92 protein-coding genes and 1 tRNA gene (2 of these 93 only partly in view) are annotated in these 115,343 nt (G+C 41.3%); 33 read left to right on the top strand and 60 right to left on the bottom strand.

Annotated features, from left to right (window positions below; translation table 11 throughout):
• Positions 1–963, top strand: partial view of a GNAT family N-acetyltransferase gene (locus FSB76_RS28750; RefSeq protein ID WP_147059646.1) — the 3' portion only. Its footprint begins 156 nt before the window's first position; only the last 963 of its 1,119 coding nucleotides appear in the window; its start codon lies beyond the left edge, outside the window; it ends in the stop codon at positions 961–963.
• A gap of 28 nt (positions 964–991) precedes the next feature.
• On the opposite strand, the gene FSB76_RS28745 is transcribed toward FSB76_RS28750, so the two are convergent.
• Together FSB76_RS28745 and FSB76_RS28740 are read right to left on the bottom strand one after the other, a co-directional pair.
• Positions 992–1,333 (bottom strand): helix-turn-helix domain-containing protein, encoded by a 342-nt coding sequence (locus tag FSB76_RS28745; RefSeq protein ID WP_147059644.1) that lies wholly within the window; start codon positions 1,331–1,333, stop codon positions 992–994.
• A gap of 252 nt (positions 1,334–1,585) precedes the next feature.
• Positions 1,586–2,443: a DUF4261 domain-containing protein gene (locus tag FSB76_RS28740; protein ID WP_147059642.1), complete on the bottom strand. Its 858-nt coding sequence runs from the start codon at positions 2,441–2,443 to the stop codon at positions 1,586–1,588.
• Positions 2,444–2,644: 201 nt separating this feature from the next.
• Between FSB76_RS28740 and FSB76_RS28735 the strand changes: the two genes are divergently transcribed.
• Entirely contained in the window at positions 2,645–3,052 is a 408-nt protein-coding gene (locus FSB76_RS28735; RefSeq protein WP_147059639.1) for an Rrf2 family transcriptional regulator, read from the top strand.
• Between the two features lie 54 nt (positions 3,053–3,106).
• Positions 3,107–3,751, top strand: a complete 645-nt coding sequence (locus tag FSB76_RS28730) for an NAD(P)-dependent oxidoreductase (protein WP_192910108.1) — start codon at positions 3,107–3,109, stop codon at positions 3,749–3,751.
• An 86-nt stretch (positions 3,752–3,837) separates the two neighbouring features.
• On the opposite strand, the gene prmA is transcribed toward FSB76_RS28730, so the two are convergent.
• The 7 genes from prmA to mce form a co-directional block, all read right to left on the bottom strand.
• Positions 3,838–4,674 (bottom strand): 50S ribosomal protein L11 methyltransferase, encoded by an 837-nt coding sequence (prmA, locus tag FSB76_RS28725; protein ID WP_147059636.1) that lies wholly within the window; start codon positions 4,672–4,674, stop codon positions 3,838–3,840.
• Between the two features lie 239 nt (positions 4,675–4,913).
• On the bottom strand, positions 4,914–5,375 hold the full coding sequence (locus FSB76_RS28720; protein ID WP_147059634.1) for a hypothetical protein: 462 nt from the start codon (positions 5,373–5,375) through the stop codon (positions 4,914–4,916).
• 150 nt (positions 5,376–5,525) lie between these two features.
• The gene (tpiA, locus tag FSB76_RS28715) at positions 5,526–6,290 is read right to left on the bottom strand and encodes a triose-phosphate isomerase (RefSeq protein WP_147059632.1); all 765 of its coding nucleotides are present in this window, start codon (positions 6,288–6,290) and stop codon (positions 5,526–5,528) included.
• 211 nt (positions 6,291–6,501) lie between these two features.
• Positions 6,502–7,686 (bottom strand): GlmU family protein, encoded by a 1,185-nt coding sequence (locus FSB76_RS28710; RefSeq protein ID WP_147059630.1) that lies wholly within the window; start codon positions 7,684–7,686, stop codon positions 6,502–6,504.
• A 66-nt stretch (positions 7,687–7,752) separates the two neighbouring features.
• Positions 7,753–8,001 (bottom strand): type B 50S ribosomal protein L31, encoded by a 249-nt coding sequence (locus tag FSB76_RS28705; protein WP_147059628.1) that lies wholly within the window; start codon positions 7,999–8,001, stop codon positions 7,753–7,755.
• Between the two features lie 313 nt (positions 8,002–8,314).
• Positions 8,315–8,719: an SMI1/KNR4 family protein gene (locus FSB76_RS28700; protein WP_147059626.1), complete on the bottom strand. Its 405-nt coding sequence runs from the start codon at positions 8,717–8,719 to the stop codon at positions 8,315–8,317.
• Between the two features lie 14 nt (positions 8,720–8,733).
• Positions 8,734–9,144 (bottom strand): methylmalonyl-CoA epimerase, encoded by a 411-nt coding sequence (gene mce / locus FSB76_RS28695; protein WP_147059624.1) that lies wholly within the window; start codon positions 9,142–9,144, stop codon positions 8,734–8,736.
• Positions 9,145–9,250: 106 nt separating this feature from the next.
• On the opposite strand from mce, the gene FSB76_RS28690 reads away from it, so the two are divergent.
• The 4 genes from FSB76_RS28690 to FSB76_RS28675 all read left to right on the top strand — a co-directional run bounded on the left by FSB76_RS28690 (position 9,251) and on the right by FSB76_RS28675 (position 12,662).
• On the top strand, positions 9,251–10,462 hold the full coding sequence (locus FSB76_RS28690; protein WP_147059622.1) for an IscS subfamily cysteine desulfurase: 1,212 nt from the start codon (positions 9,251–9,253) through the stop codon (positions 10,460–10,462).
• Positions 10,463–10,564: 102 nt separating this feature from the next.
• Complete coding sequence (iscU, locus tag FSB76_RS28685) at positions 10,565–10,978, top strand: Fe-S cluster assembly scaffold IscU (protein ID WP_147059619.1); 414 nt, start codon at positions 10,565–10,567, stop codon at positions 10,976–10,978.
• Between the two features lie 134 nt (positions 10,979–11,112).
• Positions 11,113–11,439 (top strand): HesB/IscA family protein, encoded by a 327-nt coding sequence (locus FSB76_RS28680; RefSeq protein ID WP_090646922.1) that lies wholly within the window; start codon positions 11,113–11,115, stop codon positions 11,437–11,439.
• A 776-nt stretch (positions 11,440–12,215) separates the two neighbouring features.
• Positions 12,216–12,662 (top strand): YybH family protein, encoded by a 447-nt coding sequence (locus tag FSB76_RS28675; RefSeq protein WP_147059618.1) that lies wholly within the window; start codon positions 12,216–12,218, stop codon positions 12,660–12,662.
• Between the two features lie 206 nt (positions 12,663–12,868).
• Here FSB76_RS28675 and FSB76_RS28670 read toward each other — a convergent pair whose 3' ends face one another.
• The 7 genes from FSB76_RS28670 to FSB76_RS28640 are packed head-to-tail and all read right to left on the bottom strand — an operon-like array spanning position 12,869 to position 21,637.
• On the bottom strand, positions 12,869–14,110 hold the full coding sequence (locus FSB76_RS28670) for an acyltransferase family protein (protein ID WP_147059616.1): 1,242 nt from the start codon (positions 14,108–14,110) through the stop codon (positions 12,869–12,871).
• 52 nt (positions 14,111–14,162) lie between these two features.
• On the bottom strand, positions 14,163–17,117 hold the full coding sequence (locus tag FSB76_RS28665) for an nSTAND1 domain-containing NTPase (protein WP_147059614.1): 2,955 nt from the start codon (positions 17,115–17,117) through the stop codon (positions 14,163–14,165).
• Between the two features lie 10 nt (positions 17,118–17,127).
• Positions 17,128–18,801, bottom strand: coding sequence for a caspase family protein (locus FSB76_RS28660; protein WP_147059611.1), 1,674 nt, complete (start codon positions 18,799–18,801; stop codon positions 17,128–17,130).
• 18 nt (positions 18,802–18,819) lie between these two features.
• Entirely contained in the window at positions 18,820–19,203 is a 384-nt protein-coding gene (locus tag FSB76_RS28655) for a hypothetical protein (protein ID WP_147059609.1), read from the bottom strand.
• 13 nt (positions 19,204–19,216) lie between these two features.
• On the bottom strand, positions 19,217–20,350 hold the full coding sequence (gene grrM, locus FSB76_RS28650) for a cyclophane-forming radical SAM/SPASM peptide maturase GrrM/OscB (protein ID WP_147059608.1): 1,134 nt from the start codon (positions 20,348–20,350) through the stop codon (positions 19,217–19,219).
• A gap of 11 nt (positions 20,351–20,361) precedes the next feature.
• Positions 20,362–20,685: a hypothetical protein gene (locus FSB76_RS28645; RefSeq protein WP_147059606.1), complete on the bottom strand. Its 324-nt coding sequence runs from the start codon at positions 20,683–20,685 to the stop codon at positions 20,362–20,364.
• Between the two features lies 1 nt (position 20,686).
• Positions 20,687–21,637: a DUF2911 domain-containing protein gene (locus FSB76_RS28640; RefSeq protein ID WP_147059604.1), complete on the bottom strand. Its 951-nt coding sequence runs from the start codon at positions 21,635–21,637 to the stop codon at positions 20,687–20,689.
• 606 nt (positions 21,638–22,243) lie between these two features.
• Here FSB76_RS28640 and FSB76_RS28635 point away from each other — a divergent pair.
• A complete protein-coding gene (locus FSB76_RS28635) occupies positions 22,244–24,358 on the top strand; it encodes a P-loop NTPase fold protein (RefSeq protein ID WP_147059602.1) in 2,115 nt (704 codons plus the stop codon).
• Between the two features lie 1,197 nt (positions 24,359–25,555).
• On the opposite strand, the gene FSB76_RS28630 is transcribed toward FSB76_RS28635, so the two are convergent.
• Entirely contained in the window at positions 25,556–26,389 is an 834-nt protein-coding gene (locus FSB76_RS28630; RefSeq protein ID WP_147059600.1) for a nuclear transport factor 2 family protein, read from the bottom strand.
• Between the two features lie 245 nt (positions 26,390–26,634).
• Entirely contained in the window at positions 26,635–28,098 is a 1,464-nt protein-coding gene (locus FSB76_RS28625) for an ATP-dependent DNA helicase (RefSeq protein WP_090646885.1), read from the bottom strand.
• A gap of 36 nt (positions 28,099–28,134) precedes the next feature.
• Between FSB76_RS28625 and FSB76_RS28620 the strand changes: the two genes are divergently transcribed.
• The 4 genes from FSB76_RS28620 to FSB76_RS28605 all read left to right on the top strand — a co-directional run bounded on the left by FSB76_RS28620 (position 28,135) and on the right by FSB76_RS28605 (position 31,052).
• Positions 28,135–28,602 carry a hypothetical protein gene (locus FSB76_RS28620; protein WP_147059598.1) on the top strand — a complete coding sequence of 156 codons (468 nt, stop codon included), beginning with the start codon at positions 28,135–28,137 and terminating at the stop codon, positions 28,600–28,602.
• A 78-nt stretch (positions 28,603–28,680) separates the two neighbouring features.
• A complete protein-coding gene (locus FSB76_RS28615) occupies positions 28,681–29,493 on the top strand; it encodes a DUF3822 family protein (RefSeq protein ID WP_147059596.1) in 813 nt (270 codons plus the stop codon).
• Entirely contained in the window at positions 29,469–30,008 is a 540-nt protein-coding gene (gene rsmD, locus FSB76_RS28610) for a 16S rRNA (guanine(966)-N(2))-methyltransferase RsmD (RefSeq protein WP_147059594.1), read from the top strand. The genes FSB76_RS28615 and rsmD overlap by 25 nt, the downstream gene beginning before the upstream one ends.
• Before the next feature lie 36 nt (positions 30,009–30,044).
• The gene (locus FSB76_RS28605; protein ID WP_147059592.1) at positions 30,045–31,052 is read left to right on the top strand and encodes a hypothetical protein; all 1,008 of its coding nucleotides are present in this window, start codon (positions 30,045–30,047) and stop codon (positions 31,050–31,052) included.
• Between the two features lie 20 nt (positions 31,053–31,072).
• On the opposite strand, the gene FSB76_RS28600 is transcribed toward FSB76_RS28605, so the two are convergent.
• A complete protein-coding gene (locus FSB76_RS28600; RefSeq protein ID WP_147059590.1) occupies positions 31,073–31,822 on the bottom strand; it encodes a DeoR/GlpR family DNA-binding transcription regulator in 750 nt (249 codons plus the stop codon).
• 58 nt (positions 31,823–31,880) lie between these two features.
• On the opposite strand from FSB76_RS28600, the gene nudK reads away from it, so the two are divergent.
• The 3 genes from nudK (at position 31,881) to coaD (ending at position 33,353) form a co-directional block, all read left to right on the top strand.
• Positions 31,881–32,459 (top strand): GDP-mannose pyrophosphatase NudK, encoded by a 579-nt coding sequence (nudK, locus tag FSB76_RS28595; protein WP_225976340.1) that lies wholly within the window; start codon positions 31,881–31,883, stop codon positions 32,457–32,459.
• Positions 32,456–32,824, top strand: a complete 369-nt coding sequence (locus FSB76_RS28590) for a DUF4406 domain-containing protein (RefSeq protein WP_147059586.1) — start codon at positions 32,456–32,458, stop codon at positions 32,822–32,824. Before nudK ends, FSB76_RS28590 begins: the two co-directional genes overlap by 4 nt.
• 67 nt (positions 32,825–32,891) lie before the next feature.
• Positions 32,892–33,353, top strand: coding sequence for a pantetheine-phosphate adenylyltransferase (gene coaD / locus FSB76_RS28585; protein ID WP_147059583.1), 462 nt, complete (start codon positions 32,892–32,894; stop codon positions 33,351–33,353).
• Here the strand turns inward: coaD and FSB76_RS28580 are convergent.
• A complete protein-coding gene (locus tag FSB76_RS28580; RefSeq protein ID WP_147059581.1) occupies positions 33,322–33,960 on the bottom strand; it encodes an NUDIX hydrolase in 639 nt (212 codons plus the stop codon). The two genes, coaD and FSB76_RS28580, sit on opposite strands and share 32 nt — an antisense overlap.
• Here FSB76_RS28580 and pyrE point away from each other — a divergent pair.
• From pyrE to FSB76_RS28565, 3 genes are all read left to right on the top strand, one after another.
• Entirely contained in the window at positions 33,959–34,618 is a 660-nt protein-coding gene (pyrE, locus tag FSB76_RS28575; protein WP_090646850.1) for an orotate phosphoribosyltransferase, read from the top strand. The two genes, FSB76_RS28580 and pyrE, sit on opposite strands and share 2 nt — an antisense overlap.
• A gap of 90 nt (positions 34,619–34,708) precedes the next feature.
• Positions 34,709–35,104 (top strand): SRPBCC family protein, encoded by a 396-nt coding sequence (locus tag FSB76_RS28570; RefSeq protein WP_147059579.1) that lies wholly within the window; start codon positions 34,709–34,711, stop codon positions 35,102–35,104.
• 380 nt (positions 35,105–35,484) lie between these two features.
• Positions 35,485–37,113 (top strand): ABC-F family ATP-binding cassette domain-containing protein, encoded by a 1,629-nt coding sequence (locus FSB76_RS28565; protein ID WP_147059577.1) that lies wholly within the window; start codon positions 35,485–35,487, stop codon positions 37,111–37,113.
• Between the two features lie 352 nt (positions 37,114–37,465).
• Here the strand turns inward: FSB76_RS28565 and FSB76_RS28555 are convergent, their stop codons facing one another.
• From FSB76_RS28555 to FSB76_RS28505, 11 genes are all read right to left on the bottom strand, one after another.
• Positions 37,466–38,143: a hypothetical protein gene (locus FSB76_RS28555; RefSeq protein WP_147059575.1), complete on the bottom strand. Its 678-nt coding sequence runs from the start codon at positions 38,141–38,143 to the stop codon at positions 37,466–37,468.
• 27 nt (positions 38,144–38,170) lie between these two features.
• A complete protein-coding gene (locus FSB76_RS28550; RefSeq protein WP_147059573.1) occupies positions 38,171–39,895 on the bottom strand; it encodes a DUF262 domain-containing protein in 1,725 nt (574 codons plus the stop codon).
• 48 nt (positions 39,896–39,943) lie between these two features.
• On the bottom strand, positions 39,944–40,963 hold the full coding sequence (locus FSB76_RS28545; RefSeq protein WP_147059571.1) for a PD-(D/E)XK nuclease family protein: 1,020 nt from the start codon (positions 40,961–40,963) through the stop codon (positions 39,944–39,946).
• An 87-nt stretch (positions 40,964–41,050) separates the two neighbouring features.
• On the bottom strand, positions 41,051–41,677 hold the full coding sequence (locus FSB76_RS28540) for a hypothetical protein (RefSeq protein WP_147059569.1): 627 nt from the start codon (positions 41,675–41,677) through the stop codon (positions 41,051–41,053).
• Between the two features lie 37 nt (positions 41,678–41,714).
• Complete coding sequence (locus tag FSB76_RS28535) at positions 41,715–41,975, bottom strand: hypothetical protein (protein ID WP_147059567.1); 261 nt, start codon at positions 41,973–41,975, stop codon at positions 41,715–41,717.
• Positions 41,976–42,035: 60 nt separating this feature from the next.
• Positions 42,036–42,791 (bottom strand): N-formylglutamate amidohydrolase, encoded by a 756-nt coding sequence (locus tag FSB76_RS28530; RefSeq protein ID WP_147059565.1) that lies wholly within the window; start codon positions 42,789–42,791, stop codon positions 42,036–42,038.
• Positions 42,792–43,006: 215 nt separating this feature from the next.
• The gene (locus tag FSB76_RS28525; protein ID WP_147059563.1) at positions 43,007–43,342 is read right to left on the bottom strand and encodes a hypothetical protein; all 336 of its coding nucleotides are present in this window, start codon (positions 43,340–43,342) and stop codon (positions 43,007–43,009) included.
• Between the two features lie 14 nt (positions 43,343–43,356).
• A complete protein-coding gene (locus FSB76_RS28520; protein WP_147059561.1) occupies positions 43,357–43,698 on the bottom strand; it encodes a hypothetical protein in 342 nt (113 codons plus the stop codon).
• Complete coding sequence (locus tag FSB76_RS28515) at positions 43,695–44,804, bottom strand: SPFH domain-containing protein (RefSeq protein ID WP_147059559.1); 1,110 nt, start codon at positions 44,802–44,804, stop codon at positions 43,695–43,697. Before FSB76_RS28515 ends, FSB76_RS28520 begins: the two co-directional genes overlap by 4 nt.
• Entirely contained in the window at positions 44,804–45,223 is a 420-nt protein-coding gene (locus tag FSB76_RS28510; protein WP_147059558.1) for a hypothetical protein, read from the bottom strand. Before FSB76_RS28510 ends, FSB76_RS28515 begins: the two co-directional genes overlap by 1 nt.
• An 8-nt stretch (positions 45,224–45,231) precedes the next feature.
• Entirely contained in the window at positions 45,232–45,567 is a 336-nt protein-coding gene (locus FSB76_RS28505; RefSeq protein ID WP_147059556.1) for a hypothetical protein, read from the bottom strand.
• Positions 45,568–45,791: 224 nt separating this feature from the next.
• On the opposite strand from FSB76_RS28505, the gene FSB76_RS28500 reads away from it, so the two are divergent.
• Both FSB76_RS28500 and FSB76_RS28495 read left to right on the top strand, forming a co-directional pair.
• Entirely contained in the window at positions 45,792–46,043 is a 252-nt protein-coding gene (locus FSB76_RS28500; protein ID WP_147059554.1) for a helix-turn-helix domain-containing protein, read from the top strand.
• A 246-nt stretch (positions 46,044–46,289) separates the two neighbouring features.
• Positions 46,290–48,719: a hypothetical protein gene (locus FSB76_RS28495; protein ID WP_147059552.1), complete on the top strand. Its 2,430-nt coding sequence runs from the start codon at positions 46,290–46,292 to the stop codon at positions 48,717–48,719.
• Positions 48,720–48,902: 183 nt separating this feature from the next.
• Here the strand turns inward: FSB76_RS28495 and FSB76_RS28490 are convergent, their stop codons facing one another.
• Positions 48,903–50,060 (bottom strand): tyrosine-type recombinase/integrase, encoded by a 1,158-nt coding sequence (locus FSB76_RS28490; RefSeq protein WP_147059550.1) that lies wholly within the window; start codon positions 50,058–50,060, stop codon positions 48,903–48,905.
• A gap of 166 nt (positions 50,061–50,226) precedes the next feature.
• On the opposite strand from FSB76_RS28490, the gene FSB76_RS28485 reads away from it, so the two are divergent.
• Positions 50,227–50,299 (top strand) — tRNA-Lys (locus FSB76_RS28485).
• Between the two features lie 721 nt (positions 50,300–51,020).
• On the opposite strand, the gene FSB76_RS28480 is transcribed toward FSB76_RS28485, so the two are convergent.
• A complete protein-coding gene (locus FSB76_RS28480; RefSeq protein ID WP_147059548.1) occupies positions 51,021–53,360 on the bottom strand; it encodes a beta-galactosidase in 2,340 nt (779 codons plus the stop codon).
• Positions 53,360–53,491: a hypothetical protein gene (locus tag FSB76_RS32770; RefSeq protein WP_262713491.1), complete on the bottom strand. Its 132-nt coding sequence runs from the start codon at positions 53,489–53,491 to the stop codon at positions 53,360–53,362. Before FSB76_RS32770 ends, FSB76_RS28480 begins: the two co-directional genes overlap by 1 nt.
• A 239-nt stretch (positions 53,492–53,730) precedes the next feature.
• Between FSB76_RS32770 and FSB76_RS28475 the strand changes: the two genes are divergently transcribed.
• Genes FSB76_RS28475 through FSB76_RS28465 form a run of 3 tightly spaced genes read left to right on the top strand, consistent with a single transcriptional unit; the run spans position 53,731 to position 58,732 of the window.
• Positions 53,731–55,863, top strand: coding sequence for an alpha-N-acetylglucosaminidase (locus tag FSB76_RS28475; RefSeq protein ID WP_147059546.1), 2,133 nt, complete (start codon positions 53,731–53,733; stop codon positions 55,861–55,863).
• Between the two features lie 36 nt (positions 55,864–55,899).
• On the top strand, positions 55,900–57,270 hold the full coding sequence (locus tag FSB76_RS28470) for an alpha-L-fucosidase (protein WP_147059544.1): 1,371 nt from the start codon (positions 55,900–55,902) through the stop codon (positions 57,268–57,270).
• Positions 57,271–57,307: 37 nt separating this feature from the next.
• Positions 57,308–58,732: an alpha-L-fucosidase gene (locus tag FSB76_RS28465; RefSeq protein ID WP_147059542.1), complete on the top strand. Its 1,425-nt coding sequence runs from the start codon at positions 57,308–57,310 to the stop codon at positions 58,730–58,732.
• Positions 58,733–59,018: 286 nt separating this feature from the next.
• On the opposite strand, the gene FSB76_RS28460 is transcribed toward FSB76_RS28465, so the two are convergent.
• The 14 genes from FSB76_RS28460 to FSB76_RS28395 all read right to left on the bottom strand — a co-directional run bounded on the left by FSB76_RS28460 (position 59,019) and on the right by FSB76_RS28395 (position 82,156).
• Positions 59,019–60,050, bottom strand: coding sequence for a LacI family DNA-binding transcriptional regulator (locus FSB76_RS28460; RefSeq protein ID WP_147059540.1), 1,032 nt, complete (start codon positions 60,048–60,050; stop codon positions 59,019–59,021).
• 146 nt (positions 60,051–60,196) lie between these two features.
• Positions 60,197–61,714: a right-handed parallel beta-helix repeat-containing protein gene (locus FSB76_RS28455; RefSeq protein ID WP_147059537.1), complete on the bottom strand. Its 1,518-nt coding sequence runs from the start codon at positions 61,712–61,714 to the stop codon at positions 60,197–60,199.
• 23 nt (positions 61,715–61,737) lie between these two features.
• On the bottom strand, positions 61,738–63,288 hold the full coding sequence (locus FSB76_RS28450) for a right-handed parallel beta-helix repeat-containing protein (protein ID WP_147059535.1): 1,551 nt from the start codon (positions 63,286–63,288) through the stop codon (positions 61,738–61,740).
• 244 nt (positions 63,289–63,532) lie between these two features.
• Positions 63,533–64,867 carry an IPT/TIG domain-containing protein gene (locus FSB76_RS28445; protein WP_225976339.1) on the bottom strand — a complete coding sequence of 445 codons (1,335 nt, stop codon included), beginning with the start codon at positions 64,865–64,867 and terminating at the stop codon, positions 63,533–63,535.
• A 74-nt stretch (positions 64,868–64,941) separates the two neighbouring features.
• Complete coding sequence (locus FSB76_RS28440) at positions 64,942–66,777, bottom strand: RagB/SusD family nutrient uptake outer membrane protein (RefSeq protein WP_147059533.1); 1,836 nt, start codon at positions 66,775–66,777, stop codon at positions 64,942–64,944.
• 45 nt (positions 66,778–66,822) lie between these two features.
• Positions 66,823–70,173 (bottom strand): TonB-dependent receptor, encoded by a 3,351-nt coding sequence (locus tag FSB76_RS28435; protein ID WP_225976338.1) that lies wholly within the window; start codon positions 70,171–70,173, stop codon positions 66,823–66,825.
• A 196-nt stretch (positions 70,174–70,369) separates the two neighbouring features.
• Positions 70,370–71,551: a FecR family protein gene (locus tag FSB76_RS28430; protein ID WP_147059529.1), complete on the bottom strand. Its 1,182-nt coding sequence runs from the start codon at positions 71,549–71,551 to the stop codon at positions 70,370–70,372.
• Between the two features lie 150 nt (positions 71,552–71,701).
• Complete coding sequence (locus FSB76_RS28425; protein WP_147059527.1) at positions 71,702–72,289, bottom strand: RNA polymerase sigma-70 factor; 588 nt, start codon at positions 72,287–72,289, stop codon at positions 71,702–71,704.
• Between the two features lie 289 nt (positions 72,290–72,578).
• Complete coding sequence (locus FSB76_RS28420) at positions 72,579–74,327, bottom strand: DUF4091 domain-containing protein (protein WP_147059525.1); 1,749 nt, start codon at positions 74,325–74,327, stop codon at positions 72,579–72,581.
• Positions 74,290–75,018: a carbohydrate-binding family 9-like protein gene (locus tag FSB76_RS28415; protein WP_147059523.1), complete on the bottom strand. Its 729-nt coding sequence runs from the start codon at positions 75,016–75,018 to the stop codon at positions 74,290–74,292. Before FSB76_RS28415 ends, FSB76_RS28420 begins: the two co-directional genes overlap by 38 nt.
• Entirely contained in the window at positions 75,015–76,142 is a 1,128-nt protein-coding gene (locus FSB76_RS28410; RefSeq protein ID WP_147059521.1) for a phosphotransferase enzyme family protein, read from the bottom strand. Before FSB76_RS28410 ends, FSB76_RS28415 begins: the two co-directional genes overlap by 4 nt.
• Before the next feature lie 584 nt (positions 76,143–76,726).
• Positions 76,727–77,812, bottom strand: a complete 1,086-nt coding sequence (locus FSB76_RS28405; protein WP_147059519.1) for a substrate-binding domain-containing protein — start codon at positions 77,810–77,812, stop codon at positions 76,727–76,729.
• Between the two features lie 441 nt (positions 77,813–78,253).
• A complete protein-coding gene (locus FSB76_RS28400; RefSeq protein ID WP_147059517.1) occupies positions 78,254–80,017 on the bottom strand; it encodes an SGNH/GDSL hydrolase family protein in 1,764 nt (587 codons plus the stop codon).
• A gap of 120 nt (positions 80,018–80,137) precedes the next feature.
• Positions 80,138–82,156: an alpha-amylase family protein gene (locus tag FSB76_RS28395; RefSeq protein WP_147059515.1), complete on the bottom strand. Its 2,019-nt coding sequence runs from the start codon at positions 82,154–82,156 to the stop codon at positions 80,138–80,140.
• 397 nt (positions 82,157–82,553) lie between these two features.
• Here FSB76_RS28395 and FSB76_RS28390 point away from each other — a divergent pair, with 397 nt between their 5' ends.
• The 4 genes from FSB76_RS28390 to FSB76_RS28375 all read left to right on the top strand — a co-directional run bounded on the left by FSB76_RS28390 (position 82,554) and on the right by FSB76_RS28375 (position 88,601).
• Positions 82,554–86,261, top strand: a complete 3,708-nt coding sequence (locus FSB76_RS28390; protein WP_147059513.1) for an ABC transporter permease — start codon at positions 82,554–82,556, stop codon at positions 86,259–86,261.
• A gap of 410 nt (positions 86,262–86,671) precedes the next feature.
• On the top strand, positions 86,672–87,187 hold the full coding sequence (locus FSB76_RS28385) for a helix-turn-helix domain-containing protein (RefSeq protein WP_147053445.1): 516 nt from the start codon (positions 86,672–86,674) through the stop codon (positions 87,185–87,187).
• A 1-nt stretch (position 87,188) separates the two neighbouring features.
• A complete protein-coding gene (locus tag FSB76_RS28380) occupies positions 87,189–87,719 on the top strand; it encodes an IS630 family transposase (RefSeq protein WP_225976314.1) in 531 nt (176 codons plus the stop codon).
• Positions 87,720–87,797: 78 nt separating this feature from the next.
• Positions 87,798–88,601, top strand: a complete 804-nt coding sequence (locus FSB76_RS28375; RefSeq protein WP_147059511.1) for a transporter substrate-binding domain-containing protein — start codon at positions 87,798–87,800, stop codon at positions 88,599–88,601.
• Positions 88,602–88,792: 191 nt separating this feature from the next.
• Here the strand turns inward: FSB76_RS28375 and FSB76_RS28370 are convergent, their stop codons facing one another.
• Positions 88,793–89,017 carry a hypothetical protein gene (locus FSB76_RS28370; protein ID WP_147059509.1) on the bottom strand — a complete coding sequence of 75 codons (225 nt, stop codon included), beginning with the start codon at positions 89,015–89,017 and terminating at the stop codon, positions 88,793–88,795.
• 12 nt (positions 89,018–89,029) lie between these two features.
• Positions 89,030–90,445, bottom strand: a complete 1,416-nt coding sequence (locus tag FSB76_RS28365; protein ID WP_147059507.1) for a polysaccharide lyase 6 family protein — start codon at positions 90,443–90,445, stop codon at positions 89,030–89,032.
• A 291-nt stretch (positions 90,446–90,736) separates the two neighbouring features.
• Here FSB76_RS28365 and FSB76_RS32290 point away from each other — a divergent pair, with 291 nt between their 5' ends.
• Complete coding sequence (locus FSB76_RS32290) at positions 90,737–90,883, top strand: hypothetical protein (protein ID WP_158643006.1); 147 nt, start codon at positions 90,737–90,739, stop codon at positions 90,881–90,883.
• A 128-nt stretch (positions 90,884–91,011) separates the two neighbouring features.
• On the top strand, positions 91,012–91,395 hold the full coding sequence (locus tag FSB76_RS28360) for a LiaF domain-containing protein (protein ID WP_147059505.1): 384 nt from the start codon (positions 91,012–91,014) through the stop codon (positions 91,393–91,395).
• 65 nt (positions 91,396–91,460) lie between these two features.
• Here the strand turns inward: FSB76_RS28360 and FSB76_RS28355 are convergent, their stop codons facing one another.
• Positions 91,461–91,862 carry a hypothetical protein gene (locus tag FSB76_RS28355; RefSeq protein ID WP_147059503.1) on the bottom strand — a complete coding sequence of 134 codons (402 nt, stop codon included), beginning with the start codon at positions 91,860–91,862 and terminating at the stop codon, positions 91,461–91,463.
• A gap of 235 nt (positions 91,863–92,097) precedes the next feature.
• Between FSB76_RS28355 and FSB76_RS28350 the strand changes: the two genes are divergently transcribed.
• From FSB76_RS28350 to FSB76_RS28340, 3 genes are all read left to right on the top strand, one after another.
• The gene (locus FSB76_RS28350; RefSeq protein WP_147059501.1) at positions 92,098–92,775 is read left to right on the top strand and encodes an SAM-dependent methyltransferase; all 678 of its coding nucleotides are present in this window, start codon (positions 92,098–92,100) and stop codon (positions 92,773–92,775) included.
• 109 nt (positions 92,776–92,884) lie between these two features.
• A complete protein-coding gene (locus FSB76_RS28345) occupies positions 92,885–94,447 on the top strand; it encodes a M20/M25/M40 family metallo-hydrolase (protein WP_147059499.1) in 1,563 nt (520 codons plus the stop codon).
• Positions 94,448–94,642: 195 nt separating this feature from the next.
• Entirely contained in the window at positions 94,643–95,167 is a 525-nt protein-coding gene (locus tag FSB76_RS28340; protein WP_147059496.1) for a hypothetical protein, read from the top strand.
• 530 nt (positions 95,168–95,697) lie between these two features.
• Here the strand turns inward: FSB76_RS28340 and FSB76_RS28335 are convergent.
• The 9 genes from FSB76_RS28335 to FSB76_RS28290 all read right to left on the bottom strand — a co-directional run.
• Positions 95,698–97,995, bottom strand: coding sequence for a GH92 family glycosyl hydrolase (locus FSB76_RS28335; RefSeq protein WP_147059494.1), 2,298 nt, complete (start codon positions 97,993–97,995; stop codon positions 95,698–95,700).
• 470 nt (positions 97,996–98,465) lie between these two features.
• Entirely contained in the window at positions 98,466–99,326 is an 861-nt protein-coding gene (locus tag FSB76_RS28325; RefSeq protein ID WP_147059491.1) for an HvfC/BufC N-terminal domain-containing protein, read from the bottom strand.
• Positions 99,319–100,239, bottom strand: coding sequence for an MNIO family bufferin maturase (gene bufB, locus FSB76_RS28320; protein ID WP_147059489.1), 921 nt, complete (start codon positions 100,237–100,239; stop codon positions 99,319–99,321). Before bufB ends, FSB76_RS28325 begins: the two co-directional genes overlap by 8 nt.
• A 12-nt stretch (positions 100,240–100,251) precedes the next feature.
• A complete protein-coding gene (locus FSB76_RS28315) occupies positions 100,252–102,333 on the bottom strand; it encodes a ferritin-like domain-containing protein (RefSeq protein ID WP_147059487.1) in 2,082 nt (693 codons plus the stop codon).
• A 16-nt stretch (positions 102,334–102,349) separates the two neighbouring features.
• A complete protein-coding gene (locus FSB76_RS28310) occupies positions 102,350–103,957 on the bottom strand; it encodes a Dyp-type peroxidase (RefSeq protein ID WP_147059485.1) in 1,608 nt (535 codons plus the stop codon).
• 53 nt (positions 103,958–104,010) lie between these two features.
• Positions 104,011–104,664 (bottom strand): hypothetical protein, encoded by a 654-nt coding sequence (locus FSB76_RS28305; RefSeq protein ID WP_147059483.1) that lies wholly within the window; start codon positions 104,662–104,664, stop codon positions 104,011–104,013.
• 149 nt (positions 104,665–104,813) lie between these two features.
• Positions 104,814–105,725, bottom strand: a complete 912-nt coding sequence (locus tag FSB76_RS28300; protein ID WP_147059481.1) for a PorP/SprF family type IX secretion system membrane protein — start codon at positions 105,723–105,725, stop codon at positions 104,814–104,816.
• Positions 105,726–106,000: 275 nt separating this feature from the next.
• The gene (locus FSB76_RS28295; RefSeq protein ID WP_147059479.1) at positions 106,001–114,973 is read right to left on the bottom strand and encodes a cadherin-like beta sandwich domain-containing protein; all 8,973 of its coding nucleotides are present in this window, start codon (positions 114,971–114,973) and stop codon (positions 106,001–106,003) included.
• 41 nt (positions 114,974–115,014) lie between these two features.
• Positions 115,015–115,343 carry the end of a methionyl-tRNA formyltransferase gene (locus FSB76_RS28290; RefSeq protein WP_158643005.1) on the bottom strand. 592 nt of this gene lie beyond the right edge of the window, so only the last 329 of its 921 coding nucleotides appear in the window; its start codon lies off the right edge, out of view; the stop codon is at positions 115,015–115,017.

Raw genomic sequence — 115,343 nt, 5'->3', positions numbered from 1 at the left:
AAGTGCACCCGCTGGATTTTGGCCGATGATAATGGCAAGGTGATAGGCCGCGTTGCTGCCTTCATCAATAATAAAAAAGCCTATCATTATGAGCAGCCAACCGGCGGCATGGGCTTTTTTGAATGCATCAACGATAAAAAGGCAGCTTTCCTGTTATTTGATACTGCAAAAAAATGGTTGCGGGATAATGGCATGCAAGCCATGGATGGGCCTATCAATTTTGGCGAGAACGATAATTTTTGGGGATTGCTGGTAGACGGCTTTACACACCCCTCCTATGGCATGAACTATAATTTCCCCTACTACAGGGCTTTTTTTGAAGATTACGGTTTTAAAACCCTATACGAACAAATTACCAATCACCTGGATGTTCACAAGCCTTTTTCGGAGCGCTTCACAAAAATTGCCAACTGGGTTATTAAAAAGCCAGGGTACGATTTCAGGCATTTCGAGATAAAGAAAATGGAAAAGTTTGCTGCCGATTTTATTGAGATTTATAACGATGCCTGGCAGGATTTTGAAAACTTTGTACCTATTACCCAGGCTACCATTGCCGAAAGCTTTAAAAAAATGAAGCCACTGATGGACGAGAAACTCATCTGGTTTGCCTACATTGATGATGAACCGGCTGCATTTATTATCATTTTGCCCGATGCCAACCAGATGCTTAAGCCACTAAACGGAAAGCTCGACCTGATTGGTAAGCTTAAATTTTTATATTATCGTTGGAAAGGCGTATCGCGTATGCGGGCGATAGTGATGGGCACCAAGCAAAAATACCAGAAACATGGCCTGGAATCGGCAATATTTATTAAGCTTAAAGAATACGTTTTGCCTTTAAAACAATATGACGAGCTGGAATTATCCTGGGTTGGGGATTTTAACGAGAAAATGATTGCCATTCACGCAGCCGTGGGAGCTACATTTGGCAAAAAGCATTTAACAATGCGCTGTGCATTCTAAGCAAACCCGGTTGCAGCCGGGTTTAAATTTATGCGGTAGCTTTTGAGTGCCTAAGCTCTTCAAACAGCTCAATTACCTTTTTCTGCAGATCGATAACTTCGGTTTCACGATCCATTAAACGTTTGTTAACTGTTTCCAATTCGTTAACAAATTTTTGATCCTGATCGGCATCATTAAAAGTAAGTAGCTGAACTACTGACATTTCGAACAAAGTTGCTATTTGTTCAAGTCTTGATAAATTAATGTCGGTAATACCCGTCTCTATCTTCGAGAAAGCGGGAATGGAAATATCTAACCGTTTTGCAACATCCTCCTGGCTCCACCCTTTTTGATGACGTAATAGTCTGATTTTTTTTCCAAGTGTTTTCATGTAAATTCAATAATTGTAAAGGTTTCGCAAAAGTTAATTACTTTGCAATAATATTTATTATCACGCTAATTATCAACTAATTTGCACAATATTTTATTTAAAAACGCAAACAAACAAAATAAATCGCAATTGTCTGCGTTACAGCCCAGTAAGTAGGTGCAAAACGTCATTGTTATTCCCTTGCAGGGTAGTTAATAATTAATGTTCAAACTTATAAAATACGCTATTATCTCGGCTAAGTTAAGCTGAAAATTAGTTAGGGAGCACGCTTATAATAACCCGCTCCGGATTGAGTGGCGATACAATTCTTTCGCATTTCCATTTGGTGCCGGTTGTAGTACCTTCCAGTGTATTCCCGTTTTCTATTACATCTCCGTAGTCGTAAATATAATAGGCGTAATTCCACAATAAACCGGCAATTTCGTTAGCTTCAAAATCCACAAACCTTATCTGAAAATCAGGTAACCCAAGCGAATGGAGCCCAACCGTATCCATCAGTAATTCTTTTTTAGCCGAATCGCTTATGTTGTAAAGCCGTACATTACATATGCTGTATAAAGCCTGTTTTTCTACACTATCCCAGTTACTTATCAAATCGGCAGGCTTAATTATTTTTTGGCTGTGAAAAGAGTAAACAGCATCGGGTTTAGTGGCCCTGGTTACAGCTACCAAAAAGTTCATAAACCAATTTACCCTTTGCTTATATTCAAGCATTCGCGAAAGCATATCGGTAACCAATACTTCGTATTTACATTCGGCAGCTACATCATTAGCTTCCTGCCAATTCCAGTTTTGTTGAAACGCAGTTTCGGGCAAGCTTATATTTTCGTTTTGGGCTATAACACATTGCGCATCTATAATCGCGTCTGCAAACTCAATCTTGATACCTGGAAATGAAAATAAAAGAGAACCCTCATTCTCCGAGCCCTCAATGTTTGTGAAATACGTCTTCGCTTCGGTTAGTATTTTATTAATATTAAGCTCCGGCTTGTTAATAAAAAGCAATTTAAACATCAACAATTCAGGGAAATTCTCTAAACGCTCCAATTCGGCTTCCGGCTCATTAGCTGGTAGTGCGGTTTTCTTTTTAAAAATATTAAATAAGCCCATAAATATTTAAGCGCTTCGGATTACGGGTGCCAACAGAAATTCAGATGGCACAATATAAGCAAAGCTTCTGTAAATAATTTTTAGTATCCGGGGTAAAACGGCGAATTATCACAAAACTGTAATTAAAAAAACAACAGTTAAAAATAATTTGTATTTATAAATAACCAGACTACCTTTGTACTGTAATAATTAAAATTACAGATGAACGGACAATTTCAAATAGCTGTACATATCCTTACCCTGCTCAATGCGCAGCCGGGCGAGCTATTGTCGTCTGATTATATTGCCGGCAGCATCAATATCAATCCAGTATTGGTACGTAAGGAAATTAGTAACCTGCGCAAATACGGTTTAATAGATAGTAAAGAAGGTAAAGCTGGTGGTTATAGTTTGGCCCTGCCGGCCGATAAAATTTCCTTCAGCGATGTGTACAGGGCCGTAAAAGTTGCGCCAGCCCTGGGCCAGGCAAAAAATAAGCCCAATCCGGCATGTCCGGTAGGTAAACAAATAAGCCAGCACCTGGATGATTTGGCCGAAGAAGTTGATACCACCATATTTAACAAACTAAAAACAATGACTTTGGCTGACTTCAGCAGTAAATTCGAGTAAAAAAATTTACACAAAACTGTAACAAATTAAATTACAATATAAAAAACAACAATTATGAAATTAGCACTGATAGGCGCAACCGGCTTTGTAGGCAAAGCAGTATTAGCCGAGGCTTTAACACGCGGATACGCTGTAACCGCGATAGCCCGCAACACTCAAACTATTGAAGTTAACAGCGATAAGCTTACAACCGCCGCTGTTGATATTTTTGACACCGGCAAGCTTGCAGCTGCGCTTGAGGGCCATGATGCCGTGGTGAGCTCGTTTAACGCTGGCTGGGGCAATCCAAACCTGTATAACGATTTCCTGAAAGGGTCAGAACTTATTCAACAGGCTGTAAAACAATCGGGCGTAAAACGTTTGTTGGTTATTGGGGGCGCCGGCAGCTTGTATGCCGCTCCAGGTTTACAGTTGGTTGATACCCCTCAGTTCCCGGCCGAGTGGAAAGCAGGCGCCACCGCGGCCCGCGATTACCTGAGCATCCTTAAAAAAGAAGAAGACCTTGACTGGACATTTTTAAGCCCCGCCATTAACCTGCACCCAGGCGAGCGCACTGGAAAATTTCGCTTAGGTACTGATGAACCCGTATTTGATGAAGCAGGTCATGCAGATATCAGTGTAGAGGATATGGCCGTTGCCATACTTGACGAACTGGAAAACAACCAGTTTGTAAAAAGAAGGTTTACGTTGGGATATTAGCCCCACCCAAACCCTCTCCGGTAGGGAGGGCTTTATTTAAAACTCGCAAGTCTCCCCCTTCCGGGGGAGATTTAGAGGGGGCTGGCCTATTTCACAAACTTGGCGGCTACCCAATCTTTATCCTTTTTGTGGGTAATGTACTTCAGGCCGTGTTTACGCGCCTCGTCGGTAATGATATCCAGGTCGGGCGATTCGTAGAAGCCGCTGAAATAGATCTCGCCTTCGGGTTTTAATACTTCGGCGTAACGCTGCATCTGGTCTAACAGGATGTTGCGGTTAATGTTGGCCAATATGGTATCGTATTGCTCATCAGGTATCGCCTCTTTTGAGCCGCAAAGCGGGGTAATATTTGCAATATTGTTTAAGGCAGAGTTTTCGATGGTGCTTTCATAACAAACCGGATCATAATCAATAGCAGTTACCTGGGCGGCGCCCAATTTGGATGCCATAATAGCCAGGATACCGGTGCCACAGCCCATATCCAATACGTTTTTACCCGCATATTCGTTTTCCAGCATCAACGCCAGCATCATTGATGTAGTTTGATGATGGCCCGTACCAAAAGCCATTTTGGGGTCTATCACTATCTCATACGGAAACTCCGGCCGGGCGGGATGAAAAGTTGCCCTTACATAAATTTTGTCGCTAATTTCTATCGGCTCAAAATTACTTTCCCAAACCTCATTCCAGTTTTTTTGCGGGATAAGTGTTATCTCGTAGCTAAAAGTAAACATATCCCTATATGGCGATAGCTGTTCAATGAGCACGGCCTCATCAAAAGTATCCACCGGAATATAAGCTTTAAAGCCAAGCTCCAGCTCTTCAAAAGTATCAAAACCAATTTCGCCCAGGGCATTTATCAACAAATCCTGCTGGTAATCTTCGGTAGTTATAGTGGTAAAAAGTAATTCGTAGTAATTCATAAGCCCCTTTTAACAATGACACGTTTATAAGTTTCTGATTATCAATACAAATACCCGTCATTGCGAGGCACGAAGCAATCCCCGACATGCTCAGTCCCAAATAGTTCGGGATTGCTTCGTGCCTCGCAATGACGGTAGTTTAGTGCATTGGTTTGATTATATTCCGTCGCATGTCATAACGATTTTTTCAGGATAATCCTGATGGATACCCGCAATAACATAGTTTTTATTTCATATTTTTACTCTTCAGCAGCAACCGTTTCGTGTTTTGTCTTCAGCTTAACAGCCTTCCCTGTTACTAAAAACAAAATAAAAAAGTTAATAGCCCAGTAAGCCAGCTGTATCATTAACATGATAGTTGTTAGCCCAATCAGGCTATCGTAGCCGGACTGATCGTCCCATATAAAATATGCGACCCCTCCGGCGGCAAGCGCACAAACCACAGCCACAATTGCAAAAGTCACCAATGCCCCAATAGCCGACCGCAATACAAAGCTTTCCCAAACCGGCACAATTATAATCCATTGGGTAAGTATGGCGCATATAAAGTATAAAGGCCAGCAATAATAAAAGCAGGCCATAAATGCATGAACATTACCCTCGCCCATATCCCCCACCTGCATAGCATTGGCATAAGCGCTTGTAATTACAAACACCGAAAATGCCATAAATGCAATAAGTGGCGGCAGAAAAGTTCTCATGCTTTAGATTTGAGATGTGTGATATGAGATTTGAGACACATATCCCGCACCTTTCTATCTAACACATTTTTTTAGCTTCTGTTTGGAATCAGATTTGAGATAAGAAACAAGCGAAGCCAATCTCATATCTCAAATCTAACATCTCACATCTTAGTTGAACGCCTTAATAATATCCACAAAATCGCGCGATTTCAGTGATGCGCCACCTATCAGGCCGCCATCAATATCGGGGCAGGCAAACAGTTCGGCAGCGTTTTTAGGGTTGCAGCTACCACCGTATAAAATGGTTGTATTATCAGCAACTTCCTGGCTGTATTTAGCGGCAATTTCTTTACGGATAAACTCATGAATTTCCTGCGCTTGCGCGGACGAAGCGGTAACACCTGTGCCTATAGCCCAAACCGGCTCATAAGCTAATACAAGTTTACCAAACTGTTCGGCATCCAAATGAAAAACACCTTCAACAAGCTGCGATTTGATGACATCAAAGTGCTCGTTGGCTTCGCGCTCCTCCAAGGTTTCGCCGATGCAGAATATAGGGCGCAAATCGTGTTTTAAAACGGTATCCGTTTTTTTAGCCAAAAGCTCGTTGGTTTCGCCAAAATACTGGCGGCGCTCTGAGTGACCAAGAATAACGTATGCCGCGCCGATAGATTTAATCATCCGGGCAGAAATTTCGCCTGTATAGGCGCCGCTTTCGGCCTGGTGGGCGTTTTGGGCGCCAACAGATACTTTATTGTAACCTTTTGCCAATTGTACCAGGCTATTGATATGGATAAAAGGGCTGCAAATAACCGCTTCCTGGGTACCGGTAACCTCGTCTTTAACCATGTTAATGATTTCGGTAAATACACCTAAACCTTCGTTATAGTCAAGGTTCATTTTCCAGTTTCCGGCAACAATTTTTTTTCTCATTGTGTTATATTTTAGTTGATTGTGTTGATTTAGTTAGATTGGGTTGATTCAGTTGGATTGGGTTGAATGAGTTGGATTAAGTTGATTGGGCTGAGTTAGGTTGACCTGCATTGCGTTGAATTTGATTTATTCAAAAAATATTAATAGAGATATTAAAACTCAATCAACCTAATCCAACCTATTCAACCCAATCAACTTACTCAACCACTCACTAAAACCTCCGATACTCCTCTGTTAATTCAAATACTTTGGCTAATATATTCTGTTCTGTTTCGTCAAAGTTGCGATGGTCGCGGCGGTCGAATACTTTTTGGGCTGTGGCAAACATTTTTTTGAGCGAATAAACCTCAAAACCCTGCGCGCCACCCCATGAAAAATCGGCCACAAAATTACGCGGGAAACCTGCGCCAAACACATTGGCGCTAACACCCACTACCGTACCTGTATTAAACATGGTATTAATGGCACATTTTGAATGATCGGCCATGATCAAGCCGCAAAACTGCAGGCCCGTTTTACGAAAGCGCATGGTGTTATAATCCCAAAGCTTTACCTCGTCGTAATTATTTTTCAGGTTGGAGTTATTGCTGTCGGCGCCGATATTGCACCATTCGCCAAGCACCGAGTTACCTAAATAACCTTCGTGCCCTTTAGATGAATAGCCCCAGATCACGGCATTATTTAATTCGCCGCCAACCCTTGAGTATGGGCCAACTGTGGTTGCGCCATAAATTTTGGCCCCCATTTTAACCTGCGAATGCTCGCAAATGGCAAAAGCCCCCCTAATGTGGGTACCTTCCCAAATCTCGGTATTAGCCGATAGATAAATGGGGCCGTTGGTAGTGTTAAATGTAGAGCATTCGGCAACAGCACCTTCTTCGGCAAAAAAATCGTTGCCGATAATTACGTTGGTAGCGCTTATAGTAGCGCTGGTACGGCCTTTGGTAAGCAGCTGGTAATCTTTACGCAGTTCGATATCATTTTTCCTGAAAATATCTTCGGGATATTTTATCGATACAAAAAGAGTGGTGTAAGGTATAATTTTATCAAACACAGCTACCGGGTCAAAACTTTCTGCGCCAGCCTGGTTTAAACGTACGGCCAGTAACTGGTCGTTATGTTTTAATGCTTCGCCTGTTTGCAGGTTACTAATAGCCTCCAGTAAACCTTCATCAGGGCAAACAGCGCCATTGATAAACAGGTTATCATCCTCAATATTTATCGGGAACTTGGCCTGCAAATAATCAAGTGTATGGAACGAGGTGGTTGTGTTTAAATGTTTAGCCCATTTTTCGGCAATGGTCATAATACCAATGCGTAAATCGGCAACTGGCCGGGTATAGGTAAGCGGCAGTAAAGTTTGGTGTGCGTTATCGTCGAAAAGAATAAGAGCCATGGCGCAAAAATAAAAAAAGTCCCCCGATACGTCGGGAGACTTGTAAATATTTAATTAAACAAGCAATTATTTCTTGTTGTAACGTGTACGGAATTTATCGATACGACCAGCAGTATCAACCAGTTTCATTTTACCGGTATAGAAAGGATGCGATGTGTGCGAAATTTCTAATTTGATCAATGGATACTCGTTACCGTCTTCCCATTTAATGGATTCACGTGTATCGATGCAAGATTTAGTGATAAAGGCATATTCGTTCGACATGTCTTTAAACACAACTAATCTATAGTTTTTTGGATGCAGATCTTTTTTCATTATATATAAACTTATCTTCTGTAGTCTTTAAAAGAGGCGCAAATGTAATGAAATAATTCAAAATTCAAAAGGCAAAAGTAAAAAGAATTGCAGGCGGGAAGAGGGTGTCACGAGGATCGGCGTTCGAGGTGCCCGAAAGAAACAAATTTCCTGTCCCCTTCGGGTCTCTCGATAGAGGACCCGAAGGCCAATGCCAGTCGAAAATACGATGGCTGTATAAAATTCTGCTTATCGAGTAAAATTGTGCTCCACATGCCTAAGGGTCCTTTTTCAAAGAGACCCTGAGGGGACGGAACTCAATTGGCAGTTTTAATTAAATAAAAATGCTATCCCTTTCTTCACTAAAATAAATTTCCAAAAACTCTTTAAATGAGTTGGCAACTATCTTGAAGCTATTGCCACAAACAACGTACACTTCATTTTTTTCAGATGCCCCATCATATAATCTGATAGTGTAAATCCATAAGTGACAAAAATAATCGCTAAAAACGAAGCATTCCTGGTGCGTCGGCAAAGTGTTTACAATATTCCTGTAATCCCCCCAATCACCAACTTCATCCTTTACTGATTTGAATTGATCAATACCATAAAAGCAAAACATATCGAGGTCATAAACATGAACATTAAACGTTCGAAAGTAATCTTTAAGATCATCGGGAATAATCAATTTATGATTTGATTCAAACGAAGCTATATTGTTTTCAATACCGGGATCCATCTTAATTCTTGATTCTAATCTCTTGACTCTATTCCCTGGCACAGCTCAATCAACACCCCATTCGCGCTTTTAGGGTGCACAAAACACACCAACTTATTATCCGCCCCTTGCTTAGGCTCGTCGTTCAGCAGCACAAACCCTTCACTTTTTAAGCGGTGCATTTCGGCAACTATGTCGTCTACCTCGAAAGCAATATGGTGTATCCCCTCCCCCTTTTTGGCTATGAACCTGGCTATCGGGCTATCATCGTTCAGGGCCTGCAGCAGTTCTATTTTATTCGGGCCTGTTTGTAAAAAAGCAGTTAGTACGCCTTCGCTTTTTACGGTCTCGGTTTTATAAACTGAAGTATTTAAAAGCGTTTCATATATGTTGCCTGCAACATGAATATCGGTTACGGCAATGCCAATATGTTCAACTTTGTTCATGTCCAAATATTGTAAATTAATGGTCAGCTTTGATAATTTACACTTTATTTTGAATGATTTTAAATTAAAACTTGCTTATCTTTGTACTGTTAATATAGCACAGCACATGAATATCCCCATTTATTTAGATAATAACGCAACAACACCGATGGACCCACGGGTTTTAGAGGCAATGTTACCTTATTTTACCACAAAATTTGGTAACGCAGCCAGCCGTAACCATCCATTTGGCTGGGTAGCCGAAGAAGGTGTTGATTATGCACGCGAGCAAGTGGCCAAACTGATAGGCGCTAACGAAAAAGAAATCATCTTCACTTCGGGCGCAACCGAATCAGATAACCTTGCCATTAAGGGTGTGTTTGAAATGTATAAAGACAAAGGTAACCACATTATAACTACCGTTACCGAACATAAAGCCGTACTTGACGCTTGTAAACACGTTGAGAAATTAGGTGGTAAGGTTACGTACCTGCCGGTTAAAGAAGATGGTTTACTTGACCTTGCCGTATTAGAAGCCGCCATGACCAGCGAAACTATCCTGGTATCGGTAATGTACGGCAACAACGAGATTGGCGTTATCCAGCCTATAAAAGAAATATCTGCCATCGCCCACAAATACGGCGCCCTGTTTATGACAGATGCTGTACAGGCAGTTGGTAAAATACCGGTTGATGTAAATGCTGACGGTATCGACCTTTTGGCACTATCGGCCCACAAAATATACGGACCTAAAGGTGTTGGCGCATTATACGTTCGCCGTAAAGGCCCCCGTGTTAAAGTTACCGCACAAATGGACGGTGGCGGCCACGAGCGCGGCATGCGTTCAGGTACGCTAAACGTACCGGGCATTGTTGGCCTGGGTAAAGCCTGCGAGCTTTGCGGCCTTGAAATGGAAAGCGAAGCCAAACGTTTATCTGCTTTACGCGATAAACTGGAGAGCGCATTAACCGTACTGGAAGAAAGCTACGTAAACGGAAACGTTGAGCACCGTTTACCACACGTTGCCAATATCTCTTTCAAATACGTTGAAGGCGAAGGCTTAATGATGGCTATGAAAGATTTAGCTGTATCGTCGGGCTCGGCCTGTACATCAGCTTCGTTAGAGCCATCGTACGTACTGAAAAGCTTAGGCTTGTCCGACGACCTGGCGCACTCATCAATCCGTTTTGGCCTGGGCCGCTTTACTACCGAAGAAGAAGTTGACTACGCTGTTGAAGTAACCAAAAACTCGGTTACCCACCTGCGCGAACTTTCGCCACTTTGGGAAATGTTTAAAGAAGGCATCGACCTTGACTCCATTGAGTGGGCGGAACACTAAATACGTTATACGTAGTACGTTTTACGTGATACGTTTTTTAATTCGATAAATTATAACAATCAACGTAATACGTAAAACGTACTACGTATAACAAACAAAAAAATGGCATATTCAGATAAAGTAATCGATCACTACACTAACCCCCGCAATGTGGGCACTTTGGATAAAAGCAGCCACAAAGTAGGTACCGGCTTAGTTGGTGCGCCTGAATGCGGCGACGTAATGCGCCTGCAAATTGAGGTGGATGATAACAATGTTATCACCGATGCAAAATTTAAAACCTTTGGTTGCGGTTCGGCAATTGCTTCTTCGTCTTTAGCTACCGAGTGGTTAAAAGGCAAAAGCATTGACGATGCAATGAAAATTGATAACATGGATATTGTTGAAGAACTGGCTTTACCACCGGTAAAAATTCACTGCTCAGTACTGGCAGAGGATGCCATCAAAGCAGCAATCAACGATTTCCGCGTTAAAAACGGCTTAGCGCCGATTGAAAGCGAAAAAGTACACCATTAATAAGAGGCAAGAATCAAGAGTCAAGAATCAAGATTTTTTGACTTTGGATTCTTGTTTTTTGTAATAAATAATTACGGAATCAGCTTTGAGATAATGTCTTAACTCTTGATTCTTGACTCTTGATTCTACTCACCATGGTAACTGTAACTGATAAAGCAAAAAGTAAAATAGAACACCTGATGCAGGATGGCGGGCTTGATGCTTCGTATTTTCTGCGTGTTTCTGTACAGGGTGGCGGTTGCTCGGGTTTATCATACAATTTGGATTTTGATAACGAAGAAAAAAAAGGCGACCAGTTTTTTGAAGACCAGGGAATCCGTATGGCTTTGGATATGAAATCGTTCCTGTACCTTGCCGGCACCGAACTTGATTTTAGCGACGGCCTTAACGGTAAAGGCTTCAATTTCCATAACCCTAACGCCAGCCGTACCTGCGGCTGCGGCGAAAGTTTTTCTGTATAAAATTTATACTTTATATATAAAAGAGGCTCCTTATCGGGGCCTTTTTTGTTTTAAGGCTATTTTAAAGTTGCTTAAGGGTAAGCTGAGTTGTAAAATCCGACGGCTGGTATAGTGGAATGACATTCAAAAATAAATAAACTGTCATCCTAAGGCACGAAGGATCTATTCGCCGACTTTTCTATCGGTCATGCACAGCTGATAGATCCTTCGTACCTTATAATGACACACTTGTAAGTTACTGACTGTCAGTATTAAATATCCGTCATTGCGAGGCACGAAGCAATCCCCTACATGCTAAGTCCCACATAGTTCGGGATTGCTTCGTGCCTCGCAATGACGGTAGTTTATTGCATTCGTTTAACTATATCAGTCGCGCGTCATAACATTTTTTTTCAGGTTTTACCTGATAGATACTCAGGATGACAGGAAAACCGAACTTGCCATGGTTAGTTGTAAATTTCGCGAAGTTCAAGAGGGAAAGTGACGTATATCGCATGTCGGCGAATCGACTCACCCCGACGAGGCTGCGCCCGTCTGCCCCTCTCTCCGACTGCGCCGCATAGAGGGGCAAGAAAGAGTAAAAAAAATGAGGTTCACCCTCTATGCGGCGCAGCCGGAGAGAGGGTCGGCCAGCGCAGCGTAGCCGGGGTGAGTCGTGGCCGGCGTTCAATGCCAATGTTTGCCTAAACCAAACTGCTTCATTAAAGTACAAAAATTAAGCGTTATAACAGGGATAATAACTAACTTGTACCAAACACCTATTAACCATATCAGCTATGTTGTTCCTGTTTAAATTACCCCTTCTATTGTTATTAAGCGCACTGTTTGCTTTTAAACAAACAGATTATAAAGCAGATGTAGAAATTATTAAAGCCTCAAGAGCAGCATCTAATAATGCCATTGCCAAACACGATGTTGACGGCATATCCAAATACTGGCTACCCGATTTTGTGCAAACCATAGGCAGGGGAATTACCACCACCGGCAAAGATAGCATAGCCGCAGGCTGGAAACAGCTATTTAAAATCAACAAAACCGTTGCTTACGTACGTACTCCGGTAACCATTACCGTAGGCGATAACGGCACCATGGCCTGGGAAACCGGCACCTGGACAGCCATAAACTCCTACAGCAAAGGCGGCAATTACTCGGCCATGTGGCGTAAAATTGATGGCAGCTGGAAATTACAGGCGGAGTTGTTTGTATCGTTAAGGAAACTTTAAAAGGGCTTAAATTAATTGGTGCCCCGCGTTATTATTTTTTTGTAGATATGCATCACGTGCGTCTCCCATATGTAAATCGCTTGATCCAACAGTGTGGTTTAGTTGCAATTTTTAACGCAGGTCTTTGTTAAGGTGTGAGTGACCGCTGACCTCTGTTCTATGTTACATTTCGTTAATAACTCACAAGTGAGCGAACCCAGTAATTATTATGTTTTACCCGGTGGAACCAGTTTATGATTGTAAATAAAGTTCTTTTTAAAAGAGAGAAACTTGATTTCGAAGTATTTGTAACTTATGCCAGCAAGTAATATGAGTAAACTCAAATAAATGAGCATAAAAAAGGTTTGTAGCTCCCAACTGACTTGTTGGATACCATGCTTTAAGAGTTGTTCTGAAAGTTTTAAAAACACATAGGAAAAGCCTAAATGGTAGATATAGATTCCATAAGAAATCTTTCCAATATATCTCAAATATTTATTGGACATAAATTTACCAGCAATGTTCTTTCTTATTAATAATAGCAACCCAAGCCCAAAAAGCAAATTTAAAATAGGAATCGAGTAAAAATATCGATTAGCTAAAATTTGGCTCGATGGCGGACGATAGCTAAATTGAAAAACTGGTTCATCAAATCCGAATGAACTAATTGATAGCTCATTGTTTTCCAATGATGTAAGATGATAAATCCCTACTGATAAAAAAACTAATGTTGAGATAAGTACAATAAAAGGCCACCACTTTAAAATATGACTTGTATCAAATAAGGCTATATATATGCCTATTGCAAAAGTATCTAACTGAAAAACAGTAAAATAATTTAATACGTTGCCTATTACAAAACTGGAGTGAATATGATTGTTTAAATATAAAACCGAAAATAATCTTAAACAAGGTATCAGCAAAATTGATATTATGCACCCCCTTTTTAAATATTCTAAAGGCAGAAAGTAAATTATCAGCGGGAATATACAATAAAATTGTTCTTCTACAGATAGCGTCCAGAGATGCCCGGTAAAGGTTGATTGAAAAAAGGTAGTACCTTGATATAAATAATGAAAGATTGCTTCAAAATTGTAGGTGTAACTTAAAAAGAAAGGATAATTAGCACGCAAATCGGCAAGTCCTTGTTTTATATTTTCATCATCGCCCTTTAAAAGACTGTTCAAGGCGATAAGCCCCAAAAAAGCTACGCCTAAATAGAGAAAATATAATGGAAAAACTCTCAAAACCCGTCGCATATAAAAGTTCTTTAGGAAGGTTTTAAAGTCACTATTTTTCGACGCCACCAGTATCCTGGAAATTAAAAAACCAGATAAGATAAAAAAAATGTTTACACCGGCCCAGCCAAATTGAAACTGAAAGATAGGAATCGGACTATGAAAAAAAACGACCATTAAAGCTGCAATCGCCCTTAAGCCATCAATAGATTTTATGTAGGGCGGATGCATGCAGTTAATTGGTGGCTTAGAGGATCAAGAGATTGTGGTGCCGCTGAAATTGTTACCGATGACGTATAGAAAAAACGCTATCTAAGTAATTTTCAGTAAAGGCTTTCTGATTTAAGTTAATTGAAGATTTTAGAACGATTTTACCCGATACATTTTGAAAAAACAGATACCCCGGATCGTTTTGATTATCCTTAAGTTTAGTATAATCTATCTGCCAATTATCGGGCGCTGTTATTTTATTTGACATCTTCAATTGATAATTATCAGTTGCGGTACCTTTGCCGTTAATGATAAAAATAGTTATAAAGCATGCATTTGGTGAAGTAGGTGCTTTCTTGTCATCTTCAGTTGTATAAACTTCATCTACAAAGGTGATTGAAGAGTTGGTAACAAAATAATCAAGATTGCTTCCCTTAAATGCGATTTCTTTAGGAAGAAATAAAGTGGTTTTAGTTAAGACGTCCTTTATATGAGGCAAGCCTATTTTATCTAAGTACACTATTAATTTACCATTGGGCGAAATTTTTAAATTATGACAATCTGGTATGAGGATTTTTTTTATGATCGAATCTTTTTTGAAATCGTAGATGATTATAGTTTTATCATCATTCAACGGAATGGAACTATAATCTTTTGAAACAGTTATAGACTTTTTTATGTCTACTTTCTTCACAGAATCTTTGGTGTTTTTTAATAAGTTAAGTATCATTAAAGTACCATTCTTCTTTTTAAGAAGCAAGTGATTCATAGCAGTAGCCGTATAAGCTCCCACAATATTTTGATAAGTTACTTCAGGTGATTTTTTATGCGCAAGATCTTCAATTGAAACTTCGTTTTTTGTGGTATCAAAATACACTATTTTTTTACTATTGTTATAAAAGAAATGGTCTTTACTTATAGCTGATGATTTAATAAGAGGTTGCGAATTTGTTGCTTGGTCTATGTTATATAATGAATATGTTACTGTCGCGGTCGGCGGGGTATTGCTCCCTTTATTTGGATCTTTAAAATTGGATGTCATTTTCTGATAAGTTGTTTTTTCCACGTAAAAAGACTTCCCGTCTAAATTAAATAATACAGCAATGTTGACCTTAGTTATATCAAATCCGTCATGTGCCAATATTTTTTTTATTTTATTATCTGCATTAAATACTACAATTCCCTTTTTTGTAAGATATACGATAATATTATTGTGTTTAAATATTTTCGGTACTAAAACACCATTGTCGTTATTAACCAATACATTTTTCTCATAAATGTTCACATTGTAATCATCTGTTTTATTGCGATGTAAAATGACAGATAAATTGTCAAATCGGGATTGAAAAAGATTTCTTGGATCGTTTCCGTAATAATTAGTATCAATACGTGAAAAGTATATCTTATTTTCAAGCATTGAATCCAACGTTTTTTTGTGAGATTTATTTAAGAAAACATAAGAGAATGAATTTTGCAAATCGTGAAGTGTATTATACGACTCGCAAAACTTGTTTAGCTTATAATAACCGGCCGAACGTTCAACCTTAATTTGAAAGTTCTCATTAAAATTCTTAAAGGAATACATTGAAACCCAAAAGAATATAACGAAAATAAGTAAAAGTAAACCTAACAAGATACGGGCTTTGTTACGTTCATTAATCGCTTTTTCGGCATTTTTTTCAGCAAGTTCTCTTAGTGTTATTTCCGTTTCTAATCGGCTATTTTTATCGCTCTCTTCTTTCTCAAAAACTGCATTGCACTCGTCTATGTATTTAAAATATTTAACTTTATCGGCATCATCAAATCTGAGTTTGTCTTTGTAAATATTGACCAAGTAAAGCTGATCCTTAGTTAGTTGATTTTCAAGCGCATAAGTATCAATAACAATTTTTGTTATCTTATTTATTAATTTCTCATCTTCAGACCACTTTGAAGCAATTTTTGCTGCAAGGCTATCATGTTTTAGTTCGTACAAATCATATTTTAAACGCAATATTCTGGAATCCTTGAGTCTACTTAATAGAGTGGGAACTTTAATCCCCTTCTCAGGAATAGTAGATTGCTTTATAATACTTTGTAATGACAAACTTCTTTTTGTTCCTTCCGGAGTAATCAAAAGTTTAAGCATTTCCCAAACATCTTCATCTGAGAATCCCGATCCATCTGTCAATAACTTACTAACCTCTTCATCCAGGAAGTCTCCAAGCGCATCTCTAAAGCTGATATTTTTAGGCAGATCTTCGATTGATAAAGTAAAGTAAGATTCTGCCGACCCTCTGTCCTTATTTATTTTGTCAAATATTTTCTGCAAGTAGACTTGCAAATAAGGAAGCTCTATTTTTTTTGTTTCAGGGTCAATTGCATTGGCTATAATGTTATCGATAATTTTATTCTCATTAGTGCAGGTCACTTTGCTTGAAGCAAAAATATTGGTAATTACATCCTTGATGTCATCTTCACTTATCCTTTCCAATTCAATACTATTGTTGAAAATGTTGGGTACCTCAGGTTTAAGGAAGTTCAGTTTTGAATAAAACTCATCTCGCAATACCAGGATGATTGTAACAAACCTTTCCTGTTCAGCATATAAAAGTTTTAAAAACTCTTTAAAATCATATCTTTCCCTATTATCTCCATTTATGAATAGTTCTTCAAACTGATCGAAAATAAGGTATAATGGTCTGTAGTATTCCTTGTAAATTGTTTTTAATCCATTTAGTATATTTTCCGGCGATGCATCATTTGGAGTTTCTTGTACTTCCTCTTTAATTTTAACTAAAATAGCCTCCATTATCGTACGGTCGCTCCCCCTCCTAACTGTGATATCCATCCAGTCAGATTCGTCAAATTTATTGGCAAGGCCGCATTGGATCAGTGATGTTTTGCCTGTTCCAGACACACCATATAAAACGCATATAACAGATCGCCTAACTTTATTATATAAATTTTCAGATTCTTTTTGTCTTCCAAAAAAGATCTGAATGTCTTCCTTCTCGTAAGGATCTAAAAATTTAATTGCCGATTGCATTTGAACAACATTAAAAAGGCCTTAAATATTCTACCCACTCGTCGCGCGTTGGAAGCGATAATAAATCGGCATATTCCAATTGCTCGATATTGCTTTTCTTTAGCGTTGTGCTTTCGTAATAAAATTTCTTATTATCGGCACCGCTATTATTAGTGCCTCTATAAAACTGTATCTCGGGCTTGTCGCTACCCCTGTCGTTCCCAAACCTGTCAATTACCAATGGCCATAGGTTAAGATACTCTGTTTCATTAAGTAAGTTTTGAGCTGTTTTGGGGTATAATATAATTGCCCCGTTGTGTATGTAGATAGGAAATTGTAAAGAAAAGTCGTATTTGCTTTCACTTTGTCCATAAAGATTACTTACCTCATGTCTGTATACCGGGGGGCCATAATAACCTTTTCTTACTTCAATGATTCGCACCGCGTACAGGTTATATCTGCAAAAAAATGCAAGGTTTTTAATTAGCTCAAAAAAATTAGTTCTGAAAGCGGTTAAATCAACTTTCTCACTATTCAATGCTTCTTCAAGTTTATCAATAGAGGATAAAAAATCGGCATCCTTATTAAACTCTTTAATTATCAAATGCTCATAATTGATACAGATAATTTTCAGAATGTTAAAATATTGTTTGTGCGTTGGGTATTCATTCCATATGCAGTTTAAAGCAACACTATCCTCTTCTCTGATTATACTTTTTGGTGTCCTGTCCTTTAAATCCTTAATGGCAATAAAGCTTAAATATTTAATAATGATTTTGTAAAAATCAATATAGAATTGGAGATCGTTTATTTTTTTCGACCCCTTTGCAAACAGATCTTTAAGGTAATAAGAAATAAAAATAGGGTAGCTTTTTAAGATGGCTTCTTTACTATCTTCCGGATTAAGAATGTCAGGGTTATACTGGCGCAAAGCCGATATAATTGATGTTTTTGGAACAGAATATTGTTGAGCCGGATCTTCATATCTTATATTCTTTATAAATGGGATCTCACTACACCTGTTTTTATCAAGAGAAACAGGTTCCGGATAACGATCCCTTTTCAATTCTTTTTTTAATTCTTCAAAAACAACAGCTAAACTTAAATATTCCGTGTCTTTGTACGTTTCACTTCCATTTTCAAGTAAATTAATAAAGCGTTCAGAAAAGGCCGAGAAAGTATCCCCTACCGGGTATTTCGACGTTTTGTTGTACCTTGACGATGCAATTATAAAAATATCAGGGCTTTTTGCTGTAATCTGAGAAAATATGTTTTCGCTAAAACAAGAATCAAGAATAAGTACCAGCTTTTTTTTGTGCGCCAAAAGCGTATCCAGCAAAAGTATTATATCTATAGCAGTTAAGCCCAGGGTTTCATCGTCGGTTTCCTTTACACACAAATAGTATTTTGCTTCCTGGTCATCTAATAAACCATGGCCAGAAAAGTAAAAGATTATCAATTCAATATTATTATTGATTTTAATTTGGCCTTTAATGAAATTGTTGATATTTGTTAAAATGGTTATTGGATTTCCTTGGGAAGAGGAGTGGTCTTCAGGATAGATTTGATTAACTGGCATTGCAACCGTATCGCCTGATAGATCTTCGTGGATTTTTTTTATGTGGCGTTGTGCTGCAGGTAAGGAAGGCAAGTTATCATAATTCCATACGCCAAGTAATACTGCTAAAATATTTTCTGGCTTCATTGTTTGGTGTATAAGTTTTCAATTAAACGTTGTTTTAAGCAGGTCTTTAAACTTTGTTAAATCTTCAGGGTCACATGTGATGACAATGGAGATATCTTCACCTTGAGCATTTTTGCCCGAGACTTCAATTTTCGATTTCTTGGCATCAATTTTTGCCAAATCTACATCAGCTTTTATTTTGGCTACGATGTAGCTTTTTATAATTTCAAAAAGCTTTCCCGCAAATCCAGCACCTAATAGCATACTTATAATTTCACTCTCGGCACCGGCATCGCCTTCTTTTATTTTATTCTTTTCAACGTCGGCCTCGGGTAGATAAAATTTAATTTTTTTTCTCAATCCGGCTGTATGCTCTATGGCCGATGCCTTGTCTTCTGACAAAAAGGTTATTTGCAGTTCCATTTTGATAATTGGCTTAGTTAAACAATTTCTCTTCCAGGTAAGAGAGTACTATCGAAGTTGGTACCTGAATGGTATACCGGCAGTAATTGGTTTCGGTTGAATTGAACGAGTTATTCTCATAATACTTATTTGCAGGAGCACCACCACCGCAAACGCTAAAAAAAGAGCACTCTTTTTTGCATTTTTTTACCCCAGACGAAATTTCTTTTGAGATTGCATTAAATTGTTTGCGCCATTTTGGTTTTTTAAATCCCGAGTCAGTGACATTTCCCCAAATGAAATTATTGTAAACATCACTTTTTTGACCAAGCAACTCAGGCGAAAAAGTAGAATAATTTCCTAAATAATCAATTGAAATTATCCCGTGTGGAACAACCTGGTGTGATTGAATGTCAATCTTTCTGATGTCCATTACGTTAGGATTGCGTAAAATAGAATTCAAGCTATAATCAAACTCTCTTATAATCATCCTATTATCGCTGTTGATATATTTATTAAACAGCGCCTGGTAAAAAGTATAGATTTGTGAATATTCATCTTCCTTGTATAGGCTTGAAGAAGTATGAATTCCTTCCAGCTCCTCTATGTTTAAGCCAACATGATAAAAGCCATTGTCATAAAAAAATGAAAAAATTTCTTCAGGAAACATTAATGAGATTTTTGAAATAACCGCTATTCCATGATATCTGATGTTGTTTTCCTGTAGTAATTTTATTCCTTTCATAACAGATTGAAAAGTACCCTTGCCATTCCTCGTTTTCCGGTTGTGATCATGAATAAAATCAGGTCCGTCAATACTTATCCCAATTTTGATATTGAATTTATTGATTACATCGCACCATTTTTGGCTGATTAAAGTTCCATTTGTTTGTATCGAATGCTCTGTTTCAATACCGTTAGCCTTAAATTTACTGTTAATGATCTCAATCAGGCGTGCAAAGTAATCAACCGGGATAACCATCGGTTCGCCGGCATGCCAAACAACGGTTATTTTTTTATCATATAATTTACTTTCAATAACTCTATCCGCAATTAAACCAATGGTATCTTCGTTAATCTTGTCTTTGTTATCACGGTCGGCTAAATAACAATAGGAGCAGTTAATGTTACAAAATGGCGTAGGCTGAATTACCAATAGATCTATCATCCTGGTAAAAGTTAGGAATTTAAAAAGTCGCCCCAGGTTTTAGCCCAATCTTTCCAATTATTCCAGTTATTCCAATTTGCCCAGTTATTCCAATTTGTCCAGTTAACCCAATTACCCCAACCTTCCATTGATGAATTGGTCTTGAAATTTTCTGCAATATCCAAATCTGCAATGGAGCCGTCTGCAACTTTCTTTTTCAATTCGTTCCTCACGTTATTTACACGATCGGCAATATTATTGTTTGCCGTAATTGTTGTCGCTACCGCCTTTTTTGCAGTAAAAACCGAAGTAAGTCCTATACTTAGCAGCGTGGCAATTCTTTTTATTTTTTTCATATTACTTGTTTTTATTTTTTGAAACGTAGCTTTCTAAGCCAGCTATCTCCATGTTAATTCCCTTTAATCCAAACTCTTTATTAGAACTTGTATCGTTTTTAAGCAAATCATATGCTTGTTTATAGTAAGACAGGGCATCATTGTATTTACCCATTTTGGCTAAAATTTGAGCTTTCTTTTGTGTATTAGAATAATTTTTGTCGATAGTGATTGAAGAGTCAATCCAGCTCAAGCCTTGCTCAAGCTTTAAATTCGAGTAATAACAAAAGTTAGCCAGGGCCATGTATTCATCCCATGACACTTTTTCATTGTTTTTCGAATGATTACTAAGATGCCGGGAAACGTTAGCAAAAATTTCTTTGGTGTTATCGAATCTTAGTTTAAGAGGAATTTTGAAATTATCCCAGTTGATTGAAATGTCGACACTGTTGATTTCGTTTTTTGAAAAGACGACACTTAAGCTTTCGTTGTTTTCATTTGCTACTACAGGGTTAACCGGTATTTGAACTACGTTTTTAGTAGAGTCGTAGTTGTCTGGTAATCCGTTTTTAAGACCGCCGGTATTTAATATCAATGTCCATTGGCCACTCAGTTTGGGTATTATATAAACAGATAAATCCTTTTTTCCTATTTTAACTTCTTTGTCATTTAAGAAAAATGTGGATGTAGCTGAAAGCTGCAATGGAATATAGTCACTAACTTTCCATATCTTGTCGTATGGGATAACGTTACCAAGAATTTTTCTTTTATTTACCTTTAAACTATAATATCTAAATGATACGAGGTCGACTCCTACTATTTGCTTTACTTGTGAGTAAGGACTCTCGTCTGGTAATCCTACCCTTGACATAATGTTCGAAGTAGCTTTTAAAGGGCTATCATAATTATCATTGTTTTTGGATGTACACCCAAATAGTGCAAGGCTGATAAAGAGTAAATAAGGGGATTTCATGTACTTTCAGTTTAAGTTCTATAAAGTTAGTTTTCACTTATAGTAATTCCAAATAAATCATAAAAAATATTTTTATAAAAAATTGACTATTAGGTTTTTATGAATAAATACAGTTTTGTTTAAGTTAAATTATTAAGCAACGGAACGATATTTTTATCATTGAACGCAATATTTATTCTTTTTTTATTAAAATAGGAATAAGTTACTGTCTTTTAATTAACTGCGCCCTTGTTGGTGCTGTCACCATAGCCGTATATCTAAGGAATTAAGAAATTAATTTTGAGGCTGTTATATGAACGGGGCTCCGCCCTTGTTGGTGTTCCTCACCGCACTTTGTTGGAGTTGTCTCCAACAAACTTGTTACCAGTTACCACGTCGTTATAACCAAAGCCATCTGCCCGTTGTTGTTATCGTTATCAATCGGTAACTCATTGCCTAAGAGGGATTGGCATACGGCTTACGTTTTAACGAATTTGCCGCCGAAAACGAAGTTGTTGGAGACAACTCCAACAACGGCTTTGGTATTGTAAAATTTTTTTATTGAATAATTTTTCGGTAGATTTATTGATCAACAACCAACCTTAACACTTTTAAAATTAAATCGTTATGAAAATATTCGCCTTCATTTTAAGATCCTTAAATTACGTATTAAAAAGAGTAAAAGCCGACGTAAACGTAGCTGCCCCTATCCAGATCTCTTCAACCGATCTTAGCATGCGTGCAAACGCATACAGCTATATTGATCGAACAGATGAAGCCGAAACTATTTTTGAAAGAATTCAAAGCAATTCATCTTCGGTAATCGGGATTGGTGGCGTTAGGGGTGCAGGAAAGTCAAGCCTCGCGTTAAAAATCCTTGAAAAATGTAAAACGGAGAAAAACTTTACAATCCTTATACCTTCGCCAACGGCATACGATTCCAAAGAGTTTCTACTAACTATATATCAGTGCATTTGCGAGGACATAAAACTCAATCTTGAACAAAAAATAAAATCAGCGGAGAATGTAAGACAAAGAGCTTACAGAAGAATTGCTAATAGTGCCCGGCTTATGAATTTCACGTTGTTTTTTTTAACCGCAATTGTATGCCTAATGCTATTGGGCCTTTTTAAATACAATTTTGTTCAACAAAAAATTGCTACAGTCACAAAACAAAATACATTAAGTGATTCGTCAATAAAGATCAATAAATACAGGATACAACAAGGGGGCCATTATTTATCAGAATATCGCAATGGGCGCGATACAACGAAATTGCAACCGTTAGCTAAAAACAGTTTTGCTGATTCAAGCAGATATATCCAAAACAACAGGCAGTACATCGCGCTTACTAAAATAATCGATTCTTTAAAATTAAAGAACAAGACTGATTCTATTTCTCTAAAGGAAAACAATAACCAAGTACTTCCCGATTTAAAAAATAAAATTCAATTTCCGGAAATTTTAAACCCGTTTCCCACGCCGTTCAATAAAAATAATTTAACACCTATGTACTTTAGTGGCATTATAATTTGCATGGGCCTACTTATTTTCATTACCTATAATTATTGCAGAAAAAAAATAGAATACCTCGAAAAGTATCCGAATGATGATAATTTGTATAGTTTAACTATTGCAAAATTAGAGTGGTTGATTTACCAGGTAAAACTATCTTCTGCAAATGAAGTATCGTTACCTGTTTCTAAATTTCTTGCTAAGTTCTCTCGTTCAAAAGAATTACAGACACGCCCGTTGTCTTTACCGGGGGTAACATCAGATTTTAACGATTATATCTTGGAGGCAGTTTCCGTTTATACAAAAATTGTGATCTGCATTGATGAACTTGATAAAATTGAAGACCCGGCAGAGTTAAATGCACTATTAAAAGGGATCAAGGGCATTATTGGACAGGATAATACCCACTTTATTTTAACAATTTCTGAGGATGCTTTGGCCCGGTTTTCAAACAGGTTTCGAAAAGAACGGGATTTGATTGAAAGCTCTTTTGAAGAAATATATTTTTTAAACAAAATTGAGTTTGCACTGGCGAGGCAAATCATCTCAGGAAAACCGATGATAGAAAAGGAACCGACAGATGTAAGCCACGATTTGCAATACCTACTTATTTGGCTATTTGGTAACGGCATACCAAGAGAGATAAAAAGGAATATACTGAATTTACACCGTAATCACATTAATATAGAAAGCTCAACGCCTTTTACTATCTGGCTTATTTTAATGAATTTATCGCTCGAGTCTATGAAGTCTTGGGCCTTAGTTAACAATACCAACGATTTTGAAACCTATAATTTTTTAACTTGCCTTAGCAAAATAGCACTTACGCTACCATCTGAACAATTTTCGGCAGAAACCGGAGCCTTTTGGTTCAACCATATCCTTAACTTTTTTTCCGCTCTGTATCCAATGAGGTTTTCCTATTGCCAGGACCAAAAGCAGATCAAAGTGTTAAACGAATCAGAGATTTCCGCTTTTGAAAAAGCGATATTCGAAACTTCAATATTGTCTTTATCTTATTTACTGGTGGTAAAAGATTATAAAACCGGACTAGAAATAGGCAACCAGTTGCAAAAAACACTAAATCTGCTTCCTTATAGCTATTTATTAGCTGCAAGTGAGTTTTATTCTTTTTTAAATGAACAAGATATATATAAGCTTGCCCCGACTGTACCTAAAATGTCAGAAACACCTGAATTGTTCCATACCAACAAAAAAACGATTTAGCAACTACTTACCAATAAAGATTTAACATTTCAGAAAAATCGGTTTAGCATACCCGTAGCTTACGTTAAGGATTGGCGTGAAAAGCCCGCAGCATGTGTGGGCTGTGCGGGCAATGGCCTGCGAGGACTTGGAACAGAAAGCCTGACCGCCGCTTCTACCAGCGGGGGGAACGCCCGGGAAGAGAGTCAAGAGATTAGAATCAAGAATCAAGATGGGACGATCATGGTGGTTAACATAGCGTTAGAAAGTAAGTCGGCAACATCTCTTCACCCTTGTTGATGTCCGGCCGCAATTATTGGAGTTGTCTGCATAGATGTTCGGAAGATTTTTAATTCCTGCTTGGGCTGCCGTGTACCCACATCTTTTGGATCTTATCAATTAATAAAACCAGTTGTCATTTCGAACGAACAGGCGGGGCCTTTGAGCGCTGGCGTGAGGAGAAATCTTGTACGCCCTGCATTCCAAGCGACTAATCGTGATGCGGGGCGTACAAGATTTTTCGCTACGCTCAAGAGATAGTTTCTCTTTCGCACTCCCGCTCATGCCCCTGCTGCTCTTTCGAAATGACAATTTTCTTTCATTAAAAGATATGGGTACACGTAGCTGCTTGGGGAGGGGCGCGGCAGGGCAAACGCAACTAAATAGCTAATGGAATGAGCGATATCAGCATCAAACGACAACTTGTTTTTATCGGCTGATCCTGCTTAATGATCGAGTTACCAAAGACACATGTATTTGCCAACAACGGACACAAGTATTTGGAAGCGCCTAAATTTCTCCATCGGTTTAGTGTTAACCATGTTTATTTATAAATTGTTAATAATCAATAATTTATAAATATTTTATCTGAAATGTGTTAAGTTATGTTAACCCAATTAGTGTTAAGTCACCAGACCTAAGTCGTAAGTCTAAAGTTGATTTTTTCTTTTTTTGACTTGGTACTTAAGACTTTGGGCTAAAGACTATCCGTCATTTTATCGATAACACGACATGCATTTTCCCTGAAGGATACGGCCCGAATGAGCGCAAAAAAAGGCAGGGAGGGGTTTATCCGAGCGACAAGTGACAAAGCGACTTGAACGCCTGATTTAACCCCTACCTCCCTTTCCCCAGGGAAGGAATCGCACACAGCCTGCCTTTTTATTTCTTCCAGAACACCTATGGAACGAAATAAATCGGGGACGACTTGGTGGACTTTTAAAACATATCGCCAACCTCAACCCCTTCCGGTACAGCCTGCTCTACGCTCCAGTGCTCGGCTATTTTACCACCCTCAACCCTGAAGATCTGGTAAAACACAAACCCCTTCCCTCCTCTTTTAAATTGCGATTGAACCACAACAAAATCACCCTCGGCAATAACGCGGTGAATTTTGATATCGCGGTTGTGGTCGGTCAACAGGTATTCGTCCAATGCTTTACCGGTAGCGGTAACGGCGGGGTCATGTTCTGTATAATCAACCTTAAGCAATTCAGCGGGCATCTTTTTATCCAGGATAGCCTGATAAAATGCATTTACAATCTGCTTGCTATTTTCGGCAGAGGCGGTAGTATCAATTTCGGCGGTTCCGTTGGATGCGGTGATGGTTAGTCCGGTTTGGTCGGGTACTTCCTGGATGGCATCCCAATGCCCGGCCAGCATCCCGTTCTCGAGTTCGAACAGATCGATAACAACCATCCGTTTGCCCATGAATTGAATATCGAGGTGGGTAACCACCATATTACCCTCCTGTATAGTCCTTATAATGGGCGATTTAGCCCCTTCGGGAGGCAGAGGCAAGGTTTTAAGGTAATTGATCATACCGGTAATACCGGCCCTGCCCTGGGGAGCTTTGGGGTTATGCTGCCTGTAGTTTTCCAGCACAAATTCGGGGATAAGTTCGGCTTTGCGCTGGCCAACAATCAGCTTATAAAACGACAGTACTTTTTGTTTATTTGATAGGGTATCCATAGTTGTATTTGCTTTGGCCGGGCCAAACGCGCATAAAATAATGCAGCATAGGCCCATTGCCGGTAAGTTTGTAATTTTCATTACGATTGATTAGAAATATAAAAATTGAAACGTGTTTAAAACCTACGCTGAGAAATCAGCGCTTCCGGGAACCTGTATGAACAGGCCGGGCATCAGGCTACTCTTTGTTGATATGTAGTTGAAGTGATTATGGAGTAAAGATAGTGTTTTGGACAAAGACGAAAGACTTTTGGACAAAAGATTTTCAGGCAAAGGGATCAACGACAAAACCAATGACTAATGACAGCGTAGCGAATGACTAATGACTAAAAAACCTCGGGAACTTTGTAAAAGCGGTTATCGAAATTGACCAGGAATAACTCAGTGGTTGCGCGGGTAACGGCAGTATAAAACCAACGGAGAAAATCCATGTTAATCATCTCGTCGGTTACGTAGCCCTGGTCAACAAAAACGGCGTCCCACTGCCCGCCCTGGGCTTTATGGCAGGTGATGGCATACGCAAATTTAATTTGCAGTGCATTGTAGTATGGATTTAGCTTCAGTTCGTTGTGCATGGCCCGTTTGTTGGTCAAGTGGGCGTAGTCTTTCATTACCTCCTCGTAAAACTTTTTCTGGTTTTCCTGGGATAAAGCCGGCGAATCGGCATATAGGGTATCCAGCAATATTTTACAATCCAGTACCGGGTCTTCGGCGTAGTCAATAAATTCTATCTGCACATCGGCAAAACGGAAACCGTACATTTCTTCCGTTCGGCGCACTTTACGGATGCGGGCAATATCTCCGTTGGCAATAAAATCGGTACTGTTTTCCTCGTTATCCTTTAGCCAGAAATAGTTGTTTTTCACAATCATAATCTGGTCGCCGCCGGTTAGCTCCTCTTCCCGGTACAAAATCCGGTTGCGGATCTGGCCGTTGTACAGGTTAGCATTTTTGTTCGACCGGCAGATGATGAGTGTTCTGTCGTAGCCGTATTTCCGGTAGGCGTATTCAAGTCCTTCGGGCAATCGTTCGCCCGTCATCCTGAAAACGTCTTTATAGCCTTTGGTCACAATTTTTGGGGCCACCGCTTCATCTTTCCTGATCAGGTCACGAATTTCAGTCGCGTTAAATAAAATGCCCGAGTCCTTTTGCTGGCGAAGTACATCGGTAAGTTCATATTTAAAAATAGTGAGGCCGAATTTATCCTGCATAATTTTTTCGCTCAGGGCCGGGCTGGTATCTGAGCCTACAGGCGGCAGCTGGGCGGTATCGCCAACCAGCATCAGCTTACAGTTTTTATCGTTGTAAACGTACCTGAGTAAATCAAACAACAATGAAACCCGGCCACCTATGGATTCATCGCTGATCATGGATGCCTCATCAACAATAAACAAGGTATCGCTCGACAGGTTATCGGCAATGGCAAAGCCATCATCAAGCGTTAAGGCGGCCTTTTTACGGTAAATGCGTTTGTGAATAGTAAACGCCTTTTTGCCCGAGTAATTGGTAATTACTTTAGCCGCCCGGCCTGTAGGCGCCAGCAACACCGAGCGGTAATTATACTGCTTAAGCGCTTTTACCAATGCCCCTACTATGGTAGTTTTACCGGTACCGGCATAACCCCGCAGTATAAAACACTCATCGCCTTCGCGGCTTTGCAAAAAAGTGTGCAGCCGGTCAAACAGTTCCAGTTGCTGGCCGTTGGGGGTATGCGGAAATGCTTTGCGGATATGATCAATCACTGTCACCCTACAAAAATGCTGATAAGTAATTGAAAAACCTTTAGCCATATTAAAAAGCTACGCAGATTAGTTATAAATTTGGCCATGGAATTTGAAGAATACAAGCAGGAAGAACAGAGCGAAGAAGACTACGTAGATATCTACTCGCGCAAAGCAATATTCTGGTTTTCGGTATTCAATTTTATATATGGCGGCGTACTGCTGTGCATTAATTTGTGGGTTGCCGGTTACCGGAAGGCCGTAGCCGAAGTGCTGATATTTTTATTGCTTGTACAGTTTTCATACGTTATGGCAATCAGGTACTCAGGCATTAATATTAGCCAGGAGGTGATAAAAAAAGCGGCGTCAGGTGTACCATTAACCGTTAATGAAATGATCCCGCTGCTCCAGGTTGCCGGTATTACGATAGCTTTCCATATAGCCGCCGCGTTTATATTGTCGAGGTATTTTTTCAGGAAGTATTTCCCGGATGATGATTATTACCCGAAGCCAATATTCAGGCCGCTGATCATTTACATTATACTTGCTTTATGCACCAGGTTTATGATTTGATTTTATCTGGATGCAAGCAATTAACCGCCGCCATGTATATGGTATCTGCTAAAAAATATTACTTTTGTTTAAACCGGCATGAGCGAATATAATTACAACTACCATGATGATGACTTTAGCCTTGATAAGGCTCAGGGTTATACCTTACTGATACAAATTGATAAAACAACGTTTACCTACGCTGTTACCGATCAAAATAAGTTGGTTGCGGTTGCCGACAATCACCCGCTTGATGAATTAACTAACCCCGAGGAACTGCTGGATTTATTATCGGCAAATTTTAAAAATGTAGTTATTGGTTTGCCTGCAACAGGTTTTTCGCTGCTACCGCAAACTGTTTTTAACCCGGACAAGCTTACCGACCTGGCCCGTTTCCTGGATGTAAAGGCCGACGAAAAGGTACTATCGCAACCACTTGATAACCGCAATGTTATTATTTATAAAACGCCCGAAAATATATTAAACGCCGCCGACGAATTTGGCTTACGCAACACGGTATATACATCAAAAGGTTGGTTAAACGTTTTGGCCCGAAACCAGCCCGGCGACAGAGACCTGTATGTAAACATTAATGGCGGTACTGTCGAAATTGCCAATTTCAACTTCAGCAAACTGCGGTTTTATAATACTTTTGAGTTTACCGGCGAAGATGAACTGGCCTATTTTGTATCGCTGGTAACCGACGAATTGAACCTGCAACCTGCCTACACTTACGTTTACATTAGTGGAGATGTTGATGCGGGGGACAAAAACATTACCCGCCTGGCCGAATTTTTTGGAAAGGTTGAGGTGAATACCACTAAAATTCTGCAAACCCCGCTTGAAATTGAGGGGCATAAAATACTGTCACTTTCGGCCCTGTCATTATGCGTATCATCGGAGGCACTTTAAAAGGATTAAGGCTTAATCCACCCAAAAACCTTCCGGTGCGCCCTACTACCGACCTGGCCAAGGAAGCGCTTTTTAATATTCTTTTAAATCAGATAGAATTTGAAGGCATCAAGGTGCTTGATCTTTTTAGCGGCACAGGCAATATCTCATTGGAATTTGCTTCGAGGGGCGCAGCCGAAGTAATATCTGTTGACAGGAGCATCCATTGCGTTAACTACCTTAAAGATACGTCGCGCCAGCATAAACTTGACCAGGTGAAGGTGTATAAGGAGGATGTTTTTAAATATCTGCAAATGGAAACCGAGCAGTACGGCCTTGTTTTTGCCGATCCGCCCTATGACCTGAACAAGATCCCCGAGATACCGAAAATAGTTTTTGAACGCAATATACTTTTGCCGGGAGCATTACTCATTGTGGAACATCAATCGATGCAAAACATTAGCCAGCACCCAGCATTTGTGGAACAACGAAAGTATGGGCATTCGTCGTTCTCGTTTTTTAGGGCTGCCGAATAAGACAATTAAATTTATAAAAACCTAACCTTTCAGTAAATGAAAAAGCATCTCCCATTAGCGATATTAATCTTATTAGCCATAAGCCTGTTTAGTTGCCACGTTGGAACCTCGGGTACATGGATAAACGGAAATATCACACCCGATATAAAAAATCAGATAGACCAGCTAAATAAGACTCTTTATAGCAATATCCAGAAAAAGGACAAAGCAGGACTTAAACAATTGCTCTCATCAGCGTTGATTGAAAAATCCACAAAGTTAATTGACAGCCTATCTGATTTAGGAAGCCCTGCATTAAGTAATACCGGGTATGAAATTATAGACGAGTACTATACCAAAAACACAACTACTAACGTTCCTAATACGCTTATCTCCAGCCTTAGCAATCGCAGTGGTTACATTGTTAATTATCTTGCTTTGAATGAAGAAATGTACGCTTCTTTATTAAAAAGCACTAACTCAGTCAATAGTATCATGATCCTTGTTGTGTATGGAAAATATGGCAGCGACTGGAAAATAAACATTATACAACTTGGGGCTTACGCATTGGCTGGCTATACCGCACCTGACTATTATGAAGCTGCTCAAAAATTGTATAATTCTGGTGATATAATTGATGCTGCCGACATGATCATCACCGCAGCACAAATTGGAAATCCCGGCGGGCATTTTTTTAAATACAAAACCGAGGGTGAAATGAAAAACTTCTATTCAAAAGTGGTTAAAGAGGCTAATTCCGTTTATAAATTCCCAATCACAGTTGGCGCTATAAAAACAAAGCCTGTTATTTTTGGTATTAACCCGCAATTTATAGGTGAAAAAGGCAAGGAGGGAATTTATCCAATAATTAACTATAAAACAGACATCCAGCTAACTGATACCGCAGCCCTGCGGATAGAGAATAATGCTTTACAAAAAGATATAGCCAGCATATTTAAAGGGATTGTAGAAAATAATAATCACATCCTATACCAGGCTTTTGATCAATTGCCGAAAGCAGGAAAGCCAATGCACCGCTATGGTTTTGTACAAAAAATAAAATAGCTATAAATAGTCCGGAATTGCTATTCCACCTTAATAACAGTCAAAGCAGTTTCTGCAAAAAGGTTTAGTTTTTTGTCATCTGCATTGGTAATTATAGCGTCAACCTGGTTTATATCGGCAAATTTCAAATAGGTCTGGTTGTTTATTTTACCGGCATCGCATAAGATATAGGTAAAGGCACTTTGGTTGATATAAGCCGATGTTATTTCTGCTTCAAGTTCGCTGTTTGCAAATAAACCGTTTGGGGATATCCCGTCAACACCTAAAAACGCCTTTCCGGCCCTGTACCTGGCAATATGTTCATTTGCTGCTTTACCGTGTACAGCCTGTCTTTTACTGTCAAATTCTCCGCCTATTATATTCAGGGACACCTGGCAGTTCTGCAATTCATAAATTACAGGCAACGAGTTGGTTATAACCTTTATTTTTTTATTTTTTATAAACTGGCACAGCCTAAAAACGGTACTGCCGCAGTCCATAAAAATAATATCCCCGTCGTGGATATATTCAGCAGCTTTACGGCAAATGCTGTCTTTAACACTTGAATTCTGAGCGGCTTTATTTACAAAATCCAGCGGTTTTGCCAAAGGGTCAATTTTCATGGCGCCGCCATGGGTACGGTAAAGTAAACCGTCGGCGGCAAGCTGGTTTAAATCGCGCCGGGCAGTTATTTCCGAGATAGCCAGTGTTGCTGCCAATTCTTTGATATCAACTTCGCCGGTGCTGTTTAGTTGATCGAGTATTTTTTGTTTTCTTTTTTGAAAGTTCATTTAAATAACGTTCATTTGTTCAAAAATAATCAAAATAGATCAAAAACAATCAAATATAATGGATAAAATCAGAATATTACAAACAGAGATTCTCTCCAAGAACTGGTACACACTCAACAATGTAACATTTGAGGCTATTAAACAAGATGGATCTGTACACCTGCTCACCCGTGAAGCCTATGACCGGGGCAACGGCGCAACTATATTACTGTATAATACTGATCTTAACACTGTAATACTTACCCGCCAGTTCAGGATGCCCACCTATATTAATGGCAACCACGACGGGATGCTAATTGAATGCTGCGCGGGGCTGCTGGATGAAAACAACCCGGAAGATTGCATCAGGAAAGAAACTGAAGAAGAAACCGGCTATAAAATAACCAATGTAAAAAAGGTATTTGAGGCTTACATGTCGCCCGGATCGGTAACAGAAATACTATATTTTTTTATTGCCGAATATACGCCCGATATGAAAGTAAGCGATGGTGGTGGCCTGGATGAAGAAAACGAAAATATAGAAGTATTGGAACTCCCATTTACGCAAGCTTTAAACATGATTAGTACCGGCGAAATAAAGGACGCCAAAACAATAATGCTTTTGCAGTACGCTCAACTAAACAACCTGGTATCATGACACCCAAACCTTTAATCATTTTAATTGCAGGCCCCTATCGCTCCGGCACAAACGACGATCCCGAACTAATGTCCAATAATTTGAGAAAAATGGAAGAAATGGCACTTCCTATTTTCAGGGCCGGGCACATTCCGGTAATAGGCGAATGGCTTGCTCTGCCCCTGTTAAAACAAGCCGGCTCAAGGCATCCGGGGGATGAAGCTTACCAGGAAATCTCGTACCCGGTATCACGACGGATACTTGCCAAATGTGATGCCATTTTAAGGATACCCGGCGAATCAAAAGGGGCCGATGGCGATGTACAAATTGCCCTGGAGCAAGGCATTAAGGTTTATTATAATCTGGAAGATATTATCGCGCTTTAAATTCAACCGCGTGCTTAAACTTTAAAAATCATTGCTACTTTTGGCATAGTATTAACACCATGCTACTATGAAGATCGCCCTTTTCCCAGGTTCGTTTGATCCGGTTACCAAAGCACATGTAGATATCGTGAAACGCTCCGTTGGCCTGTTTGATAAGCTTTATATAGGCGTGGGTGCCAACAGCAGCAAACAAGGATTATTGAGTATTGAAACCCGGGAGCAAATGTTGCGCGCTGTTTTTAAACATGACGACCGGATACACATCGTAGCTTATGAGGGCCTTACCGTAAATTTTTGCAAAAGCATCGGGGCCACCTACATGATCAGGGGTATCCGTACGGTGTCTGATTTTGAGTACGAAAAAGCAATAGCCCAGATGAATCACGCTTTAATGCCCGATATCGAAAGCATATTTATTGTAAGTAAACCCGGCTACTCATCTATCAGTTCAACCATCGTACGCGAAATTATGCGCCACCATGGCGATGTGGCCCAGTTTATCCCTTCAGAGGCATTAGCTTATTTGTAGCCAGTTTTTCTTTGTGCAGCACATCTAATATAGATGGAAAAGTATTGTCAATAATAGGCTCGATATGTTCTTTTTCAAACCAGCGTACATCTGTAATTCCTTCTTCTTTTTGGGGCTTTAGTTTCTCTTTACCTTTGCAATCCATTTTAAACCAGTGCGTTTTTTTGAGCACTATTTCTCCGCGGTTTATATATACGTGGTAAGTTTTGCAAATTTTCTCGTTAAGCCTGCTTACTTTAATACCACACTCCTCTTCTACCTCGCGCACGGCGGCTTCTTTAACTTTCTCGTCTTTTTCTATTTTCCCTTTAGGCAAATCCCATTTATCGTTGCGGTAAATAAATAAATAGTTGCCCGCAGTATTCTTAACCAGGCCACCTGCAGCCTCAATAACGGTAATGCTTTTTTTAACAGATTTTAAAAATTCCTTAACATTATTACATTTGATGTAGAACAGTTTTTTGGGGTTGGCCAGTATCCAGGTGTAAATTATTTTAAGATCAAAGGCCTCTGCATCAAGCTTTTCGTAATTTTCTTTTCCATGAGGTTCTGATTCAGTTAGCAGGATCACCTTTTCGTTAATATAAATTCTGTATTTTTGAGCCATGTTTAATAATAATGAGATAGAACAGCAGGTTGCCGAGTTCCTGCTGCAAATTAAAGCAATTAAATTACAACCTAATAATCCTTTTACATGGGCATCTGGATGGAAATCGCCAATTTACTGCGATAATAGGGTAACACTGTCTCATCCGTCAATCCGCACCTATATCAGGCAACAATTAACTGTTATTATCCAGGAAAAATTTGGCAGCGTTGGCTGTATAGCGGGCGTTGCTACAGCTGGCATTCCACAAGGCGCCCTGGTAGCGCAGGAAATGGGCCTGCCATTTATATATGTACGTGCCAAAGCAAAAGAACATGGCACAGGCAGCTTAATTGAGGGCGATGTGCAAACTACCACAGGCAAAAGGGTTGTTGTAATTGAAGATTTGATATCGACCGGAAAAAGCAGTCTTCAGGCAGTTGATGCGTTAAAATCTGCAGGGTTTGAAGTTGCAGGCCTTGCTGCCATTTTTAGCTACGGTTTTGATATAGCTACCGAAAACTTTAAAAATGCGGGCTGCCCTTTTGTAACGCTATCAAACTACAACGCGTTGATAAAATATGCCGAAGCAAACCAATACATTAGCGAGAAAGATGTGGCTTTATTAGCCCAATGGCGCGAAAATCCATCTGCCTGGGGGCAAATTGCATCAAGCTAAAAAATAGTTTTGAGTTATGAGTATTGGGTTGTGAGTTTCATTTGCCCATTTAAAACTTATAACTCACCACTCAAAACTTAAAACTTCTTTATGACTACATTTACCAGCGCCATCAGCATAAACAAGCCGATAAACGAGGTTTACAACTACCTGGCGGATTTTAATAATCACCAAAAATTAATGCCGGATAGCATTCAGGAATGGGTATCTACCACCGACGAAGCCAGTTTTAGCATACCCAACATGGCCAAATTATCGTTAAAAATAGATAACCGTGCTGAAAACCAGGAAATTGTAATTAAACCGGCGGCTAAACCACCCTTTGCTTTAGAACTAAAATGGTCGTTATCCCCAAATAACGACCAAACAGATGTTGTTTTTACTATTAATGCAGAGTTAAGCATGATGCTGAAAATGCTTGCTTCCGGGCCCCTGCAAAAATTAGCCGACCATGAAACGCAAAGTTTAAAAGCCTTGTTAGCCTAAACTTGCGCCGGCGTATTAAGGCTATTAGTATACCTTACGTTTTTGTATATTATTGAAAGCTATTACTACGTTGATAATAATTAAGCTAACTATTAGTGCTCCCATGACTGTGAAAAAATTAAAAATTAATTAATATAAAATAATATAGTCAAAGGTTGTTCCATTTATTTATAATTGGTAAATTATACTGTATAACGTATAAATCAGGCGTTTAGTTTCAACAGCATAATTATTTTGTGCAATTGTATCCACGTTTCACAAAAGCATTGGGCAAACAAATTCTTCCCCATATCCACAATCATTTACATAAACATAATATCAGCTTAATTTACCATAACCGAAGTTTTTAGCTTATTTTTGCGCCAAATTACAGGTGCAGCATGATCACGGTATCCAATCTATCTTTACGTTACGGTAAACGTACTTTATTTGAAGACGTTAATCTTAAATTTTCTCAAGGCAATTGCTACGGCATTATTGGCGCCAACGGTGCCGGTAAATCAACATTTTTAAAAATTCTTTCAGGAGATATCGACCCAACCAGTGGTTCGGTGAGTTTTACCCCCGGCGAACGGATGGCGGTATTAAGTCAAAACCACTATGCTTTTGATGAGTTTACAGTACTTGAAACCGTAATGATGGGCCACAAGGAAATGTATGCTGTAATGAAAGAAAAAGACGCCATTTACCTGAAAGAAGATTTTACGGATGCCGATGGCGAACGCGCCGGCGAGCTGGAAAATCTGTTTGCCGAAATGGATGGATGGAATGCCGAAAGTAATGCCGCTACCCTTTTAAGTAACCTTGGCATAAAAGAGGAATTTCATTACAACCTGGTAAAAGATCTGGACAATACGCAAAAAGTACGCGTGTTACTGGCACAGGCCCTTTTTGGCAAGCCCGACATTCTGTTGCTGGATGAGCCTACCAACGATCTGGACATTCATACAGTGAGCTGGCTGGAAGACTTTTTAGCTTCATATGAGGCCATTGTTTTGGTTGTATCGCACGACAGGCACTTCCTGGATACTGTGTGTACCCACGTGGTAGATATCGACTTTGCCAAAATGACCATTTATACCGGTAACTATACCTTCTGGTACGAATCGAGCCAGCTTGCGCTGAAACAACGTTCTGATCAGAATAAAAAGACGGAAGAGCGGGTTAAGGAATTGCAGGAGTTTATCCGTAGGTTTAGCGCCAACGCCTCAAAATCAAAACAAGCCACCAGCCGTAAAAAAGCTTTGGATAAGATTAATATTGATGAAATTCAACCATCAAACCGTAAATATCCGGGCATCATATTTAATAACCTTGGCCGCGAAGCCGGTGACCAGATATTACAGGTTGAGAACCTGAAGAAATCGCTTAACGGCGAGTTGCTGTTTAACAATATTAGCTTCACCGTTAATAAGGGCGATAAAATTGCCATATTATCACAAAACAGTCTTGCTACAACAGCCTTATACAACGTATTAACCGGCAGGGACACCGATTTTAAAGGTACATTTAAATGGGGTATTACCATAAACCCGGCAGATATCCCTATTGATAACGCCGAATACTTTAAAGGCAAAGATGATAACCTGATTGACTGGCTGCGCGAATATTCGCCGGGCGAAAAGGACGATCAGTTTATCCGCGGCTTCTTAGGCCGGATGCTATTTTCGGGCGAAGAAGTATTAAAGAAAAGCAATGTACTGTCTGGAGGCGAAAAAATGCGCTGCATGTTTAGCCGTATGATGCTGCAACAAGCCAACTTGCTGATGTTTGACGAACCTACTAACCACCTGGACCTGGAATCCATCACAGCGCTTAATAATGGCATGAAAGACTTCAGGGGCACCATCCTATTCACCTCACGTGACCATGAACTGGTAGAAACCGTAGCCAACCGGATCATCGAATTAACACCTGGCGGCTATATTGATAAGCTGATGACTTATGATGAATACATCAATAGCCCGGTAGTGCAAAAACAACGCGAGGAGTTGTACGCGGCAGTTTAAAAGTCGGGAAGTCCGGAAGTGATTGTTAGAAAATGACAAAATTCTTTCGGACTTTCCGGCTTCCATACTTTCCGACTCGAATAAAAATTAGCATATTTGCAACCCGGCAAAAAACCGGAACGACTTGGTAGCTCAGCCGGTAGAGCAACTGACTCTTAATCAGTGGGTCGAGAGTTCCTTTGAATTTATTTTTGTCTTTAAAAGTACTGTTAAACAACGTTTTTACTTACGTTCAAGTAAAATGCTTACTTTAAAGATAAACAAAATAAGTCAGAAAACCTACTAAAAGTTGTTTTAAGTGACGCATTAAATGACGCACTTTAATAACACTCAAAAAGTTTACTTGTGGTTATTAAGTTAATAACTTATGAATAACTTCCGGTGCCTGATTCGTCATAAAGTCTTTAAGATATGGCTTTATAGCATCCCATATCGCATCACCTCCTTTATTTCCAGCAAAAGAAACAATAATTCCGGTTGCTTTCTGCTTCCAAGTTTTCTTGCCCAATACGTAAGAAGATTTTAAAGAGTTGATTTCATCTTTCAACTCGTCTATCATATCTCCCAAAACTCCGTTTCCCATTTTGATAGTTTCGAGCTCAGATAGAACCTTATCAATTTTTTGGGACAACTCTGTTACTTCCTCATTGTTAAAACTATTTGTATCAAAGCTGTACCCACAAGTTGCAGTTGCTAATGAATATAAAATATACTTCAACTTATTTATTCCTTTAGCATACATCTTTTTGTCCTCATCAGAATAGCCGTTATAAGGATTATTGTTAAACTGTATTACGTTGTCGGTAAGAAATGTGATTAACTCGCTGATACATACAAGTTGCTCAGTCTTATTATATAGTGTACGTATCTCGGCTTCAACCCGGTCGCCCAATTCGTGGTTTCCTCCTGAAACATATTGTATTAAACCGTTGCCATATAAATGAAACCTTATAATACTTTGGGCTTTATCTTTAGCGATTTCCTCAAAACTAAAATCGGGGGCTTGTATTTGAAAAGTGATATTTTCCATAACTCTTCTACTATATTAAATTAATTGCTATGCCTTATCATCGTACTTCCAAATTTTCACCGCTTTATTATACAGAAATTTGGCTCTCTTTTCAATTTCTGATTCGTTCCACTCATCAAGTTCAAGGTAAGGTGCTAACGTTTCTATACCCGCAGAATAATGAACTAAACCGGGTTTGTCAGATTTACCTTTTTTCTTGGCTTTCCAATTTGAATCCCTGATTGATGCGTTTAATGACTGTGTAATTATAGCTAAGTTTCCCAAGGTGTATAGCTTCCGGTTTCTTTCATCCCTCAACTCCTTGTTACTGATTCTGCCCCAATTATTCTCCCATTTTTTAGGCATTAGGTGTTCAAGGCTATACTTACTTATACCCAAAAGCTTTGTGGCATGTCTGCTTCGGTTACGTATCTTAGATTCGATAAGATACAGTATTCCGGCAGCTTGCTTGTTAACTAAGTAGGCAGTATCAAACCCTACTTTCAATGCCTTATCATTTGGGAAGAAGTTTACGTTGTCAGGATTTCTGTTGATGTATCCTATGAAGTCATCCTTTGATAATACCTTATTTGATATTAATCTCTCACTAAACAACTGGTTGTAATTCTTAGTTGTGGCATGAACCACCATCCGGCGCATCAGGTAGCATTCTATAATCTCAAATAATTCATCCTGATGGCTAACGCTGGTTACGTTTTTAAGTACGTAAAGAGCGTACGGGATAAGGGTTGTAGTTTCCAGCCCGAAAATAATTGAATTGATTCTTTCAATGCCAAAGTCAGAAGTAAGTTCACTATCTACAACATCGTAATCAAAGTTTTCGCTAAAGACTTTTGCGTAGTCCCTGATTTCTTCTAAAATTTTCTTCTTATCCAGCTTGTAATCCTTTATCAGCTTTTTATAGGATTCAAAGAGTGCATCAACCTTAGCGTATTCGGTTTTCTCTTCTGACTTAATATCTAACTCAGGTTCTTGTATCTTAATCTGTAAATAGGCGTAAAAAAACAGGTCGATAAAGGTTCGCTTTAATCTCCCGGTAGTTATCTCCCTGTCCCAATATTCTCTTTGCTCTTCATCCTTTTCAAAAATATCCAACCAAAATTCTTTGTAGTTCTGCAAATCTTCACGGTTGAAAAAATAATTTTTTAGTAACTCTGCTGTAGTCAATCTTACACCGAGAGAATTTATAGTGTCGAAAATTTGTTGCTCATCTTCGTTTACGTCGAGGTCAATCCCTACAAACAAAACCCTTGAAAGTATATTTTGAACATCGTAGCTTTCAGTATCGATGTTGTCTTTAAAATAGTTATAAGCCTTACTGATATTGTCCGTTTCCGTTACCTCTGCTAATTCATTCAGACTAAGTATTTTTTCAAAGGCAGCTATATCATTATGATTGTGAAGAATAGCTAATTTATTGGTACTCATTAGCCGGAAGATTCGGTCAAAGAGATGACCCTGCTCGTTTTTTAAACATAGAACCTTAAAGAAAAGATTAAGGGTTGTTAACCTTTGTTGACCATCAATTACCGTTCTTAAATCCCCGGAGCCGTTGCCGGTACTGGTCGGTTGCTGTTTAAGAATAACCGAGCCTAAGAAGTAGGGTTTGTTAAATTTGCTTACGTGAGCCAAATCCTCTAAAAGGCGTTCCCATTGGGCTTCACCCCAAACGTAAGCCCTTTGAAAAAAGGGGATTTCTAAAATTCTGTTACCATTAAAAATGTCGTTAATTGTTCTTTTTCCCGCATCCATGTTCTAATTCTAATGTGGTTTAGTTTAAGATTTTATTAGGTTATATAATTACTGTATTGCTTTTTTTAGAAAACTTCTATACAAGGTCAGTGTATTGATAACTTCCGCAGGATTGATAATTGAATCTTTTGAACCAAGCCAGTTATGTTTATCAACGATAGCTACGGTCATGTAGTTACCGCTGCCGAATCTGTCAGGTTTTCTTATGTTTTTAACGTCGTTATCTTTGGCTTTTTGCATCAACATGGCGTGTAGTTCGTTTCTGATTTGCCCCCTTGAAACGTTAGGGGGCATCTCTACTGGCTCTTCCGGGTCAGTAGAGATTTTAAAGCATAACTTACCTTCTTCAAGTTGCACGTAAACCGGATATAAGTCGTTCCAGTAGTCCCAATTCAGTACGGCGCACCAAAAGCCACCGGCAGGATTATTTACATAGTTCCATGCAACTATACTCATTTCTCTCTCTATGTATTGAAAGAATCCCTGCCAATCTACACCGCCCCAATCGCCAAGCACCTTAGTAAGAAATTGATTGTTTTCGGCTTCCAATCTAAGCAACCGTTGCTTAAAATCGGTAAAAATATCGTTGGTAATTTCAGGGTGACTGTTTAGCAACTTAACTAAGTGCTTCCTATTATAGATGCTGAATCCTGCCTCTTTAACGTGCCTTAGGCTGTGAAGCGATTCGTTTCCTGTCTTTATATAAACGCAGACAGGCGAGGTGTAGTTGTTTTGTAAACACCAGTCAGTAGCAATTTCTTTGTAACGTGTTAGCTGGTTTGAATGCTGCCCTGTTGTCGTCTTATCTTCAATTATAATGAAGTAGGTGTTGTTAACTTCTACCCATACGTCAACATTATTCCATTGCCTGCCTGCTCTAACAGTAGTTATTATCCCATCAAAATTATTTACGTGGGTGCTTATTAATTCGTTTACTAACTGCTGCGCACATTGATTTAGCTTGCTATCGTAAGCAGCATTGGCGGGGTCTGCGTAACTAAGTAACCAAGTAAGAAAGGCATCTTGTGATAATTCCTTAGTAGCAAGGTCAAAGATATTAGGTTTCATTATGTGTGATGGTTTAGCTTTGGATACCGTAACCTATTATACGGTATTGAGCAACAGTGGCGAAAGTAAATATTTTCTGGCTAAGAGTTATTCAATTTTTAAAACCGCTCCTAACTCTATGCGTACTTTTTCAAGTAACCCATCATATTTTTTGATGACTGCTTGACATTCAGTTTTGTGTCGCTCATTGGTTTCATTGGTGTAGTCATTGAACTGTCTTTGGTCTTCAAATTTTTGAGCAACTGAATATTTGTAAACCTCCGCAGCTAACAAAAATATATGAAAATTCAAATTGCTGAACTCTCTTACCGCTTGTGTTACTGTTTTGTCAACTACTAACGAAGTAAGCCGGTTTAAATCTTCAAGGCTCCTTAGAAAGGCAAGATTGGCATCAAAGTTTTTAGTTACTTCTTCAACTGTCCTGAAATTTTCCCCTAACTTTTCAATCAGGTTCAAGTGCCTCGTTTGTAGTTCTAATACTTTAGTGTAAAGCTGAATAACGTACTCAAATTTTTTCTTAGCAAATTCTGACAATTCAATTTGGTACCCGGTACCTTTTTTTCCTAATTCGGCTTTATATTCTTCCAACTTGATATTGAATTTGTGTTCAACACCCTTTTCGATATAGCTTTTAAAAAACAGACCGACCGTAGTAGTTGCGCCACCGCCGACAAGTACCGGGACTACCAAATCTGAAATCCAGTTAAATGACATTGTATATGTTTTTGATATGCCTGAAAGTTTAATGAATCTAAACTGCTACAACCTCAAAATCTAATGCCCTTAAATAATCTTGTGCCATATAGGTGGTAAAGTTATTGGGGTCAGGATTAAGTTCAACGCCGTTTATGTAAAGGTTGCCCCATGATATAAGTAGTTTACATGGGTAGTCTTCTCCTTCGTACTGCAACGCCCATTCTCTTGCACCTCTTTTTGCAGGGACACCTTCTCTCTTAATTTTAAGCATAGCTTGAAAGATGTGTTCACGAGTTATATTGTCAGGTATTGGCATGAGTTAAATATTTAACTGGTCTATTAGGTTAAGGTTAATCACCTTCTGTAAAGATAGTACCTATTTATTATCATAGTTACTACTAATGAATTTTAGTAACCCTTGGATATTTGATTTCAACTTATCGTATCCCTCACTTTTTAAGTTGGTGCCGGGGATAAGGTATAAATCCCTGTTAACTTCAATCATGATTGACAGCACTCTTTTATTCTTACGATAAAACTTTGTTGGTACGATTGAGCCGGAATAAGGAGTATTTAATTTTACATTATAGCCAAGCATCTTTAAACCGATGGCTGCAAGCTTATACAACCTCCGTGGTGTATGATAATCATCTATGCCAATGCAGAAGTCAGGGCGGGGCGTATCTTGGTTTATATCCCGTTTAAATGGCTCATTGCTGAACGAATGGCAATCAATTATTAGGGCTTCGCCACTGGTTGAAAGTTCTTCGGCTACGGCGGCGTTTAGTTTTAAATGATGTGGGTTGTAATAATCCCTCAATATCTTAGCTTTCAACTCAGATGATACTTCCCGAAGTCGATTGCCGTCATCGGTAGCAGTGTACGTAACGCCCATTCCCACACCCGCCATCACTTCATCTTCATCATTAGCAAACCTTTCCACATCACAAAATACCCTGCTGAAATTAGCGATAACCCTTACTGAATCCGGTAAAGAAAAAAGGTCATCAGTGTACCAGTCTGTTAATAGTAATTTCTCCTTTTCCAACTCGTTATTACTCACTAAGTAGCCAGTTAAATCAGGAATTTCAGTAGATGAATGAGGGATATGGAGAATCGTTTTTTTTGCCATAACATAGGCTTTGAAAAATTTTCAAATCTAATTAATTAGATAATTGTCGGATTAAGTCACCTGCACCTTCTTAGTTGGGCTAATTCTGCCTAATTAGGTATCAGATTAAAGATATAAATGTTAAAATGACGGTTAATTACGTTCTTAAAGGGAGAGTTAAATGCCGTTATGGGAGGTTTAAAAGCGGGTTTTGGAACATGTTAAAAGTTGGGTCATTACTCTAATTTATCAGGGAATCCGGTAAACTCCCGATGCTCAACCATACCCTCCCGGTTACGTCTTATACCTTCCCGTTGGTCAAGAATCTTGCTTTTTAGTTTTTCCCAACTATGTTGTTCTTTCTCGTCACCATTAAGCATTTCGCCGTGAAGGCGTACTGAGATTATTTTACCATTCCGGGGCTTAAAACTTCGGCTTCTGACTTCAAACAGGTAACCTTCGCAAACTTCAATAGTGTCCCCGGATACCGGCAATTCAGCAAAATCATAAGTCAGGAACTCATCAAACCTCTTTGTATTATAGAGGGTCAATCTATACGTTACTGGATACATAGGCGTTATACTATTTAGGCGAACCTCGTGAAGTACCTGGCGCTGGCCAGCGCCAGTACTTCAACTATTATTATTACCGCCTGAATAAACAGGGCTACGTTGTTTGTTAAGCTATTAGGCATAAACATTGAGATTAGGTAGCTTACTGCCGCCAAAATTGTTGCGCCGATAACCATTGAAATTTTGTAAACCGGGTCTATTTTAAAGCTTACGATTGATAAAGATACGCTCATTGATATAAGTAAGCTTAGCTCACAAAATAAGGCATTGTAGCCCCGGAAAACAGTAAACAATAAACAACCTAATAATGTAAGCAGCATCAGTGATGCATAGGCTAAAATTATAATTTTTTTCATGCTCCGGGTATAGGGGGTGGTGTATGTTCAAACAATCCTTTTAGGGTATCAATATCTTTGGCGGGTAACCAACCTGATAAACCCTTCATCCATGTAAGTGTATTTTCGGTGACCTTGTTATTGCTAATCAGGTCGGGTATCATTTCCGGGTTATACGGGTCACTCTGCTTACCGTCTATCACGAAATATATCGGATTGCTTACCGGCGTGGGTGGTACAGCTTGCGGGTCGCTTAAAACGCCGCTCAATCCTGAAAACTGATTTTTGAATACACCACCCATGCCTAAACCAGCACCTAACCCTAAGCCAGCACTGGTAAAACTTCCTGCACCTTCGTTACCGGCTGTAATTTCCAACACGTCAAACGTTCTATCCATCTGATACATGTCTTTGCCGATAACATTGATACGCATTGCAAACTCCTTAGCTTCTTTCAGTTTTATAAACGAAGGGTCAGTATCCGGGATGTTGATGCTTACAAAGAAGAAGTTTACTATTTCTATCCCATACTTAATAAACTCCTTGTTGATTTCCTTTTCGCAATATTCAGATAGCACGTCTTGATAAGCCCCGACTTGTAACAACGAAATCTTATCTTTTACTATAGCTTTTGATAAAGCTGTCGTAATTGAACTAAGTACCTTGCCAGTAAAATACTCCGTGATTTGCAAAGAGTTAAACAGTTTAGCTGTACCGACTATGGTAGTAAGGAATGCCCTTGTATCAACTATCCTGAATCCATATTGACCGAACGCTCTTACCGGTACAACGATGTTGTATAAAGGGTCTTCGAGGTTGATAGACTGGACAGTACCCCAACGGTTATCTAACTTGGTAATTCTGTTTACGTACCATACCTCGGCAGCAAAAGGAGAGTTACCCCCAAACGGCAGATTTATCAGTCTGTTCAGCAGGGGAATATTGCCGGACTTTAGCGTGTACCGCCCTTCTGTAAACTCATCCAAAACTTGACCGTTCTTAACAAAGAATGCACTTTGGGCATTATTTACTATTAATTGAGAACCAAACCTCAAATCTTCGGTAGGGAACTTCCATACAAAATCAGTATGGTTACCATTATACTTAACTACATCTATTAACGCCATTATATAAACTGTCTAATGAATAATGATAAAAGCATTGCCACAAGTAACAGGAAAAACCCAAGTGCCATTTTTTGATTACTTGGCATTTTCTTCTCGTATTTGTTGTAGTCAGCCCTGAGATTGTTAATAGTGTTAACAAGGTTGATGTTGGTGCTGGCTCGTATTTCCAATAAGGATAAGTAGCGTAAAGCGTTGCCTTGAATTTCACCTTTGATGACCATCCGGGGACGTGCGTTAGGTGCTTTAGCGGTGTACCACCCTTCCCTCATTTTACCTACCCATTCTGCGGCATTCATTACCAACACTTCATTAGGTATTGAATCAAGGTCGATAATTGGCAATGCCGATTTACAAAAAATACAGTTGGTTAGTATAGGGTCGTTATCGTTGCCGCACCCGTTACAATGTTTTGTATGCATTTATAATATTATTTACGATAGGATAAAATTTGAATAACTATTAAAATGGCTATCAATAAAAAGCCAATTAAGCAATACAGCCCTAATTTTTTAAGTGTACGGGTAGGTTTATCAGACGATGCTACACCGATGTCATACTGACTTTTCAGGTCGGCGTAAATGGCATTTAAGTTTAAATTGGATATAGCCCTGACTTGTATTAATGAAAGATACTGTAAGGCATATCCTTGAATCTCTGCCTTTCTTACGGCAGTGGTAGTGCTGCCTAACATCGAATTTGGATTTACAAAAGTGACAGTATAAAAGCCATCTTTTAGTTTACCAATCCATTGCCCCGCATTCATAACCAATGTTTCATTTGAAAGTGATTGTATGTCGATTACAGGCAATGGAGACTTGCAAAAAATACAGTTGGTTAAGATAGGGTCATTATCATTTCCGCAGTTTGCACAATGTTTGGAATGCATGAATAAAGTTTTGAGTAGGACGAATGTATTAAAAAAAAGTGATATTTCAAAGTACATGTACTTATTGACGTTTGCAAGCATAATGTGACCTTTCCGCATTGATGGCGAAGCAAAAATCGGATAAGAAGAAAACCGACTTAGACCTGTACATTGTTGCACGTGTCAAAGAAATGCGCCTACAACGAAACTGGACACAATCGGTACTTGCAACTAAGCTTGACCTATCAGATGGTTTTTATTCAGAAATTGAGAACCCCAATCACAGGGCAAAGTTTAATATCGCCCATTTAATTAAATTAGGTAAGGCTTTTGAGTGCAGCCCGTGTATTTTCTTACCTAAAGAAGAACTTTAAATAAACATTTTTAGTTGTTTATTTAAAGCTTGTTATAAACAAAAACTGGCATTTTTTTTTATTTGATTTAAGTTTGCAGTGTGAAAAAAGTTTAACCTTTTTCCTATAAAAACTAATTTTTAAAGTATTTATAAGAGAGACGGCACCAAAGGTAGTAGCATCACTTCGTTAAGTTCACTAAGCTACTACCTGCCGTCTTTCGCTTCATCGAAGCCTAACAGTGAACTTAGCAGCGATTTATGAACAGTGAACTTAATTTACTCCAAAAGTGAAGTATCTTTTCACGTAAAACCCACCGACGATGAGTACAAAAAAATAAAGGTTACTCATTGCAAAACATCGGTAGAGAAACTAATTGAATGTATTGAGCAGGGAACTCCAATAACTGCCCAAGTGTATGACGGCGACCGCCGCAAGACACCTAATTTTATGGCTCAAACTATGTTTGCGCTGGACTTTGACGGTACACTAACACTGACAGAGATTGACGCTATATGTAGAGATTACGGATTGCCGTATAATATAGGCTATCCTACATATTCTCATACAGATACCAATCCTCGGTACCGTATCATTTTTATATGTGATGGGGAGGTTAGACATCCTAAAATGGCTACTGACCTGAATAAAGCGTTTAGTATTATCTTCAACTCTTTGAGTGATGCTGCTTGCAAGGATTTAGCTCGTATATGGCTCGGCACTAATAAAAAAGTATTCCGGGGGGATTTAGAATTTACGTTTAAGCCTGAAACTGTTTTCAGTATAGCTAATGAATTAAAATATGCCAAAGCTGGAAACAAGGGAAGAAAAAGTTTCAATATTAATTTAATTGAAAAAACGGGAAATAACGGTAATTCTATACTATATAGATATAGCAATAACGATATTCCCCTAATCTGTGACGAAACTGATAAGCAGCCGAAACTTATTGATAATTGGAAGCTGGATGACCTATTTGAATGCAAGCTTTTTAAGACATTCTACGAGGGAGGTGGCACACCATTGTTGGGCTGTAAACTAAACGATACTGAGTTAATGTGCATGGCTTCTAACCTGATGCGGTTAGACGGTGGTGAAAAGCTTTATAAAGCGTGTCTTAGAAAGAACGGTAACTATTCAGATGAAAAATTTTCAAAAATTTCTTATCTGCGTAATCAAAGCCATTATCGCACCTATTTAATCGGTAAGTATTCTCCCTATAGTGATGACCAACAAAACCAATTTCAAACCTTCCCGGAGTTGCTGCGCAAAAAAGGAAGGGTTGAGGTTGACCCTACAAATCAGCCACGAATTTATAAGCTGGATGAAGCAGAACAGGAGATGAAAAAATGGGTTGATGTAGCCAATGCTGACACGGGAAACACCGTTTACGTATTCAAGGCAGCACCGGGATTAGGCAAAAGTCAACACTTTATAAATAAGAAAGGTGTAGTAATAGCATTCCCCAACAATAACCTGAAAAATGAACAATATAGTTGGTCTAAATTGTCTGATGACGAGAAGTTAGTCACGCCGGAAGCGTTGACTAAATTCAGTAAACCAGTACAAGTATTCTTAAACGCCCTTTATAATAAAGGACTGAATGAGAACGCTTTTTTTAGAATCAAAGACTTGGCAAATGGTAAGTCACTTTTTGAAGACGGGCATTTGGACTATGAGGACATGAATTTTGCTATTGAATATCTGAAACAGAACAAAGCTATCAAGGATGCCGGTACTGATAAGACGGTGTTTACCACACATACACGTTTGCTACATCAGTCGTTCAACCATGATACTTATGTTTTTGATGAGAATGCATACAATACCATCTTTGAGCATCATAAGACATCGGTAGCGGAACTAACCTCTATTAAGATGCACCTGACCTTGCGGGGCTGCGTTGTTGACGAATTGGAAGAAGTGCTGGTGGTGAAAGAGACCGGGATACATCCCACCCCAAACTTTACTGATTATTTAGACATAGTGAAAGAGGTGATAAGAGCGGATAGGTTTGATACCAACGTATTAAAGTTCTTTCAATCGTCCCGGTTTATGTTTGACGGGGAGTTTATTCATTATGAGGTTAACCATCTGAGTAAACTGCCAACGGATAAAAAACTGATATTTCTTGACGCAACTGCATCGAGAACTCTAAATGAAAAAATATTTGGTGAAAGGTTAGTATTTATTGATATTTCAAACGTTGAGCTTCAAGGCACCCTTATACAAGACACGTCTAAAAGTTGCTCAAAAAAGGGGTTAGACAACTACCATGATAAGGTATCTGCGAAAGTTGGCAGTATGCCCGTCATTACCCATACTGGCTACAAAAAACATTTTGCCAATCCGGTTGATACGTTACACTTCGGTAGCTTAACAGGTTCCAACACACTTTCCGGTAAAGATTTTTGTGTAGTAGGTACGATGACTTATCACCCCACCTACTATCAATTCTTAGCAGACAGGTTACATATAAAATGCAATGACTATACGATGAAAAATCTGAAAGTCATCTACGAGGGGCGTGGTTTTTGGTTCACCACATTTGAAAACCCGGAGTTACAACGGTTGCATTTAGAACAGGTTGAAGGTGAGTTGATACAAGGTGTGCACCGGGCAAGGCTGATAAGAACTCATGCCACTGTTAAACTGTACTCAAATTTTCCTCTATTACAGGCTAAGTACGTCTATTAATAATGGTTGACATCGACATTCCGCCGATGTCAGCCATTCACCTCTAATATCAAAAACCACTAAGCAGTACCCCAAAACTTTTTAAAAAAAATTTAAAAAAAATTTTGGAGTGTAGTCCCTTACCGGGACCACCCCACCCACCCACCGGGGGGAGTACCCGGATACCGTGTGGGTATAGGCGGGCTAAGCCAGCTCTAAATCGGGCAGCACGCTTCTCAACTCCTCACTGTTTAGTTCTCCTAAGCCACGTAGATACTTTAACGTAACTATCATCGTACTATGCCCTAACAGTTGCTGTAAGATGTGTAAATCTTTAGTGCGCTTGAATATATCAACGGTAGCAGTATGCCGGAAAGAGTAAATAGTTTGGTCTTCTTGTAATATCTTTGCCGTTAACATATCTCCACGTAACCGTGTCCAGTTCATACTAAAATAGTACTCATTAAACGACCACTCTTCCATTGTAAAGATATTAGTTTCCGGGTCGACTATTTCAGTGAGCCTATCCCGTAAAGTGTCTTGAAGATACTTAGGTACTGCTACAACTCTTACACGTGCGCTTTTATTCTCTGAACCCGATAAGGAGATAGTTGAAAAATCTTCATTAAAATGTTTTTTTTTCAGAAATCGAATTTCTTGGTGCGGACGTAGCAAACAACCATAAGATAATAAGGCACATAGGTAAAGGTTTGGATGGTTTACTTTAAGAAATTTAAGTATGGCATGTAATTGCTCTTTTGTATAAATCTTATGCAGTGATGCCTTAGTCTTTACCCGTGGAGTAGATTTTATTATGTTGTCGGGGATGTATTTTTTTCTCACAAACTCAGCAAAAAACACTGCTAACAATCTGCGCTTGCTCATATAGTATACGCTTGTTGCTTTAAACTGGTTTAGATACGTCTCAATAATATCGGATTGCAGTTCGTTAATTGGTTTACATTTTTCGTTCTCACTTAGGTATAAAAGAAAATCCTTAACCAGCAGCTTAATCTCCCTTTTGTATTTATCACTCAACGGGCTTGCCAGCTTTTCTATTTGAACTTCTTTAAATGCCTGTTCAATCGTATGCCTTAAAGTAGCTGGCGTTGGAGCTGGCACCGGCTCTGCCTTTATTACCACTAATGGGTTCCAACCCTTTTCTAATGCTTTTTGAATTTCAAAAAGAAGCTTACTCAACAACTTGGCTTTTTCTTTCAGTGTAGATGCCTTGTTGGGAAAAATTTTCAGATTTAAACTATTACCATTGTACTCCCGGCACCGTTCGCCGTTGAAGTAGTAAATAATGTAAGACCTATGTTTAAGGTCATCAGATGAGACAATTTTTAATCCAGTGTACATAGAAGTGACGCATTTGGTGACGCACTTTATACCTGACGCTTTTTAAAAACTTGATTTACTTACTTTTCATTTTATTAGAAACTTTCAAAAAAGCTACCTTTTATAGCTAATAGATTAAAAAAATCCGCATATTTGCAACCCATTTAAGACAACCCGTCTTTACAATGACTTGGTAGCTCAGCCGGTAGAGCAACTGACTCTTAATCAGTGGGTCGAGAGTTCGATCCTCTCCCAGGTCACGAAAAAAGCACAGTAGTATTCAATATTACTGTGCTTTTTATCTGATTATCTTTTCGCTCCATCCAGGTACAGCATAACTTGGTATTTGCTTTAGCTTTACACCCGAATCAATTAGTTTAAACATTAGCGTTTTAAAATCATGAGCTAAATTAAGTATAGACCAATCAAAGTGGAAAGGTGTATAAATCAATATCGGCCCCTGATCAATATTGATAGAGTTAATGTTCGATTTTAGTATCCAAAGAGTTGATAAGTAAATTCCTGTTTTTTTTCCAACTAAATTTTTAGAGAGATTGTACTTTTTGGCAATAGCGACAAATTTTAAATTTTCAGAATAAATTAAAAACCAATCTGTTTCATCTTCGTCAATAATATCTGTGAACTGTGTCGATGAAATTCTTTCCAGTAGTATTTTTCATTTTCGACGATAAATTCTGACGCCGGAATGTCTAAACTCTCCTCGAGCCATTTATCAATCTTTTCAATTAATGAATTATCTCCTTTTGATTATAAATAAAGTGCTCTGCTGAAAAGGTCTATCGACATTTTAGCTAATGAAGTTTATTCTATAAAGCTACAATTTTCTTTGCATCCTAAATAAAAGTGTTCGACATACAAAGCCGACTGCCTTGGTTAAGCTTTGTTATTAAGTTCATTCTAACGGTTATTCATCGATTATACGGTAACTGGCATTTCTCAGCATAACTTAAAATTCACACATCACAAACCATTAAAAAGTTTATCCGCTAAATAAAGTTTAAAATCCTTAATTCTCCCGGTTTCCATATCCTGTCGTGGCAGCATTTTAATAGCACTCATAGTTGTTTTACTCCCCAGGTCAATAACAATTTGGTGCGGGTGTTTGGTGGCATTATCCTTCCACTGGGTATGCCAGATACTGGTATACTGCAGGTCAAACACGTTTTCTGATTTGCCGTCTTCTCCTTTCAGTTCTTCGCTATCGGCATACACCACTTTCCACAAGCCGCGGGGTATTTGCATTCCATTCTCATCCAGTAATTCCAGTTCGGCCAATGCGGTAAACTGGTCGCCTGCAAAGTTATTTAATGCCTCCAGCGCAATATAACGACCGCTTTTTATGGGAAACGTAAATGTTTGCCATTTAGTGGAATTCTCCATTTCGCCCGAATATAATAGGCTATTCAAATTATTTCCAAACTGTTGCCCGGCTTTGCGATGGTTACTACTCACAGCCTTTATTTCTGTAAGACTATCCAATATCGGCTTATCCAAACCTTGCAGGCGGGCAGCATATGGCCGATGCATATCCAATACAACCACTTCATTTTTTCCCTGGTTTAGCCAAACTCCAGGTACATACATGGTTTGGGTTGGCCCAATGTTCCAATACCGGCCCAGGCAATGCCCGTTTATCCAGGTAACGCCTTTTTTAAACCAGCGCATATCCAAATAAAAATCATCCTTGCTTTTTACATTAAAGTAGCCTTTGTAAAACGCGGGCTCATTCAACTTAGCTACGGCATTAATTGGTTTATATTTAAATACAGGATTGCCTTCGCCCAGCGGAATGGAATAATGTTTCCAGGTCTTTAACATTACCTTTTGCCCATCTGTTATATTATAAACCTCGCCTTGCAGCCCCTTACGATCGTATAAGTAATAACCATAGTTAACCCTGCCCATGGCTTCTACAAAAACCCTGAGCCTGCTACGCTTAGTGAGTGCAGGAATTTCAATGATATGGTCATTTTTAACCCGATTTAATAAGCCAATAAGTTTGTCATCAATAAAAACTTCGGCGTAATCATGTACTTCGGTAAAATCCAGCTGGCTCTTTGCGCCGGCCGGCAACGTAGTTTCGTAAACCATCATGCCGTAACCCTGGTTCAAATCCTCCATAAAAAGTGTGGTATCACTTAATATCGGTTTTCCCAGCTGACTCATTATCGGGGCGATCATGGCAAGATTAAAAGGCTTTATTTTTTGTACCGGTAGCGCGGCGGGCACGTCTGTCAATACCTCGCCAGGCTGAAGATACTTTTTAAGCGTATTACGCAACTCATCATATTTTGCCGTTGCGGAACCATTTTCACTTATAGGCGCATCATAATCATAACTTGATGTTTCGGGAGCGTAGGGCTGACAGTTTGCGCCTGCCCACAAGCCGAATGATGTGCCACCATGTATCATATAGATGCTAAAAGAAGCCTTATGATCAAGCATCCAGCCGATTTCTTTTATAAGATGGTCATTTGAACCCGTATGGTGAGGCGCCCCCCAGCTATCAAACCAGCCCGGGTAATATTCGCCGCACATTAGCGGCCCGGCAGGCTGTACTTGGCGCAAGGTTCTAAAGCCGGCCTCTGGATTATTGCCGAAATTCACCACCGCGAAAATATCTTTTTGAACATCGTTTTTAAGCTGTACGGTGCCATCGCAGGTAAACAGCGGAACGGTAAAGCCTGCTTCCTTTAAGTAATCCCGTATTTTTAAAATGTATTCTTTATCTGTGCCGTAACTTCCGTATTCGTTTTCAACCTGTACCATTAATATAGGGCCGCCCTTTGTTATTTGCAAAGGGCTTAGCACACGCCCAACTTCTGTTAAATATTGGCGGCAACGTTGCATGTAGTAAGCGTCCTGGGTACGTAATTGAATATCTTTCTTTTTTAACAGCCACCAAGGCAGGCCACCAAACTCCCATTCGGCACATGAATATGGGCCGGGACGCAACAAAACATATAGCCCTTCTTCTTGCGCTATCTTACAAAACTCGGCAGCATCTGCCTGTCCTTCCCAGGTAAATTTCCCTGACTCCGTTTCCTGGAAGTTCCAAAACAGGTAAGCGCATACCGTGTTTAAGCCAACGGCTTTCGCCATTTTTAGCCTATGCCTCCAATATGCCCTGGGTATGCGCGCATAATGCAACTCGCCACAACGAATAACAAAGGGTTTCCCGTTCAACATAAATGACTCTGTGCCAATTTTAAATGGCTCATTAATTTCCTGCTGACCAAAGGCAGACCGGGAAGTCAATCCAGCTAATAATAAGAGTAACCAAACAATACTTTTCTTCATTAAAAATCAATTTTAAAATCGTGTTGTAATATCGTAGCCCCCGGCAACGAATCGGCAGGAGCCATTGTTTGTGCAAGCGAGACCGTATTTACACTTATGCAGATAATAAGGCTGATTATGATTCTCTTCATTTTATAAGACGAAATTTTGACGATGAAAGCGGCGCCATTTGGTAAAATATGGCCTTTGAGACACAATGGTAGCAAAATAATAATCGAAAAAAATAGTGAAAAATTACGCAACCGTTTGCGCATGCCGCAACAAACGTTTGCGTAATTTTTATACCGCCACAGCGCCGGGCTGCACCTTATTTTCTATTTTAATTTTAGTTAGTTTCGAGGATGTTAACCTTCAAAATCAATATTTTCATATGCGAAAACTAACTTTTCTGCTTGTTTTATTTTTGCCAATACATCTTTTTGCCCAACAATTTGAACCTGTAAAAGCACTGGTTAAAAGGCGTGCTCCCTGGTTAAGTGATCATATTATTTTCAAGGCCTTAAAATCCCCGGGCTCCGAAATAGCCGAGCTTCAAACGGTAAAAAACAAACTGGTGATTAGCGCATCAGGGGCTAATGCAGCTGCAGTTGGTGTAAACTGGTATTTAAAATATTATTGCAATAGGTCTATGTCGCATATGGGCGATAACCTGGCGCCGGTGTTTCCGATTCCGGCTGTTGGCAAAAAAGAGACTGTAAAAGCAGAGGCGAAGTATCGTTATGCATTAAATTATTGTACCTATAACTATACCATGAGTTTTTATAGCTGGGCCGATTGGGAACGGGAGCTTGACTGGATGGCGCTAAATGGTGTTAATACCATGCTTACCGTTGAAGGCATGGAAGCGGTATGGCAAAATACACTGAGGAAGATAGGCTATAACGATAGTGAAATTAACAGCTTTATAGTTGGCCCTGCTTATACCGCATGGTGGCTGATGGGCAATATTGAAGGCTGGGGCGGACCGATGCCGCAAAGCCAGATTGACAACCGGAAACTGATTCAGCAAAAAATGATAAAGCGAATGCGGGAATTGGGGATAGAACCTGTTTTACAAGGCTTTTACGGAATGGTGCCAAGCACCTTGAAAAATAAAAGCAAGGCACACATCATAGACCAGGGCACCTGGGGCGCATTTAAAAGGCCCGACATACTTGACCCTACCGACCCTGAATTTAGTCGCATAGCAGGTATATATTACAGCGAAATGCAGGCATTATATGGTAAAAACATCCATTTTTTTGCAGGCGATCCTTTTCATGAAGGCGGCAAAACCGATGGCATAGATCTCAAGAAAGCGGGAGCCTCCATACAGGCATCAATGCAAAGTTATTATCCTGGTTCTTCATGGGTGTTGCAGGGTTGGCAGGATAACCCTAAACAGGCTATGCTTGACGGTCTTGATAAATCAAAAGTATTGGTACAGGAGCTTTTTGGCGAGTTTACCAATAACTGGGAAAAACGTAAAGCTTATGATAACACCCCGTTTATATGGTGCAGTGTTAACAATTTTGGCGAACGCCCCGGCGTATATGGCAAATTACAGCGCTTTGCCGATGAAATTTACAGGGCCAGGGAAAGCACTTACAGCAATTATCTTAAAGGCGTAGGCATAATGCCCGAAGGCATAAACAATAATCCGCCAGACTATGATTTAATGCTCGAACTGGGCTGGCGCACAGCACATGTTGATACCCGGACCTGGATTAACGATTACGCCAAATACCGTTATGGTGTAAACAATATGTATACAAGTAATGCGTGGCAGGGCTTTTTACAAACCATTTACCAAAGTCTTCCCGGTTACCAGGAAGGGGCGGGCGAATCTATTTTTTGCGCAAGGCCCGCACTTAAGGTTAAATCAATCTCCAGCTGGGGCACGCTTACCCGAAATTATGATACTGTACAATTTGAAAAAGCGGTAAAAGAGTTTGCACTGGCCGCTCCCGGGCTCATGAATTCGGCTACCTACAAAATAGATCTCATCAACATGGTTAGGCAGGTACTGGCCAATAAAGGAACCCTTGTTTTTAATGACCTTGTTACTGCATACAACAATAAGGATTTACCGGCCTTTAACAAGGCAAGCGAAAAGTTCCTGCACATGATAAAATTGACAGACGACTTACTGAATACAGATGGATACTTCAGGCTCAACACCTATCTCAAACAAGCTATAGCCAACGGAAACACTGCCGAAGAGAAAGCAAATAACCTAAAAAATGCTTTAATGCAGATTACCTATTGGGGCGAAAACGTACGTACCGAAGATAACCTGCATGAATATGCTTATAAAGAATGGGCCGGCCTGATAGATGGTTATTACCTGCCCCGCTGGGAAATTTATTTTGATTACCTGCGTGGCAACCTGCAGGGCAAAAACGTTACCGAGCCCGATTACTTTGCATGGGAGCGCAAATGGGTGGATGAAAACCAGAAGCTAAATCCCGAAAAACCATCCAGGCCTCTACAGGAAGTGGTGAAGGAAATTTTATCGATGTAAACTTAGAACACCCTTAATTCAAACTAACAGACCGCTATGCGTCAATTCAAAAAAACAGTCTTAATTACGTTATTAATTTCCCTGGTATTTTCCTCTTCGCATGCTCAAAAGAAAATAGGAACGGAAACGGCCGAACAAAAAGCTAAACGCATGGCCTGGTGGACCAACGATCGTTTTGGCATGTTTATTCATTGGGGACTTTACTCGCAGGCGGCAAGGCATGAATGGGTAAAAAGATGGGAACGCATGACCAACGAACAATACCAGCCTTACTTTGATGAGTTTAACCCGGATTTATTTAACCCCAAAGAATGGGCGAAGAAAGCCAAAGCAGCCGGAATGAAATACGCTGTACTCACCACCAAACATCATGAAGGGTTTTGCCTTTTTGATTCAAAATACACCGATTATAAGGCCACCAATACCGCTGCCAAAAGAGACCTTGTAAGGGAGTTTGTAAATGCATTTAGGGCCGAGGGCATAAAAATAGGATTTTATTATTCCTTGTTAGACTGGCATCATCCGGATTTTACCGTTGATGTTTTACACCCTTTGCAACCGGCAAGCGAAAAAGATGAGGATTATGATAAGTTGAATAAAGGCCGCGATATGGCCAGGTACCGCACGTACATGCACAACCAGATTAAAGAACTGCTTAGCAATTACGGTAAAGTTGATATGCTGTGGCTCGATTTTTCGTACCCCGACAACGGCAAACATGGTAAAGGCAGCAAAGACTGGGGATCTGTTGAATTGGTTAAAGAAATAAGAAAACTACAGCCCAATATCATAATTGATAATCGCCTTGATTTAAACGAATACCAGGACGGCTGGGATTACCTGACACCCGAACAGGTAAACTTATCAGAATGGACCAAAAAAAATGATTACAAAACTTATTGGGAAACCTGCCAAACGTTTTCTGGCTCCTGGGGGTATTTCCGCGATGAAAATAGTTGGAAAAGCACCAAACAGTTAGTTACGATGCTGATAGAAGCCGTAAGCAAACGCGGTAACCTACTGCTGAATGTAGGCCCCACTGCCCGTGGTTTATTCGATAAACGTGCCAATGAAAGGCTGGACGGAATAGCAGCATGGATGAAATACAACAGCCGCGCTATTTATGGATGTACCGAAGCGCCGGAAACATTTAAAGCGCCTGAACATACCATGCTTACCTATAATGCCAATACCAGGCGTTTATATGTGCATTTGTTGGAATATCCGGGCAAAACAATCACTTTACCGGGCTATAAGGATAAGGTTAAATATATCCAGTTTTTGCATGATGCATCGGAGATACAAACGGATAGCAAATCAAAAAATGCAGGAAATGACCTGGTATTAAATCTACCCGAGACCAAACCTGATACCGAGATACCGGTAATTGAATTGGTACTGAACTAATGCTATATACCCGGCTTTAAAAATTAATCCATTTATCATGATCCAAAAATTCATACTTGGCCTTTGTTTGTTAAGCTGTGGCCAGGCAGCACTCGCGCAAAACGAGCACGAAATGTCCACCACGTACCAGGTTCCTAAAGATTCCCTGGTGCGGCAAAAACTTGCCCAATGGCGGGACCAGAAGTTTGGCTTGTTTATGCATTGGGGCACCTACAGCCAATGGGGTGTAGCAGAAAGCTGGACTATTTGCCCCGATGACTGGGTTACCCGTACGGGCCCCTATAGTGATGATTATTTCACTTATAAAAAAGCCTACGAAAACCTGCAAACCACGTTTAACCCTGTAAACTTTAACCCCGAAAAATGGGCTAAAGCCGCCAAAGCCGCGGGTATGAATTACATGGTATTTACAACCAAACACCATGATGGCTTTAGCATGTTCGACACCAAACAAACGGATTATAAAATTACAGATGCTAAAACGCCTTTCTCAAAAAATCCGCGAAGCAATGTAACCAAAGAAATATTTGACGCCTTCCGCAAAGATAATTTTATGATTGGGGCATATTTCTCTAAACCCGACTGGCACAACCAAAACTATTGGTGGCCATACTTGCCGCCCAAAGACCACAATGTTAACTACGACCCGCAACACTACCCCGAACGCTGGCAAAAATTTAAAGATTTTACTTATAACCAGATTGAAGAGCTGATGACCGGCTATGGCAAAGTAGATATTTTGTGGCTTGATGGCGGCTGGGTAAGGCCCTTGCCAACAAATGATAACAATCCGCAGCACTATAACCAGGATCTTGATATGGCCAGAATTGCCAAAATGGGGCGCAGCCATCAGCCAGGCCTTATTATGGTAGACAGAACAGTTGCAGGCGAATTTGAAAACTATACCACCCCAGAACAGGAAGTACCGGATAAGCCTTTATCATATCCATGGGAAACCTGTATGACTATTGGTAAATATTGGAGTTACGTGCCGGACGACGAATTTAAACCCAGCCGGCAACTGGTGCAAACGCTTATAAAAATAGTGTCGCGCGGCGGCAACCTGCTACTCAATATTGCCCCGGGACCTGATGGCGACTGGAACCCGGTTGCCTATCAACGGTTACAGGATATTTCCGACTGGATAAAAATTAACGGGAGGGGTATTTATGGCTCGGAACCTGTAGCTCCCTACTCCGCCGGCAACGTCTATTTTACTAAATCTAAAACCACGAAAACGTTATATGCTTTTTGGTTATCTGAAAAAGATATGGTAAACCTACCGGCCAACGTAAGTTTCCCGGTTGATAATATCAAGCAAATTAAAAAAGTAAGTTTGATGGGCAGTATTAAAAAACTGAAATGGGATTATAAAAACGGTTTGTTAAGCATCAAGATACCTGATGATTTACAAAAAAGTGCCGCTTTAAAGTATAGCGGCACTTTTGAACTGGAATATTAAAAAGCGGCGTTTAGGCCCAAAAACTACCTGAATGAGACAGGGCAAACGCATCTGATTGGGTTAACATAACTTAACACATTTCAGATAAAATATTTACAAACACTTAATAATCAATATCTTATATTTTATCATGGTTAACACTAAATTGAGCGCGCAGTTTACGCGCATCCAAATATTTGTGCCTGTTGTTGGCCAATCCAAGTCCCGTTGGTACCTGAATCATTTAACCATGATCAGCCGATAAAAACAAGGGGGGGGGGCTTATATCACTCATTCTGTTAGCTATTTAGATGCGTTTGCCATGATGAGACACCATGCTGGAATCAAATATCACCTGGTTAAAAGCAGGAGCCGACGATGTTTCTTCGTTACGGCCGGCAATTAATTCGAAAAGAATTTCTGCTGCCTTTACGCCTTGTTTTTGAGGAAACTGTTCGATAGATGCCATTGGCGAATTATCCATAAAGCTCCAGATAGGCGAATTGGCAAAACTAATAAAGCTTATATCGCGGTTAACTACAAGATCGTTTTTTTTCATCAGCGACATAGCATCACGTGCTACATAATCATTAAAGGCGATGACAGCCGTCGGTCTTTCTTTTAAAGATAATAGCTGCCGCATAGCCCGGTAATTTTGATCGGCTGAAAGATCGGACGAAACAATCAGTTGTGTATTTATAGCTATGCTATAATTATTAAGCCCTTTGTTATATGCAGCCAGGCGCTCTTTACTTGCCCCCAGGTGCAATGGGCCATTAATTAACCCTATATTACGATGTCCTTTTTCTACCAAGCAATCAACTGCCTGTAACATTCCCGACTGGAGATTACAGGCAGAATAGTGGATATCTTCCATGTCGGGTATGCGGTCGAAAAACACTACCGGAATGTTATATTTTTTTAATTGGTTAAACACTTCATAATCCGTGGTATTTTTACTTATAGATATGATAATGCCATCCAGCCGGTGATTTTTCATGGTATCCAGGATACTCTTTTCCTTATCAGGATTTTCTAATGACTGCCCTACAAAAACGTTATAATTCTTTTTACTGGCGTAATCTTCTATACCGCTAAGCGCCGAAGAAAAAAAAGCATCCGAAAAATCGGGGAGTACAACGCCGATAGTAAATGTTTTTCGCTGTTTAAAAAATATAGCCGTTTGATTACGCTCGTAATTTAATTCGTTTGCCACTTTATTAACGCGCATAGTAGTTACCAGGCCAATACTGGGATGCCCGTGAAGAGCCCGGGATACCGTTGAAGCATTTACTTTTAAGCGTTTAGCTATCTCTTTAATTGTGGGGATCTTTTCCATTTGGTAAGCAAGATTAAAACAATGAGTATTTATTATCTGTTAGTCCAAAAAATCGTTGGTGTCAAAATAATTAAAGGGTTAACGTCACCCGTATGATGTGCCATAATTGTAAAGCCGTATGCGTACCTGCATATACGGCTTAATGGTTATTGATAAGCGCCTTTATTTATTTGCTTATTAACAATACGCGCGTTGCCATCAAAATCTGTACTGCCATTAACAATATCAGATATTACCTGCCCGCTATTTTTTGCTGAAGAAGATGATTGCAAATGAAGATTGAGGCCGGATGTATTTATGAATAAAGGATCGGCACCATTTGTTGAATTAGCATCACTGCCACTGGCGGCTTTCCAGGCATTGTAATCGGTGTAGGATGTACCGTTCCAAGTCCACTGTGCAGCACCTGTGGTATAATACAGGTTGTAATCAATAACATTTCCAGATCCTTTAGCCGTGTACTTATGAATAAACATATCTGATGCACCACCGTAAATAACATTGTTCTTAATCACATTATTGGTGCAATCTTCCCTGATACTTATCTCCCCTTCTATTTCGCCAAATGCGCCCAGGGCCTGATTATTGTTGTACAACGTGTTATTTACTATAGCCGAATTGCTTGTACCGGCACCTGTATAATTTAAATACCCACCCATATAAATACCCGAACACCAACAGTTATACACAAGGTTATTCCTGATGGTAACATGATCTGTAGGGAATCCGTTGGTTTCGCTTACGGCGCCAATACCCCTGTCTGTAACAGATACCCTGTTCTTTTCTACCACAACGTTTCTGCCGCCATCTACATAAATACCTATGGCGCCATGTCCGCCAAGCGGCCCTCTTTTACTTTCAATATTATACAGGGTATTACCGCTGATAACCCCGTTTCGCGCATAATTAAGTGCAGGATCGGCATTAGCCGCGTAGCCGCCGGCAGCATCAATACCAATATTTTGCGCGTTATAAATGGTATTGTTGGTAATGGAGAATCCGTCAACATACCCGTTGACCGTCAGGTTTTCGCCGTATCCGGTTTTACAATCATGTATGGTATTACCGGTAACAGTAATATTAGTTACCGGATCGGACGTGTTCCCGATAATTAAAATGGCGTTGCCTCCCCCGTTAAGTGGCAACTGGGTATAGTCAATACCGTATACGGTGTTGTTTTTTATGGTAATATAATCAGAGCCACCTTCAACCATAATAGCTTTAGGATCGCCGGTAGATGTTTTAAAATTGCGTATTTCAAAACCGTCAACCACTATAAATTTGGCTTTATCAATAGTTACCAGCGCCTCGCGGCCATTAACGCTAAAAGCGCTGCCATCAATAACCGGCTTCTCGCCACGGTAGGCTTTCAATGTAATATACTTATCCATTACACCCGATTTTGGAAAAACCACTTTTTCGTTATATATGCCAGCCCGTACCATTACGGTATCGCCGGGGATAGTATGGCTTAGCGCATTATTAATAGTTTGGAAAGGGGCATCAATTGTTCCCTTATTGGATTCCAAACCGTTGGCAGATACATAATAGATATGAGCGCCGGCAGAAGGAGTTACAATCCCGGCATCGTTTTTTTTACTGCAGCCAAATACCTGCGCCACAAAACCAAGCATTAAAAAAATATTAATATTACGTTTCATCATCTGTAGTTTAAATTAAGAACCCCTTATTGCTGTGCGCCCTTACTGATCTTATTGCCCACAACACGTGCATTTCCATCAATATCTGTTGCCCCGTTTATATCTGCCGAAATTACCTGCCCGGAATTTTTTGCAGGAGACGATGATTGTATATGGAGATCTGGCAGCGAGATGCTTTTTAGTAAAGGATCTGCGCCATATAGCGAATTAGCATCGTTAGCGCTGGCTGTTTTCCATGCGTTTAAATTGGTGTACGGAGTACCATTGGTACTGTTCCATATCCATTGCGGAGTACCTGTGGTAAAGTATAAATTGTTACCAATTATGTTGTTGCTCCCGGTTGAAGTATACTTGTGAATAAACACATCAACCGGCCTGGCGTATACAATATTGTTTTTTATTACGTTGTTGTCGCAATGCTCTGTAAGTCTTATCTCGCCTTCAATCTCACCAAATGCGCCCACAACACGATCATTTTGATACAGCGTATTGTTTACCACGTAACAGTCTTTAGTTCCGCCGGACGTATAGTTTAAATAATCGCCCATGTATATGCCGGTACGGTAGCAGTTATACACAAAGTTGTTTCGCACAATGGTGGTTCGGGTAGCATACACGTTACTTTCGCTCACCAGCCCTATCCCACGGTCGCTGTTATATACTTTGTTCCGTTCAATAATGGTGTTAGCGCCGCCGCATACGTAAATAGAAATGGCGCCATACCTGTCTGGTCCCCAAATTTCTGGTGTTTTGGTCATCGAGTTATCGTGAAACTCGTTATCGCTGATTATTCCATTACGGGCGTAATTGGTGGCAACTGCGCCGGTTTTATTAAGGTTATCGCCACCGGCTACAATTATCCCGATGTTTTCCGTATCGTATACTTTATTATGGTTAAAAATAAAGCCGTCAATATTACCCGCCAACGTTACGTTTTCGCTTGTACCGGTTTGTGTATCATGCACGGTACATCCGGTAATAACCAGGTTGGTAATAGCAGTGGTGCCGTTGCCTATAACCAGTATAGCATGGCCGCTACGCCAATCAGCTAATGAAGCATTGCTTTTAATATTATAAATATTACAGTTTTTAATCGTGATATCGTGCGAGTCGCCGTTAATTGCTATACCCTCGGGATCGGTATTAAAAGCAGCACTTGTAAAATTGCAGATATCAAAACCATCAAGCGTTATATACCTTACGTTACTTAGGGTAACTAACGACATCCATCCTGAAATAATTATTTTGCTTCCGTCTATTACGGGCTTTTCTCCGGGGAATGCTTTTACGGTAATCAACTTATTCATTATTCCCGATTTTGGGAACACCACTTTTTCGTAGTAAGCGCCTCCCCTAACCATAACGGTATCGCCGGGCGTGGCATGGGTTAGTGCGGTATTGATGGTTTGGAAGGGCGCGCCGATTGTGCCTGCATTAGCATCAGACCCGTTTGCTGCCACGTAATAAACATGGATAGCTGCTATGGGCACCACATTATTACCAGCTGTTTTTTTGCTGCAGGCCAGCGTTTGTAAAGCGCAAACACACACTAACAAAATATTGATATAAAATTTCATTGCGTTTTTTTAATTAAGAAATACTTGCTGCCTTGCCTTGCAGTTATTAAATGTTACCGGCGTTTAGTGGCGCAAAGTATAGCCCTCGTAGCATATTATACTTGCTACGAGGTACCATACAAATCAAACAACATAAACTATCACTCAAACAGCTTCCCAAACAATGAAAGAGATATTTGTTGGGGCTGATACTCAAAGATTACCGCCATCGATCCCGGGAAGCTATTTGGCGCACAGATTGGCATTATTCGGAAACTATTTTCCGTATCCGGTTATTATTTTTGTCTAACACGTAAACAGTTCCGTTTTTATCTACAGCAACACCGGTTGGCGCGCTAAAAAGCGCAAACCCTCCTATTGCATCGGTGTACCCGGCCGTACTACTTCCGGCAAAAGTGCTTACTTCAAATGTACCGGCCTGTATAAAGCGGATGCTTTGATCGGGGTGACCGGTATCGCCATAAACGGTTCCGTTACCTGCCACATATATATTGCTATTGTTATCTACAGCGATACCCCATGGCAACGAAAATTTTGAAACTGCGGGCCCTCCGTTAACGTATCCGGCACTCCCCTGCTGGCCGGCAATAATGCTACCCTGCCATGTTCCGGCAGTATACTTTTTGATAACGTGATCTCCGTTCATTGATACGTATAGATTACCGGTTTTATCAAACTTGATGCCTGCGGGATAATTAAGGCCGGATACAACTTCTTTAGCGGTCCACTGTGCTGATACCTGGTAAATACTTCCCGGACTGGAGCAGCTTGAGTAATAAACATAGCCGGTAGTTTTATCAACAGCCACACTCCAGGGCGATTGGTTTCCCCAGGCCCAGGTAGTAGCCATACCATCAGGGCTTATCTTCCGGATATCCCAGTTCCCCGGGTCGGCAGAGTATACATTGCCCTGGGCATCAACAGCCACATCATAAGGCAAAGAAAAAGTTGCGGCTGTACCTTTCCCATCAGAATAACCAGAAACTCCCGGGTTACCGGCCAGCGTTGTAACGTTTCCGCCGGTATCAATTTTCCGGATGCAGTGATTCCCCGGATCGGCAACATACACATTCAGGTTATCATCAACAGCTACACCGCAGCTTCTGTACCAGCCCTGGCCGCTAAAATCAAACATGGCATCTGTTCCCTGCCCATTGGCAAAACCGGCTTTACCCGACCCGGCCAGCGTAGTAACCGTTCTGGTATACTGATAAGTAAAGCTAGTTGTGCTTGTTGCCGTTCCCTTCCCTATCGTTACCATAATAGGCCCGGTTCCGGCTTTTTTAGGTATCACTACCATCATTTGCGTGGTATTGGCACCGATGATTTTGAGCTTTACCCCATTAAGGGTAACTGCGATTTGCGAAGTATCTGTTGAAAAATTACTGCCGTTAATAAGTACTTCTGTTCCGCCACCGCCCTGTGCCGGAATAAAGCTGTTAATGTTAATTGGCGAATTGTTATTATGTGTGGGAGTTTTGTCTTTTTTACAACTTATAAAAGCTATCATTATAAAAACCCCGCCGGCAAATAAGCATTGATTTATGCCTTTTGCCATTATGTTTATGAATGTTTTCATTTGAATAATTACACTTTAATTATTAGTTTTTTTATACCTCTTTTATTGCCTTTAGGCAAATAAAAAACACGCATCTACCAACCGGGATTTTGAACCAATGCCCTGTCACGGTCTAATTGATACTGGGAAATTGGGAACAAATACATTTTATTGTTCCATACCCTTTTTTGGAAAAGTGTTTTATTATAAAGAGCGCCAAACGAAAATCCTTGTCCCTGGTCGTCGGTATTTACATTTAATCCGTAAATGGTTTGGTTTTCATCGGCACCTAATAATAGCCTTCTAATCAGGGTATAGTATCTGTCGCTTTCAAAACACAGCTCCACTTGTCTTTCTCTCAAAATGTATTTGCGCATCAAATCTTTGTTTCCAACTGCGCCGGGGTAAACAGTTTCTATGCCCGGCAAACCGGCCCTGCTCCTAATCTGGTCAAGGTAAAGCACGATATTTTGGTTAGATGGATCGTACTCATTTAAAGCTTCTACATAATCAAGCAAAATTTCGGCATACCTTATCAGTATAAAAGGCCTGTAGTTGGCAGTCCATTGCCTTATATTATCGGCAGGACTTACATTTTTCAGCACATCATAGCCTGTAATGTTATTGCTGGCCCCGCTTGCTTTTGCTCCGGCCTTGCCATTATAATAAAACTCGGCCCGGCCTGTTCCGTCAATATTTTCGGTTGACGAATAATAGTTTTTATCATCAACCGTTGGTGCAGGTAATACCGGCCGGCCATTATATTGGATGTAAGCATAAAACCTTGGTTCGCGGTTGGCGTACATGTTCCATTGCCCCTTTTTGTGCTCCCAGTACTTGCCGCCATTGCTTTGCGCAAAATTGCTTGCAATGTATCCGGATGAGGGATCGTCAATGGTTTTGCCATTATTCATGTAAAATGCATCTACAACGTTTTGGGTAGCATTATACATACTATACCCGCCGGCACCAGGCGTTACACACTTGGTATAACCTGTGTAATTCCATGAATTTCTTGAAAAAATGATCTCACTGTTCCAGTTGGTAATGAAAAGGTCCCTTACCGACAGATAAGGATCAAATACGGTCCCACCGTTGTCAAGATTGGTAAATAATTTATATGAGCCAAGGTCAATTACTGCTTTGGCAGCATCGGCTGCTATTTTCCATTTATTGGCATCATATACCGTTGGTGCCAGCTGTGTGCCATCCTGGTTTTTAAAAGAGGCAAACGAAGGGTTACCATTCCATAACGGACTGGCTGCCAGCAAAGCAAGTTGTGCTTTTACAGCAAGGCAGCTACCTTTTGTTGGCCGGCCGTAATTACTGGTTGTAGCCCATTCTGCAGGTAAACCGGCTGCTGCCTGATCCATTAGCGTGTTAACATAGTCTTTACACTCGTCAAAAGATGATCTTGGGAACTTGTTGAAATCGGCATTTAAACTTAGTGCTTCGGTCACTTTTACAACCGGACCATATTGTTTTATCAACTGCCAGTAAAACCATCCTCTTAAAAACCGGGATTCTGCCTTATATTGATTTTTTAAGGTTACACTTAACTGGCTGGCCGGAACCTTGTCAATATTAGCTTCAAAAATAAATGACGACCGGATCCCTCTATAATAGTTATCCCAATTGTCAAAATAAGCATTTACAGGGCTCCAGTTGCCCGCAACCATTTGCCTTACATTGGTACCCGGGATAGATACAGATGATTCATCGCTTGCGCCCATAGCACTAAAATCGCCGCCGTCGGTTTCAACAATATATCCATATATATTGTACAGGTATGATTCGGCATTGGCCCTGGTGCTCCAAATCAAGTCAGATGTTAACAGGTTATCGGGCTTTTTATTAAGATAATTACAGGAAGATAAACTGGCACTCAGGAACCATACCCCAACAGCCATAATTAGTATATTTTTTTTCATTGGAAAAACTTTAAATACTTTTAAAATTGATTTAAATCCATTTTGCTAAAATGCAGCCCGCAACCCAAAAGCAAATATTCTTACCGGCGGGTAGCCTGCGCCATTAGAGCCGAGTTCGGGGTCCCAAAGTTTGAATTTGGAGAACGTTAGCAGATTTTGGCCCGTTAAATAAAGGTAAACCGAGCTGATACCCGCTTTTGTCAGGAACAGCGGCTTAAGTGTATACCCTAATGTTGCCTGTTTTAAACGGACAAAACTTGCATCTTTAGACCACCATGTACTTGGCTGATAATTGTTACTATTCTGGTTGGCAATGCCTAACCGTGGGTAATCTACATTTTGGCTGGGGTTTTCAACCGTCCACCGGCTTTCCAGGTTGGCCAGCATACCGGATGGATAAGTACCCATACCGGTAAACGGTACAATACCTGCACCGGTTGCACCCGCGCCGGTGATGGACGAACCGTTCGCCATTATAATTACATTCGAAGTTCCCTGAAAAAATAGCGAGAGATCGAATTTCTTATAACCAACCGTAAAGCCCGCACCATATAAAATAGTAGGCACGTCTGATTTACCGGTGTATACCTTATCAAAGCTGTTTATTACGCCGTCGTTATTTACATCTTTGTACTTTATATCGCCGGGCCTTAATATCGCGCCAAACTGGGTGGGGCTTTTATCAACATCTTCCTGCGATGTAAACAGCCCTTCGGCAACATACATCAAATTATCGCCATACTTACGCCCTGTTGACTGTTGGTAAGCGTACAGTTGCTTTGGTTCGTCCTGCTGTACAATTTTATTATTATTGTAAGTAAAGTTGCCATAAAGACGAAGTGACACTTTGCCAAAATTTTCATTATATTCAACATTGCCTTCAATACCATGGTTGTTCATTTCGCCCAAATTGGCAAATACAGCCCCGCTTACGCCCAGTATTCCAGACAATGAACCGCGTTGAACAAGGATATTGGTTCTTCTCTCTTTATAGGCGTCAATAGTAATATTCAACTTATTGAACAATCCTATTTCTAAACCAATATTATCTTTGGTTGCTTTTTCCCAGGTAAGGTTCTCTACCCCAATTACGGTTTCGGTAGTGCCGCCATACACGGTTCCGTTAAGGCCTAAACCTACAGATCCGCCGCCGCCGTACTGGTTGATATAAGGGAACCTGGTAATACCGTAATTAGACCCAATCTGGTCATTACCCACAAGGCCGTGAGAGCCCCTTATTTTAAGCAGGTTAAATGTTTTTGAAAGCGCCGTAAAAAATGGTTCTCTTGAAATTACCCACCCCCCGGATACAGAAGGGAAAAACCCGAATTTTTTACCCGGCTCAAAATTTTCTGAACCTGTATAACCGGCATCAAACTCAAGCAAATACCTATCAGCATATGCATAAGTAGCCCTGGCGGCTAAACCCTGGTTATTATAGGGAATAGAACTAATAACGCTCCCGGCCGAACTCTGCACCCTCGACCGCATGTTATATAAAAGCAGTCCGCCTACGTGATGTTTGCCAAAAGCCTGGTCGTAATTAATGTTTGTTTCCAGGTACATGGTTTTCTCGGCCGATGATGACTGGGTGTATCCTAAAAACTGGCTTCCGTACCTCGACTGGCCGAATACCAAATTACCCTGCGGGTCTCTTGACGTGGCTAAAAAAAGATCATTGGTACCTGTTCTGCCGTTGTCGTTTTCGCTATAAGAATCAAATGAAAACCTTGCCATGGCACTTAAGCCGTCAGTAATAGCATCCAGTTTTTGGTTGATAGAGAAAACAGATTGAACAGTTGGGCGAAACTCGCTGTTATAACCAGAATTTTGAATATCGTTCACCGGGTTGGATCCCCCGTTGTTAAACGGACCGGCCCATTTACCTCCCGGGTATTGTATCGGGAATGCATTGGGCGGGGTTAAATACGACTCATACCAGATACTACCGGCAGAAAGGCCGGGATAACGGCTGCTCACCAGCATCGCATCCAGGTTCATGGTTAATAAAGTGGTTTTGGTTAAATCTATATCCAGGTTCGACCTAAAATCATATCTTTTGAAGTTGAGGTTGGGGTTATAACCATTTTGCTTCGTTACCTTATAGCTTCCATCCTGATCATAAAAAGATGCCGAAACATAGTACCTTACCGTTGACGCACCGCCGCTAACATTCAGGTTGGTGTTGTATCCCGGTGCCCAATCCTTGTAAACAGATTTTATCCAGTTAACATTGGGATACAGATATGGATCTAAACCGCTGGCTGTTTTTTGAATAGTTTCTTCAGAATAGGCCGCGGCGTTACCGTCATTTGTAGTTGCTTCGTTATGTAATCTCATCCATGATACCGCATCCAGCATTTTTGGTGTTTTGGTAAGGCCAGACATTGAAGCTTCTGTTTTTAATGAAATTTTTGGTTTGCCTGCAACACCTCTTTTGGTAGTTATAATTAAAACCCCATTTGCACCTTTGGCACCATATACAGCGGTTGACGAAGCATCTTTTAACAACGAAATACTTTGAATATCTTCCGGGTCGATGTTATTGTAAGCCCCGCCATAAGTGCTGTTTACATCATCACGTTGCACCCCGTCAATAATAATAAGCGGGTTTGCATTACCTGTAAAAGTACCAATGCCACGAATGGTAAATGATGCATTATCATAACCAGGTTCTCCGCTTCTTTGCATTGATATTACCCCGGCCACTTTTCCTGCAAGGGCATTAGATAATGAGCGGTTGGGCGTTGTTATATCGGCCACGTTTACAGTGGTAACAGCCCCGGTTATCGTCAGCTTTTTTTGTTTGCCATAACCTACTACTACTACCTCATTTATTCCTTTGGTATCATCCAGTAATTGAACAGTAAGGGATGATGTTGCTTCGGTAACTGTAATTTCTTTGGCAACAAAACCGGCAAATGAAACAACAAGGATACTGTTAACGTCGGCATCAATGGTAAAGCGCCCCTCGGTATCAGTTACCACTCCTTTATTGGTGCCTTTAATACGCACACTGGCCCCCGGTAAGGTAAGCCCCTTTGAATCAGTAACAATACCCGAAACCTTTATAACGGGTATTGGCTGAGACGGTGAATTAAAAGGTTTAGGTTTGATAATAATTGTTTTCTCGCTTATACTATAAATAAACGGCTGCCCTTTAAATGTCAGTTTTAATACTTCTTCTAATTCGGTATTCAGAACATCAATACTTACCGGGTTAGCCTGCTTAATTACCTTTGAATTATAGAAGAAATCATATCCGCATTGTTCCCTAATTTCTTTAAGAACTTTTTCTAATGGAGCATTTTTTTCTGATAATGTAATTTTTTGTGCGTAACCTGAAGCACTTGCCTGAAGTATGGTTGCTACCAACAATATGATGGATAGTTTCATAATCAACAAAGCTTTATTTTTTATACAGGGAACCCTGTACAAACTTATTTCATAACATTTCATACATTTGAACTTGTTTGGGTTTAAGGTGTAATTGGACTACGAATTTAGTTTCATGGTAAGCCCTAACTTTTTAGTCGGGAGTGTTCGAGCACTTCCGGCTTATTTTTCAGGATACCTTAATGCGGAGTAATTATCAAGGCATAATGATGACTCTCCTTCCTTCAATTTTAGTTTTAACGTTTCCTGTTTGTTCTATGATCTTCAGTGCCTGGGCTAAGTCTCTTGAACGCGACACCATTCCGCCAAATCTTAAATTATCCACATTACCGGCGTATTCTACGTCAACATTATACCAGCGCGCAAACTTGCTCATAATGCTTTTCAGGTCTTCGTCAACAAACAGGAAGTAGCCATTTTTCCAGGCAATCACCTCTTCGGTATTAACTGTTTGTATATTAAATGAGTTGCTTAAATAATTGATGTTTGATTGCTCGCCCGGTTTAAGCAATTTTGATTGATTAGATTTGGTTGACAGCACCTTAACAGAACCTTCTAATAAAGTTGTTTTAACCGAAGTGTCGTCAATGTAGGAGCTGATATTGAAATGGGTACCTAACACTTCAACCACCTGGCTGTTACTTACCACTCTGAATGGTTTTTTAGCATTTTTAGCAACTTCAAAATAAGCCTCGCCCGCCAATTGAACACTGCGCACATCGCCATTGAAATTGGTTGGATAACGAAGCGATGAGCCTGCATTTAACCAAACTTTTGAACCATCGGGCAAATCAACCTGGTACTGCCCGCCTTTTGGTGTTTCAATGGTATTAAAAGCCACCTCCGCAGAGGCAGCTGAATTAGGCGATGCATTTTCGACGGTATAAACCAACTGACCATTGGCAGCTTTGGTAACCTTTACACCAGATTGTTTGGCCAATTCGCCTGTAGCGGCATCATCTAAAATAATTTTTGAACCGTTGGCTAAGGTTAATAACGCTTTATTGCCCCCTGGGGCGATGGTATTCCCGGTTGCGGATTGCGGTTTGTTTTTAGTTAATAAACCAGAAGTACCGGACTTCAGATAAAAAACCAATAACGAGGAAGCGACAAGGAATAAGGTAATTGATGCAGCCACAAACCACCTCCTCAAAAAAATAATTCTTTTAGGTGCAGATTCGCGTGCTTTTATCTCCAGCAGTACCTTATCGTAAAGCTCGGCCCGGGCTGTGTTTTCGTCGCCCATGGTAAGCTCGTCCCATTTCAATTCGCTTTTTTGGAGCGTGTTGTAATAGTTTAATAAAAGCTCCTCCTCCTCGGCAGTTGCCTGGTTTGAAAGGTATTTGTTTATTAAGATCAGAAGTGTTTCTTTTTTCATTGGGCGGTTATTGTATGTAAGTAACCCAACATAGGGGGTACCCCCAAAGAAATTTTAAATATTTCTATATCATTAACAAATCATGAAGTTTTAGGAATTAATGAGAGAAGAATATAAAGAAAACAGGCCGGGTGAAATTCTGTAAAACACTCAAAACCATCGCCCGCATAGCATAATGGCAGCTAAGCAAACAAAATCGCCCAGGGTTTTACGCAAACGGTTCAAGGCTACAGTTAGTTGATTTTCAACTGTTTTAGGGGCGATTCCGAGCCGTTCGGCAATTTCTTTGGTGGTTAGGTGTTCTTTACGGCTCATAATAAATATTTGCCGGCACTTTTCGGGCAGTTCGGCCACCCCCTGCTCCAGCAAACGGTTAATATCTTTTTGGGATAAGATATCTTCGCCCCCGTTATTGCTAAAAAGTTCTTCCAGGTGATTAAAAAGATCTGCTCTTACCTTGCCAGAGCGGATAACATTAAACACCTGGTAACGCACGGCTGTATATAAATAAGCATTCAAAGAGGTTAGTTGAAGATTAGCACGTTTCATCCATAGGTTAACCAATACCTCCTGGGTAACGTCTTCAGATACCTGACGGTCTCTGAGGATATTGTATGCTGAAAGATAAAGCTTTGACCAATATTTATTATAGATACGTTCAAATGCCGCAAGATCATTCTCCTGGATCAACGCTATAAGCCGCTCATCTGTCAATAGCTGAACCTCCAGGTTATTCATTCGGCATTATGAAATTTAAAATTGGCAACTTCAAATAAATTGTTTTTTGTTGTTTTAAAATATTACAATTACTACCACTGAGGTAGCCATTCAGTATTCCCGCCGAAGCCCTTGTTTTCCCTCCGGCTCCTGCTCAGTTATTTGGGGCATCTATCCGGTGCCGATTTGCCTTGAGACTTCAAAATTGTTATTTAAGCTACTTCTGATAGTAAATAAAGTCAAAAAAATGCAAAAAGTAAAAGAAAATCTTCAATAAAATCCAACAAAAGCTACATTTTATTACAATAATTTAGAAGTTATTTAAATCGTTCTGCGAAGCGTGAAGAACGTCACCTGCACTTTTATTTTTTGCCTCGCTGATATCAAAACCGCTTAATATTTTTTGAAGCTGATGCAGTTTATCCTGCCGGTTTTCTTTCATGAAACGGCTCCTTACTATGTTAATTTTTTCATAATCCTGGATACCCTCAACCAGCCGTTCAAAACGGATAGAGGTACGCAAACCAGGATAAACCAGGTAGGCATCCCCGGATGACCATGATCCGAACCGGGTGTCGCGTAAGGCATCTTTTGTCCAGCAGTTGTATGCCCAGCGCAGGTAACCATCATATTCCTTGTAAGCGGCATACCATCCCAGCCACGCCGACTCGGCAGGTGCAGAAAAGGAAAAGGTGTTGGGATGCCCCTCTGTGCAACAGGTATAATAAGTAGTGTTAAATCCTGCTTTTTTACGTGCAAGCATGGTAGCACTATCTATCACCTGGTTTGAGGCCACACTGTAATCCACCAAATCTTTTTCAATTTCGGGGTGATAGTTGCCGGCCAATGAAATTTTAAAATCTTTGTCGGCGCTTTTTATTAACGCAATAGCTTTTTGCATGTCGGCCATCGATCTTTCGTCCATGGCTATGGTGGTTTTAGCAAACCATCCTTTTTGCTTAAGGTGACTGGCAAAATTGGTAAGCATAGGGCGCCAATGGGCATCATATGCTAATGTACCTGGTTTGGCTATTATGGCGGTATCTTTCCCAAGGGCTTCGTCGTGGTAATAAAATTTCAAATTCCAGGGAATCATGCTATAGCAGTTAATAAACTTATCAATGCCTAACGACATCATAAAAGTTACCCACTTGTCAAAAACGGTATAATCATATGCCCAGGAGCCGTTCCTGTTTTTAGTCCATTTTATCATTGAACCGTACACATCATACGTTTGGCTGTTCCAGGGGTCGTATATCAGGGTGGTTGTAATTGATTTCTGACCGGCATCGGCAAGCATTTTCATATACGGGCGCATAATGGCGAAATGCTGACCGGACCATGGCTTTACACCATACCAGCGTGCAACGGAATAGGGATTTTGCCACAAATCCAAATGAAATTTCCACTGTGCCGGTGCGGGCAGCTGATGGTTAAGTACCTGTACTGTATAATGCAGCATTGCTACATACTTATTTTTGCCTTCCTTAACTTTCACATAACCGCTGTACACGCCCTGCGTAGCGCTGCCCGGCACTTTAATGCTTAGCCAAACAGGCCGGGTAGTATTTTTAGTTAGGTCAAGGGATTTTACCGGGTCAATTACATCTTCAACCAGCAACGAGTCATGGCCGGGTTGAATACCGCAGCCGCCCCCTTCACTATTAAGCCCATCGGCCATCACATAACGCACAAAGTTGGCGCTGATGTTTTTTGCGGCAATTTCATGGCCCTTGCCATCATCAAGTTTACTCCACTCAACACTAATTTGCTGAAGGTTACGGGTTGCCCACACCAGGAATTGCGTATGCACCTTTTCGCCCTTCCAGGCCTTGGTTTGCCACTGGGTTTGTAACGGAAATATAGCGGGTGCGTTACGCTTATCATACCGGATATCAGCCGATGCAAAACTCACGTATGTACCTGGTTTTAAAAAGTTCCAGCTTTCCTGTTCAACAGGTTTCGGATCCCCGAGCTCCTGGTAAAAATCGCCGGTTTTTGATTGCGCCCAGGCACCTGCGCTATACAGCAACAGAATTACGGTAAATTTTAATCTCATGCGTTTGTTGCTTTTGTTTTACAGGGGCTACGTATTTATTGGGGCTTTCGAATTTCATTTTCCCAAAAAAACCGGGCAAATGAAAGTTGGGCTCGGCAGATTTAATATCATTCCACGCCAAAAAATGCGGCTCGGGCAGTTCATCGCCACATTTATAAAAATTGGCCCGGCATTGCCGGCCATTTAATGTTGTAAACGAATGGTAGTAAAATACATCCAACGGAATCATCAGGGTTAGTTCCCAGGCTATATTTCCCTCGCCTTTATTGTTTACCGCCTTTATTTGCGCCTGGTGCCTTATCATTTTGATAACAGGTTCGGGTAATAAACGGCGATTTTCCCTGTGTGCCCCAAACCCCGCCAGGCAAGCGCCAGCACAGTTAAATTCAAAATTGTAATATTCGTTTTCGTTACCAAAACAAACAAAAAACTCCACGCAACTATCTTTATAAACCGGTTCGTTAGGCTGGCTATAAATAGCCCTTACACACTTTTCGCTAACATAGTATTTTATAAAAACACAATCGTTACCATAGGCCATCGTAAAATTAACATCGGGCTTATAACCGTAGTCGGGCCAGGGAACTATGCCGATAGTGTTAGCTTCGTAACTATCTAACAAAAAAGACACATGAGCTATGGGGCTAATTTTAGTTACCCCCTTCAAAAATGGTACGCTGAGTTCTTTCATTTAATTTCGGATGATAATTGCGTGCATAATTTTGCCGCGTTTTTAATTATTTGGTCTAAAACATCGTATTCTTCCTCAAGCTTTCTGAGCAACTGAAACTGCGCCCTTGTTCGCTGCAGGTTGTGTTGGGCAAAGCGTGTTTTATAGTAAACATCGCCGGCAATATAATCCGTCAGGAACCGAACGCCTTGCATATAAGGTATCAGCAAAACGCCCATTGCAAGAGATTGAACTTCCATATCTGTTAAAAAACTGCCGGCACTTTTAAAATAGCCTTCGGTATAGGCCTTAAACAATGGGATGCTAAGCCCTATTTTTGTTAGGTCTCCCTCATCCTCGGGCGCTATATTGATAATGGTACGGATGGCATCGCCAAAATCATAAGCTACATAGCCGGGCATAACGGTATCCAAATCAATTACACACTGCCCGCAATCATTCGCATCCAGCAATATGTTGTTAAATTTAGTATCGTTGTGTATAATACGCTGCGGCAATTTTCCTTCTTTTCCCAAATTCAAAATAGTAACCATGCGGCCTGCCCTTTCAACTACAAAAGTTAATTCGGGCAAAACATCTTTAACCCGGTTCTCCGGATCGGCCAGTACCGCTTTATTTAAGCTGTCGAGCCGCATGCTGATGTCATGAAAACCAGGGATGGTTTCGCAAATCAGGCCTGCATCCAAATCTGCCAGCAACAATTGAAACTTGCCAAAGGTTTTACCTCCTTCATAAGCTTGCTGTTCGGTTAATACCAGGTCGTAACTTTTGGTATCCTTCAAAAAACAATACATTCTCCAGTAATTGCCTTCAGCATCACAAAAAAAACTTTTCCCGTCTTTCGTCCAAACCATAGTGAGCACTTCTTTATCCGGGTTTGAGCCTGGTATCTGCGCCAGTTTTTTTTTGAGATGACTGGTTACCCGCTGTATATTTTCCATAAGGGTGGGCACATTTTCAAACACATGGTGATTGATGCGCTGAAGCAGGTAGCCGGGCAATGCAGCATCTTTGTTCATTACGTGAAATGTATCATTAATATGGCCCGAACCATACTTAACAACAGCAGCTATATCTCCCTCGACGGAAAACATAGATACTATTTCATAAATCTTATTGGTCATTTTTTCTTTTTGATCATTTTAAATTCTACGGCACATTACTGCCCGGTGTACAAAATGCGAAAAGCTATATGTATTAGTATGCGCACACATTTACATACTACAAATAGCCACAAACAAATATAAAAATATTTGCGTGCTCGCACACACTTTAATGAAAAATTATTAAATTAATTCCTTTATGTAAACAAACGCGCGCTATGGTAAATAAGGCTTTTTTTGACGGAGAGCCACCAACTGCTGCTGCAGGATTAAATGAACCGGGGAATGGGCGGTATAGCAAAACTTTTGCTAAAAGAAGCGGCTACTAGTTTTGGACAAGCATAGGTGTATTGTATTGTATTGCCGCCACGGAAATCACGTTTTAAATTTATGGCAGAAAGGAGCCCGGGGAACAGGGAAATCGATTTTAAAAGTCGATCTTGAAGAAAGGTAGCTCCTAAGGAGCAAAAAGTTGAACTATTCGTCTTTCTACAAACATGTAGCCTCTACGAGGCAGCTTAAAAGTGTATTATTTTGTAAAGGTCAACCGTTTGTAGCTGGAAAAGTTTAAAAGTGATTTCCTGCGCCGGGAAATAAGCGAACAATCAGATATCTAAGTAAACAGTGTCTTCATCATCTGTATAATAGTTCATATTCTCTTTTGTCACGATATCCAAAGGCAGATATTTAATAATGGGAACTTCCTTTTTGAACACGAGGTAATCAGTTAGCTGATAAATACCCCAATACCCCTGCCCCTTGGGGTTTTGGTTAATCAGGAAACTAATTGCCCCTTTATTCAGGAAATATAAATTAGCAGGTAGTAAATCGTACCCGATTATTTTGATGTGTTTGATATGACGCTGCTCCAGGTGTTTTGCAATTTCATGTGCCTTGGATGTTGTAACAAAAACACTGGTAATATCGGGCGTGCTGTCAATAATATTGTCCAGCTGTGTGATGAACAAAGCGGGGTTTGACCGGTTTAATTCAATCCTTAAAATGTTGTACTGATGCTCCAGGTTATTTTGAGCAAAATAATTGCGGAATCCCTGCTCTTTTTTCAAAAGGTGGGCAGCGTTACTTATCTCTTCGTCGATATGTGCGATTAACACAGAGCAAGGATTGGGCTGGCCGTAATGAATAAGCTTGCCGGCTAAAAAACCGCTTTGATAGGAGTCCTGGCCAATATAACTTAAAGGCTCGCACTCGGCAATTTGGGTATTAAACAATACAAATGGAATTTCGGCGGCTTTCCACTTCTCAAAAAACGGCAGTGTTTCGCGGTAAAATATAGGGGATAAAATTATACCGTCGGGATTATCTTTGGTTAATTGATTGGCTTGAGTTATAAACGACTCGACATCATAAGGATTAAATACATATTGCTGAACGACGATGCCAAATTGTTTCAAATCTTTCTCGGCTTTTTCAATCCCGGCTTTGGGGGCGTACCAATATGAATCGCTTTTATGATCGGGTATTAAGGCAGCAATCTGATATATTTTGTTTGAGCCTAAGGCCCTCGCCATCAAATTTGGCTCATAATCCATCTCTTCAATGATCTTGAGTATCTTCTCCTCTACTTTTTTTGATACCCGCCCCCGTTTGTGTAATACCCTGTCAACTGTACCTGTAGAAACTTTCGCTTTTTCGGCAATATCTTTAATGCGTACAATTTTATTCTTCATGTTAACCTTTCATGTAAAAAAGATAGCAAAGGTAATTTAATATAGTTTTTGTCGCATTATCCAGCTATAATTTTGCGTGGAGATATGTTGGGTGTTTACGTGGTGGCTAATCGCCTGTTGAAGGGGCGCACGGCGAGGCCTTTGCCCGCTATGCTTCTACGGGCTACCCATGACATGTTGGAAATAACATAAACATTAGCATGAACGCTGGTCACGACTCACCCCGGCTACGCTACGCTGGCCGACCCTCTCTCCGGCTGAAGCCGCATAGAGGGTAAAGCTCATTTTTTCTTTTCTTTTTTGAACCCCTCTATGCGCGAAGTGGATAGAGGGGCAGAACGAGCATAGCGATGTTCGGGGTGAGTCGGGTCGCCGTCATGCTTCGACGGGCTACCCATGACAGCCCTTTTCACAATGTCATCCCCCCTTCAGAACTCCCCTCTACTTTTTAAGATATGAAACCAAAGCAACTGCCAGCTTTTGATACCCCTCCTCATTCGGATGCAGGCCATCGCCAAACAAAGATTCATCAATATTACCGGCCTGATTAAGCAATAAGATGCCCGGATTAATAAAACGAACACCGGCCTGAGCCGCCAATTTTGCTATTCCTTTATTAAGTACCTGTACCCTTTTTTCCTGCGCCCGCCTTGGCAACAAGCCGGATAACAAAATTTCGGTTTGGGGCTGCCGGGCTTTTACGGCCTGCGCCAATAATTTTAACCCCGCAATTATTTCATCATCGGTATTAGCAGACAGGTTATTGGTGCCTATCATAATCATAACTTTATCGGCCTTAAAACCATCAAGCTCTTCGTGGTATACACGCCATAGCACATTTTCAACCTGGTCCCAGCCAAAGCCAAAGTTTTTTACCCCTAATGGTTCCAGGTATTTATCCCATGATGCGGCGCCTCTTGCTAAAGGAGCTTTTGGCGCTCCACCCCAGTAATTCAGGATAGAATTACCAAGGAATACAATTTTTGGCGCATCGGTTTTAACAAGCGTTAATATTTCATTATGCCTGTTTCGCCAATCGTAATAGCCATCACGGCTTTGTACAACAGGTGCAGTAGTGGAATATGGACCCGTTGGCTCGTTAATAATTGCACGGATGACTTTTTCATAAGCCCTGGCATATTGCTGCATCCCGGCATCATTGGGATGTACGCCGTCGACCGTCGAGTTAATATCAAACCCGATTTCTTTATTGGTTAACAGGTAAACATTTTTTTCTCCCGCTGCAATCAGCTTTGAATAGGTTTGGTTTAGCACTTTATTTACCCGGATATAATCGGTATTCCTGCCGGTATCTAACAAGCCATCTACATTACCTGCAGCATGCTCAGCAAGTAGTATTGGTACCAGCGGATGTTTCTGTTTTAAGCCTTGTATTGATGCCAGTAAACGCGTTTCAATTTCCGCGTCGGCAAAACTGGTTAAATTGGGCATACAATCAAGCACGTAAATTTTTGCATCAACCTCGGCCATCAGGTCGATAACCGATTTTTCCAGTCGCCCCGAACCGGAAAAGCCCAGGTTTACCACCGGGCGGTCAAGCTCGCGTTGTAAAATTGCCGTCCATGCCAAACCCGGCCGCGATGCGCAGGCGCCCTGTGCAATAGATGTGCCATATACAAGCACCGGTTTCTCCTTGGCTAAAGGCATAAAAGCAAAGTTATTACCCGCCGGAACACCTATTTGAAGCCAGGATACGGAATTATATAAGGGCAAAAAAAGCCTGTATTCATAGCTTCGGCCCGGGAAACTGGTGCTCACCTTTATATTGGAGTACCGGTAAGTAACGGTATCCATAAAAGTAAAGCTTCCGGGCGCCAGGCACCATTTTCCGTTAGGATCCAACGCGTAAAGATCTAAACCGCTTACGCCAGTGGCCGGCATGTGCGACATGGCCAAATCTCCTTTTACCTTGTAACGGATAACCAGGTTTGGCGCATCTGTTTTAAACTTAATGTATAAACCGGCGCTACTGTGCGAGATGTTCCATACATTAGGATTAAGGCTGCTTTGGGCACGCGGTGGGAACCTGTCATAGGTACCTGCCGTTTCTGTTGGCCATGCCTGCCCCTCTATCACCGCGAAGCCGGCTTTGGCAGGGTCCTCCCACTTATAGCCTGCTATAGTTTGTGAAAAGGATACTGTATTAAAAAGACAAAAGATCAATAAAGTTACTATCCGGTTCATTGGGCGTGTATGTAAAGGCTATTTAAGGATAAAACCAAAGGTATCACAGGGCTCGTTTGCGCACATATAACTAAACTTTTCATACCCGAACGACAATATCCATTTGCATAAAAAAGTGATTTATTGCAGAACAGGCCTGGCGTTTAATACCAACACTTCAAATGGTTTAAGCGTTACCGTATAGGTATCTCCTTTAAACAGCGCCTTCGTTTGCCTGCCGTTAAGTTTAGCATTGTAAAAAAGGTAATTATGCCTGCTGTTTACAGGTAATTCAAAAACCTTCGGCACATCAACCTCAAATGATTTGGCGGTATCTGAGGGATTTCTTAAAGTAAGAATTGCTTTTTGGGGCGACCAGGCTGCAAAACCGTAAACATCACCTTTAGCCGGATCCCCGCCTACCCAATGCACATCGGGCATAATATCGGCATTTTCCCGCGACCATTTTATCGCGCTGGCAAGGCAGTCCCAATTTGCGGTGTTTAATTTATGGGGATTAATATACAGTTCCTGCAAACTTGTTCCCGATCCAAAAAACGACCAGATTTCATCAGCAATATCCTTATCGTTCATTTCAAAAGTGGCAGGTGCGCCATTATCGGCAATGCAAACGCCATGATACATCAGCGAGCTTATGGGATAAAGGGGGGCGCGCCGGACAATATTTTTATACACTTCGCCATCGCGGTAATTGAGCCATTGCTGCCTTTTACCTCCCTGGCCCTGTGTGTTGGTATCCCAGCCGTTTCTCCAGATCACGTCGCCATATTTAAGCCAGAAAGGCGATGGCCATGTACCTATTGTCATGCTAAAATAAAGGTCGGGCTTCACTGTGCGAAGCGATGCTACCAGCTGTAACAGCGATTCCATATCTGTTTGATATTCGGAGGTAGCGCCGGTTGATTGATCCCCGGCCCCTACGCCATCAAATTTAAACATCGACACGCCATATTTGGTAACAAAATTAGCTGCCGTTTCTTTAAACCTGCCGGAATAAACAGGTCCGGAGAGGGAGAAACCATGCGAATTAGTTTCAAAAGGGGGATTTTGTTTTCGGCCATACTGCAGCCTCTGTTCCTTTGCCTGCTCGTATCCGCCCCATGGCGACATCCAAACCCCCAGCGACGCATGGTATTTATTGGCCAGCGCTTTCATATTATCAAAACCTGCCGGGAAATTTGCTTTGCTGATTTGCCATAGTGTTTGATTATCGTCCCAGCCATCGTCAAATAAAAAGGCGTTTAAATTAAGGTGCCGCTTTATGGTAAGGCTATCGCCAAAGGTTTTAATACGATCAAGACAGCCTGCTTCAGTGAGTTTACGATCGGCCCATGATATATCATACCAGGAGTTATAATGAAGCATTTGCCGGTAAGGCACCGCCCTTTCGCGTTGCAGATAATACAGGAATCCCCTGCGCAGCTGGCCTTCGGGAGCAATTCCCCAAACCGTAGAGCCATTTAAATCTAACGTTGGTTCCTGGTGTTCAATATAGCTGCTAACCCACCCGTTACCGGTGCTGTACTTACTTATAGGGCTTTCAGAAGCAAAAAAGTAATTACCCGATACCATCGGCGAACCATCTACAATACCCGATGGCTTGCTGCCAGTTTCTACGGGGAATTTGATGAGTTTTAATTTACTTACCTTCAGCGAGTCTTTGAGGCTGTGAAAACTAAAGGCTTGTCTGATATAGTTGGAATTATCTTTTAAAATAGCTTCCCACATTACGCGGATACCATACTTTACGCTGAAAAGTTCTGCAAAAACCTCCACCCCATTTTCTTTTTCTGAAAGCTTAACAGCTTTTGAATTGCCTTTTGTCAACATTATTTTTGGAGGGGTACTTAATTGAAAATCGGCAGAGTTAATTACCGTGCCATCCTTAAGTTCCAGCTCAAACATGGGTGAGCCTTTTAAAGCCACCTGTTTATTGTTTTGGGCAACAAATTCGTTTATCGCAATCGTCTTTTTATTGGCAAGCCATTTTACCGACAAGCAATTGTTTTTTATAATCAGCAATCCCCTGCCCGATAAAGCAACTGCCTTTCCCGGCTTTACCCCCGACAGAAAAACATTTTGAGCATTACAAAAACCCGGCAGGGAGATACAAATTAAAAGCAATAGTTTTTTTAGCATGTTTGATAAATTACAGGGAAAACACAAATAATAATTTTGCGTGTGCGCACACAAATATAGATAGTAATTATTCTATTAAAAACAGACCGCAAGATATTAGCCTGTTTAACCCATCAAAAAAGGTGCACATGATGCGTTAATAGCCAAAACAATCGGTTGCGCTATTTTTTTTGGGGGGGGCGTATCAGTCTGTTGGATAAACCAATATCACTGATCACTTTTCGGGAGTTGAAACTCGACGGGAGTAAAAAAAACGGCTTTTACCAAACAGCTATACAAACCAACTGCACGACCCTGTGCCCCCGGGTTTACCATACTGCCCTATTTCATTCGATATAATTTTTTATACTTCAATAAGTTATAAGTTTGTAACAACGATTGCGTTTTAATATTTCAGATGGATACCTATACTTTCCATATCAATACCTACGACCTGGCTTTCTTTGCTTCGATATTTATCGGGCTCACTTTTATCCTGCTTTTATGGTTCACTAAAAGGATAAACCAAACGGCAAACCGGTTTTTGGCACTGGCAATGGTTACGATTGTTTTTTGGATAGCCAGGATATTGGGCATCGACATCAGGCTATCAGCTTATATTGCTAATTGGAGCCGGTGGCTACTACAATTTTCACTTGCTCTTGGTCCCCTTATTTTCTTTTACGTGCTTAAAATAACCCGGCCTGAATATAAATTCCGGTATAAGGATTTGCTGCATTTTTGTCCGTTGCTGCTGGAATTGGGGGCCCAGGCATTGGAGATTAGGGATAGTATAAATACTGGTGCAGCTACTTATGAAACGCCGGCCTTCAGGCAATTGAACCCGTTTTTGCAATTATTGGCGTTTGTTTCGGTTGCAATTTACCTTTACCTGGCACACAGGCAGATAGAAAGCTTTTACCGGCGGTTAAAATTTAACGGGGGCGACCGGTACCTTCACGAATTGCGCTGGCTGCATAACTTGCTGGTAGGTTTTGGTTTGTTGTGGCTGTTATGGATACCCTTTACCGCCGCAGATTATTTGTATTACCATCATCAATTCGGCGTAGATGCTCATCGCCCTCTTTATCTTCTTTTAGTAGTGATAATCATCTGGATGGCGGCGGCAGCCTATTTAAGAGCGGAGCCAGGCGTTCGGGCAGAATCCCCTTCATTTTTAAAACCACCGCTTCCTGCTGCAATGAAGCAAAAAGGCACCTGGCTAAAGAGGGCTGTACAAGCCAACCGTTATTACCAGGATCCGGAACTGAGTTTAAGTTTGCTGGCCGAAAAGCTTGATTTAAGTCCGCACGAATTATCCCGTATAATCAATACGGTGCTCAAAAAAAGCTTTAATGATTTCATCAATGAATACCGCGTTGCGGAGGTGATCCGGAAAATGCAGGACCCTGCTTATGACCATATCACCCTGCTGGGCATTGCGTACGATGCCGGCTTTAATTCCAGAACTACCTTTCACCGGATATTTAAGCAGCTGACAGGCAAAAGCCCGGCGGAATATAAAAGCGAACAAAAAAAAGGAATCCCATCTTATAACCTGGAACATCATCTGCAGTTTACATCGGTAATTTCGAACCATGAAATCACGCCGAAGTGGTTTCATCAGAAATTGAACCGCAACATGATGATAAAAAACTATTTTAAACTTGCATTCCGCGGATTTTGGAGGCATAAGCTATTTACACTGATAAATATTATCGGTTTGTCCATCGGTATAAGTGCTTTCCTGGTCATTTATCTTATTGTACATTACGATTTTACGTTTGATAAATTTCATAAAGACAGCGACCAGATTTACCGCGTTGTTATGAATATATCATCTCAGGGGCATAAAAACTATTCGAGTGGCGTACCTGCCCCTTTAACCGAGGCTATTAAAAGCCAGGCCACAGGGATAGAGGAAATTACGCCGGTATATACACTGTCGCCCCATTTTGTATATATCGACAAAGATAAAATTGCACAAAAGCGGTTTAAAGACCAGGACAGGATAACACTTGCCGACCAGCAATATTTTAAAATTTTTAATTATGTATGGCTTGCCGGCTCATCGCTGCACGCGCTTGATGCGCCCAGCCAGGTAGTATTAACATCCCGGCAAGCCAGGCTTTACTTCCCGTCGTTAACCTATCATGAAATGATTGGTAAGGTAGTTACCTATGATACTCTTAAAACAACCGTTAGCGGCGTTGTTGAAACACCTACTGAAAATACCGACTTTACCTTTCACGACTTTATTTCCTTTACTACCGCCACAACCGATAAAAGTTTAGCAACTGGGCTGCATATTAACACCTGGAATAACATCTTTTCGGGATCGGAGGTTTTTATAAAGCTGGCGCCGGGCACCCCGGCAACCGGAGTAGTAAAACAGATCAATACCATTTTCAGCAAAAGTAATCCTACCGATAAAGGAGTAAAAGGTTTTGCCGACAACGTGGAGCTGGTATTGCAGCCATTGAACGATATTCACTTCAACGCCGACTACAATATTTTTGATTTCTCATCGCCGGCCAGTAAAACATCACTTTACGGCTTATTGGCTATCGCAATCTTTTTGTTGTTGCTGGCATGTATCAATTATGTGAATTTGACAACCGCCCAGGCCGCCCAACGGGCAAAAGAAATTGGGATCCGCAAAACTTTGGGTAGCAGCCGGCTACAATTAGTAGTTCAGTTTTTAAGCGAAACATTTTTGATAACATTCTTTGCGGTATGTATATCGGTGTTACTTGCACCAATTGTTTTAAAAATGTTTGCCGACGTTATATCCCCCAATATTCATGCGAATATGCTACGACCGGATATTGTATTCTTCCTGCTGATTTTAACTATTGTGGTAAGTGTTTTGTCGGGTTTTTACCCCGCAATTGTGCTGTCGGGTTATAAACCTGTATTGGTTTTAAAAAACCAGGCCCAAAGTGATAGCAACAAAACCCGAAACGCGTGGCTCCGTAAATCGCTTACGGTTTCACAATTTGTTGTAGCGCAATTTTTCATAATGGCTACCATTTTAGTAAGTAAGCAAATTTATTATGTTTTACACAAAGATCTTGGGTTTAAAAAGGATGCCATCCTGGTTATCAGGGCGCCATGGAATGTCAGCAAGGTTAGCAGTAACAAAATATTGATGAATGATTTTCGGTTAATGCCTCAGGTTGCTCTTGTAAGTTTAGGTGATGAACCGCCGTCATCTGACACGTACAATAGAACGCAGGGTATTTATAACGATGGAAAAAAGGAAATAATAACAAGGGAAGTGGTGATTGAGCACGGCGACGAAAACTTTATAAAAGTATACCAGCTAAAATTACTTGCAGGCAGAAACATACAGGAATCTGATACCCTAAAAGGCGTTATCATCAACAATACCTATGCTAAGCTATTGGGATTTACTACCCCCCGCGACGCTGTTGGGAAACAATTGGGCGGCGGCTTTGCCCCGCGGGGCAAAACCGCAAATATTATCGGGGTGGTCGCCGATTACAACCAGCGTTCATTGCATTCGCCCATATATCCGTCAGCAATAATCCCGGCCGGCGGCAAATGGGGTATGATAACACTCCATGTTAGTTTGAAACCTGAAACCGCAGGCGGCAACGAGTGGAAAACCGCAATTGCAAATATGGGGAAGGCCTGGAAGAAGGTTTACCCCGACGATGATTTCGACTGCCATTTTTATGATGACACGATTGCCAGATTTTACGACGAAGAACAACACACATCAACCTTACTCAGCTGGGCAACAGGTTTCTCGATATTGATTAGCTGCCTCGGCCTGTTAGGGCTCGCCATTTACACCACCAATCAACGAACAAAGGAAATTGGCATACGTAAAGTATTCGGCGCAAGCGTTGCTCAAATAGTAGCCTTGTTATCAACCGAACTGATATCGCTTATTTTACTGGCATTTATCATAGTAACGCCGATTGCATGGTACGCCGTAAATAAATGGATGCAAAGCTTTGCCGACCACGTAGCTATTAGCTGGTGGGTATTTGTTGTCAGCGGCGCAGGGATGCTGCTAACAGGTTTATTTACCTTAAGTTTCCGAACCATAAGGGCTGGTATGGCCAACCCGGTGAAGAGTTTGCGAAATGAATAAATTTATATTGCCGGTATCTGTTCACATATTACGTGAAACTACTTATGACACTATTTTTTTGCAACCATCTTCGTCGGGCATGCTATAAGTACTTTTAGAGGCACCAAGTTTCAAACCCGCTTCTAATTTATTTAGGAGCGGGTTTCATTTTTACACATTGCTTTTCATCACGATAGCGCAATTTTTTGTGTTCGACCGTCGTGGACGTAAGCCGGATGGGCAACTTTAAAAGGCTACTACCTATTTCTTTCCCATCTGTCATGCTTAAATTTTCAGAATCTGCATCTGTTATAGCCTTATTTATACTGATAACTTTGCAAAGTTAATTCACATGGAACGCTGTTACATAAAGTCCATTAAATAATTACACAATAATAATTGTATCTTTATAAAAAGAAAGGAGATACAAAATGTCAAGGCCAGTATTAAAGGTAGAGAATTATGCGCCGGATGAGATAAAAGCAATGTTCCGGGACGATGAGCGTTACACAATAGGGATACGTTTGTATGCTGTCTACCAGGTATCCATAGGACAGCCAAGCAGAAAACTGGAAGAATTATATAATACCAGTTTTAAACAAATCACTAATTGGGTACATCGGTTTGAAAAAGAAGGCATAGACGGTTTAAGGGATAAGCCAGGCAGGGGCCGGACAGCAAGACTGAATGAGGTACAGCGGAACAGGATAGCTGATTTGTTGACAAAGGAATCGCCCGCAGGCCATGGTTATAACACCGCTACATGGACAGGGCCGTTGTTGATCGAATGGATAGCAAAGAATTACGGCCTTGTTTATAAGAAAGCCCAGATTTATAATATTATTAAATCATTAGGCTTTACCTATCAGAAAGGGCGGGGTTTATTCCCTGAAACGGATACACAAAAACAAGAAGCATTTAAAGTGGCATTAAAAAAAACTCCTTGAATTGCCCCCGGATAGTGTATTGCTTTACGAAGACGAGTGTTCGCTGTCCAACACGGCTACGGTAAGCTACGGGTGGTCAAAGAAAGGCGAACAACCTCAGATACCGTGTAAGCAGCGAAAAAGGGAAAGGCAAACTGTTTTCGGAAGTTATAATTATGATACGGGCCAAATAACGGTAAGTTTTGCAGATAAAGGCAATAGCCATACCTTTAAGAAACATCTGAAGAAAATACTGGCAACCTATAAAGGAGTATCAAAGATAATTGTGGTATTAGACAATGTAGCCTACCACCATGCAAAGAAAATAAACGCATGGATTGAAAGGCATCCGGTATTAGAATTGTTTTTCCTACCACCATACAGCCCTGATCTCAATGCAGTTGAAAGGGCGTGGTGGTATATGAGAAAGAAAATAACGCATAACAGGTATCTTAAGACCCTTAAAGAAAGAAAGGCTGCTTTTTGGAAAATGTTCTCTCATTTCCTAAAACCCAATATTGAACTAAAAACCGTTTGTGAAATTAATTATTAGACCTTATATAAGTAGTTCGCGGTCATTGTGAAATAAACCTTATAAATACAACAAGTATACAAGATAACAACAACCAAAATGGAAACAGAAATTTCGGAACCGGGTTCTTCATCAATCTCAGAACATTCACCTTTAACGTTGCGGAATAAAGACAAGAAAGTAAGAATCGCGTATATCGAAGAACCACCTTTCTATTGGACTGACGAAAACCATCACGTAAAGGGTGCCGACATCGAACTGGCCGAAGTAGTGCTGCGTGCAATTGGCATAACGTCCATCGAATATCAGCTTACTACATTCGATGAGCTTTTGCCAGGTGTCCAGGCTGGACGCTGGGATATGAACGTGCCCATTTTCGTAACACATGAACGTGCAAAGAATGTAGCATTCAGCGTGCCAGTTTGGTCACTTGGCGATGGATTCGTTGTGTATCATGGCAACCCTAAATCCCTGATAAGTTATGAATCAGTGATGATGCGTAGCGATGCGCTTCTTGGGCTTATTCCCGGCCAGGTGCAATTTGATGCTGCAAAGTTGGCTGGGGTAAGCGATAGCCAAATCGTGCTTTTTAACAACCAGCCTGCAGCTGTCGCCGCTTTGCTGGCCGGAAAAATTGACGCGTTTGCAGCAACAGCGGTTGGAAACCACGCAACTGCAAATGCCAACCCGGAACTGGAAGCAGTTCCTTTTACAAATAGCAAAGCTGGAAAAGCCCCTGTTGGCGCCTTCTCATTTAGCAAGAATAATCATGGTCTTCTACAAGCTGTTAATGAACAACTTCAAGAGTATCTGGGTTCGGCCGATCACCGTGCACGAATGGGAAAATACGGAATCACCAGAACCGAGATTGACAGTGTGGTTGCAGGTAAAGGCACCAAATAATACATCCGTTAAGAAAAGTCTGTATAAATGAGGCATAGTAATAACCATGATTTTATACCGACTTTTGTTCTAATATTGCAGGAGTGCAGTTTTATTGTTCACCTTTTTTAGAGTATTGTTTATCCAACGGATCAGCCTGTTTGAGAAACTATTTACGGCGTTGAGCCATCGGCTTTAAGCATGGCCACTATTTAACTTTTTAGGCTGTAGTAGTTGGAAATATCAGGATTTGCTTCTTTGCAGCACCGCCCGCCCAATAATGTCCAGTCGCCGTTTACCAGCTCTTCAATTTTATAACTTCTTATCCGCCGCTCCAGCACCTCGCTGAATTGATAAACCCACTTACTTGCTCTCTTTTGCGCAAATGAGTTAATGGCAATTAACCAGCATAGCATGAGCGCAGTACTGTTTTTCATTAATACGATTACTTAATGTTTAGCATTATAACCTACATCTGCAGCATCATAAACATGCGCCTTAACGGGCGCGGTGCTAAGCTCATCTGCCCCAATATCAAAGGGCGCAACGCGTGGCTGCCCATCCATATCAACGTTAACACCGGGATACGATGCTGTTGCATGATCAATGGCGGGGCTGCCAGGCTGAAGGTGATAAATACCTGGAGATGTTTTAACCAGTTTAGGATCAACTGTTTTATAGCCTTCGGCCGGTATATTGCCGGCATCTTTTACATTATACAAAATATTGCCTGCCCATTGCGGGTTGGTATATGGCCCCGAAATGGTGGCCGCCGGTCCTCCACCCTGGATAATATTATCGACTATGGCAACATAAGTGGCCCCCATTCCGTTCTTTCGTTCTGTTTGAATAATGTTCTGTTTGTTATTAATCAGGGTGTTAAATCCAATCATTATCCTATCGGGCCGGTCATGCGCGGTTAGCTGCGCACCATCGGCTACTTCACCGTCGCCATTACCTACTACAATTGCCGAACTGCAGTTTTCAAAATAGTTACTATAAATGAGGTGATCGTCGCCAAAAATGCGAAGCCCCGGCGTATTAAAAAAATAATTGCCGTAAACCAGGCTTTTGTTGCCATGTCGTAAGGTAAACTGTGCCGGGCAATCACGAATGGTATTATACCTGAGGGTTACCGCCGAGGCTTTAACAGAAATTAATTCATTCTCGCCCTCGCACCTTTCAAATAAATTATACTCAACTATACTATTACTTGATGATAAGCTAAACCCGCTTAAACCAAACTGAAGGGCTTCAGCACCATTTTTACCTCCCTGGCTGGCAAAGTTGTTAAAATAGTTATGGTGGATATGCAGTCTTTCGGCAATCTGTTTACCCTCGCCACGAATTGCGATAAACCGCCCCATGGCATTTTTATTTTGAAAAGTGTTATAATCAATTTCCTGGTCGCTGCCGGCCACGGTAAGTTCCTCGCCATCACCCGGGTTTTCAAAAAGATCTTGAGTAAATCTGCAATGGTTTGTACCTACGCCTGTTTTAGCGCGACCGGCCACGTGCGTAAATTTAAAGCCGCGAATAATAATGTATGCAGCAGGGTTGATGAGGCTAAAGCCACCCTGCCCGGTAATTTCTGCCAGGCCCAGGTGTTGTGCAGCGATGGTTATTGGCTCCCCTTCTGTACCTTTATTGTTCACAATAATATCTTCGGTTGTTGTGTAAACACCATCGGTCAGCAAAATTACGTCGCCCGGTTTAGCTACGTTAATAGCCTTCTGCAAACCGGCAATAGAAGATACCGTAACAGTAGCACCAAAAAGTACATTTGATGACAATAACAACAAAACAGCAAATACAAAAGCCAATCTGTTACTTTTTAAATAAACCTGGTGATACTTTTTAGCCATTATTGTAGATTTTTAATTGAGATGACAGTGCTAACATCGGCTTAATTTTTAATGATTTAATCACACAAAAAAGCTAATTAATATACTGAATTGACCTGGCAGTTGAGTTTATCCACCTGAAAAGATGCCACCCGCCGGTTACCCCCCCCCAAAAAAAAGCGATACAGCTCATGGTGCCCAGGGGCTCTTTACAAAATCATTTCACCAACTATTGTAAAAACCAATTACAATAAATAAATTTATGGTGTTGGCAATAGTGCCTGCATAATGAAAACCTTATAACTTATCACAATGGAAAAAGCACAAAAAGATATGCTTTACGGCGCGTTATGGTGCGTTGGCGGCCTGGTACTAACAATGGCCCATATCGGCTTTATATTTTGGGGCGCGATAGTTTTTGGCGCTATTCAATTTTTCAGAGGCGTAGCTAATTTATAAATTAACGGGGGTTGCGCCGTTTACCGACATATTTCCTGCGTTTACCGACAACTTTTACCATCCTGCAAACTTTCGGTTTCAGCGGCTATTGCTTTGCCTATTTTTGTTCGACAATTAGATCAAAGAATATGAACATTTTATCAGGAACCATGACCGAAAACACCGACGAAAGCTTTAATACCGCAACCATCTTCGGCGAGATAAAAAGAACTATCCTTTCAAAAGATTTTAAAGGCGGCAGTGTAAAAAACATGTTTGGCAATACCGAACTGGATTTTACCCAGGCCGACATTACAGGCAACGCTGTTGTTAACATATCGCAATTATTTGGGCAGGTAACCATAGCTGTGCCTGTAGATTGGCGGGTAGAAACCGATGTAACGCATATCCTATCGGAAATGGAAGACGACAGAAGCTACCTTGTAAGGAAACAACGATCAAATAAAATATTGACCCTGACAGGTCTTTCCGTTTTCGCTGCGGTTGAAATTGTGAACAGCCTGGAAGACTAACAATCGGTCTTCAGGCATAACACATAGTGAAACAAAGAAGATACCTTTGATTTTTATTCGTGGTATTAATGCTTCCACTCAACCAGTTTCTCATCTGGCGTATATTCAAAAACCTTTCTTTTCAAGGTATCTACATAAATCCAGCTATCACTAATAAACCTTTGGCCGTCGTCATCTTTAACGTCGTGGCCAATGTTGTAAACCAGGTAGTTTGCCGAATCAGTTTTTACTTCCTGGTCAAATAAAGCCTCTTCATGCACCGATAGATCTGTTTGCGACCGAGCTACCAATTCATTGTTGGAATGATGGATATATAGCGAAACTAATGAATCAACACTGATAGTATTCGCCCGTATTTGATTCTCTTTAATAATTTTATGTGGCGATTGTGCGGTGTATTGTGCTTTTTCAGGCCTGTTGCAGCCCATCGTCAATCCGGTCATAAGGTAAAGGATTCTCTTTTTCATTTTCTTGAATATACAAACATATTGCAATTGGCGTTTATTTGTTAAAAAAGTTATCTTACTTTTAAAAGCCTCACTAAATCTTATATTTGTTACCTATTATCAAAATGACACCAACAGCAAATAATAATTGGCAACCGCGCAGTATAAATTTATTGTAGCAGTTTCAATTATTCTTTATCGCTTATACACTTTAAGACCTGCTTACTTAGCAGGCTTTTTCATTTAAACCATTTCCATGTCGTTCACTTTAAAATCTGTAGTCCCATGGGGACGTACCTTAGCGGAATACCAAAAAATGTTCGGCCTAACTCCCGCCGATGTAAATCTTAACATTTTAAGCGTTGGTGACGGGCCGGCAAGCTTTAATGCTGAACTAACCCGTATGCAAGGAAGCGTAACTTCGATAGATCCTGTTTACCAGTTTTCCAAAACGGAGATAGAACAACGCATCATTGAAACCAAAACCGAAGTTATTGAACAAATGACCACCAACTACGACAAATTTGTATGGAACGAGATCAAAACGATAGACGATCTTGTTAGTATACGCATGAACGCGATGAAAAACTTCCTTGCCGATTTTGAAAAAGGCAAAAATGAAGGCCGTTACGTAACCCATATGATGCCGGATAAAACACCTTATCGCGACCAGCAATTTGATATCGGATTAAGTTCGCATTTCTTGCTTTTGTATGCCAATCTTGGTGTCGATTTTCACATTGCTACCATACAGGAAATGTTGCGTGTTTGTAAACAGGTACGAATTTTCCCGGTTTTAAACCTTGATGCACAAAAAAATCACGTTATCGATACTGTATTAGACCACTTTGCAAAACACTATGTTTTAAAATTGGTAAAAGTAGATTACGAGTTTCAAAAAGGTGGAAACCACATGCTTCAAATTCACGCTTAAGTTACCTGTTCAACCACAACCGTTACATCTTATGTAACAAAGTGTTTGCAATTAAGCCCGGCGAGGTATAAATTATCAATGCCTCCCTACTTTTCTCTAAATTAGGTTCATGAAACACATTAACCTGAATTTCGGCCTGAATATTTGGTACAAGGCACTACCAATTGTTGTAGGCGCTTTACTTTATGGTGGTGTTGCCAACGCGCAATCTGCCAATCCTGTTATCAACAACATCGTGACCGAAGAAACCGGCAACTCGCAACTGGAAAGCCTGGCCCATCAGCTTTTTGATGGCATTGGCCCGCGTTTAGTTGGTACACCGCAAATGAAACAGGCCAATGATTGGGCTGTGGCCAAATACAAAAGCTGGAATATACCGGCCCACAACGAAAAATGGGGCGAGTGGCGCGGCTGGGAACGTGGTGTTTCGCATATAGATATGATATCGCCAAGGGTAAAATCATTAGAAGGTACCCAACTGGCCTGGAGCCCCGGCATGGGCAAAAAAACGGTAACTGCCGAGTTGATCATTTTGCCCGACCTTGCTGATTCTGTTGCGTTTCAACAATGGCTGCCCAATGTTAAAGGCAAATTTATACTGATATCTATGTGCCAGCCAACCGGTAGGCCCGATTATAACTGGACGGAATTTGCCACCAAAGATTCGTTCGACAGGATGAAAGCCGCACGTGCCGCCCAAACTGATGCCTGGAAAAAGCGCATCAGCAAAACCGGGCTTACCAATAAAACATTGCCTGTTGCACTTGAAAATGCCGGCGCGGCAGGTATTATCACCAATAACTGGTCGGCAGGTTTTGGGGTTGATAAAATTTTTGGCGCGTACACCAAAATAGTCCCTACAGTTGATATAGCGTTAGAAGATTACGGAATGCTTTACCGCCTTACCGAATCGGGCAGCAGCCCCAAAATCAGCATCCACTGCGAATCAAAAGAACTGGGTGTAGTACCTACTTTTAACACCATTGCCGAAATTAAGGGCACAGAAAAACCTGACGAATATGTAATGCTAAGCGCACATTTTGATTCATGGGACGGCGGCACAGGCGCTACCGATAACGGTACGGGCACCCTTACCATGATGGAAGCAATGCGCCTGCTCAAAAAATATTACCCTCACCCAAAACGTACCATTTTAGTGGGCCATTGGGGCAGCGAGGAAGAAGGATTGAATGGATCACGCGCATTTGTTGAAGACCATCCCGAAATAGTAAAAAACCTGCAGGCCTTGTTTAACCAGGATAATGGCACCGGCCGTGTGGTTAATATTGGCGGCCAGGGTTTTGTTGAATCAAAAGATTACTTAACCAGGTGGCTTGCGGCCGTACCAGATACAATAAAAAACAGGATAAAGACCAACTTCCCCGGCCAGCCCGGTGGCGGCGGCTCTGATTTTGCTTCGTTTGTAGCAGTTGGCGCCCCCGGCTTTTCGTTAAGCTCGCTCAATTGGTCGTACGGGTCATATACCTGGCACACCAACAGGGATACTTATGATAAGGTAGTATTTGATGACCTGAAGAATAACGCCATGCTGGCGGCCATAATGGCTTATATGGCCAGTGAAGATCCGGTAAAAACAACCAATACCAAAACCGAAGGCGTTAAATGGCCTGCACAAACCAAGGCTACGCGAAGGGGCGGATTGGACAAGTAGCTTATTAAAACAAGTACAATGAACTGAGGAACGGCAAGCGTTTTAACATTGTACATTTATGAACGCTTTATATCAAAAGCTTCCGGTGTTGGCCGGAAGCTTTTTTGCTTTATGGCATTGTGTAACAATGTGTTTTTCATTAAAACTTTTTAAGTTTTTATAGCTTGTTTACTAAATAAACCAACACATAAAATTATGAAACATGCATTTATTTTTGGCACCACCATCTTTTTAAGCGAACAACGCACGCTTACCGTAAATGATGGTAACAACAGCACGGAGTTTTTGCGGATACTAACTTATTACAATGAGCAAAAAGGCAATATAAATCAGCCGCTCCGCATTGATGCCCACATTGCCACCACGGATGGTAAGGCATTGAATATTACCGATAACGCCGTTGCCGACAGAACAGACATCCGCGTTGAATTAAGCGATTTCCGTATCAAAATATTCCAAGCGGGCCACCAGGAGCCTGTACTTGATGTTTACCAAATGGATAAGCACGAATTTCACGGCCTCTCCAGCCACATCTTAAACGAAATACATGCCCAGGAACCCGACCGTGTAGTTAACATAAAAGGTAATTTCAACGTAGGCGAAGTTCACTTCTTTATTGAAAACGAAAAAATGTTTGTTGATAATAATGGCTACGCAAACGGAGTAGTAAACGCGCACCATGGGGTTATTTTATCACCGGTTGACCATGATTTTGATTAATTTACAAATACAATAAAGCAGCCCTTTGCAAAAATGCAAAGGGCTGCTTTAGTATAAATATTTACTGGCAAACAGGTTTTATAAGAGGCCGGTCGCTTTTATACAAATCGCAACAAGCTTTCTCTTTTTGCTTTCGATGATGCTGATCTGAGAAGCTGTCTAAATTTGAAAAGGAAGGTCATGATTAAAATCAAAACCTGGCGAAACGTAGGAGCGGGAATGCGGAATATCGCATGACGGTTAAGACTCACCCGGCGAGGCTGCGCCCGCCACCCTCTCTTCACCTGCGGTGGAAATAGGGGATTAAACGTTGACTATCAATACATTGTATCGAAAAAAAATAAAGAATTTTCAAGCCCCTCTTTCCGGCGAAGCCGAAGAGAGGGTGGCCAGCGCAGCGTAGCCGGGTGAGTCTTCGCTGCCATGCGAATACGTTGTTGTCTATTCATTAGAAGCATAAAAACATTAGCAAATCAAATTTAGACAGCGTCTGAGAGATTCTTTTTGAATTTTTACTTTTGAATTTTGAATTAATACCCCCACGCCAAAGGCGCATCGGTAGGTTTAACGCCCCAGTTTTTGTTGGGTTTAGATCCCATTACAAATTCGAGTTTACCGCCCCCGGTGATATCATTTTGGGTAATGTAAGTTTTGGTATAGCTTTTACCGTTTAATTTTACCGATTGGATATATGCATTTTGCTTGCCCGCGTTTTTTACATCAACCGTGAATACCGTACCATCTCCCAGGTTAATCTGCGCGTTTTTTAATATAGGCGAACCGATTGCATACACTCCATTAGCCGGGTTAACCGGGTAAAAACCCATGGCGCTAAATATATACCATGATGACATTTGCCCGCAATCTTCATTACCCGAATAACCTGACGATGAGTTGTTATACAATTCATTCAGCACTTTGGCCACGTACATCTGCGTTTTCCATGGCTGGCCGGCATAATCATACAGGTAGGCTACGTGGTGGCTTGGCTCGTTGCCATGTGCATACTGGCCAATAAACCCGGATGCATTGCCATTAACCTCGCCTGGTTTATCCTTTGTAGAGAAAAACAGGTCGAGCTTTTGGTTGAACGCGGTATTCCCCCCTACTAAATCAATTAAGCCGGATACGTTTTGTGGCACGTACCAAAAGTACTGCCAGGCATTACCCTCGGTATACGGGCTGCCACCATTACCGCCATAAGCCAGCGCATCAAATGGCTCCTGCCAGTTGCCATCTTTCTTTTTGGCCTGGAAAAAGCCTGTTTTGGTATTGTATAGGTTCCGGTAATATTCAGATCGCTTCATGAAGCGGTCATAATCTTCGGTTTTATCCAATTTTTTGGCTAATTGTGCCACGCACCAGTCATCATAAGCCATCTCCAACGTTACCGAAACCGACTGCGATTCAATATCTTCCGGAATATACTGGTATTTTTCCCAGGTAGTAAAAGGCGAGCCGGGATGGTCTGTTATCGACGAACCCTTAACGGCCTCGTAAGCCTTCTCCTGGTTAAAACCTTTAATATCTTTCAAAGCTGCGTCAACTATAACCGGGATGGCGTGATTGCCTATCATACAATAGTTTTCATCGCCCCATAGTTGCCATATTGGTAAGTAGCCATATGTATCGTACTGGCGCATCATGCTGTTAATAAAACCGGCTGTTTTTTCCGGTTGAATCAAGGTGTACAAAGGGTGCGCCGCCCTGTAGGTATCCCACAACGAGAAGGTTGAATAATGCGTTTTATCCGGCGCATTGGCAATGGTTAAATCTGTAGCCTGGTAATCGCCGTTTACATCGGCCAAATTATTAGGCTGAGTAAAGGCATGGTACATGCCCGTATAAAAAATTTGTTTTTGCTCCAGGGTGCCTTCTATTTTAATTTTTGCCAGTTCATGTTCCCATTGCAGGCTGCTTTGCGTGCTGGTATTATCAAAATCCCAGCCCGGCAGCTCGGCTTTTATATTCATGCGGGCATTCTCGGTACTTACAGGCGACAGGCCTACTTTTACCAATACCTGCTCTTTATCCTTAGTGCTAAAGTTTAAGGCAGCCTTCAGGTTTGTGCCGTTGATGATTGACAAATCCGGATACCGGCGGCTGCCGCTGGCCAATACACTACTGGTGAATGGTTTCGAAAATTCGGCATGGAAATAAATTTTCCGCAATTTGGCCCAGCCGCTCAAAACACGGTAACCTTCAACGGTGTGGTCGTCTATTACGCGTATCTGTGCACTCACAATTTTGCATGACCAGTAACCCCGCTTTTTGTCAAGCGAATGATCCATATCAATAATCACATGCGATTCATCACTTTTAGGAAAAGTATAGCGGTGCAAACCTACGTGCGATGTTGAGGTAAGTTCGGCATTGATGTTATAGTCTTTCAGCATTACCTGGTAGTAGCCGGGCCGGGCTGTTTCTTCTTTATGCGAAAAGGCAGAACTATACCCACTTCCGGGCTTATCGGCGCTGCCAGGCGCCAGGTTAATTGCGCCGGTGGTTGGCATCATCAGCACGTCAAACAAATCGGCTACGCCGGTACCGCTCAGGTGGGTATGGCTAAAGCCGATGATGGTTTTATCGTTATAATCATAACCGGATGCAGGATCATCCGGTGCTTCACGGGTATCGGGGCTTAGCTGTACAAAGCCAAACGGAACTGTTGAACCGGGAAAATTACTGCCCGATAAACTATTCTTATCGACAGCGCCGGTACCTATAAAAGGGTTAACATACTGCACCAAATTGCCCGGAGAAGGTTTCTTTTGGGCAAACACAATGGGACACAAACAAACGAAGCCAATACTTAAAAGTTTTTTCATTAATTAATAAGGTTGATACGGCTAATATACCGCACAAAATTAAATTTAAATGTATCTACATATTTTTTATATAAATATCGTTGGCTCCGTAACGGCAGCCATTGGCAAGTATGTTTTTTATCTTATCGGTTGGGTTTAATTTTTATCCCGGCCAGGGAGCAGGGCTGCGGCTAAATGTGCAGTTTTAAATGCGACGTGCTTTATTTTTTTGCCGGCCTTTGTTGATTTTTTTGCAAAAAATCTCCATTTTATTTTTGTGTTAATAAATGTACTATTTGTATCAATAAATACACTATTTATTACAAATAAATACCAATTAATTACCTCATTTGCACTCATTTATGCATGAATAAAGGGCGATTTTGAAATATAAAAGCAAGCGGGTAAATTTGTAGTGTTTATCAACAAAGAAAACAGTTTCGATGTTGTTTTAAACAGCGCTTAATTGGGTTTACATCGTTTAATGCCCATTAGGCCCAGTCAATCAAACCGTTTTTGTAGAACAGGGGTATCCAAAGAAACACATCGGCCAATAGTTCGGACGAGGGTATTTTATTAAATGATGCCGTCGCGGTTACGGAATCGTACAGGTTATCCCCCGCCTGGCATAACGAAAGCAGGGTATATTGTATTTCGCTAACGTCGGTCATCGTAACCCTGAAATTTTTACGGCTTACAGCAGTGAATGTTTTTTGAGGTGATGGCAGTTCATAATCCTCATCCCGGTAAACCGAGGTAAAAAAAGAGATCATAGGATAATCCAGTTCCAGCAATCGCAGGCAGCCGGGAGTAGTTATTTTAACAACACCAAACAGGATATCCTGGATACTAATCTCCTGATCATGTTCAATAGCCCCTTCTGTTCCCGGCGCACGTATGGCTTCCTGCCGGGCCCGCTCCAGTTTGGCAAATGCTATGGGCAGGTTCATAAAATCATCTACATCCGGCTCATCGCCAGCGATAACAGGAGGCTTTGTTTTGGCCAGGAATCCGGGAAATGCGGCACCCAGATCATATAAAGTAAACGATGTGGATGGGTGATATAAAAGGTAAGCTTTGGCAAAGCTATCAAACACCTCATCGCCCATAAACTTCCGGCTGATGGCATAATCGGCATACATGCATTCCAGCAGGCGCAGTAAATATCCTGAACTATAAACGTTCAGTCGGGTATAAACCGATGCCGTACCCTCGTCGGCAACCACCACATCGGCTTCATCAAGGCCATGCAGATGCCATGCCTGCCCCAGTTTTTGAGGCAAGTGACCTGGCGTGATCACTACGGTTTTGATCCAGTTTTGCAGTAATGCCAGTTTTTGATCTTTAGCCATTTGCCGCCAGTAATTGAAATTCAACCGGGTTTGATACAGGCTGATGTTCCGATTTATTAACACCCTGAACAGGAATATTTCCTTTTAAAGCTTCGCGGGCTTTGTAAAGTTCAATCAGCAAATCAGGATAATCGGGAATTTTGGCGTCCCACTCCAACAGGGTGCTCACTCCACCAGTAAGTCTTTGTGCTTGCGCGTACAGTTCCCAAACCTGTGATGGCACAGGCTGGTCATGGGTATCTATCAGCAAATCGCCGCAATCGGTAGGGCCGGCAATGTGCATTTGTACAATATGCTGATGCGGCAGGTTGTTGATATAATTTGGCGCGTTAAAACCGTGGTTTGTTGCCGATACAAATACATTGTTAACATCAAGCAATAGCCCGCAGCCTGTTGTAGTAGCCAATGACGATAAAAAGCCCCACTCAGATATGGTTGATGCTTTAAATTGCAAATAAGTAGATGGATTTTCTAATATAAGCGGTCGTTTTAAATAATCCTGTATGCGCATTACGCGTTCGCAAACATGGGCCAGGCTTTCCTGGGTCATGGGCATTGGCAGCAAATCGTGCGTATTGGTGTAGGCAACACCCGTCCAGCATAAATGGTCCGAGATCCATTCCGGTTCGATGGCTTCGGCTAATGCCTTCAGTTTTTCAAGATATTTAAAGTTAATCGGATCGGTACTGCCAACAGATAATGATACCCCGTGCATTACCACAGGTACCTGTTTACGTACGTGCATCAGCACATGGCGGGCAAAGCCAAAATCATCCATAAAGTTTTCGCTGATGATCTCGAACCAGTCTACCTGGGCCGGGTTGTGCAGCAGGTAATTAAAATGCTTGTTTCGTAAACCCACGCCAAGGCCCAAATTTGGCAGGCCCAGGCGTGGTAAAGTGCTATTATTCATAAACAATTTTGTTTAGGTTGATGGCGGGAAGGCCAAACGCAAATCACTTGGTTTTGGTTTTTCGGGTACGGGTAATCCCCTCTTCTCTAAAACTGCCCTATAAGCTTTCCAGGCCACATCATAAACCAGTTCGCCTTTTTCATAATCAAGTATACCGAATGATTTTGGCTTAAAATCGGGCTTGCTGCCAAAATCATACAGTTGCATGCGGTACTCTTCTCCATCTTTTACGGCAGGGTACATTTGTGATGCCGAAATAGGCACAGCGCAGCCACCCAAAGCTTTACAGGCATTATCTGCCGGCGGGCTAAAAGGCAAAGCGTTTGCAGCAGGCCATCCGGGTTGTGTTTTATAAAACGCAGTAGCCTTGCCCCCACACAGCCCGCCGCCTGTAGTTTTCTGAACAAAGCCGCAACCGCCCTCGGTTTTACAGTCGTTTGATCCTTTGCAGGTATGATATATTGCTGTTGTCGCGCAGGTTTCCGGGTTATCTTTCAACACATCATCCAGGCTCATTCCCTGGCAGGCATGGTAAAGGTGCTGGGTACGGTCTATTGGTTTGTCATGCGGTGAAGTTATGCCAAGGCTGATATCCGGCGCCTTGCCAAAAACAGCCCAGCAGATGGACATTCTATCGCCCGAACCGCCCATTGATGGGTAAGGGAATTGTGTTTTAGGGTTTTTAAAATAATCGTTAAGTACTTTGGTTACACCGGCTATGGCACCGGTAGAGGCGCGGCTAAACAGTTCAAAGTTTTTAGCATCGGCATCATTAAGCTTTAACCTGTTTAAAGCACCGGCAATATCGCCCGAAGCAGGCAGCTGCGGATTGTGCGAAGGATCATAAGCTGCGGTTTGTAAGGATGTGGCCGACCATGAATTGCCTTTGGCATGCCATTGGTCCCAGGTTTCAATCTGTCCCTCCATCAGCAAATTCATAACAAAGGCAAAAGTTTCATAATGATCCATTTTTCCAAATGTGTCGCGGGCATCGGCTTTGGCCGATGGCGCATCGGCACCGGTAGCGGTATATGAGGGATATTTATTCTTCAAAACCGGGCAGCTTGGCCTAAACTGGTCTTGCACGGCGCTCAGGTTAACATGCTGATGCGCGCCCTTGCTTTTATTCATCCTATCCAGGATTTGTTTAATTACACCGCCGCCTTCACCCTGGTCGGTAATGCCGTTAATCATGTTCATGGCATCCAACAGGGCCGCTTCCGATTCGGTATTCTGGATACTGGTAGCAATACCGGGGTATTCATCATCGCCCGGATTTTTCGGATCTGGTTCCGTTTTAGGGTCGAGCCTCTCCGGATTAAAAATTTCCTTTTGTACGGCTACATCTCCTCCGCCCTTTCCTTTTTCAAAAACAATATCCCAAAGGGTTACGCCATCGGTATAAGATATTGACAGGTAATTCCACAATTGCAGGTACATGTTCCCTATCGATCCAAACAAAGGCAAATCGGTGCCAGGTTTCCAGCTATCAAAAGGTGCTTTCTTGCTGTATTTGTCAATTTTATCGGGGTTAATTACTTTTTCGGCATCAGTTTCGGTTTGCTCAATGGCTAAAAACAAGCGTACCTGCTCTTTATTCATTGCCCCGGTTTTAACTTTTACTTTGTCAAATGGCGCAACGCAATCTTTAAAATCAAGGATGTGCGGCAATATGGTTTTATCATCGCCATAGCATTTCCAGGCGTAGGTTTCCTCGTCCTGTAAGGGCTCGCAGGTAAACTTAGGGTCGTAGCCAACCACTTTGGCCAGGTTTGATACAATTTGCAGGTGCAGCATTTCGGCAACAAAAACACTAAAAACAGCATTAAATGCTTTTTCATTTGCGGTTGCAGGTTTGGCCGTTGCCGCCATACCTGGCCAGGTACGGCCCAGGTAAAAGTTATTGCCTTTGCTGTTTATCTCATGCATCCCCTGCAGGGAGTATAACGAGGTCATGTACAATGGAATGGTAAACAACTCGACATTAACAGCAGCCTGTACAATAGCGTGCAAGGCCTGTTCATCAACTTCTTTAAATGAAACCGGGCGATTTTTCAGCCGGTCGTCATGCGTAAATAGTAAGGTACTTTTCATGGTTAAGTTTTTTAGGTTATAATTGTGGCTTAGTTGGTATTATTCCATTTGATATATCTTCAAGTGCTTTTATTCCGGGCAAAAACAAAAGCAAGCTGCCATCAGTACGGATAAAACGCTCCAGGCCAGTCATTTCTATATATTTTTTATCGGTTTCATCCTCGGGCAGGAAATAAAAGTCCTTTGAATCTGTTTCTTTAGCCGGCCCAAATAACGGGTCGACGCCGCTTGCATTAGGGCTATCATAACCTGGCCTGAAACCGCCGCGGTTTATCCACATTTTCATGATAAATACAAACTGGTCGGTTAAGTTGGCGCAAATAAACAGGCCAACTAAACCCCTTTGAATGCCCTCCGGTTCATTTTCAACATAGTCGGGGCCATAAGGGCCGGCCCGGCGCATAATGCGGCGCCCTTTGGCATAATTTGGCTTGCCATCGTCATCTTTATTTCCAACTACTTTAGTATCGTCCCTTGGGTTAGTACGCCTGATGTGGGCGGCGTATGGGCATAGCCGACCCAGATCGTCATTGTCGCCATCACCTTTTTGGTTAGGAGTAGCATTGATGTAGTTAAAATTGGTAAAATCAAAATCTTTCAGATCTGGATTGGGTTTATGAGGCGATACTACCAGGGGCGTTCCGTCAAACCATCGGCCGCACATTTTGGCAGCTACCAATTCGGGGTTTGCATCCCCGGGTTTTCCGCCTTCCGGGGGCTTATTAATAAATTTATTAAAGGCCTTAACATCCTGGTATAATAATCTAAAAGCCGCGAAACTCCCGTTTTCAAGCAAGGGGTGGGGGTCAAATATTGTAGGTGGGCCTTCCTTTGGATATTTTTTGATATTGATAACAAATTGATCAGTAGGCACAATTTTCCTGTCGTCGATACCACCTTTGCCCGATAACAAACGTTCGTCTTTAATATTCCAGGGTACCGTGTTAAGCCGGGGCTGCGAAAAGCTATCCTTATAACCAAAATGAATATAATCATCGCCCTTGGGTAATGGTTCCGAATCTTTAAAAAACACAGCGGTAACGGCCGGCCCATGAGTACCGGCGGGAATCATTGTTAAAAGGTTTTGATAATAGCTTTCAAGGCTTTGGCTGTTATGGGCAAAAATACTGATCTGTATATGCAGGTCTGACCCATCAGCAAGCGGCGGTACTTCGCTATTAAGCCATCCTTCAGATCTTTGCCACCATAAATCGGGTGCGCTATTACCAATATCGCCAAGGCTATCAGCAAGTTTTACAGCGCCGAATTTAAATGAATTAAAAAACTCAAAGCTATCTCCGCTAACTTTGTTAAAATTCACTGGTTTTTGCGGATCCTTATCAATTAATATTTTAAGGCCCTGGGCCGTAAAGCCAATATTTAAGCAATAATCTGGTTTGTACCCTGGCCTCCACGAAATGGCGGTGGTAACATTAAGCAATCCGTTACTACCTGGCAGCAGTTTTTTACAAAAATACTGCGCCCCCTCTCTATCGTTTATTTTAAATACAATGTAACGGATATAAGGGAAATTATAACCGCGGAGTATTAAGCCTTGTATGTCGTTAAAGTTGGGAACGGGTTCGATAAGGGTATCAATCTCGTCCTGATTTAAATTCGTCATGATAAAATAGGTTTTTAAGTGAGGCCCCGCTTAACGCAGGGCCCAATAATAACTTAACACTCAGAAGGTGGATCTGACGGATCAAACTCAATATCCTCCGGCTTTGATGGCCACAGTACCTGGGCATCGGGATAGTTTGCCAATATTTTGCCTATGGTTAAGCCAGGGAAAGTATAATTGAGAATAAACTTTTGCCCAAGTTTGGGCTTTGTAGCGGCAGGAATTGTTGGATCAGAAAAATTATACCGCATTAATAAACAATTAAATGCAGCCGGGCTATTTTTAACACCACCTTTTTCGATAATACGGGCGGCCGAAGTTGGATCGGTAGGTTCTACAATACCATCTTCGTTCAATTCGCCTATGATAGCGTCAAGTAAACCGGCAATAAAATCGTTGTCGACAAATGATTTGATATAAGGTTCAAAATCGGCATCGTAAATTGCCTGTACAACAAACAAGCCTCTATCGTCCATAGCCTGAAAACTTGGTATAGGCAGGCCTGCCGACTGCCCTTTAGGCAAATGATAAAACATAGAAAAGTGAACGCCTGTTGAAGCCCGCATATCGTTAACCGGCACAGTTGCCTGTTTAAGGGTTGTTAAAACATGCTGTACTTTGTCGGCCGAATTGTCTTTTAAGGGCAGAAACAAAAGTAGCATATGCTGCTGCTCTGATTGAATTAATCGTTTGATAGGAGTTGCCATGGTATAGTTTTTAGGTTGTTTTTTGCACCTACTCTTTTAAGGCTTTTCGGTATCCGCCTGTTGGTTTTATCAAAAAAAGGGCAAAGTTTTCCTGCTTAGCTTTTTAAAGGCTATTAACAGGTTTTAAAATTGTACTTTGATGTTCTGGTTTATAATAATTTATTGCCGGTTACATTTCCAAACCGGTAACTTATGCTTACTTCATGGGTGGTGATATTAACACCGCCCAGGTTATTTGATGATGTGCCAAACTGGTAGCTATACCCTACCCTGAATGCTTTACCAATTACCGATAACATAGCCGCCGCTTTTTTATCAGTACGGTAATTTAAGCCTATACCCAATTGTTCTTTAAGGTACAATGTGCCCGAAATATTTGCCAAAACCGGCGATCCGTTTACATAGCTAACCAGCGTGGCCGGCTTAACCTTTACATCGTCGCTTACGTCGGCCAGGTAGGCCCCTGTAAAATAATAATGTGTGCGCAGGTAATTGGCCTGCTGTTGGGATGCCGTGCCCAGGCTACGGATGGTAAGCTCGGGAACCGATAAGCCCAAATAGTAATTAGTGCTATACAACATTACCCCGAAACCAATGTTGGGCTTTGTTTCGCGCACATCATTCATAAACTGTGGGTCGGTGGCATCCAGTTGTGAATAGTTGCCCACATAGTTACGCACCCCTAAATTTAACGCTACAGCCAGGTAATCAGTTTGGGTAAGCTGCACACCCTTAGCAAAAAAAACGTTAGCCTCAATTTGTTTCTCTACTGCAGCCTGGTCATTCAGTACATACACACCGGCCGCGCCGTTGATAGATTCTATAGGAAAAATGGCATTCAGCATGAGGCTGCTTGGCGCACCATCTATGCCTATAAATTGTTTACGCCCCAGTACGCTTACAGAACCCGCCTTATCAAGTATTGAATATGCCGGGTTAACCGCGGTAAGGTTATCTGCATATTGGCTGTAGTTGTAAATTTGTTGCTGTGCGAAAGCCTTGCCATATGTTATAAATGCAAGTACCATGCATAGCTTTAGTATATTTTTTTTGATGAACATTTTTTGTAATCCTGGTTATCGTTTAAAAGGATAGTATTATAGTTTGGCCATGAGCAGTTTGCCAAACTATTTTCGGCAAAAACCAGCTTATGAAAAACTTAGTAATGATAGGCCGAATTATTAACTTATCCATGGTGTTTATCAGCCTGATTTGGCGCTTTTAACAGGCTATTTTTGCCCTGTTACAGCAGGTTATTTACGGTAAATCCTGGTTACTTATTCCTATCAGCAACCAGGATTTAGTGTAATCCCCTAACGGGGCTATACTTTCTCTGTTAATATTTCAGGATTATATAACCTGTTTTGCGTTTGGTTTCATTACCATCCTTGTACTCTAATGAGTAATAGTATGTACCCGGCTTCTGCATCACCCCATTCTTGTTAGAGTGACCATCAAACAAGTTACCATTACTTCCATAGCCTTTTACATCATATACCAATGCCCCGCCGGCATTCATGATGCTTAGGCGATTATCGGCATAATTTTCAATACCATCAATGGTGAACACATCGTTAATACCATCGCTGTTTGGCGACAAGGCCTGATGAACGGTGAGGCCTGGTGAATTGATATCGTTTGATTTGGTGGCAACACCAGTAACAACAGTAGTAAAGAGCGATGGAACTGGGATATTTTTGCTCACTGCTATGCTGTAAGTATTGGTGGTAACGCCATCCCCTCCGGTAATCTGCGCATGGATGATGGTTGCTCCTGTTGCATTTAGCGTTATTGCCTGTGATAAGCTACCACTTGTAACAGGAACCCCTTCAACCGTAATAACTGCACTCGGATCGACAGCTTTCGGCAGCATCATAACGGTAGTGGTTCCTGATGGTACCGATGTAGTATAATTAAGTGTACCGTCTGCACTGCTTGCTATCCGCGTAAAACTCGCTGAAGGGCTCATCCCAAGTGACATCGTGATATCGCTCGAGCCATTTTTACTCACCCCTATGTTGTAAGTACGTAAAGTACCATCCTGTGCGGTAACCGTCATCGCTATATTAGTAGAACCGGTGGCATTCAGGGCGATTGGCCCGGAGGTGCTACCGCTGGTTACAATTGTTCCGTTTACTTTGATAATCGCATCTGAATTGCTTGCTTTAGGAACAATGCTAACACTGGTTGTCTCAACCGGTACCGATGTTGTATAGTTATAATTAGCCGTGCCCGTAACTGCTACAAACGAAGCTGCCGGATTCATGGCAAAAGTTGCGCCGGCATCGCTTGAGCCGTTCCTGCTTACTGCTATGCTGTAAGTATTGGTGGTGATGCCATCCCCTCCGGTAATCTGCGCATGGACGATGGTTGCTCCTGTTGCATTTAGCGTTATTGCCTGCGATAAGCTACCACTTGTAACAGGAATCCCTTCAACCGTAATAACTGCACTCGGATCGACAGCTTTCGGCAGCATCATAACGGTAGTGGTTCCTGATGGTACCGATGTAGTATAATTAAGTGTACCGTCTGCACTGCTTGCTATCCGCGTAAAACTCGCTGAAGGGCTCATCCCAAGTGACATCGTGATATCGCTCGAGCCATTTTTACTCACCCCTATGTTGTAAGTACGTAAAGTACCATCCTGTGCGGTAACCGTCATCGCTATATTAGTAGAACCGGTGGCATTCAGGGCGATTGGCCCGGAGGTGCTACCGCTGGTTACAATTGTTCCGTTTACTTTGATAATCGCATTTGAATTGCTTGCTTTAGGAACAATGCTAACACTGGTTGTCTCAACCGGTACCGATGTTGTATAGTTATAATTAGCCGTGCCCGTAACTGTTACAAACGAAGCTGCCGGATTCATGGCAAAAGTTGCGCCGGCATCACTTGATCCGTTCCTGCTTACTGCTATGCTGTAGGTATTGGTGGTTATCCCATCCCCTCCGGTAATCTGCGCATGGACGATGGTTGCTCCTGTTGCATTTAGCGTTATTGCCTGTGATAAGCTACCACTTGTAACAGGAACCCCTTCAACCGTAATAACTGCACTCGGATCGACAGCTTTCGGCAGCATCATAACGGTAGTGGTTCCTGATGGTACCGATGTAGTATAATTAAGTGTACCGTCTGCACTGCTTGCTATCCGCGTAAAACTCGCTGAAGGGCTCATCCCAAGTGACATCGTGATATCGCTCGAGCCATTTTTACTCACCCCTATGTTGTAAGTACGTAAAGTACCATCCTGTGCGGTAACCGTCATCGCTATATTAGTAGAACCGGTGGCATTCAGGGCGATTGGCCCGGAGGTGCTACCGCTGGTTACAATTGTTCCGTTTACTTTGATAATCGCATCTGAATTGCTTGCTTTAGGAACAATGCTAACACTGGTTGTCTCAACCGGTACCGATGTTGTATAGTTATAATTAGCCGTGCCCGTAACTGCTACAAACGAAGCTGCCGGATTCATGGCAAAAGTTGCGCCGGCATCGCTTGAGCCGTTCCTGCTTACTGCTATGCTGTAAGTATTGGTGGTGATGCCATCCCCTCCGGTAATCTGCGCATGGATGATGGTTGCTCCTGTTGCATTTAGCGTTATTGCCTGCGATAAGCTACCACTTGTAACAGGAACCCCTTCAACCGTAATAACTGCACTCGGATCGACAGCTTTCGGCAGCATCATAACGGTAGTGGTTCCTGATGGTACCGATGTAGTATAATTAAGTGTACCGTCTGCACTGCTTGCTATCCGCGTAAAACTCGCTGAAGGGCTCATCCCAAGTGACATCGTGATATCGCTCGAGCCATTTTTACTCACCCCTATGTTGTAAGTACGTAAAGTACCATCCTGTGCGGTAACCGTCATCGCTATATTAGTAGAACCGGTGGCATTCAGGGCGATTGGCCCGGAGGTGCTACCGCTGGTTACAATTGTTCCGTTTACTTTGATAATCGCATTTGAATTGCTTGCTTTAGGAACAATGCTAACACTGGTTGTCTCAACCGGTACCGATGTTGTATAGTTATAATTAGCCGTGCCCGTAACTGCTACAAACGAAGCTGCCGGATTCATGGCAAAAGTTGCGCCGGCATCGCTTGAGCCGTTCCTGCTTACTGCTATGCTGTAGCTATTGGTGGTGATGCCATCCCCTCCGGTAATCTGCGCATGGATGATGGTTGCTCCTGTTGCATTTAGCGTTATTGCCTGCGATAAGCTACCACTTGTAACAGGAACCCCTTCAACCGTAATAACTGCACTCGGATCGACAGCTTTCGGCAGCATCATAACGGTAGTGGTTCCTGATGGTACCGATGTAGTATAATTAAGTGTACCGTCTGCACTGCTTGCTATCCGCGTAAAACTCGCTGAAGGGCTCATCCCAAGTGACATCGTGATATCGCTGGACAACGTACTTTTGTTAACCACAATCACATAATCGTTTGTAGTTGTGCCGTCCGTACCTGTTATGGTGGTTGTTATAACATTATTGCCAGGAACCAGGTTTATTACAGCTTTACCTGAGACTAACGCCTTGCCATTTACTTTAACCGTGGCATTAGCATCATTTACAACCGGGATTAGCGTATAAGTAGTGGTTACATTATTTACTGCCGCAGTATAGTTGCTAATTCCTGCAGAAAATGCAGGGCTCAGCGGGCTGCTGGTAGTTAGACTGGTAAGTGTGACATTTGATCCTGCAGAAGGCCTGTTTATTGTTACATTATATGTTTTTGTAACAATACCGCTGTTAGCATCCCCGGCCGTTACAACTATAGTAAAACTGTTGTCGCCTGCAATCAAAGGTACGGTTGCCGACGTGCCAATTAGTGAACCATTAATGGTTACTGCTGCACCAGGATCTTTAGCAGTTGGCGTGATTACCACACTACCAATGTTACCCCCTACCGAAGCAGTATACGTAGTGTTTGTGCCATCGAAAGCCGGGCTCAGGGCGCCACTGCTAAGCGTTAGCGAGGTCAGCGTAGCATCGGGAGCTAAACGGGTTACATTTACTGTATAATTCTGGGTATTTACACCGTCTGCAGCGGTTACCGTAACTCTTATACGGTTTGGCAGCCCTACGTTAAGCGGAACACTTGCGCTTGGTGCACCTGCGCTAATGGTTGTGGCCCCTATTGCAACCGTTGCATCGGCAGCATTGGCAACCGGAGTTAGGTTTAAAATGCTGACGCTGTAAGGGACAGACGCAGAATAAGTAAATGTTGTGCCAACAAAAGCGGGGTTCAGGGTACCGGCATCTATAGCTAATGATGCGAGGCTGATATCAGCAAACGGTAACCTGTTTATGTGCAGGGTATTTGTAGTTTGGTGAATGCCATCAGCTGCGGTTACCACAATATCAAAGGTATTATCACCTAAATTTAATGGCAGCAAACTGGTGGAATTGTTCTGGGTTACAACAACATTGTTAACGGTAATTGTTGCGCCAGCATTGCCGGTTACAGGCGAAAGCCTTACGCCGGTAACTTTATTGGCAACGTTAAGTGGTGTAAGCGCGTCAAAAGCGAAATTGAAATTATGTGAATAGCCTGTTCCCGAAATGGCAAGTGCTACCAAACTGGCATCAGGCGACAATAGTGGCGGTGGCATGCCTGCGCGTGTAAGCACCAGCGTATACGTTTTTGTAGCGCTGTTATCTTGTGGTGTAACTACTATATTAAAGGTATTTGCCCCCCCTTGTAAAGTCATGGTATAATTGGCAAACCTGGTTACAGCAGTGCCATTTATTTTCATGCTGGCGTTTGGATCGTAAGAGTAAGCGGTAAGCGGCAAACCAGTGATGGTCGAATCGGCCAGGTCGGCGGTATAATTTAATACGGCTGGATCAAACGGTTCATTGATGGTAGTAGCGAACGGAATAGAAAGTGTAGACAGGTTATTATCTGACGATAGCGTACGGGTTACTGTTATGGTATAGGTATGTGTTGCAGTGCCATCTTCAGATGTAACTACAATATTGTAAGTGTTAACGCCATAGTTAATTGTCGGCGTAGCGCCTAAATAATTTACCGGGTTACCGTTAAATGTAATAACAGCAGCGTTGTTTGTACCAACAGGCACAAAGTTAAACTGCGATACATTGTTGGCTACTGTTGCGGTATAATTATACGTAGTACTGCTAAACGGCTCATTAAACGTTAATACAGTAGTATTAAGTGACGATAAACTGGCATCTGATGATGGCGCCCTGTTTATGGTGATGTTATAATGTTTGATATCGCCGTTTTGGGCCACCCCGTCAACACTAATGGGATTGTCGCCAACATTTAAGGAAAAATGATAAGCCGTGGTTGCTGTTATTTTGAAGGGACCTATTTGTGCATTTGCGTCAGCATCAGCAGCTGTTGCAGTAATATCGGTACCGGTAACAAGATTACTTACAGCAGCCGTATACGTTGTTGTATTAGGATCAAACGATGGATTAAATGTAACACCGCTTGTGATGATGCTACTTAGCAGCGCGTTTGTAGAAAGCGCCCTGTTTACAGTTACCAGGTAACTTTTTGTAGTGGTGCCATCCTGGGCAGTTACAACCGTGGTAAAGTAATTGTCGCCGGCATTTAAAGGCAAGGTAATTGCCGAACCTGACGTTAGCGCCATACCGTTAATAAGCATTGTGGCATTGGCCTGATGAACCACCGCCGTAAGGTCAATTGATGTAGTGCTATGATCTACATTTACCGAGTATTGATATGTTGCGGCATCGAAAGTGGTGTTTAACGTTCCCTGTGAAACGGATAGGTTTGATAAAGCCGCGTCGGTAGATAAAACAATAGTTAATGCCGAACCATTTGCAGGCGATTGTACAAAGCTGTAATTATTGGCGCTTAAACCCGAGCCATTAATAGGATAGTTTCCCTGCGGACTTGAATCCGTTGCTGTTGATGTAAAGCTTAATGTACCAGTGGTGGCCGTTGCTTGTGTATCACCGTTGATGAAACCCGTTACGGTACCGGTAAAGGCCGGGTTGGGTGCCAGGTAGGTTTTAGTTACCGGGGTTGCTACGTAACTTAAAGCAATTTTATTAATTGTTAAACTGTTGCCTGCAAAGTTTAAAGCGTAATTATCATTTAATGTGAGGCTACCCTGGTTGATGTTGTAGCTGCCTGCAAACTCACCCGCGTCGCGGGTTAACGAACCACTGAAGACATCGCCACCCAGTAATGCATCGGCGGTATAGGTTAAAGCCGGATCGGCATCGCCATACGCTTTGCTTTGCGCGTTTGCTGTTACATTTATTACTTTTTTACCGATAGTTAAGCTATTGCCTGTAAAATTTAAAGTATAGTTATTATTTAAGGCAAGGCTTCCCTGGCTAATGGCGTAACTACCGGCTGCCTCGCCTGCCGCACGGGTTAATGCCCCTGTAAAGCTATCGCCGCTTGTAAGTGCATCGGCGGTATAGGTTAAGGCCGGATCAGCGTCGCCATAGGTTTTGTTTTGGGCAGCGGCAGTAACATTAATTATTTTTTTGCCTATAGTTAAATTCGAGCCTGTAAAATTAAGGTTATAGTTTGTGGTGTTTAAAGTAAGCGTTCCCTGGCTAATGACATAAGTGCCGTTACTTTCGCCGGCTGCACGTGTGAGCGCCCCGCTAAAGGTATCGCTAAAACCAAGTGCATCAGCGGCATAGGTTAACACCGGATCAGCATCACCATAGGTTTTACTTTGCACATTTGCGCTTACATTAACGGTTTTTTTGGTAATAGTAAGATTGTCGGGTATAAACGATATGGTATAATATTGATCTGTAAAAACACCTGTTGTGGCATTTGCGGGGCGTTTGGTACCAAGATTTAGCACATAAGTGCCCACATCTTCGCCGGCCTGTCTGCCAAATGTACCAGTCATACCTTCGCCTGGCGCAAGCGACCCCACCCGGTAATAATACGGGAAGCCAGGATCCGCATCGCCGTAAACTTTAGTGGCTGGTGCAGGCTGTAAGGTTATGGCTCTTTTGGTGATGGTTAAATACTCTGGAATATAGGTAATAACATAGTTATTGGTTTGGTCTACACCGGTCGTGGTGTTAACGGGGTGTTTAGTTCCTATACTTAGCACATATGTACCCGGGGTTTCGCCGGGATCGCGCACGTATGAACCTGCCATCCCATCGCCACTTGCTAACGAGCCCACTCTATAATAATAAGGGAAGCCGGGATCGACATCACCATAAGATTTACTTGCAGGTGCGGGCTGAATACTAATGGCCCGCTTATTAACAGTTAAAACACCGGTTACAAACGAGAGCGTGTATTTGCTGGCGCTTAACGCCAGCGTTCCCTGGGTGATATTATAGGTACCAATATTAGTGCCCGCATCGCGTGTTAACGCACCTGTGAAAGCATCGCTGCCTGCCAATGCCCCCGTGGTAATTGAATAAGTTAACGATGGGTCGGCATCGCCATAAATTTTACTTGCAGCATTTGCAGTTACCGTTATTGAAGCCTTACCTACAGTTAATGCCTGCACTACACTGGTGGCGGCCAGATTACTGGCATCGCCCGCCTGCGAGGCTGTAATATTGGCAATACCAGGCGCAACAATGTGAATCTTACCACTCACTATCGTTGCCACAGCTGTATTATCGCTGCTATAGCTAACAGTTAAACCGCTGCTGGCTGTTGCACCTGGCGCATAGTCTGCATCGCCATATGTTTTTGAGGCTGTTGAAGCAAAGGTAATGGTTTGTGCGGCTTTAGCCCGGTTCACGGTTACTGTATAAGTTTTAGTTGAACCATCTTGTGCGGTTACCACAATGTGTTGGGCATTATCGCCTACATTTAAATTAAAATCGGCAGATGCCGAGCCTGATGATACAATGGTGAGGTTAACTTTGATAGTAGCGTTGGCCTGGTTGCGTGTTGGTGTAATGGCAATTGTTGTTGTGCTGTTTGGTACCGAGGCTGTATAAGAAGTAGTAGCCGAAGCAAATGTTGGGCTTAATGAACCACTGCTTAAACTAAGTCCCGAAAGTGTGGCATCATTTGATAGTGTTGAAAAAGAAACCACATCGCCATAACCTGTACCCGCAGTACTTGTTCCATATGCGCGTACATAGTAAGTAGTTGAACTTGACAGCCCGGTTATGCTTCCGGAGAAAGCGCCATTACCGCTGCCAATAGCTGATTTTGTAACACCACTGCCGCCTATTGTTGGTGTTTGGTTGGTAGAACTATATAAGATACCACGCTCCGTAACACTAATATCGCTGCGTGTTACCTGCCCGCCTAATGTTGCCGACCCAGATGAGAAGGTTGTGATAGCCGCTGTTGATGTTACTGCAGGCCTGGGTGCGTTTAAAGCTGATATCGAAATTGTTGAGGTGCCCAAAGCGAAACTCACAATTGCGCTGCCAACTACTCCTGTGAATGATACTGGCCTTATTTCTCTTGCCAAAGCACTTGCGGATGTTGATCCATCATAGAAAAATACTCTCTCATTACCAGCGTCAAGTGCAAACACAGAAGGCTGATAGCCTATTGAACTTGCAATAACTGTGGGTGTTCCAGAAACCGCGCTTCCGCTTATTTTCAAAATAGCATCATCGGCACCTTTTGATGTAAAACCAGCGGCGTCAGCTTGCAAAAAATAAATATTTCCGTCATTCGGGTTATAGTCCAACCCATTTATCGATTTACTTTGTGACAAAACCGTAACAATAACAGGAGTCGCAGGGGTAGTAAAATCAACTTTTTTGATAGCATTCGCTGAAGCAAACTTATCAAGTACATAAACAACATTATGCGCCAAATCAAGTGCCAGGCCTATGGGCGTATTGGCTATAGAAGTAACCACAGCCACATCGTTAGTGCCATTTGGCTGTACTTTTCTCAATGCATCATTTGTGGCTAATGTATTTGCTCCGGATGTAGTTAAATAATAAATATAATCACTCGCAGCATCGTAACGCATAGCTGTTAAAACATCCGGTACAGTTATAGTGCCTGTAACTGCTTTAGTGGTAAGGGATATAACCTTAATTTGTTTTACTCCGCTTGTATTGTCATATACAAATGCGCGGTTACCGGTATAATCTATCGCTGTAGCGGTTGGTGCTCCTACAAGCGAGCTTATAATTGCAGCGGCACCTGTGCCATTATAATTAACGCTACTCAATCCATCATTAACCTCCGTTGTGGTGGCACTACCTGTGGTAGTATAATGAACTTGTGCCTGGCTACTGCTACCAACGCACAGGAAAATTAACAATAATAGCGGCGCAAAAACCTGACGCACGCTTATTATTAATTTTGTTTTAAATACAGGTAAAAGTGTTTTCATAATGAAATTTTAAACGTTCTATTTATTGTCCGGCTGTGCCGTTATATTTTGCTTATAAATATTTGCCCTGTTTTTAAACCATAAAAACAGGCATGCCGGGCGGGGATACAAGTATTATTTATATTGAAAAAGTTTATGTTCAAAGCCTGGTTACCTATGCAACCCACGTTAAACTTGTTATTGGCAATGTTAATGCTGCCGAGTATGCTATCTACTTCTGCCAAAGTCGGTTCGGCATCTAATATTTTCAGTTCTAACCCGTTTATTAAAGTGCTTGCCCCGTTATTCCACGATGTGCAGGCTTTAATAAGATCGAGGATCTGTTTTGCATCCATCGTATCCCAGTTTATCATTACATCGGCCAGCTGTG

Origin of the sequence: Mucilaginibacter ginsenosidivorax, assembly GCF_007971525.1 — a bacterium.
Classification (GTDB): domain Bacteria; phylum Bacteroidota; class Bacteroidia; order Sphingobacteriales; family Sphingobacteriaceae; genus Mucilaginibacter; species Mucilaginibacter ginsenosidivorax.
Note: the sequence above shows the minus strand (reverse complement) of the source record. Positions and strands in the feature narration are given on the sequence as shown.

Bases quoted from the DNA above. Each gene is read 5' to 3' on its own strand.
- FSB76_RS28435 (WP_225976338.1), bottom strand. From the start codon at position 70,173: ATGAAACTATCCATCATATTGTTGGTAGCAACCATACTTCAGGCAAGT.
- FSB76_RS28355 (WP_147059503.1), bottom strand. From the start codon at position 91,862: ATGAAAAAGAGAATCCTTTACCTTATGACCGGATTGACGATGGGCTGC.
- FSB76_RS28690 (WP_147059622.1), top strand. From the start codon at position 9,251: ATGAATATCCCCATTTATTTAGATAATAACGCAACAACACCGATGGAC.
- pyrE (WP_090646850.1), top strand. From the start codon at position 33,959: ATGTTTAATAATAATGAGATAGAACAGCAGGTTGCCGAGTTCCTGCTG.
- FSB76_RS28490 (WP_147059550.1), bottom strand. From the start codon at position 50,060: ATGTACACTGGATTAAAAATTGTCTCATCTGATGACCTTAAACATAGG.
- FSB76_RS28450 (WP_147059535.1), bottom strand. From the start codon at position 63,288: ATGAAATTTTATATCAATATTTTGTTAGTGTGTGTTTGCGCTTTACAA.
- FSB76_RS28530 (WP_147059565.1), bottom strand. From the start codon at position 42,791: ATGGCAAAAAAAACGATTCTCCATATCCCTCATTCATCTACTGAAATT.
- FSB76_RS28375 (WP_147059511.1), top strand. From the start codon at position 87,798: ATGGAAACAGAAATTTCGGAACCGGGTTCTTCATCAATCTCAGAACAT.
- FSB76_RS28645 (WP_147059606.1), bottom strand. From the start codon at position 20,685: ATGAAAAAAATAAAAAGAATTGCCACGCTGCTAAGTATAGGACTTACT.
- coaD (WP_147059583.1), top strand. From the start codon at position 32,892: ATGAAGATCGCCCTTTTCCCAGGTTCGTTTGATCCGGTTACCAAAGCA.
- FSB76_RS28390 (WP_147059513.1), top strand. From the start codon at position 82,554: ATGGATACCTATACTTTCCATATCAATACCTACGACCTGGCTTTCTTT.
- mce (WP_147059624.1), bottom strand. From the start codon at position 9,144: ATGAACAAAGTTGAACATATTGGCATTGCCGTAACCGATATTCATGTT.
- FSB76_RS28600 (WP_147059590.1), bottom strand. From the start codon at position 31,822: ATGAACTTTCAAAAAAGAAAACAAAAAATACTCGATCAACTAAACAGC.
- FSB76_RS28510 (WP_147059558.1), bottom strand. From the start codon at position 45,223: ATGCATACAAAACATTGTAACGGGTGCGGCAACGATAACGACCCTATA.
- FSB76_RS28605 (WP_147059592.1), top strand. From the start codon at position 30,045: ATGAAAAAGCATCTCCCATTAGCGATATTAATCTTATTAGCCATAAGC.
- FSB76_RS28305 (WP_147059483.1), bottom strand. From the start codon at position 104,664: ATGGCAACTCCTATCAAACGATTAATTCAATCAGAGCAGCAGCATATG.
- FSB76_RS28615 (WP_147059596.1), top strand. From the start codon at position 28,681: ATGAGCGAATATAATTACAACTACCATGATGATGACTTTAGCCTTGAT.
- FSB76_RS28630 (WP_147059600.1), bottom strand. From the start codon at position 26,389: ATGAAAATTACAAACTTACCGGCAATGGGCCTATGCTGCATTATTTTA.
- FSB76_RS28735 (WP_147059639.1), top strand. From the start codon at position 2,645: ATGAACGGACAATTTCAAATAGCTGTACATATCCTTACCCTGCTCAAT.
- FSB76_RS28415 (WP_147059523.1), bottom strand. From the start codon at position 75,018: ATGAAAGAACTCAGCGTACCATTTTTGAAGGGGGTAACTAAAATTAGC.
- FSB76_RS28440 (WP_147059533.1), bottom strand. From the start codon at position 66,777: ATGAAAAAAAATATACTAATTATGGCTGTTGGGGTATGGTTCCTGAGT.
- FSB76_RS28710 (WP_147059630.1), bottom strand. From the start codon at position 7,686: ATGGCTCTTATTCTTTTCGACGATAACGCACACCAAACTTTACTGCCG.
- nudK (WP_225976340.1), top strand. From the start codon at position 31,881: ATGGATAAAATCAGAATATTACAAACAGAGATTCTCTCCAAGAACTGG.
- FSB76_RS28555 (WP_147059575.1), bottom strand. From the start codon at position 38,143: ATGGAAAATATCACTTTTCAAATACAAGCCCCCGATTTTAGTTTTGAG.
- FSB76_RS28505 (WP_147059556.1), bottom strand. From the start codon at position 45,567: ATGAATGCGGGGCAATGGATTGGTAAACTAAAAGATGGCTTTTATACT.
- FSB76_RS28315 (WP_147059487.1), bottom strand. From the start codon at position 102,333: ATGAAAAGTACCTTACTATTTACGCATGACGACCGGCTGAAAAATCGC.
- FSB76_RS28340 (WP_147059496.1), top strand. From the start codon at position 94,643: ATGAAACATGCATTTATTTTTGGCACCACCATCTTTTTAAGCGAACAA.
- FSB76_RS28660 (WP_147059611.1), bottom strand. From the start codon at position 18,801: ATGAAGCCAGAAAATATTTTAGCAGTATTACTTGGCGTATGGAATTAT.
- FSB76_RS28705 (WP_147059628.1), bottom strand. From the start codon at position 8,001: ATGAAAAAAGATCTGCATCCAAAAAACTATAGATTAGTTGTGTTTAAA.
- FSB76_RS28515 (WP_147059559.1), bottom strand. From the start codon at position 44,804: ATGGCGTTAATAGATGTAGTTAAGTATAATGGTAACCATACTGATTTT.
- FSB76_RS28665 (WP_147059614.1), bottom strand. From the start codon at position 17,117: ATGCAATCGGCAATTAAATTTTTAGATCCTTACGAGAAGGAAGACATT.
- FSB76_RS28525 (WP_147059563.1), bottom strand. From the start codon at position 43,342: ATGTATCCAGTAACGTATAGATTGACCCTCTATAATACAAAGAGGTTT.
- tpiA (WP_147059632.1), bottom strand. From the start codon at position 6,290: ATGAGAAAAAAAATTGTTGCCGGAAACTGGAAAATGAACCTTGACTAT.
- FSB76_RS28745 (WP_147059644.1), bottom strand. From the start codon at position 1,333: ATGAAAACACTTGGAAAAAAAATCAGACTATTACGTCATCAAAAAGGG.
- FSB76_RS28325 (WP_147059491.1), bottom strand. From the start codon at position 99,326: ATGGCTAAAGATCAAAAACTGGCATTACTGCAAAACTGGATCAAAACC.
- FSB76_RS28730 (WP_192910108.1), top strand. From the start codon at position 3,107: ATGAAATTAGCACTGATAGGCGCAACCGGCTTTGTAGGCAAAGCAGTA.
- FSB76_RS28550 (WP_147059573.1), bottom strand. From the start codon at position 39,895: ATGGATGCGGGAAAAAGAACAATTAACGACATTTTTAATGGTAACAGA.
- FSB76_RS28350 (WP_147059501.1), top strand. From the start codon at position 92,098: ATGTCGTTCACTTTAAAATCTGTAGTCCCATGGGGACGTACCTTAGCG.
- FSB76_RS28655 (WP_147059609.1), bottom strand. From the start codon at position 19,203: ATGGAACTGCAAATAACCTTTTTGTCAGAAGACAAGGCATCGGCCATA.
- FSB76_RS28465 (WP_147059542.1), top strand. From the start codon at position 57,308: ATGATCCAAAAATTCATACTTGGCCTTTGTTTGTTAAGCTGTGGCCAG.
- FSB76_RS28480 (WP_147059548.1), bottom strand. From the start codon at position 53,360: ATGAAGAAAAGTATTGTTTGGTTACTCTTATTATTAGCTGGATTGACT.
- FSB76_RS28700 (WP_147059626.1), bottom strand. From the start codon at position 8,719: ATGGATCCCGGTATTGAAAACAATATAGCTTCGTTTGAATCAAATCAT.
- FSB76_RS28675 (WP_147059618.1), top strand. From the start codon at position 12,216: ATGTTGTTCCTGTTTAAATTACCCCTTCTATTGTTATTAAGCGCACTG.
- FSB76_RS28540 (WP_147059569.1), bottom strand. From the start codon at position 41,677: ATGTCATTTAACTGGATTTCAGATTTGGTAGTCCCGGTACTTGTCGGC.
- FSB76_RS28335 (WP_147059494.1), bottom strand. From the start codon at position 97,995: ATGAAAAAACTTTTAAGTATTGGCTTCGTTTGTTTGTGTCCCATTGTG.
- FSB76_RS28420 (WP_147059525.1), bottom strand. From the start codon at position 74,327: ATGAGATTAAAATTTACCGTAATTCTGTTGCTGTATAGCGCAGGTGCC.
- FSB76_RS28385 (WP_147053445.1), top strand. From the start codon at position 86,672: ATGTCAAGGCCAGTATTAAAGGTAGAGAATTATGCGCCGGATGAGATA.
- FSB76_RS28520 (WP_147059561.1), bottom strand. From the start codon at position 43,698: ATGAAAAAAATTATAATTTTAGCCTATGCATCACTGATGCTGCTTACA.
- grrM (WP_147059608.1), bottom strand. From the start codon at position 20,350: ATGATAGATCTATTGGTAATTCAGCCTACGCCATTTTGTAACATTAAC.
- FSB76_RS32290 (WP_158643006.1), top strand. From the start codon at position 90,737: ATGGAAAAAGCACAAAAAGATATGCTTTACGGCGCGTTATGGTGCGTT.
- FSB76_RS28635 (WP_147059602.1), top strand. From the start codon at position 22,244: ATGAAAATATTCGCCTTCATTTTAAGATCCTTAAATTACGTATTAAAA.
- FSB76_RS28445 (WP_225976339.1), bottom strand. From the start codon at position 64,867: ATGAAAACATTCATAAACATAATGGCAAAAGGCATAAATCAATGCTTA.
- FSB76_RS28500 (WP_147059554.1), top strand. From the start codon at position 45,792: ATGGCGAAGCAAAAATCGGATAAGAAGAAAACCGACTTAGACCTGTAC.
- FSB76_RS28455 (WP_147059537.1), bottom strand. From the start codon at position 61,714: ATGATGAAACGTAATATTAATATTTTTTTAATGCTTGGTTTTGTGGCG.
- FSB76_RS28400 (WP_147059517.1), bottom strand. From the start codon at position 80,017: ATGAACCGGATAGTAACTTTATTGATCTTTTGTCTTTTTAATACAGTA.
- FSB76_RS28410 (WP_147059521.1), bottom strand. From the start codon at position 76,142: ATGACCAATAAGATTTATGAAATAGTATCTATGTTTTCCGTCGAGGGA.
- rsmD (WP_147059594.1), top strand. From the start codon at position 29,469: ATGCGTATCATCGGAGGCACTTTAAAAGGATTAAGGCTTAATCCACCC.
- FSB76_RS28720 (WP_147059634.1), bottom strand. From the start codon at position 5,375: ATGAGAACTTTTCTGCCGCCACTTATTGCATTTATGGCATTTTCGGTG.
- iscU (WP_147059619.1), top strand. From the start codon at position 10,565: ATGGCATATTCAGATAAAGTAATCGATCACTACACTAACCCCCGCAAT.
- FSB76_RS28580 (WP_147059581.1), bottom strand. From the start codon at position 33,960: ATGGCTCAAAAATACAGAATTTATATTAACGAAAAGGTGATCCTGCTA.
- FSB76_RS28625 (WP_090646885.1), bottom strand. From the start codon at position 28,098: ATGGCTAAAGGTTTTTCAATTACTTATCAGCATTTTTGTAGGGTGACA.
- bufB (WP_147059489.1), bottom strand. From the start codon at position 100,239: ATGAATAATAGCACTTTACCACGCCTGGGCCTGCCAAATTTGGGCCTT.
- FSB76_RS28740 (WP_147059642.1), bottom strand. From the start codon at position 2,443: ATGGGCTTATTTAATATTTTTAAAAAGAAAACCGCACTACCAGCTAAT.
- FSB76_RS28670 (WP_147059616.1), bottom strand. From the start codon at position 14,110: ATGCATCCGCCCTACATAAAATCTATTGATGGCTTAAGGGCGATTGCA.
- FSB76_RS32770 (WP_262713491.1), bottom strand. From the start codon at position 53,491: ATGAAGAGAATCATAATCAGCCTTATTATCTGCATAAGTGTAAATACG.
- FSB76_RS28310 (WP_147059485.1), bottom strand. From the start codon at position 103,957: ATGACGAATTTAAATCAGGACGAGATTGATACCCTTATCGAACCCGTT.
- FSB76_RS28425 (WP_147059527.1), bottom strand. From the start codon at position 72,289: ATGAATAACCTGGAGGTTCAGCTATTGACAGATGAGCGGCTTATAGCG.
- FSB76_RS28460 (WP_147059540.1), bottom strand. From the start codon at position 60,050: ATGGAAAAGATCCCCACAATTAAAGAGATAGCTAAACGCTTAAAAGTA.
- FSB76_RS28535 (WP_147059567.1), bottom strand. From the start codon at position 41,975: ATGCCAATACCTGACAATATAACTCGTGAACACATCTTTCAAGCTATG.
- FSB76_RS28295 (WP_147059479.1), bottom strand. From the start codon at position 114,973: ATGAAAACACTTTTACCTGTATTTAAAACAAAATTAATAATAAGCGTG.
- FSB76_RS28590 (WP_147059586.1), top strand. From the start codon at position 32,456: ATGACACCCAAACCTTTAATCATTTTAATTGCAGGCCCCTATCGCTCC.
- FSB76_RS28680 (WP_090646922.1), top strand. From the start codon at position 11,113: ATGGTAACTGTAACTGATAAAGCAAAAAGTAAAATAGAACACCTGATG.
- FSB76_RS28475 (WP_147059546.1), top strand. From the start codon at position 53,731: ATGCGAAAACTAACTTTTCTGCTTGTTTTATTTTTGCCAATACATCTT.
- FSB76_RS28570 (WP_147059579.1), top strand. From the start codon at position 34,709: ATGACTACATTTACCAGCGCCATCAGCATAAACAAGCCGATAAACGAG.
- prmA (WP_147059636.1), bottom strand. From the start codon at position 4,674: ATGAATTACTACGAATTACTTTTTACCACTATAACTACCGAAGATTAC.
- FSB76_RS28370 (WP_147059509.1), bottom strand. From the start codon at position 89,017: ATGAAAAACAGTACTGCGCTCATGCTATGCTGGTTAATTGCCATTAAC.
- FSB76_RS28360 (WP_147059505.1), top strand. From the start codon at position 91,012: ATGAACATTTTATCAGGAACCATGACCGAAAACACCGACGAAAGCTTT.
- FSB76_RS28405 (WP_147059519.1), bottom strand. From the start codon at position 77,812: ATGAAGAATAAAATTGTACGCATTAAAGATATTGCCGAAAAAGCGAAA.
- FSB76_RS28620 (WP_147059598.1), top strand. From the start codon at position 28,135: ATGGAATTTGAAGAATACAAGCAGGAAGAACAGAGCGAAGAAGACTAC.
- FSB76_RS28470 (WP_147059544.1), top strand. From the start codon at position 55,900: ATGCGTCAATTCAAAAAAACAGTCTTAATTACGTTATTAATTTCCCTG.
- FSB76_RS28345 (WP_147059499.1), top strand. From the start codon at position 92,885: ATGAAACACATTAACCTGAATTTCGGCCTGAATATTTGGTACAAGGCA.
- FSB76_RS28430 (WP_147059529.1), bottom strand. From the start codon at position 71,551: ATGAAAAAAGAAACACTTCTGATCTTAATAAACAAATACCTTTCAAAC.
- FSB76_RS28395 (WP_147059515.1), bottom strand. From the start codon at position 82,156: ATGCTAAAAAAACTATTGCTTTTAATTTGTATCTCCCTGCCGGGTTTT.
- FSB76_RS28640 (WP_147059604.1), bottom strand. From the start codon at position 21,637: ATGAAATCCCCTTATTTACTCTTTATCAGCCTTGCACTATTTGGGTGT.
- FSB76_RS28565 (WP_147059577.1), top strand. From the start codon at position 35,485: ATGATCACGGTATCCAATCTATCTTTACGTTACGGTAAACGTACTTTA.
- FSB76_RS28300 (WP_147059481.1), bottom strand. From the start codon at position 105,725: ATGTTCATCAAAAAAAATATACTAAAGCTATGCATGGTACTTGCATTT.
- FSB76_RS28365 (WP_147059507.1), bottom strand. From the start codon at position 90,445: ATGGCTAAAAAGTATCACCAGGTTTATTTAAAAAGTAACAGATTGGCT.
- FSB76_RS28545 (WP_147059571.1), bottom strand. From the start codon at position 40,963: ATGAAACCTAATATCTTTGACCTTGCTACTAAGGAATTATCACAAGAT.